This window comes from Paenibacillus glycanilyticus NBRC 16618, from assembly GCF_004000805.1.
In the GTDB taxonomy this organism is placed as follows: domain Bacteria; phylum Bacillota; class Bacilli; order Paenibacillales; family Paenibacillaceae; genus Pristimantibacillus; species Pristimantibacillus glycanilyticus.
Genome location: NZ_BILY01000012.1, coordinates 56875 through 161581, shown reverse-complemented (window position 1 = coordinate 161581; position 104707 = coordinate 56875). Strand labels below are relative to the sequence as shown.

The following is a 104707-nucleotide window of genomic DNA, read 5'->3' as shown; positions in this document are numbered from 1 at the left end:
GAATTCATGGCTTTTGGTTTATCGAGCTTTCCTCTTCCTCCGATGGTAGATCAACCACCCCATCCAACCGAGCCCCAGCGCGAGCAGTACGCCAAGCAGCACGATATAAGACAGATGGAACAGGGATTCATTCATTTGGGTAACCTCCTTAAACGCCAGCTCTTACCCAAATAGGATGAATCTAACGGGCCAAATTATACGGTTGCCTTGTTTGTCATTTCTTCACCGCTGCCTTGAATGCTTTCACCAGATCATCCGCGCTCTCCGAGATGACGAAGAGGACGTAGTTGCCCTGCACGATAATTTTGTAGTTTTTCGCATTCTCGTACTGATCCTGCAAATACGATTCGAACTGCTTCTGAACCGCTTCGGCGCGGCTGACCATGCCCTTCTTCACGGCATCGATATCCTTTTCCTTCTTCACCTTAAACAGGGCAATTTCGTTTGTCTTTACGTTCATAAGCGGCATGCGGCCGGAGTAATCGGCAAGCGTCGAGGTATCGATGCCATACATGTTCTTCACGTCATCGGCGGTCATCGCGATCAGGGCAGGCTGCTCGACCGCCTTCAGCATCGCATCGATGATATTACTTGCCGCAGCATCCGCTGACGGGCTCGGGCTTGGCTTGACGGTTGGCTTCGGTGTTGGCTTCGGCGTCGGCTTTGGCGTAGCGGACGGCTTCGCGCTTGGCGAAGGCGTTGCCGCCGGTTTTTTTGCCGGCTCGGATGGCTTCGCGCTTGGAACCGGCTCCTTTGACGGCGCCGGCGTCTGGCTTGGCTCGGCTGAAGCGCTTGGCGAAGGAGTCGGGCTTGCGCTCGCCGCCGGACTTTCGGCCGGAGTCTCCGATGCCCCTTCGCTTGGCTGCGCATCCGGGCTTGCGGACGGGCTTTCTTCCGCGGGAGCCGTAGCCGCAGGAGTTGGCGAAGCTGCCGTATTATTGCTGCTGTTATTGTTATTGCCGCCGCAGGCGCTGAGCACGCCGCCCATAATCATAGTCGTGAGAAGCAGAATGATGGCGCGTTTTTTCATGTAAGAACTCTCCCTTGTTATATCGATTATTTATTAAGCTTAAGAATCTCGTTGTTCTCCGAGAAGGTTGCCGTATTAAACAGCATCAGCGTGTGGCCGATGCCGTTCGCTTTCCTGTATTCGCTAATGCTGCCGTTGTAGTAGCGCATGTCAATGACATGAATTTCTTTGACATGCTGCGTCAGGAAAGGCAGGACGCTGTGGGCATACGAATCCTTGACCACAAGCAGCTTGTCCAGATCCTCTTCGCCCTCCGGAATATCGCTTGTCAGCGTCATAAGCGCATGAACGCCGCCGAGGAAATACGAGTATTTATCTTTTTTGGCGAGGAAGCTCTCGTCATACAAGCTGTCCGTGGTTGTATCGGTATCCGCTACGTATACCGACGTGGGCACCGGTTTCTTCGGCATAAATACCTGCAGCAGGTCCGGCTTCGCCAGGCTGAATTGTCCGCGCGTATGGTAGCTCCCGAGGAAGGAATCGCTTACGGTCTTGACCGTAAAATCCGACATCGGATGCGGGGTCCATCCCATCTGCTTCGCATAAGCCTCATAAGCGTAGTAAGCGCCCAGTGTCGTCCAGTGATGGTCAGTCCGGTAATAGATCGGGTCGGAGACATGCGGCTTCAGAACGTCGAACCCGTTGATATACGTCAGATTGGCAGAGCCCCGCAGCTCTTCCCCTACCGCTGCGTTCACCTGATCCTGCCGGTCATGCGGCGCTTTCCAAGGAAGCTTGTCCGGATAAAGACCGATGGAGGTCGGAGCAAGCAGCAACGTCAATTCGGAATCCGGACTAGAAGCGGCGAAGCCCTTCACGGCATCCGTATATTGGGCGAGCAAGGCCGGATCCGGCTTCGCAAACTTCTCGAATAGATAACCGTCCTTCCCTTTGTAAATCCCGTTGTTCTCCTGCTGAAGCCGCAGCTGCTCGGAGAGCGACTTCACCCACACCCACTGCCCGCGAAGCGGAAAATGGTCCGTGACGAACGATTCCGCTTCCTCCGCGAACTGCTTTGAGATCAGATGGTCCCAGGTCAGTTTTGGCTCCGCCTGCAAATAGCGGTTCTCGAGCTCGGAGAACTTCCTTGCCGGCGAGAATAGAAAGATCAGAGCGAGAACAAAGAGCGTCGCGATAAACCAGATGGCGAGCAGACGGTCGGTTTGTTTTTTCATCATGGAGGTCCCCCTTGCTGTCAGAAACGGAAATACAGGAACGGATTAAAGGTCGCGTCGACGAGATAAGAGACGGAGAGGAAGAACAGGACAAGCAGTGAGGCAGAGCCGGCCAACGAGCGGATGGCCGATAAGCCGCCGTTCTCCCGCGCTGGCTCCGTCCGCTTCCTCCAGGCGATTGAGGCCAGCACAAGCACCGCGAGCAACCCCAAGTTGGTATACAGGAAATACACCGTCCCGTCATTCCAGACCGGCTGGCCATTAAGGCCAAACATCGCTTTCAGATAACCGCCCACCTTCGGCAGCTCGTCAAAGGCGAAGAGCACCCACCCGATCAGGATAAGCAGACTGGCGTAGACATGCCGGATCCAGCGCGGCGCGCGGGCGAGCAGGCGTAGACCGGCCCATTTTTCGAAAATAAGAATAACGCCGAAATACAAGCCCCACAGCATGAAGTTCCATGCCGCCCCATGCCAGATCCCGGTCAGAAGCCAGACAATCAGGATGTTGCGGAGCTGCTTCGGCAGACCCTTCCGATTGCCGCCAAGCGGAATATAGACGTAATCCCGGAACCAGGTGCTCAGCGATATATGCCATCTGCGCCAGAAGTCCGTAATGCTCTGCGCCGTATAAGGCTTATTGAAGTTCTCGTTGAACCGGAACCCGAACATAAGTCCCAGCCCGATTGCCATATCCGAATAGCCGCTGAAATCGAAATAGATCTGGAACGCGAAAGCGATAATGCCCAGCCATGCGGTCAGCACCGGCAGCATGCCCGCATCGGCGTCCGAAACCGCATGCCAGAGCAGGCCGATGTTATTGGCCAGAAGCACTTTTTTGGCCAGGCCGATAATAAAGCGCCTGACTCCTTCCGCAAACATCTCCATCGTCACGCGGCGTTCCTTCAGTTGCTCCGCCAGCGTGTTGTACTGCACGATTGGCCCCGCAACAAGCTGCGGGAACAAGGCTACAAACGTACCGAAGTCTATCCAGTTCCGCTGGGCTTTCGCCGTTCCCCGATACACGTCGATAATGTAGGACATCGATTGGAACGTATAGAACGAGATGCCGATCGGCAGTGCCAGTTCCGTGAGCGGAATATCCGTGCCCAGCAGGGCGTTCACGTTGCGGATCGCAAAGTCGGCGTACTTGAAATACGACAGCAGCGCCAGGTTCACGATAACCGAGGCGACGACAATCGCTTTTCGCCGCTTCGCTCCCCATTCCGGCCGGCTTAACAGGAGACCAAAGCTGTAGTCGGTCACCGTCGAGATCAGCATAATGACGATATAGACCGGCTCGCCCCAGGCATAGAAGGCAAGGCTGGCCAGGAACAGAATCAGATTCTTTCCTCGTCGCGGCGACAGCCAGTAGAGCAGGAATACCGCCGGCAAAAAAATAAACAGGAATAACAGGCTGCTAAATACCATAGCCGGTTAATTCACTGTCCACAATCCGCCCCAGGCGGCAGGTTTCAATGGAGCTTTCCATAATTTCACGTCCAGCACTCTCCTCGATGTAGGTAATGATATCGCATACATAACAGTGCTACTGACGCGGATTCGGACAAGAAGGTTACAATTTGCCGCAAAATAACAGCAAAAAAAAAGAGCATCCTCTTAAGGAGGATGCTCTTCGCAAAGCCATCATTCTATTGTCTAAGCGTCTTAAGCGCGCCGCTCCAGGCAAGAACCTGGTCCAGCATGCCGTTTACGTTCGTCAGATGAAGATCGGCTGGCTTGAATACCGAACCGTTCTCAAAATCCGTGAACAGCGACAGCGCCGGGTGAACGCGTACGTCCGCGATCGACAGCTCGCCAAGAATGCCGCGAAGATGCTCTGCCGCGCGAGCGCCGCCCACCGAGCCGTAGCTCACGATGCCGGCTGCTTTGTTGTTCCAAGCTTCACGCGCGAAATCGAGCGCGTTTTTCAAGGAACCCGTGATGCTGTGATTGTATTCCGCTACGATAAACACAAAACCGTCGAGGCCCGCCAGCTTCGCATTCCAAGCGCCTGCTTGCTCCGAAGCATCCACTTCGCCAAACAGCGGCAGCTTGTAGTCGGCAACGTCTACGATCTCGTAGTTGGCATCGCCGCGTTTATCGGCAACACCCTTCACCCATTCGCCTACTTGCGGACATACGCGCCCCTGGCGCGTGCTTCCCAAAATAATCCCGATATTCAGCTTTGACATGATAGACCTTCTTTCTAAGAGTTAGTTGAACGATTTGAATCTTGCACTATCGTTTCCATATCATTCCTTCTCTATGCAGGGGTCTAAATCCTTTCCAAACACTGCCTTAAATTCTCGTAAAGTTTTGCGGCTGCCGGAGATAAAGGCGCGGTACGGCTGACCAGCCCCATCAGCATGTCAATCGATACATCCTGAAGCTCCCTTATTCGCGTACCCTCGGGCAATGGCTCCAGGGCGGTTAGCGGAACAAAGGCAAGGCCAAAGCCGCTTGCCACATAATGCCTTAGCGCCGTCATGCTGCCGATCTCCATCGTCTCAATCGACAAAGGCCCGTTATCCTGCAGAACCCTCTCGAGCTTCTTCCGGTAGGGGCAGTTCGCCGCCGTAATAAGCAGCCGGTGCCCTTCCAGATCGCTAAGCCTGATGCGCTCCAAGTCGGCCAGCCGATGGTTCGCCGGAAGCAGCAAGACAAACTTTTCTTGAAACAAAGGGTGAAAATACAATTCCTCGCCGGATTCCGGCGTAGAACAGAACGCGAAATCCAATTCGCCTTGTTTTAGCCCGTTCACCAGCAGAGGCGTGCTGGCGATCTCCAGAGCTACGTCAACCTTCGGATGCCCGTTCATAAAAGCCATAAGCAGCTGCGGCAGCCTAGTGCTGGCCGTTGGCTCCGTTACGCCAAGCCTCACCTTTCCGGATTCGCCGTTTTGCAGCTCGACCAGATTGCTCTGCAGCCGTTCCATCCGGTGGACAATATCCAGGCTCTGCTCATAGAAGAGCCTTCCCGCTTCCGTCAGACTAACCTTCTTTCCCCGCTCAAACAACCGGACGCCAAGATCCGCTTCCAGCCTCTGAATTTGCATCGTCACGGTGGACTGTGCATAGCTCAGCTCCTCCGCCGCTTGATGGAAGCTGCCATGCCGGACAATGGCATGCAGCGTCTTTAAAGTCTTCAAATCCATTCGTCTCCCAGCCCCCGGATTTATTCAAAATTTTTGAACGATTCCTTCATTTAATTCAATTATACAAATCAAACAGCGACTTATACAATGACATTAAACGAAGATCAAGGAGGCCGTAAGATGGAATTGAAGCATCAAACAGCGCTTGTAACCGGAGGAGGAACGGGAATCGGACGGGCAACCAGTCTGGCATTAGCCAGCAAGGGGGCGGCTGTTGCCGTTAACTATTCGCGCTCCGCGCGGGAAGCAGAAGAAACCGTACAGCTTATTCAGAGCTTAGGCGGGAAGGCGATCGCGATTAGGGCGGATGTATCGAAGGATCAGGAGGTCAAAGACATGGTCGAGACTATCGTCCAACGCTTTGGCACCTTGGATTTGCTAGTGAACAATGCCAGCATCACCCGCCATATTCCGTTCCCCGACCTGGACGCCGCAACCGGCGAAGTGTGGGACGAACTGTTTGACGTCAACGTTAAAGGCATGTTTCATTGCGCAAGGGCAGCTGCCCCCCATATGAAAAAGCAAGGACGAGGCGCCGTCGTTAACGTCGGCAGTATCGCCGGTGCAACCGGCTTAGGCTCGTCCTTGCCTTATGCCGTATCCAAAGCCGCCGTCCACGGCCTAACCAAATCCCTCGCGCGGGCTTTGGCTCCTCATATCAGAGTCAATTGCGTGGTTCCTGGTGCCGTCGCAACAAGATGGTGGGCCGGCCGGGAGGAACAAATGTCGCAGCTCGCACCGAATCTGCTTCTGCGGCAGATCTCGACTCCGGAGGATATCGCGCAGCTGATCTGCGCTTCGCTGGAGCAGGAAGCCATGACCGGCCAGATAATTACCGTCGACAGCGGCCAAACGTTGTAACCCTATTTCACGATCTCCTTGTACTTCCCTGTGCTTGTAATCTTGACGGTAACCAACACGCGGCCAAGGGAATGCTCATTCAGGAAGAAAAAGCCTCCCTTGGTCAGCTGGTGGAACTGACGCGAGTGCTCCCGGTACAGCGTCTCTTCCAGTTGGAACGGATCGCAATGCTTAGCTAGAGCAGCGCGATACGTTTCTCTAATCTCTGCTTCTATCGCCTCCGCAGCCTTCTTTTCCATCACCCCGATTGTTGCATTGTCGGAATCTCTGACCGTTCCTTTTGCCGTAACCTTGAGATCGAACTTGACGTCCCCATTGCTCTGTACTTTCGGAATGACTCTCATACCGGGATGCTCGAACTGAATAGCTCCTTTATGACCGTCCTCCAAAGGCACTTGAAGGGTTGTCTTGCTGATCTTCTCCGTAGCCCATCTCAGCCCCTTGAGCTCGTCCAAGGACATCCAGTCCACCACCCTGCCTTTATCGAAGAAATACGCTCCATTCATCTCAAACATCCCGCGTCCGGCCTTTTCCTCCAGCCATGTGTGCCTGTTAATCGAAATGGAAGGGATATAAAGCGAGTTGCCGGGCTCATTCATATTGGCAATCAGCCGGTTGCCGTAAGAGGCAATGACGTATGGGCTCTGGGTGCGATTCTGCACACCTGTGAACATGATGGTATCCAGCGGGGACAAATTAAAGAGCGACTTTTGCGTCAAAATGTCCTCCATCTTCTCCTTCGTGCCGAATACAAGCACATTATACCGGATCTCGTAATGCCGGTTTAACGTTGCATAGGTTTCCTTTCCTCCTCTCTTCATCAGATTCTCGCTCAGGATAACAGCCTTCAGATGTCCCCAGAATAAAGGAAGCTGCGAGGTTTCGTTCGTATCGGCAAGCGACAGGGCAAGCGTTTCTCCGTGCCCCTTTCCGATCCAGATCGGTACCTGCTTGCCCAGTGACGTATTCTCGGATCTCGCGATATTGGAGAAGTTAAGCACCTGTACATACGTCTTGTATTCGCCATTCTCGTAATCCACGCCAAGCGCGGTCACATAGGCCATATTCTGAATATCCCTCGAGTTTGTGCAGCTTGGAAGAAGGCAAATACCCAGCAAGCAAACTAATAGTTTTCCGATAAGCAGCCGCATCCTATTCCATTCCTTTACCGCTCGTCATCCTGATTTTGCAGGAGACCCGGACGCCGTTTCATTAAGAACCAAGGTAGCCTGAGAAACGAGGCTACGACATCCTTAATTTTTAGCGGCGATAGAGGAGCTAGATAACTTACCCCAAACGACTGCTGGCTTCCCATAAGCGCAATAAAGATGACAATCCCGAGAATGACCCCATACATGCCGAGGAAGGAAGACAGCAGGAAAAAGAACAGCCGGATAATGCTCACGACCGTGCTTAACGACTGGTTGACCAGCGTTACCCCCGAGACCGCGGTAATCGCGCCGATTACAACGACCGACGGCGACACTAGCCCCGCGCGGATCGCGGCGTCGCCAATGATGAGACCGCCTATCGACGTTAAGGTCTGTCCGATGGAGGTTGGCAGCCGGACGCCGGCCTCGCGGAAGATCTCCAGCAGCATGAGCAGAATAAACATCTCCATCTGGGCGGAGAAAGGCAGTCCGAGCCGGGAGACTGAGATGGTCGCCATAATCCGGAACGGCAGCTGATCCTGATGAAAGGCCATAAGCGCTACCCAAATTCCAGGCAGGAAGACGGTAAGGAATAGACTGATGATCCGAATTAGCCGGGCAAAGGAAACGTAGGTGTAGTTGAAATGGATATCCTCCGGCGATTTAAGCAGCAGGCTTAATCCTGCAGGCCCTACGATCACAAGCGGATTGCCGTCCATAACAATAAGAAACCTCCCGGAAAGCAGGGAGTTGACGCAATAATCCGGTCTCCCCGTATAATCCAGCAGCGGGAGAAGCTTGTATTTCGAGCCGGTTAACATCTCCTCCAGCTGGTTAATGCTGTAGAGACCGTCCGTATCGATGGATTGCAGGCTTTTATGTACCGCATTTAATATTTTCGGATTAATGATATCCTCGAAATAGAGCAGGGACAGCCTTGTCTTCGTCCGCTTGCCGATCGTATATTCCTTTACATGCAAGGAATGGCTGCGCAGCCGTTTGCGAATGAGCGCTACATTGACGGACATATCCTCGATAAAGCCGTCCTTGGGGCCTTTAATGGAAATTTCCGTGCTGGATTCGCTTGGCATCCGCTGCGGGCGGTCGCTGATCCCCATATTGAAATAACGCTTCTCCTGAACAAAATAAAGAAATAATCCCCCTTCGAAAATAATTTCATCTATTTCTTCCACGGTAGGGATTCCTTTATAAGCGAACAGAGACAGCCGGGAAATCATCTGATGGATATCTTCTGTCGAAGCCTTTCCGGTTGCTTCGTAATACTCGGTAAGAACAGGAAGGACAAACTCGTGAATTTGCCCCGTATCGCAAAGAGCATTCGCGTATACCAGTACAACGGAAGGCTTGTCGCTAGCCCCGAACCGGCATGGCTTGACGAATACGTCGGCCGACCCCTGATATAGCTGTTTCAATCGTTCTTCGGTCCAGCTTGCGCTGCCTGCGGCTGCCGTCATTGAGGTTCATCCTTCCGGTATGGTTTGGAGAACAAAGTGATGACCATCCAAGTCAGTGTTATAACCAGCAGAATAACAAGCGATATAGGCAAAAACACTTTGTACATCCACTGGTAATAGGAATAATCATTCGTGCGCATGATGCCAATAAAGATATAGCTGGACATAATAATAGCCGTCGTCCATTTGCGGATCTTCCCCTTCATTTTCAGAACATCGGTCAAGAGGTACACCGCTATGCAAATGCGAATGCAAGCCCCCGACATCCACTGAAAGATCGAGAAGAAATCAACATGCTCGATATATTGCCCCACCTTCACGAGACGCCACTGTTCGTAAGGGGAAGTCATCTGATTGGCTGCTTCCTTAGGACCGAATTCGGTAATCCCCCCAACGATTGGCCCCAGCATAATTCCTACGATAAACAGGCCGTAGACGAGAACCTGCCACGTCTTGATCTTTTCGCTAAGCCTATGCTGCAGCAGAAGCAGGAAAACAACCTCGATATAACCGCTTGACGCGTACAAAATGCCGTCGGCAACAGGCGTCCATCCGTGCTCCAGAATCGGGGTTAGCAATCTATAGTCTTTTTCCGAGTGGTTAAAGACGGCGACGAATACCCCCAATACGCAGACAAATGGAAACAATACGCCCGCGGTTATCGCAATCGAGCGGAGACCCCATACCGTTATAAAAAAGCAGATAATAACCAGAGTAAGAGCAAGCGCCAGAGCCGGGGAGGCCGGCAGGTAGTTGGTTGTATTCCACTTCACGGTATGGAGAACGGTTGTTGCCCCGATGAAATAGAGAATGACGCAGACCGGAAGAATCAGAATCCATGACACAATGGGATGAGTCTTATCCGAAATCCACTTTTGCCACTTCTGTTGGCCGGACTTTTTCATCATCCAGGCAAGAACCAGGCACCATACCATATAAACAGCCCCTGTCACGATAACCGTAATCCAAGCATCCCGCCCGGAAGCGTCAAGCAGCATCGGATTAACAATGACATGATTGACAAGGCCGTTCGTCAAAGCAAAAATCATTAGCAATTGGGCGATATTGATTTTCTTGGTCGTTCCACTCATAAGCAGATCATTCCGTTCCTGGTATCCCCTTCGCACAGGGAAAAAGATATGTTATTGATTCCCAATAGGGATGCCAAATTATTCATGGAGACAAGAAGAAGGGCTCTCCGGAGATGGAGAGCCTTTCTTTAATGCCCCTCTATGGGGCGCTGTTCGATTAACGGCTTTAGCCGGTTCTCCCATATCCACGTCGGATTGTATTGCCGGCGGATCATGGTCTTGGCCTGAATAACCGGGTTATTCCCTATCAGACTGGCGATCCGATCCGCATGCTCGCGCAAATACGCCTCCTCCGAGGGAAGGTAGGTCTCTCTCGTATCCATGCCGAACCCCTTTGCATTCCACCTCATAAAATACGCCTGGAGACGGCTGCCCAGCTCTTCCAATGCCGGTACCGCCTGATTCAGGACAAGCAGATTGCCCCGGCTGGCCGCCTCCAGCACAATAAGTCCAAACGATTCCGAATAGGAGGTGCATAGGAACAGATTGCTCAAGGTAAACAAATCCATGACCCCCGAATGCGGAAAGCCGTCCGGCCAGCCCAGGTCCGAGGTGAATACAAGTTCCTCCCCTCCAAGACCGTATTTCTCTCCTTCGCTTCTGATTATCCGTTTATAAGCAGCCGGCTCGATATCGAGGGACGGAAAATCGCAAAAGATCATCTTCACCCGTTTACCCGACACCGATCCTATTGCCCCCAGCAGCGCAGCGGCTTTCTCCATCTGCTTGCCTGTCGTGAGCCGGCCTGGATAAATCGCCAGAATATCCGGGGACAGCAGATCGGTCCGCGATCCAAGCCGCTGCACCTCTTCCCCCATCTCGCCGAACAGATTCAGGCTGTTCGGGATCGCCCTGCATCGCTCAAGCGGAACCTTGTACTGCTCTGCTAGCGCGGGTAATCCCGATTCCGCCGGGTACAGATAGGTGGTATTCGGCATCGGCATAAATCTTGCCGAGAGGGGCCAGTCCATCCGCTGCGGCCTGACGGCCGGATAAGAATGCGTCATGGCCAGGAACCGAAGCCGGGGCAGCCGGGCCTGCACCTGGCGGACCGCAATATTATGAACGAGGTGCCAGCCCTGGTACAGGATGTCGTGAAGAAACACAACCTCCGCATCGGATAGGGCCTCGCATAGGCTGTCGGCGATGACTTCGGCCTCCTCGAAAAAGCTGGAATGAACCCTTCCCGCAGGCTGCGTATAATCCACCCAATGAATCTGCTTGCCATGCAGCCGGTTCGTTATTTTCACCCACTCGATCCGTTCGTCGCTATAGATGCCGTACCGCTCGGAGTCCGGGCAGTCTTGACTGACGAGCACCTTGACGTCGGCTCCGCCGCCAAGCAGCATATGCAGATGCTCCTCCACAACGCTGACTAAGGAATAGGTCTTCGATAACCCGTTGAACATGGTCAGAATCGCTACTTTCAACGCCCGCCCCCCTTTTTTTCGCTTAAATACTGTCTTGTATGCCTGAATGAAAGGGATTATGCATAGGTATCTAAGGTGTGCATACCGAGGGCTGATAACGTACTTAGGAGGCGATAACGAAAATGGCCTGTGTCAATCTGGGGATAGCCAATGGCTTCAATTTGTTTTTGTTTGGCGATCATACGCAATCCTTCGTTGATTCGGAGGGGAGAGTAGCCGTTGGCGGCAATGCGACATACAACAGCTATGGGATAGGCGATAAGCTGCCCGTATCTACAACCAGAGCGGATCTCATCGTTCGGGGAAATATTGATATTACGGGGGGAACCAACTTCGCGGGGAATACCGTCATATTCCCTACCGGCACGGTCATTAAATATACGATGACCAATAATAATGGTGTACCCGGCCAACCCCTGGTAGGTACGCCCATTGATTTTGACGGGGCCGAACAATCGCTGGCGCAGCTATCCCTTAACCTTGCCGCGTTGCCGGTCAACGGAACCATCGTTAATAACTTTGGAACCATATTCCTCGTTGGGACGGATCCGGCTCTTAACATATTTATGTTTAACGGAAACAACGTGGACGGCAACGGGCTGAGGCTGGATACCGCGAGCGGAATTAACATTATCGCTCCGGCAGGCTCAACCATTCTTGTTAACATTGGAGATGATTCCGTCGGATTCGGAAGCTATCAAATCTTCCGCAACGGCGTTACGCCTGACCCTAGCGAAGGACAATTCATTCTCTGGAACTTCTATCAGGCTACTACCGCTTTTAATCAGAACTTGTCGATTCTCGGCTCGGTGCTGGCCCCCTATGCGAACTGGGAAGCCATTGGCTTCGGCAATATTAACGGCACGATGGTCGCCCAATCGCTCACGAATGTAGGCGGCACGCTGGAAGCGCATATAATACCGTTTATGGGCTGCTTGCCGGGTACGGTCGGGCCGACAACGTCCACGACATCGACTACGACTACGACGACTTCTACAACGTCTACCTCAACAACTTCAACGACATCGACAACAAGCACAACATCAACGTCGAGCACGTCTTCTACATCAAGCACGTCCAGTACGACAACGGCTGTTCCCACCACTTCAACGACGACAACGACAACAACGCCCGTTCCTACTACTTCAACAACGACTACAACGCCAGCGGTTGTAACGGGTCCGATTATTACGGCGACCAAAACGCCAAATGTCTCAACCGCGCAGATCGGGGACACGATTACTTATACGATTACCGTTACCAATGTAGGTACTGCGCCAGGAGAAGCTTTGCTTGTCGAAATCTTTCCTCCGGGCGTTCAGTTTATTCCATCCAGCCTCTTTATTGACGGCGGTCGCTTCAGCGGGGTAGACATTACCCAGCAGGTGGCCATCGGTATCGTTAACGTGGGCCAAGTGGTGACGATCCAATTCCAGGCGTTTGTTACGGGCTATCCGCCCAACGGACAAATTACGAATACCGGCTTTATCGTCACGGTTCCGCCAGGAACCGTACCGGCAGCCTGCACGCCAGGGGATATTTCCTTTAATGGCATACCGGGTGTAACTCCGATTCCGGGGCTCATGCTCCCCGTTCTCCCGGTCTTTAAGCCCGGCGTAACGCCAGCGCCAGGTCAGGTCCCGAATTTGGGGCCGATAACCGGGCCGGACGGCAGCGTGCTGCTGAACCAGCAGGTATCGGTTCCGGGCATTACCCTTACACCGCTTATTGGCTTGACCATACCGGTTATTACGGGAACGGTCCAGCCCATCATCTCGACAAGCTTTGTTTCCGTCCCTTGGACTTCTGTCCCGAATGCGCCTAACCTTCTCATCTCTAAGGCCTTCCTCGATATATCCTTATTCGTGGGGCAGCGTATCACCTATACGATATTCGTCATTAATAACGGCAATGCCGTATCCGGCCGAACGACTCTAACGGATTTCCTTCCGTCCAATGCGGCCTTTATACCGGGAACGATCCGGGTGAACAACGTGCTTCGGTTGGATGATAATCCGAGTGAAGGGATTAATCTGGGGCCGGTAGCTCCTAACCAAAGCATCTTCGTCCGGTTTGATGTGCTCGTAAGAGGAAGCGGCGCATTAACGAATACGGCCGTTGTAAAAGCCGATTTCCTGCTGCCGAATAACCAGATTCTATCGCAGACCTTCTCCTCCAATACCATATCGAATCCCGTGTCCATGATTCGGGCATCGGATTTTGCCTCTTTCCTTAAAACCGCCGACGCGCAAATCGTCAAGGTCGGGGAAAGCTATCATTACAATATTACGCTCACGAATCTGTCGTCGGATATTACGGCAACCCATGTTATTTTCTATGACCCGCTCGACAATCAGCTTTCCTACGTTTCGGGAAGTCTGACCGTTGACGGCATTCCGCAGCCCGATCCGCAAGCCGGCATTCCGCTTGGCACAATCGCGCCGGGAGTCACGCGGAGACTTACCTTCCAGGTAAGCGTCCTGGCCGAGCCGATAGGCGGCATCATGATCAACCAAGCAGCCGTATTTTTCGAATTCCGATTCGGCTCATCCTGCTTCCGTGCGGGTCTGCTTACGAACACGGTAAGGATTATCGTGGAGGAAGAAGAGGAATAACGCGTAGGCCAAAAAAGCCCAAGACCCCTGCTTGAGAGGGGTCTTGGGCTGTCTTCTGTTTATTAAGCAAATTCCCAGCAGCTAAGACTTAGATTGCCGTATTGGTAGCTGCGGTGAAGCAGCTTCGCCTGGCGGGTGCCGTCCCCTGCGCCCATGGCCAGCAGGAGCGGAATAAAATGCTCGCTTGTCGGTACGGCTTGCGCCGCATTGGGGGCTAATGTGCGATATTGGAACAACGCGTCCAGATCCCATGCCTCCAGATGCTCCTGGAGCCATTGATCAAAGCTAGCTGCCCAATCGTCTACGCCATCCGAACGCCAGTTCAAGGCCCGCAGATTATGAACGGTTCCCCCGCTTCCGATGATGAGAACATCCTGCTCCCGAAGCTCGGCAAGCGCTTTGCCGATCTGGTACTGCTGCTCGTTCGTCAGGTACCGGTTTACCGATAAAGCAATAACCGGAATATCCGCATCCGGATACAAGAGCTTCAGCACCGCCCATGCCCCGTGATCCAGGCCGCGTTCATCGTCCGTTACCGCCTGTATGCCCCGCGCTTCAAACAAGGATACGATGCGGTCCGCCAAGGACCGGTCCCCTTTCGCCGGATAAGTCATCTGGTACAGCTCATCCTGGAATCCGCCGAAATCGTAAATCGTGCTGTACGTCTTAGATGCGCTGACGGCTTGCACGTTCTCCTCCCAATGCGCTGAGAAAAGAACAATAGCCTTCGGCTTTGGATGATTAGCCGCGAAGGTCTTCAATAAATCCGTATAGCTGTTATCCTCCAATACGATGGATGGCGCGCCATGCGCGAAGAAATAAGATGGAAGCATAACTCTTCACTCCTTTTTATTTGGATGATCCTCTTGCGTCTTCCTTGATCCATTGCAGGAAATCCCGCTGATTCTCTTCCGTCACGCCATGATCGGACTTATACGTTTTGAACGTAAGCTTAGGCGTTAGCTCCCGGAAATAGGCTTCATTCTCGTATCCGATGCTGACTGGAAATACCGAATCGTATTCGCCGTGCGAAATAAAGAAGGCTACCTGCTCCACGCTCTGCAGCGCGTATTCGTCCTTCACGAAACCGGGCACGTAACCGTTCAGGGCTACGACTCCTCTCAGCCCATTCCCCATCGTAAGCGCCAGCGTCATCGCCAGAATCGCCCCTTGGCTGAAGCCAAGCAGATAACGGCGCTGCGGATCTATCGGATATTGAGTCGTTGCTTCCTTAATAAAGGCTTCCAGCTGCACGGCTGCTTGATCGAATAAGTCGCGGACCGGATTGCCGAGGCTTTTGAGCTCATAATATTGATAACCTGCTCCGAGTCGAAGATTGCCCCGGATGCCGATAATAATGAAGTCATCCGAAAGAGATTCAACAAGCCCGTACATATTCCGCTCGTTCGAGCCTTTGCCGTGAAGCGTAAAAATCGCGGGATACGTTCTGCCCGGCTCCAAATTGGACGGCAGATGAACAGCAAACTCATAGACCGAATTCATCGGTAAACCCCTCCATTTTGCATCAGATATATTAGTAATGTGAATATTTATTTTATATAAGAAATATAACGCTGCAAGGTCTAGCCTGTCAATCGGAAAATTGTTAATATAAATATAAGTTACGTATGACTAATATTTTGGAGGAGTGAGCTTCATGGATATCGGCTCCGCCATTCGGGCTATCCGCAAACGGAAGAACATCACGATTGCTCAGATATGCGATGAAACCGGTTTGTCTCAAGGCTTTATGAGCCAGGTCGAAACGAATAAAACATCCCCTTCGATCGCAACGCTGGAGAGCATTTCGAATGCGCTTAAAGTTCCGCTGGCCTACTTACTGCTGGACAAAAAGGAAAAGCTGCAGCTCGTCCGCAAGGATGAGCGCCGGATAACGACAAGCGGACCAGACAACCTGAAGGTCTCTCACCTCAGCTCGACTAAGAACGTCCATATGATGATCGTTGAGCTACCGCCCGGTGCGTCAACCGGAGAGAACCATGCCCACGAAGGCGAAGAAGTCCATGTCGTTATCCAGGGAACGATCTATATCGAGCAAGGCGAGGACGCCGCCGAATTAAACGCCGGGGACTCCTTCAGCTGGAATGCCTGCACCCCGCATACGGTGAAAAATATCGGGGCGGATACCGCAATCGTCATGATATCGGTCTACACCGAATCCGATCCTTCGAAGGCATTTCAGTAATCGAACGAAAGGGCGTCCAACGGGCGCCCTTTCTTCCTTCCTAACAAAATAAATTATACACATTTGTTCCCGCTTAACGCCCTTTTCTCGGCCTAGCCCCCTGTGATAAAGTGGAAATTGGGCCAAATAAAGATCCTCGGAGGGGAAATGATGGACGCATACCGTCCGGCGAGCCTAAACAAACTAATATACATACCTTTTCGTTGAAAAGCGAAGGAAAGGAAGGCACTTATCCATGAATGCTTCTCAAGCTGGTGGATCCAGCTCTGCCCCCGACTTAACGAATATTAAGCGCGGGCCCATTATCGCTACGATTATTATTGGCGCTTTTATCGCCATTCTGAATGAAACGCTGCTAGGCAACGCGCTTCCGGAGTTAATGAAAGCCTTTGAAGTTGGCCCTTCAACCATTCAATGGCTCACAACGGCTTATATGCTTGTTGTAGGCGTACTCGTTCCGGTAACGGCATTGCTTCAACAATGGTTTACAACCAGGCAGATGTTTATAGGCGCTATGACCTTGTTTTTCGCAGGCACGGTTATTTCGGCCGTTGCGCCCGAATTCGGCGTTCTGCTTGTAGGACGGATTGTTCAAGCTATCGGAACCGGCTTGATGCTTCCCGTATTGATGAACACCATTATGGTCATCTTCCCGCCAGAAAAACGCGGGGGCGCCATGGGTCTGATCGGGCTTGTCATTATGGCGGCACCGGCCATCGGCCCAACCTTGTCCGGCGTTATCATGGACTCGCTCAACTGGCGCTGGCTGTTTATTCTCGTTATTCCTCTTGCGGCTTTGTCGATTATCTTCTCCTTTATGTTCCTGAAGAACGTATCGGATATCACGAAGCCTAAGGTGGATATCCTCTCGATCCTGCTCTCCACGATCGGCTTCGGCGGACTTGTGTACGGCTTCAGCTCGACGGGAGAGAAAGGCTGGTCGGATCCGGTCGTTATCTGGACGATCGCCGTTGGCGCGGTAGCGCTCATTATCTTTATTTTGCGCCAGTTGCGACTGGAGGCTCCGATTCTGGACCTGCGGGCTTTCAAATCGCCGATGTTCTCCATCGTAACGATTCTGCTCTTCGTTCTTATGATGACATTGTTCTCGACGATGACGCTGCTGCCGATGTTCCTGCAAGGAGCATTGCTCATGACGGCATTCACTTCCGGTCTCATTATGCTTCCGGGCAGTATCGTGAACGGCATCATGGCTCCGATTTCCGGCGTATTGTTCGATAAATTCGGTCCCCGCGTTCTTGTTACGCCTGGCCTTATCCTTGTGGCCATCTCGCTGTGGATGTTTACCGGCATTGATGCCGCGGCAAGCAACGGTCATATCATCATGATTCACATTATTATGATGGTTGGTATTTCCCTCGTGATGATGCCTGCGCAAACCTCCGGTCTGAACCAGCTGCCGCGTCACCTGTATCCGCATGGCACGGCGATCCTGAACACTCTGCAGCAAGTATCGGGTGCAATCGGTACGGCGCTGTTCATCAGTATTATGAGTAATGGCACCAAAGACTATTTGAAGACCTCCTCCGATCCAGGCTCGCCTACTGAGCAAGCTCACGGCATGGTCGCAGGCATTCATGACGCCTTTTGGATTGGCCTTATTGTCGCCATCGCTGCGATCGTTATCGGCTTGTTCGTGAAACGCACCAAGCCGCCGGAAGGCGATCAGCCAGCGGAAGGCGAGAAGCAAGTAAGCATGAGCCATTAATCAACAAAAGCAAAGCGCCCTCCAGAAGATTCTGAAGGGCGCTTGCTGTTTGAGGCTTATTTCAGGAAGCCTTCTTTGAAGATCGAAAGCAGACTTTCCAGGGTAGTCGGGTCACTGTAGGTCGAAGCTTCCGTGTCGATTTCGATAACGTGGTTATTTTTAACCGCAGGGATGTTCTTCCACGTATCTGTTTTCATAAAGGCATTGTCATTGGCCGTGCTTCGGCTGAGAACGATATAATCGCCGGCATAATCAGACAGCGTTTCTTGCGACAGGGTGAAATAACCAGGTCCTTGAGCGTCCTTCGTTACTTTCTCCGGCATTTTCAGACCCATGGCTTGGTACAATACTTCCGTACCGCGCGCCCAATGGTCGCCGAATACGTAGAAGCTCTTTGCGTCCGTCTCGATAACGGATACGGTTGCATTCTCGCCGATCTTCGCTTTAATCTCGTCGCCGATTGCGGCAGCGCGGGATTTGAAGTCGTCAACCCAAGTTTGCGCTTCTTTTTCTTTGCCGAGTATCTTGCCGATTTCGATCTGCTGATTCAGGTAATCCAGCTTACCCCAAGTGAAAGCAACCGTCGGAGCGATTTCGCTCAGCTTGGCAACGTTCTTGCTCTCCGTGCCAACCACGATCAGATCCGGATCCAGCTCAATGATTTTCTCCAGATCTTCATCGGATACGACTTCCACGCCTTTCAGCTTTTCGGTGAAGAGCGGGCTCATGTTAGTCCATTGGTCTACGCCTACGATGTTGGCGCCCATGGAAATCATATTCGGCGCGTAAGCCAGCGCTACGATGCGTTTCGGATTAGCAGGAATTTCAACCGGGCCGCTCTCGGACTGATAGGTTACCGTTCCGGATGCCGGTTGTTCCGCCGCGGATTCTGTTGCCACAGGTGTTACCGCAGATGCTGCGGAACCGTTATTCGCATTGTTCGCGTTATTGGTTTTGTTGCTGCCGCATGCACTAAGAACAACAACAAGTACAAGCAGCATGATTGCAGGAATAAACTTTTTCATGGTTGGGCTCCTTTTATTTTGAATGGCATTAACATACGATAATGATTCTCAATATCACAATGATTAACTATAAATGGTTATTTAAAGTCTGTCAATGAGCGCAAAATAATTTTAAGTTGCGAAAGCGGAGGTTGTTTTTACATGAGCACGGACAATTTGCGGTACCCCATCGGACCTTTCGAAGAAATATGCGACCCATCGGCCGAGCAACGCGGCAACTGGATGAAAGAGATTGGGCGGATGCCGTCGCGGCTCCGGAAAGCGGTGGAAGATCTCTCCGAGGATCAGCTGGCTGTTCCTTACCGCCCCGGCGGCTGGACGATCCGGCAGGTCGTTCACCATCTGGCGGATAACGATATGAACTCCTATATCCGGTTCAAGAAAGCAATGACGGAGGAGAATCCGGCCGCTTCCACGTACCGGCAAAATATGTGGGCAGAGCTTAACGATTACGAAGCGCCTATCGAGGCTTCGCTTGTTCTAATCGAAGCGCTGCGCAGCCGGTTTTCCGTGCTGCTTGAAGGGATGCAGGCTTTGGACTTCGCAAGAACCTTTACGAGCCCGACAAACGGACTCATGACGCTGGACACGGCGATACAACGCTTCGAATGGCATGGCCGGCATCATCTTGCCCAAATCAACTCGTTAAAAAAGCGTATGGGCTGGTAGCCCATACGCTTTACATGCCTCTTGCGGTTATTTTGCGACGCTATCCAGCACCTGCTTCACCAGCCGCTTCGGCGCCGCCAGCAGATAGGCTTCCTGAATAAGCACGTTCAGCTCGTCCCAATTCGGACCGGCTTCCATATCCACGGATACCCAGCCATGATGGCCGATATACGGCGTCTTAACATAGCCGCCCTGCTCAAGCAGCAGGTACTGCTGCTCCTTCGTCGCCTTAATCGACAGGCTCGGCAAGGCACTGTTATGCCCTTCCCCCATCATAATGAAGGTTTTGCCCCTTACTTTCATCACGTCATGCCCAAACCCGTCAACGATCTGGTCTACCTCCGGCAATGCGGAGCAAATGCCCTGCACCCGCTCCAGCATTGCTTTCCCAAGCTCCGTCTTCATCCCTATCCCTCTCTTCTCCTGTACAGATCGATACTCTTATAGCCTTCTCCAAGAATAACCTTCATCTCGGCTTTCCGTTTGGTTCTGGTCTCCTCTTGCACCGCGCTATAAACATAACGGGCCCAGTCCTTGCGGTACCCCGGGGTAAGCGACCGGAAGAATGCCAATATCTCCGGATGATCCTGAAGCTCCTGTTCCACCTGGGACACTAGAGCTTCATAGTCGGCTACACTTTGACTCGGTTTCTTGGGGGCCGCCGAACCCTTCTTGCGCGCTTCGGACTTGAAGCCTACAACCGTAAAGACGTCATCCAATCCCACCATACGGGCAAATTTGACGTCGCTGGTTCCGATATAGCCATCCTCCTCGCTCGCACTTAGCCCTTCAAACAGACTGTCCCGGTGGATATAGGTCGGATATACTTTATTGCCCTTCTTCGGATAGGCGGCATACAAATAACCGCCTTCCTCCAGGTAGTTATTCTCTGTAATTTCACTCATCAGCTTCTGCAAAGAGGGCATATCCAGGACAAAGGCAAAGATCAGGTCGTAACGTCTGCCCGCCTGCAGCTCTGTTTCGTACCGCTCCAAGCCGGCCAGAGCATCGCTGCCCTCCGGCTGATGCAAAATCGCCGTATTTTTATACTTATGTAAATTCAACTTCTCCACGATCGTCTTGCTCATGGGTGACCTCCGATTCTTTTACATGCGCATAAGGCGCTTTGTCGCGTACGAGGCCGAGTTGAATGCCATGCTCCAGATAAGCCTTGGCTCCGCATAATACAATCGTGAAGCCTTCCGTCGAGCCAATCGCCCGCTGCGCGATTTCCTCTGCCTCTCCCTGGAAGCCGGAGTCGGTCACGGTCACGAAGGTTTCCGTTTCGGATAAGGCGTCAAACGTCCATTCGGCTCTGGTTCCCCAGTCGATAACAATGCGTTTATTCGTCTCAAGCTCCAGTACGCGGACAGGTGCCGACGCTCCGTACATCTCCCAGAACCACTCCACCTGACTGCCCGCTTCCAGCTTTCCGCTGCCTCTCGTAAACCAGAACTTCGTTGTAATAGCCGGATCGATAAAAGCCTCGTACACATCGCTCACCGGACGCCTGATCATCATTTCCGCTTTAGCTGCTATTGTTGCTGTCACCGTCAAACCTCCCCATGTCGTTTACTACTTCCTTATTTCTATATTGGCCGGCAGTGAACCTGCTAAACCTGCTCTGTCTACTCCGGCTTGCTTAGCTTCTTATATACGGCCTTTATAAACCCGCCGAACACCTCGTGGCTGTAGGTAAAGCCTTGCTTCAGGTAATAACGAAGCGCATCCTCGTTCCCATTCGATACGTAAATGAACAGCAGATCCACGTCCGGAAAGCTTTCCAGCCATTCCATCGACGACTCGAACAGCTTCTTGCCAAGTCCCATGCTCCGGTAGCCGTCACGCAAATACAAATTGCTGAGGAAGCCAATCTTCTTCGGAAGCTCTACCCAATCCGGGTAAAAGCCCTTGCTGTCAGCCGAGTCCCGATTAGGAGCCCAGGCGGGGAGCTTGTCATCCCCGGGTTCAAGATCCTCTACCGTCGAGAACGCGTAGCCAACCGGCACGCCTTCATCCCTCGCGATAAGGACATGGGTACGAAGCGCACCGTCATAGCTTCTTCGCATCCTTGTATCAAAGTTCATCCGGTCGAACACTTCCGGGGCCATAACAGCCCGGGACTGCTGAAAAGCCATCAGCTCGTTGCACAGCTCCCGGCAAGGCTCAATGTTGCCGTCCTTTACAACTTCTATCGTTATATTCGTCATGTCTGCCTCCTGCGCGCCATCTCTTTCCCTTGTATAACTAAAATACCGTGAACGGCCATCCCAATGCAATCGGCGATTAGACGCAAAAAAGAGCCTCTGCTAAAGAGACTCTTCCTCCATGTTTTATGCAAATAGCTTGCCCAGAGCATCCAGCATTTCGCCCGTGCCATGCTCGCGAATTTCCGGCGTGTCATGCCCGTCGAAAAAGGCGCCTTGCTCGGTGAATACCAGCTTGGTTTCGCCGTCCACAGGGAACAATTCGATTGTGGTCGTCGAGACGGACATCCGCGTGTCGTTCATATCCAACGTATACGTATAGACGATACGTTCGGCCGGCACAATCTCCTGATAAACCGCGTCAAAGGTAAAGACCGGTCCCTCCGGCGGCCCGCCGCTGCTGTACTCGCGCCCGCCTACCCGGAATTCGAACTGATCCGGCTTCGAGAACCACTTGCCCTTTACCTCCGGATCGGCAAAAGCCTCGAATACCCGCTCCGCGCCAGTCTTGTAAGTACGTTCAACAACAAAGGTTGCATGTTTAACAAATCTTTCGCTCATTGTGAATGATCCTCCTCAAATGAATTGTGAAGCAATTCATGCTTCGTAAGCGTAAACCTAATGAATTGCGAAGCAATTCATACTTCGTAAGCATAGTCCCTTCGATTACGGCTCGTCTTCCCCCTGCTCAAGCAGGCTGCCCAGCCTGTCCAAGTGCTGCTCCCAGCTGGCTCGCCGCTCAAGCACGGGCTTCTCGAATTCCATCTTCATCGCCTGCAGAAGACCCGTAAAGTCATCCACGGTCAAGCCCTTCTTGCCGATGAGCAGCTTGGAGGCATGCTCCAGCTGTTCAAGCAGCTTCTGCTGCCGCCTTATCTGCTCTTTGATCCGCTGCTTCTGCAGCGTCACCATCTCCAGCGGACTGATCTGCTTGGCGGATAAGGTCTCCTTAATTTCCTCCAGCGATAAGCCCAGCTCCTTGAGCGTCAGAATCTGATGCAGGCGGGACAGATCGGATTCGTCGTACAGCCGGTGACCGGAATCGGTCTGTCCAGAAGGCGAGAATAATCCGATCTGATCGTAGAAGCGCAAGGTTCTGACCGTTAACCCCGTCATTCTGGCGAGGTCTCCAACTTTCCAAAGATTGTTCATGCTCAGTCCTTTCGTGGACGCTAGCTTCATACCGGTAGCTCTATTGTAAAACATAACGTTACGTAAGGTGCAACCCCCAAGCCGATTTTACATTAGAAATATATTTGGTTCGGATAATGAGGAAATAGACAAGCTGAATAACAACGAATGATCCAAGCACCGTCAGCGACGGCTTCATCATATTGTACTCGAACATATTTTGCATCGCCGCAAGGGCAACCGCTCCGTGAATGACGGCCACCAAGATCGGGGCGAAGAACAGGATCATCAGCTGCTTCGTCAGAATCGCGGACAGCTCGCGGTCCGTAAGCCCAATCTTGTGGATCGCCTGGAACTTCCGTTTATCTTCGCCAAGGTCGGTATACAGGCGGAAATACAAGAAGCTGCCCGCTCCTACGAAAAATACGATGCCGATAAAAAATCCGACGAACAGGACAACGCCAAAAATCTGGTCCTGCTGGTACAGCGCGTAATCCACGCCCATAAACCAGTTATCGGTTTTTCCAAGCTTGCCGTCAATCTCTTCTCCCGCCTTTTTCAGCGCTTCATGCGAGCCCGATACGTCAAAGGCGTATTGGTAAATGACGCTCTCCGACTTTTTCATCTGCTCAAACCGTTCGTCGGGCACCACGTAATAGTCGGGTCCTGCCTGAATAGCCGGCGTATCAATCGTCTGCACGGGCTTTAGCGTAAGCCCCGTTTCCTTCAGCGTAACCGGCGTCAACTCCGGCTGCGGTGCTCCCATCATCGTGCCGTTGTAGTGGACAATAGCCGCTTCATCGCCTTGTACATCCGCCTTCGTCCCCTTGGCTGCCGTTACGAGCGCGTTAAAGGCGGATTGCGGCACGACGGAAATTCGCTTGCCGTCCTTTGTCTCCACATTTTTAATGGTGAGCGCATAGGATTGATGGGACAGCCCCGCATCCTTCAACGTCTGTTCAATCATCGCAACGTCCTGCTCGGAAGGCTTGTCGTACGAGGTGTACTTCATGGCGAACGGATTATCGCTGCGAATCACATCTGTATACATCGATTTGAAGCCGAACAACGAGCCAATCGCGGAGAATGCCACCGTCGACAGAATCGCCACCATAAAGAACGTTCTGGCGTTGTCCTTCATCCGGTAAGCAAGATCCGATAACAGGACGATGTTTGTTTTCCGCCAGAAAATCGAACGGCTCTTGCGGCCTTTATGAACAGCATACACGCTAAGCTGCGTGAACAGGAAATACGTACCGATAATAACGACAACCGTCACCGGTATCATTGCGTAAAAGACGACCATCCCCTTGGCCACCAGTGCTGCGGCATAACCGCCAACAATCAAGAGCAGCGCAATCCAGGACAGCAGCGCGGATGCCTTCGGCTCCGGCTTCGGCTTGTTCGAACCCTTCAGCAGATCAATAAGCGAGTTGTTCCGAAGCACGGTCACCGTAAATAACGAGATAAGCAGGAACAGCGCCATAAAAGCCGCTCCGGTCAGCACAATCGCCTTCGTTGGAAAATAAAACGGCAGTGCTGCATCTAGGCTAAGCAGCTGCTTGGCTGACATAAGGATGAGTTGGGCGAAGCCAAAACCGATTAAAATACCCGCCACCGTCGCGCCAAAGCCGATCACGATATTTTCCATAAACACAAGGCTGCGCAGCTGCATACTCGTCATCCCGTGCATGATGAGGATGCCGAACTCCTTTTTGCGCGTCTTCAGGAATGATCCCATCGAGTAGAGCACGAAGAAAAACGAGAATACGTAAATGACCGATTCCGCGAAATGCATGGCAGTAGACACGTTAATGTGAATCGCGCCATCGGCGAGTCCCGGATGAAAAGCAAATATCGAATAGACGAAAAACACCATAACCGAAAACGCGCTGCTTAGAAAATACCCCGCGTAAATTCTCCGGTTGCGGATTACGTTATTGAAAGCGAACCGTCGCAAGCTCATAAATAAGCCCTCCCTGTTGATTTGATCTCATCGTAACAAAGGAGGGAATCAGGCTGCTATCGATTAACCTTACGTTTCCTTACATTATTGAAAGGTTCAGCTTGTACTTCCGGAAGGCGCCGAAATAAAAAATGGTTGCTGCCCTTGAAGGGCAGCAACCATTGGAGTCGATTATTTTGTTTTGAAGCTGAGGAAGCCATCGTCCACCGGAATGGTTTGACCGTTAATCGCGCTTGCTCCGTCAGAGAACAAGAACGTTACCACGCTTGCCACTTTCTCTGGCTGGATCAGCTGACCGCGCATATGCTGAGCGCCAAGCGCCGATTTCATCGCCTCGTCGTTGCCGAGAATCGGCGTGTTGATAAAGCCTGGGGCAACGCCTACAACGCGGATGCCGTATTCGGCGAGCTCGAGCGCGCCGGATTTGGACATCATCACAACAGCGGCTTTAGCCGCGTTATAGTTGAAGCTGCCCATTGCGGCCGCTGTGCCGTAGATCGATGCGGTGTTCACGATTGTACCGGTTGCGCCCAGCTCAACCATTTTTTTCGCCCCGTAGTACATGCCGTAGTAAACGCTATGCTGGTCGACATCAATAACGCGGTGATACGATTCCGGATCCATTTCGAGGAAAGGCTTCACAAGGCCAATGCCCGCATTGTTGAAGATCCCGTTCAACGTGCCGAATTTCTCTACCGCGAAATCAACGAGTGCTTTCACTTCTTCGCCTTTCGATACGTCAACCTTAAAGGCCGCCGCTTTGCCGCCAGCCGCTTCAAGCTCTGCGACAACCGCATTCGCGCCATCCAGGTTATAGTCCGCAATGACAAGCGATGCGCCTTTAGCCGACAGCTGCAAAGCCGCTTGCTTGCCGATCCCGCTTGCTCCGCCAGTGATAATAATAACTTTGCCGTCTAGTTCTGCCATGATAAATATCCCCTTTGCTATGAATTAGTTGTATGAATGGTAACAGCCGCGATTAGATCAAAATCGATCCGCCGTCGATCACGAATTCTTGTCCAACAATATGCGTGGAGAGGTCGGATACGAGATACATCATCAGATTGGCGATCTCTTCCGCTTCGGCATAACGGCCGTCCGGCGTTGTATTCGCCATTTGCTGTCTTGCCGCTTCAGCCGCTTCCTGATTGCCCTTGCCAAAGCCGCTTTCGATCGAACGCATCATTTGCGTATTCACAACACCCGGGCATACCGCGTTCACGCGCACGCCGTAAGGAGCCGCTTCAACGCCGGCCGTCTTGGTCATGCCAAGCACCGCATGCTTGCTCGCGCCGTAGGCCACCATGTTAGGCGTTGCCAAGAGCCCTGCTCCGGATGCGGTATTAACGATTGCGCCGCTCTTCTGGGCGATCATTTGCGGAAGCACATGCTTGAGTCCAAGGAATACGCCGCGGACGTTAATCGCCATCAGGCGGTCAAACGCTTCAGTTGGATACTCGACCAAAGGAACAATTTTGCCTTCCCAGCCGGCGTTGTTGAGGAAAATATCGATTTTCCCGAACTTCTCGACCGTTTGAGCCACATAACCTTGAATATCTTCTTCCTTGGTTACGTCTGCTTTTATAAATACGGCTTCTCCGCCGTTTGCCTGGACTTGCTTAACCGTCTCGTTCCCGGCTTCCTCCGACAGGTCAACGACAACAACCTTTGCGCCGTTCCCGGCAAGAGCAAGCGATGCTGCGCGGCCAATACCTCCGCCTGCACCCGTCACGATCGCCACTTTATCCGTAAAATCAAACTTTTGCATCATCAATCACTCCTTAAGAAAAGCAATTTGCTTACAAATCTATCTTAACAGATAGTTTTGTCGATTGTCGACAATTTAACCTAAAAAGCTCTTCCATTAACTCCAATTCCCTTTTTTTATTTAATTCCTGCCTGCAGGAATTCGTAAATCGACGTCTGCGCTTGTTCGTATTCCGATGCCAGAATGGACGCGGCAAACCGCTTAAACGGAGCGTGGAATTCCTTGATCTTTTGCTCGCTCCATTTCACTTCTACGAAGATGTTCAGAATCAGGCTCGCTTTCTCGTAAAACTTCGACAGCGCAACGTTGCCCGCCACCAGCACCACATGCCGCAGCACCCGCTCCGCCTTCATTCCGTATTCCCGCACGTTGCCCTGCTCGCAGGCAGCATCCGCATCCGCGGCGTATTGCTTCAGCATTTCCTTGTATTCAGGCGTCCATTTCTGCTGCCCGTACATAACGGCAACGCGAAGAAGCTCCGCCATTAACGTATTGTAGTCTTCAATCTCGGCCTGGGTAAAAGGCTTCACGATCGTCCCGCGCCGCGGAAGGCGCTCCACGATTCCTTCAACTTGAAGCAAATATAACGCCTCCCGGACAGGCGCCCGGCTGGTATTAAGCTCCTTGGCGATTTCCTCTTCGACGATTTTATCTCCGGCATTCAGCTCTTTGCCGATAATTTTTTTCAAGATATGTCTATAGATCTGCTGCGGCAAGGACTCCCCGAACTGCGAATCCGATACTTCGTAAAAATTGAACATAATGGATATCTCCCCGTCTGTCTAATAAAGCTCCTCTCTTAGTTATCCCAAATTAAGCGGGCAAAATCAATATGCCGTTCGCTCCGTCCTGCTGCTCCGCAGCAGATCATCCAGCCGGCCGCATATTTTCACCCAGTCGAAATGCTCAGCCGCGTCCCTCTGCGTACCCGCCGATGCCTCCCGCAGCCGGTCCTTCGCATGACATATTTCGATCATCCGCTGGGCAAGGCCGGCGCTATACCCAGCCGCATGCAGCGAGCCATATGACAGATGCAAATTTACCTGCTTGTTCCAATCATCCAAGTGGATGCTTCGGTCCTCCTGCTTCGTGGCGGCGTCCCGGCAGCATGCAATATCCGAAGCGAGCAAATAACAGCCGTGTATTTTGGCTTCCGCAAGCACATGAGCGTAAGCTTCAACATTTGAAGGCAGGGCGAAAATTTTGGATTTCCGGTACCATTGATGCAAAGTCTCCTTATCCTGTACAAAACCCGTCAGAATCATCCGGTCCGCAAGCCACGGATAATTCGCCATATACGAATAGAGATACGGCTGGAAGGAATCCTCGACTCTGCCTACCAGCACAAGCTTCCAGCTCGCCGGAATATAAGGCTCCGCCAGCCGGAAGGCTTCAAGCAGCACATGCGTGGCCTTCTCCGGTATGCCAAGCCGTCCGACGGTCAGGATATAATCCGACTTCTCCTCGAACGCCACGGGCAGCTTCGGCTCCTTGCCGAAGAAGTAATAGCCGTTAGGGATGTGATGCACCGGCACCGACCATCTATCCGAAATGTAAGGAGCAAGCGTCTCGCTGCTGATTACGTCGCAATGACTCAGAAAACGTCGGAAATCATTCGTCATTGGCGTTTTGTTCACCCAAATGATATTGGCGTCCAGCTTCAAATAAATCGTGCCGGAAGGGTTTAATTCCTTATATTTCGCCGCCGCATCGTAGTAAAACGGATAAAAACCAAAAAGGTATAAAACGTCGATTTTTGTCGCATTACACCCTATATACCGAACCAGGTCATCGCGGCAATCACGCAAGTTCGCCCCGAAAATCGTATCCATTGCCCGGTCCGGATGGTAAGAAAACGACGGCTCGATGTATTCGAGCTCTATCTCCTCCTCGAAGCTGGACAATGACGGCCATAAAGGCTCCTCACCGCTTGGAAGGTAGGTGACATAGACCGCCTTATAGCCTCTGTATTTCTGCATCAGGTAAGGAAGGATGCCGATATCCTTCGTCAGCAACGAATCCGTCAGGCATGGCGCCAGCAAATAAAAGCTTTTTCGTTCTTGCATATTTGCACCCCAATATCCGCGTCTTATAATCGGTTAAATATATGTTAATAATTCCGCCTCTAAAACCTGGTCCGAAGCATATGAACGGGCCCAAATCAAAGGAAACACGGCAGATTTCGGTCAAAAACGAAGAGGCGCCCGATGGGCACCCCTTATAATCGTTATTGTGCGGTTGTTGTTGCTGCGGGAGCATTCTGAGGGGCTGTGCCGCCCGGTGCTGTGCCGTCCGGTGGAGCGGCGCCGTCCTGCGGCATTTGACCGCCCATGCCCCGGCCTCCGCCGCCGCCCATGCCTCCATGACCGCCGCGTCCGCCGCCCATACCGCCGCCAAATCCGCTTTGAGCCTCCGTAACGCCTGATTCATTGACCCACGTGATGAGGGAGGAAGCCGTGAAGGATACCACTTTGGTTCCGCCGCTGTATTCACCGTCCGCGTAAAGACCATTGGTTGGCGTACCCGTAGACTTGCCGCCCGAGTAGATGGTGTAGGAAGCATCTTTAGCCAGATCCGGCGTACTGATGTAGACCGCCTGATAGTTTTTCGTTGGTGCATAAGTTGCAATCGCTTTTCCGGACTCGTCTTCGAGGTGAACCAGCGTGCCCGCTTGCTGAGTCTCGGGGAACATCATCAGAATGCCGGCTTGCGTCGAGCTGTCCGATGCCGCCTGCACCATGCCGGAGCTGCCCGCCGCAACAAGCGTGCCGCCTGTCATGTTGAAGGTGCTGTCATAGTCCAGTGCGCCGTTGTTGTTCTCGGTCGGCCCATTCACCATAACGGTGCCGCCCGTCATGACAATCGAACCATTTGCGTCTAGACCATCGCCGTCCGCGTCCACATACAGGCTGCCGCCGCTGATGGTGAGAAGGCCTTCCGAAGCCCCGCTTGCCTGTTGACCGCCGCCTGGAGCTGCACCTTCTCCGCCGGAGCTGTCCGCGCCCGTTGCCGCATTCACGCCATCGTCGCTCGCCGCCAGCTTGATGTCGCCGCCTGCAATGGTAATATCGGTTGCTTCGAGACCCTCGTAGCTCTTCGTAATATCGATATTGCCGCCCGCAATCTCTAAAGCCGTCTCGGCATGGATGCCGTCATCACCGGCTGCTATGGTCAGATCTCCTTCGGAGATGGACAAACCGCCCGTGCTGTGCAAGCCATCCTTGCCCGACTGGATGTTATACGTGCCTCCCTGCAGGACAATGATTCCTTCTTCGCCTTCCGTATCATTCGTTGTCTTGATACCGTGGCCGGCTGCATCCAGCGTGAAATCTCCGTCCTTCACCGCTACAAGGTCGCGTCCCATTACGGCATCGTCCGCCGCTTGAATGTCAAACGTTCCTCCGGTAATTTTCAGCTTATCCTTGCTCGCAATCCCGTTGTTGTAGTTGCCTTGCACGGTCAGCTTGCCCGTGCCGTTAATCGTCATATCGTCCTTGCTGAAGATAGCCGCATTAGGCTCATCCGTTTCCGAATCCGGGAAGACATAGTCCGTTCCGTCGGATACGACATTATTGGTGCCTTCCGGCAGGGACAGGATCAGCTTGCCCGCTTCCTCCACATAAATCGGGGCGCTCTTGCTGTAATGGATCTCCGCTCCGTTCAGAACAAGACGAACTATGCCTTTATCCGCTACATTCACGACTATCTGGCCTTCGTCCAGCTTGCCGCTGGCTACATAGGTTCCTGCAGCCGTAATCGTAAGGATGCCATCCTTCGCTTCCGCGCCGGAGCCATCAATGGTAGCGCTTGTTCCGTTTAAGGCAATGCTCGTCACATCGGATGTACTCCAATCGGTATACGCATCATCCTCGTCATATTCAACGGTGTCATCTAATTGATAGGTTGCCGTCTGGACGGCTGCCGCCGCTTCGCTAGTATTGGCTGAACCCGTGCTGCCCGTCGTATTGGCTCCCGCGTTCGTCTGGCTATTGCATGCAGACAAGGCCGCCGCGCATAATAAAATAAAAGCCAATTTGCTTAATCTCTTTTTATTGTTCATCGTTTCTCTTCCTCTCTACGTAAATGGATGGGTCTAAGCTTCTGCTCCCGTTGGAGCCATCGTTAATGAAATATCGAGATTGCCGTTCCGGCAGCGGATGGCGTCCAGCAGCTCCTTCTGATTCAGGGAAGGCTCCAGCGTGACGGCATAGACAAGCTCGTACAAGCTGCCAAGCTCGGTTGTTCTTACTTTTTTCAGCTCATATTGCACGTTATAGATGTTGAAGACTTCGGCAAAAGCTTCTTCATAGCTCAGATTTTCCGGAATCGTTACCTTAAGCAGCTTCTGCGCGGAAGACTTCGAGCCGAACTTCACGGCTTTCAGCAGGAACATCAGGAGACACAGCAAAATCGTGAACAGCACCGCGTAGCCGTAAGCCCCAACGCCGCAGGCAAGGCCGGAAGCCATCGTGAACAGGACAAAAGCGATATCCTTCGGATCGCCGGGCGCGCTTCGGAACCGGATAATGGAGAATGCGCCGGCCAAGCTGAACGCGCGGGCGATATTGCTGCCGATCAGCAGGATAATAATCGCGACAATCGTCGGCAGGACGATCATCGTTAGGGCAAAGTTCTGGGTATAAACGGACTGTGTTTTCATATAGGTAATGCTGATCATCGCGCCAAGCGCAAAGGATAATAACAGCGTCAACATCGCTTGGCCGAAGGTTAGCTCGGTCACGGATGCCGTTGTGGAGAAGAGGGAATCGATCATAATAAAAGGCGCTCCTTTATTCGTTCTTCGTGTCGGATATTCATGCGGTATTCGTTGCCGTATTTCGAAAAGCCCGTCCGGAACATGCCAAGCTCGGACAGCAGCTGTGCGAGCCAGACCGGTACGGTTTTCTCGGCTTTTACTTCCATCAGCCATTGACCCTTGGCCATCAGCAATTCCCCGTGGTCGCCGGCTTCCAGCTTCAGATCGTAACGTCTAGAGCGGATATTCGTATCGAAGGTGATCCGCAGATCCCGGTTGTTTTTGCAAAACATCGCAATCCGGTCGTAAGCCAGATACACCTTGGGCTGCAGCTCATACCGCCCGAGAAAATATTTGATCTCCTGAATCACCTGCTTGTTCATATAAGGCTTCGGTTCAGGCTCAATTCCCGTACGGACGAATTCATACGCCTCATCCAGCGTCAATCCCGTTCTACGCTTGTTCACCAGGCCGCACACTTTTTTCTTCAGCTCTAAGTACACCCTTGCATCCGGCTTCGGAACCCCGTAAGCCCTCAGTCTGAGCTTTTCCCTGTATTTCGGCTTCGCCAGGCTGTTGCGGATAATGGAATGCTGGTCGGTATCGAAATACAGATTGCTTATGGAGTAGAATTGATCGTTCTTGTTGTATTCGTCGAGCTCCATATAATCAAGCAGCCGGTTATAAATCTCGTGAAAGGACTGGCTGTCCATTAAATACTTGCTTTCGTAACGGTTAAACACCTCAATAGCCATAGGTTCAGGCTCCTTTCCGTTTTGGCATGCCGCCTGTTCATGTCTGTATCTTAGAAGGGCAACCTTTAATGAATCTTAAATGTTTGTAAATGTAAATTCGGCTGGAATCGGGGCTTTGGCAAAGTTAAGATTGATTAAAGGTTGCCTACTTATAATAAGTTTACAAAGATAGCGCCAACGAAAAGAGGAATGCTTCATGCGAATACTGATTGTGGAAGACGAGGTCAACCTGGCCGACGCTTTATCTCAGATTTTGAAAAAGAACAATTACTCCGTGGACGTCGCGCATGACGGTCAATCGGGATTGGATAACGCTTTATGCGGCATCTATGATCTGCTGCTCCTGGATATCATGCTTCCGGAAATGGACGGGATTACGGTGCTGAAGAAGCTTCGGGAGGAAGGAATCGCAGCCCCGGTGATCATGCTTACCGCCAAGGGAGAAATAAACGATAAGATTACCGGGCTGGATTACGGAGCGGACGATTACGTAGCCAAGCCATTCTCGACCGAAGAACTGCTGGCGCGGATCAGGGCCGCACTACGAAGAAGGGGCGAGGTTGTTCCGGAGGACGGCTTGAAGTACGGAGATATCGTGCTCAATACCTCCAACCTGAAGCTGATGTGCAAAGGGAAGGAGCTGAAGCTGATTCTGAAGGAAAGCGAATTGATGGAGCTTCTTATCGTAAGGAAGTCCGCGGTTACTTCCAAAGAGCAGATTATCGAGAAGCTATGGGGCTTCGATTCGGACGTGGAGCACAACAACGTGGAGGTCTATATTTCTTTCTTAAGGAAGAAGCTTGTCTTCCTGCAATCCGCCGTAAAAATTAACACTTTACGGGGCGTTGGTTACGTACTGGAGGCGACCTCCTGATGTTTAATCGGCTGCGCAACCGGTTTCTGATCGTTAATATGGTGATCATCAGCTTCATTATGATCCTGGCCTTTTCTTCCATTTATACAATTACCTATCAGAATAACCGCAAGACGATGAACGAGGATCTTATTCAAATATCGGAGTTTTACCGCAAGCAGGAAGGTCCCGAGGGGGGCAAGTTCAGCGGCGGCGGTGGCCGTGACGGCCATGGACGCGGGGATATAATGGTTCCCGACGGCAAAATGAAGGCCGGTCCGCCGCCGGAGCGTTCGGTATCTTTTGCGCTAACGACGGATGCCGACTGGAACATTACGAATACGGATTCCCGCTTCGATATGGACAGCGATTTCTACACGCTTGCCGTCAAAGCTGCCTCATCGGGCGATTCGGGCCGCGGCGAGTTTAATCTCGACGGCAACCGCTGGGCTTATGACGTGCAGCAGGTTATGGGGGGGTATTCGGTCGTTTTCCTGGACGTCACGAATCAGCATCAGTTCTTGATGACGCTTCTGTACACGTTCCTTGCCGTAGGCTTCATAATGCTTATCGTTATCTATTTCACGAGCCGTTACTTCGCGAACCGTTCGATTGCTCCCGTCAAGGAAGCCTTTGATAAGCAGAAGCGCTTCATCGCGGACGCCTCCCATGAGCTGCGGACGCCGCTCGCCGTTATTAATACGAATGCGGATGTGCTGCTGTCCAACAACGATGACCTCATCCGCAATCAGGAGAAGTGGCTGCATCATATCAAGTCGGAGACGGAGCGCATGCGGACGCTGACAAGCGATCTGTTGTACCTGACCCAGATGGATGATGCGCGCGAAAATGTGATTTTCGCTCCGTTCAACTTAAGCGAGGCGGTGGAAAGCGTTATTCTGACGCTCGAAGCGGTCATCTTCGAGAAGGACATTGCGCTCAGCTACGATATCTCGCCGGAGCTGTCCATTAACGGCAACGTGGAGCAAATGAAGCAGGTAACGCTGATTCTGCTGGATAACGCCATCAAGTATACCAATGCAAAGGGCAAGATCGACCTTACGCTGAAAAAACACGGCAGCGAAGTGGTGCTTAACGTCACCAACTCCGGTGAAGGGATCCCGCCCGAGCATCTGGGCAAAATCTTCGACCGCTTTTACCGTGCCGACGCCTCCCGCTCCCGCAAACACGGGGGCTACGGCCTTGGCCTCGCCATCGCCAAAGCGATCGTCGAGCAGCACAAAGGCAAAATTCACGCGAGAAGCGTGCCAGGCGAGACCACCTCGTTCTCCGTTCAGCTCCCCGTTGAACGTCACTAGATTGAAGCGGCCGTGCAGGGTTCAGCCTGCGCGGCTGTTTTTGGCGTTTGGAGGCCTGACGAGCGGACACTCACTATCACTCGAGTTACCCTTGGCAGGCAAACTTACCAACCTCTCTCCATTAACCTAGTCCTCCACCTGTTCCCCTTAACCATTCTTTCACCGGTTCCACCAGTCTGTCTTCTCTCCGCAGCCCCCCAGTAACCTCGGCTGCCCGCCAGTGACGTCACCATGGATTCACTCCCCCTTAGATCTACTTAGAAACTCCGCATCAGCATGATCGTTCTGCCGCCAATATACTCGCAGCCACTCTCCAGTCACTCCAAAATGCAAAAGTACATGACAACTCCCTGCTAGTCCGGCCTAACGATCAACGTACTGCGAAAGTACAGGTAAATTTACTATGTTCCCACCCATTCGGCTTATACGAGGTTATTTACCTGCACTTTTGCATACTTTTGCATCAGAATGACCGTGCGGTGCCACTTCCCCCTCAATAACCTGCACATTTGCAGCTTATTTTTCAAACTAACCTCCACTTCCCGTCCCTGCCCTCATTATCGCCGTACTCCGCAATTACTCCGAGCAGGTCCGTGCCGCTAACGAAACTACATATTCTTATTTGCCCCAAATGGGCTACCCAGAATTTCTAATGAAACTACGTATCACTATTCCCTGCTTCGACCCATTTCTGTGCCCCTAATCTGTCAAATAGAGATATGACGTTTCGTTAGATCCGCAAAACTCTCGTTTTTGATCAAATAGCGATACGACGTTTCGTTAGAATATCTCCTGTCCCTCCTGTTCCCCCCTCCCAAATATGAGGGAGGATCCTTGGGCAGCAGGTGGAGTAAAGGGGCAGGGGTATCCCCTGAGGAGCGCAGCGTTTGCCTTTGCCGGCGGGAAATATCAGCTAAAGCGGATTCCAATCCAAATTTCCTGCCGGCAACAGCGACCGAAGGGGATACCCCTGCTCCCTCTCCGCCTACTCTTTACCGTTTCCTCCCCCTCGGCCATCCAAAAAGTCCTCCCTCATATCCCCCTCCTCCTTATTTAAGTTTGACTAAAGGTTGCCGCTCTAAGATAACTCCATAACGTTCAGGCAGATGCCTGCTAAGGAGTTGGTTACTATTTTCCGCACGCGCAAATCCAAAATTCTTACCACTATAACGGTTATTCTGCTTATCGTAGCAGCCATTCTGTACAAGCTTGCCGACCGGTACTTAATCGAGCATGTCGAGGTGAAGGTAACGCCTAACACATCCATCACGCAGGGGACCGACACCGGCATCAGCTCTGGCTCCGGAACCAGCTCTAACTCGACCCCGGACTCCGGCACAAGCAGCGACACCACTACCTCCGCAACGACATCCTCGGATGCCGAATACGACGACTGGAATTACAAGGATGACAACGAGACGATCAGCATCAAGAAGGTGGAAACCGGCTCCGGCTCGGACATGATCACATACTATGTCGCCGACGTCACGTTTAACAGCAAAACGAACCTGCTTGCAGCTTTTGCCAAGGATTCCTTCGGCACCAACATCACCCAGAACACCTCGACCATTGCTGCAAACAACAATGCGGTGTTCGCCATTAACGGCGATTACTACGGCTTCCGCAGCGACGGGGTTGTTATCCGCAACGGCACCGTTTACCGGGACGAAGCGGCTCGTATTGGCCTGGCCATGTTTAACGACGGCACGATGAAGTCTTACGACGAGGAAGAAACCTCAACCGACGATCTGCTCGCGCAAGGAGTGACAAACGCCTTTTCCTTTGGCCCGGCCCTCGTTACGGACGGCGAAATCGCCGGCGACTTCAGCCATGTGGAGATCGATAAAAACTTCGGCAACCGCTCGATTCAGAACTCGAACCCGCGGACCGGCATCGGAATGATCTCCGCGAACCATTACGTATTTGTTGTCGTTGACGGCCGAAGCGCCGGCTACAGCCGCGGCATGACGCTGACGGAATTCGCCGATCTATTCAAGGAGCTCGGGGCGACGGAAGCCTACAACCTCGACGGCGGCGGCTCGTCCACGATGTATTTCATGGGACGCGTCGTGAACAACCCGCTTGGCAAAGGCAATGAACGCGGCGTAAGCGACATTATCTATATTCCGCAATCTTAAGAATGGAGGCCATAACCAATGACTATACTGATCCCCTCATACGAGCCGAACGAAAGACTGCTCACGCTTATTCATCATCTGAAAGAGGAGACCGAAGGGGCATCCATCCTGATTGTCGATGACGGGAGCGGCGAGCAATACAAGCCGATCTTTGATTCAGCTGCCGAGGCAGGCTGCACGGTACTCCGGCACCCCGTTAACCAGGGCAAAGGCTGCGCGCTCAAGACCGGCTTCGATTATGTCCGCCAGCACGGCGGCACGGACGGCGTAATCTGCGCCGACAGCGACGGGCAGCATTTGCCGGAGGATATTCTTCGAATTACGGATGCCGTGCGCAAAAACCGCAATCACATCGTACTCGGAAGCCGGCAGTTTACCGGCAAAGTGCCGCTGCGCAGCCGCTTTGGCAATTCGGCGACCCGGATGGTCTATGCTCTAGCAACGGGGAAGCCGATACAAGATACGCAGACCGGCCTGCGCGGCTACTCCTCCGAGATGCTCGACTGGCTGTGCCAGGTGCCGGGCGAACGGTTCGAATACGAGATGAACATGCTGCTGGAGGCGCCTAAAGCCGGCTATGATTTTGTAGAGGTGCCCATCGAGACGGTTTATCAGGAGAACAACAAGTCCTCCCACTTCCGCCCGCTTGCGGATTCGGCCAAAATCTATTTCCCGTTCCTGAAGTTCGTCACCTCATCGGGCTTCTCGGCGGTTGTCGATTTCGTGCTGCTGTTCCTCCTGCAGTGGATGACGGGAAGCCTGCTCGCATCGGTTATCGGAGCAAGGGTGATCAGCTCAATCTTCAACTTTACGATGAACCGCCGCTATGTGTTTAACGATGGACAAGGGATATCGGTGCAAAAGTCGCTTCCCCGGTATTTCTCTCTTGTGGTCGTCATACTGGTAGCCAACTACGCCCTCCTGTATCTGTTCCACGAGAGCATAGGAATCCCGCTGTTTATTGCCAAGCTGATGACGGAGGTCTTCTTGTTCGCCTTCAGTTATCTGGTCCAAAGGAAGTTCGTTTATTGAACTGCATTGGAACTACATTGGAATTCCTACAGCGAAACCCAACATTTTTGACCGATTCCCAATCTACATTGGATTCTCTGCAGCATAATGAATCCAATTGATGTAATAGCGGCTTATTCTGGGCCTTTTTGCTGGAATAAATCCAACGTAGATCAGGAATCCTTTCCTTTTATCCGGTTTTTACTGCAGGCAATCCAACGTACGGTGAAAAATAAAAAGGCCGTCCCAAAACTTGGGACAGCCTTTTTCTAGTTCTTCGCCTTGCGCTGCGATAAAATCTCAGGAATATGAAGCTCCCGCAAAAGCTCCACGATTTCCAGCACGCTGCTCTTGTTGAACTTTTTCAAAATGCTGTTGATCTGCGACTTCAAGGTTGAAGGCTCCACATGGCGCAGCTTGCATATTTCCTGGCGGGTGTAGTCCTTCATTAGAAGCTCCAGCACCTCTAGCTCGGTTGGCGTCAGCTGGGTAAAAATATAAAAGTTATGCAGCAGACTGTCTTCCGTCGTCTTGATCCGCTTGAATTCCTTCGTTATCTTGCCTGCAATATTCGAATGCAAGGACGGCCGGTCGTGATAAGCATCCTTCACCGCCTCGATAATCGACTCCGCCGGCATATTTTTGAGCAAATAGTTGGTTGCCCCTAGCTCGAAAGCTCGAAATACCGTCTCGTCCGTCTCGCACACGGTCAGCATCACAATCTTGATATCCGGCATATAATTCAGGATTTCGGACGTTGCCCGAAGCCCCGCCTGTTTATCCTCCAGCTCGATATCCATCAGGATCACATCCGGCTTATTGAGCGCAGCCAGCATCGTGCCTTCGTATCCGCTGGCCGCCCTGCCAACGAATTCAATCTCTTCGTCCTTCGAAAGGATCATCTGATATCGCTTACAAATCAAGGGATCGTCTTCCACAATCAATACTTTAATGGGCGTGCTCACGCTGCTTCATCTCCTCTCCTGCTTGTCCAATGAAAGTAAAGGAATGACAATATGAAACGCCGTGCCGGTTCCGGCCTTGCTGTCGACGCTGATCTTGCCCCCATGGGCCGCAATAATCGTATGGCAGATCGACAGCCCCATTCCCCAGTTGGTGGCCGTAGGCTTGGACGAATAGAACGGCTGAAAAATATTCGCCAGATTTTCTTCCGAAATGCCGGGTCCGTTATCTTGGATGACCAGCTCGACCCATTTGTTTTTCACGTTTACCCGAAAGTCGATCTGCCGGGATTTCTCCGGGACGAACTCCAGCGCTTCCGCCGCGTTGGTTACGATATTCTCTACCGCTTGGGAGAAATAATAAGGATCCGCCATAATCATCAGCTTCCGCTGGGATCGTGCGTATTGAACCCCTACCGACTTCAGCTCCGCGCTCATCTCGTCCAGCAGCTTATCAAGCAGATCGAACAAAGAGACCGGCTCCAGCTCGATTCTGGCCTTCAGATTTTTCTGATGAATGGCATCAAGGCGAGTATAGACCTTATTGCACCGCTGTTCAATGACCTGCAGCTCCTCCACCAGTTCCGGCTGCTCCTCGCATAAGCTCTCCAGGTATTCCGTCTGCGCCTTAATCGCTAACAGCTCGTTCTTCATATAGTGGCTGAAAACGCGGGAGGTTAGCAGGGCGGAATCGATATTGCGCGAGATAATCGTCTCCTGGTTATTAATCTTGTTCTGGATCCGCGCGTACATGTAGATGCTGTATAGGCTGACAAACAAGCATAACCCCGAGACATACGGCAGCAGCGAGTAGATGGACGGGTTGCCTACCAGATTAATCGGTTTGTACCGGACAAAATGCGCCGCTTTCGACACCTGCACCAGAATATTCGGAGCCCAATAGTTCATGTATAAGTACGTAATATGAACCGATACGTACGAGATGATAATCATCAGGATATTGCTTCGTATGAGGCGGACTTTCGGGGCATTATACAAAGCATACAGCAGCAGAAGAATACCCGCCGCAATATACGAGGTATTCACCGTCAGAGTTACCTTATGCATCGTTTCATAGAGCGATTGAATCCGTTGCGCGGACATATAGTCCGGATAAAGCTTGTAGTACAGATGCTCGTAAAAGACCGGATCATAGATAACCGCCTGCAGGACGCAAGGCAGCGCGGCGAGAGCAAGCAGCCAGCGGCTGCGTTTGGCGCTCAGATCATAGGCGAAATACAATGCCGAGAGCAGGCCGGCGTACAGGAACAGCAGCGTAAACAGGTGAAAAATCCGGATAAGGGCCAGCCGGGAAATCGGCAGGAACAGCAGCTGGTTTTGCAGCCCTTTTTTGATGCCGAAATACTTATCCATGCTGTTGTAATAATAAGCGTCTTTGCTCATGTACGTAATGATGCAGGTTACGACAATCAGATAGGACAAGCCCATCAGCAGCATGAACAACGTGGCTTTCGTATATTTTTGCTGGGTCAGGCAGAATACCGCGATGGCAATAAACAAGAGAAACACAAAGAAGATAAACATGGACGCCATCCTTTCGAACCAAATCAACCAAATAAAATCTATTTTATTTGATCTTTGCGCAGCTGTAGAGGTTGAAGTTTTATACAACCACCCCTCTCTATCCTACCGCCCATCCCCGGCAATTCATGCGAATTCAGCCCTTTCCTCCTGTTTCAGGCGATGATAAAACTTCAACCTTACCGGATTGGCCGGGCGGATTTACTATAAAAGGACTACAAAGCTTAGGAGGGAACATCACGATGAAAACTCGCAGCTACTTCAGCTTGGCCCTTATTGCCGCTCTTGGCGTATCCGCTGCCGGATGCGGCTCGAACGATACAAATACGCAAAACAATGCTGCCGGGGGCGGCAAGACGGTTTTGGAATATTACACTTGGACGGACGAAGCCGACTACATGCAGAAGGTTGTCGATACCTTCAACGCGCAGAACAGCAGCATTCAAGTGAAGATGAACACGATCAGCAACAATGCGGATGAGTACAACACAAAGATCATGAACAACCTGACCGGCGGCTCCAAAATGGACCTGTACAGCATTAACGGCACGTCCAGCCTTGGTCTTTACTCTTCCAAAAACCAGCTGATCGACCTCACCGACCGCATCAAATCGGCAAACCTCGACGTTGGCGCTTACGGCCCCAGCTACCAGGACATTGTCGAGCTGCTGACAGACGGCAAATATTACGCTCTTCCTTACCGGACTTCCGAATACGCCCTATTCTACAACAAAGCCATCTTTGATAAGGAAGGCATTCCTTATCCGACCCAAATGACTTGGGACGAGTACGCGGATCTGGCGAAGCAGCTGACCAAAGGAGACGGGACCGGCAAGCAATGGGGCGGTTATTTCGCGGATTGGCTTACGGCACCGCTTGGCGCTCTCCAGAAAGGGACAACCATTCTCGATGACAGCCTGGACGACGTGGGCAGCTGGCTGGACTACCTTGACCGCTTGTATTACAAGGATCAATCCCATATGAGCTATAAGCAAATGAACGGCGAGAGCGTCGACTGGATCAAGCAGTTCGAGAGCGGCAACGTCGCGATGCTGGTCAACGGCGAATGGACCGTCAACATGCTGAAGGCCGATATCGAAAGCGGCAAGACGAACATCAACTTTGACATGGCGCCCCTGCCTCTTCCGGAAGGTACAACCGATCCGGTTACCGTTGGCGGCGTGAGCACCTTCATCGGCATTAACCCGGCAAGCAAAAATGCCGACGCTGCGTTCGAGTTCGTGAAGTTTCTGACCGGCGAGCAAGGCGAATCCATTATCGCGCAGTCGAGCGTACTGCCGGCTTACTCCAGCGACAAAACCAAGGACGCTTTCCTTGGCGCTACCGGCATTCAAGGCAGCGGCTACTTCTTCGAAGCCAATACCGTCATCGAGAATCAGCCTGTCGCTCAAATCGACGAGATCAACCGGGTATACAACGAGCAGCGCGACCTGTTCCTGTTCCAGGAGATCGATTCGAAGAAAGCGATCCAGAACTACATGGATGCCCGCAAGTCCGTTCTCAACAAGTAATGCGCAGCACGTTATCTAGCTAAGCAATCATCGGCTTCCGCTTCTTCGTGACGGAAGCCGATCTTATTTCAAGGCACGAAATTGGCTTTAATAACCAGCAAGGAGGTTCTTCCATGACCAGCAGACGACTGCCTCAGTTCAAGCCGTATCTGACAGGGACGCTGTTTATCCTACCGGCTTTTGCGCTGTTTGCCGTCTTTATTTTAATCCCGCTCGTTTACGGCTTTGTCATGAGCTTTACCGATTACGGCGGCTTCAACGTAAAGGCCAACTATATTGGCTTTGACAACTATGCAAAGCTGTTCAAGGACGATTATTTTATCGTATCCCTCAAAAATAATCTTCTCTACACCGTCCTGTTCGTTCCGTTAACGATGCTGCTCGCTTTGCTTGCGGCTATCGCCCTGAATTCGGTCCTGTATCTGCGCAAATATTTGCGTATGGCTTTTTATTTTCCGCAAATCACGTCGATGGTATCGATCGCTATCGTCTGGGCGCTGCTGTTCAACCCGATGTCCGGACCAATCAACCATATGCTTGAAGCGATTGGCATCGCCAATCCGCCTCAGTGGCTGATGGCCTCGAAGTGGGCGCTCATCGCCATTGTCGTGGTAGCCGTATGGAAAAGCTTCGGCTACTACATGATTATTTTGCTGGCTGGCATTCAGGGCATTCCGACCCATCTGTACGAATCGGCCAGACTGGACGGGGCGAACCGCTTCAAGCAGTTTCTGTACATTACGCTGCCGTCGCTTTCGCCAACCCTATTTATGGTTCTCATTCTAACGATTATTAACTCCTTCCAGGTGTTTGACCTGGTATCGGTCATGACGGACGGCGGACCGGGCCGTTCCACGAACGTGCTTGTATTCCGCATTTACCAGGAAGCGTTCGTCAACTACCGGATGGGCTATTCCGCGGCAATGTCGACCGTTCTGTTCCTGATTATCATGATTATTTCCCTCATTCAATTCCGGCTCGAGAAAAAATGGGTGACTTACTAAGATGGAAGCGAGGTGCTCATAATGGATGTCCCTGCATCGAAATGGGGTAAGTTCGGCAGTTATTTCTTACTCATCGTGTTAACCGCCTTTTCGATCGCTACGCTGTTTCCGTTCTTATGGATGATTTCGACGTCCCTTCGAACGGACGTGGATCTGTTCAACAACCCGATGAATTGGATCCCCAGCAAGCTGTATCTGAACAACTATCAGGAGGTATGGACGGCGATCCCGTTCGGCCGCTACTTCCTGAACACTCTTAAATTATCGGTCCTGATTACGATCCTGCAGGTTGTGATCTGTTCGATGGCGGCTTACGCCTTCGCGAAGCTGAAGGTGCCGTTCAAGCAGACGATCTTTATCCTGTTCATGACGAACCTGATGATGCCTTGGCATTCGATCATGGTTCCGCAGTTCACGATTATCAGCAAGCTAGGCTTGTACAACACGCATACCGGTTACGTTCTTATTCAATTATTCAGCGGCTTCGGCATTTTCCTGATGCGTCAATTTTTCCTCAGCCTGCCGAACGAACTAAACGAAGCAGCCCGGGTAGATGGCTTAAATGAGTGGAAGATTTTCTGGAAAATCGTTATGCCGCTATCCGCACCAAGCTTGTCTACCTTCGCCATCTTCACCTTCACTTTTATGTGGAACGACTATCTGGCACCGCTTATTTACTTGAACGACGATATGCTGAAGACGCTTCAGCTTGGCCTGAAGGCATTCCAGACCGAGCATACGATGGATTACGGCCTGCTGATGGCCGGAACGGTGTTCGCAACGATTCCGATGGTGATCGTGTTCCTGATCGGGGAACGGTTCTTTATTCAAAGCGTGGCCACTACCGGCATGAAAAACTAATCTAAGAGACGAGGTTATATAGATGACAACAAACCTGAACAACTTTGTGCAAGTGCGCGGCGAGGATTTTGTCGTGAACGGGGAAAAAATCTTTTTCCGGGGCTTTGGACTTGGCTCCTGGATGAATCTTGAGCATTTCATGATTGGCCTTCCCGGCACCGATACGATGATCAAGAAAGCATTCGACGAGGTGTACGGCGAGGAACGCGCAGCCAAATTTTTCGACCGCTTCCTGCTGGAGTTTGTGGACGAGAAGGACTTTGAGTTCCTGAAAAGCATTGGCGTGAACCATCTGCGCATCCCGTTCAACTATAAATATTTCATCGATGACCAGAACCCTGGCGTCTATAAAAAAGAAGGTTTTGCCTATCTCGATCATATCGTCAACCTCTGCGAGAAATACGAGATCTACGCGATTCTTGACCTCCACTCCGTACCGGGCGGACAAAACCCGGACTGGCATTGCGATACGAACTCCGGTCTGCCGCTGTTCTGGGAATACGCCGCGCTGCGCGATACGGTAATCAAGCTATGGGGCCATATCGCCCAATATTACAAGGATCAGCCTTGGATTGCTGCTTACGACATCGTCAACGAGCCGTCGCAAGTGACTAACGCAAAGGTGTTTAACGAGTTCTATGAGAAGATTATCGCGGAGATCCGCCAATACGACGAGCATCATATCATCTTTATCGAAGGCAACAAGTTCACAACCGACTTTACGATGATTGATCCGATCGACGATCCGCAGGTGGCGTATGAGTTCCACTTCTATCCGTTTGTGGACGAGCCGGCTGTTCTTACGCCGGAGATGGACCGTACGCGCCGGAAAGAGATTTTCGCCGAAGCCTTCGGCAAGCTGGTCAGCATCCGCGAAAAATACAAGCGTCCGGTCTGGTGCGGCGAGCTGGGCTTGGTATTCGAGCAGGAGCAGATCGACTTCCAGATGACGATTATCGAAGATATGCTCGATCTATGCGAAGAGCATGATGTATCGTGGGCGCTCTGGACTTATAAGGATGCGGCAACGATGGGCATTGTGTATCCAAAGGCAGGCACGCCTTGGAGAGAACTAACCGACGAAATCAAGCAGGTGTGGAACCAGCATAAGGAGCAGGAAAAAGGCGAGGCGCTTGTCGACTACATGGCGGCCACCTATTTCAAGCCAATCTCGGCGGAGGAGCGTTACCCGCTTCAATTCCGGATGAGAACGATCATGCAGGCCATCTGCGTTGAGCAAATGCTGAAGCCTTACCTAGCGAAGCGTTCGTGGGAAGAGATGGCCGAGCTGCCGGCCTCCTTCCATTGGGAGAACTGCGAGCATTGGAGCGAGCTTGCGGACCTGATCAAGCAGTACACCAAGGTGTAAATTTGTTAGCGAAAAAAAGGGCTGTCTCACATCGGTGAGACAGCCCTTTTTTTAAGGAATCGCCCTTACGTTGGATTTACTCCACTAAAAGTAACAGGAATGAGCAACAATCGCCCAAATTCGACTGATTATACTTTAAACTCCCGGCCACAAACGCCTTATTATGCTGGACGATATCCAATATAGCTCTACTTGATAGGAATAGAAGCTCCTCGCCCCTTCGGGGTACCGGCTCCTTGCTGGGGCCGAGGCCTGTCTACAAACGGCAAATCTCGTTTATTTAGGAAGCTCCGCCCATTTATTCGCCTGTTCCGGAGCCGTGTACGCGGCCATGAGGTCCAGCAGAACGGACGGATTTTCTTCAAAAAGCATAAGCCCCAGATTTGTATCCCGCATAAAACCCGCCGAGACCGTCTGCTTCAGCATGTCGGCGATCGGCTGATAGAAGCCCTTCACGTTCAGAATGCCAACCGGCTTCTTGTGAATGCCAAGCTGCGCCCAGCTCGCCACCTCGAACAATTCCTCGAAGGTTCCAAGCCCGCCAGGCAGCGCGATATAGCCGTCGGACAGCTCGGACATCAGGGCTTTTCGCTCATGCATGTTCCCTACTTCAATAAACTCCGTCAGACCTTTATGCGCCATCTCGCCGATGAACAGGCCGCGCGGCATCACTCCGGTTACACGGCCGCCGTTAGCCAGCACCGCATCGGCTACAAGCCCCATCAGGCCGATTCGGGAGCCGCCATAGACCAATTCCATTCCTTTTGCAGCCATCAGTTGCCCCAATTGAGTTGCCGCTTGTCCGTACTCCGGACTTACTCCGGCATTGGAGCCGGCAAATACGCAAATTTTGTTCATGATAATCCCCCTGCTATTCTTTGCTGTAGCGCTTGCTTAGCTTGTCTTTATGTGCTCTCAGAACTTCCTCTATGGAAAGATCGTAGATCCCCGCAAGAATATAGACATTCGCCAATACGTCCCCAAGCTCCTCGATCAATTCCTGCTTCAGCACTTCGGCGGGCTGGGCAGCTTCATCCGGGCGGTCCCGTCCAATCTCGATCGTCCTTACCACTCTGGCCGTCTCTCCAACTTCCTCCGTCAGGAAAGCCATCCGCTCAAACGGACCGTAACCCGACCAGCCGCGCTCTTTGTAAAAGTCTTGAATCCACTGTTGAAATTCCTGTTCCTTCATGACGACTATTCTCCCCTGCTCCTGTTGTTCAATTTATTATAAACAAAAAAGGGACACCTCTTAAAGTAAGGTGTTCCTTCTCTTCTTCTCCTTACGGAGTGGTTTTGCATTTCGAAATATTAGCTTCCGTATCTCCCATTACGTACAGGTAGGTGCTTAACGCATGATAACAAGGGATGGAATGCTTAATTGGGTATAAGGCGGAGTTAATCTCGAGTCCCGGCTCAAGATGACGGTAACCGGCGATCTCCACCGGTACCTGCGGCACGATATCCGGCGTATTGAAAATGCGGGTATTCGGAATGTTCATCCGCTGGAAGGCTTCAACAAAGCTCTTGTCGCCAACGCGAGGGGAAGCGAAGGTTATGAGCTCGACATCCACGTTTTTGCTTCCGGCGAGAAAGGCATGGAGCGTAGCTAGCGAGCTGCCTAGACTATGTCCGGTTACAAGAAGCCTTGTACCTTGCGGCAGCGCATCGATGGACGCCATCAGCGTCTCGGAAGGAATACTCGCGTCCGCGTATTCCACCATCATGCTGCGGTATAGATTCGTAAATCCTTGCTCCGTCTTGCCGCCATCCGGCACCTCATGGAACGTCTCGAGTATGAACTCGAAGTCCGACAGCCAGTCCAGCGGACTTTCCGTTCCGCGAATCACCACCGCCTGCTGCAGCGGATTGTCCGCGGATCTCGCAATAAAGCCTCCGAATTCCCTTTCCTGCATCTTTTCGAGATGCGGCGTCATCGTCAGATTGGCCACCAGCTCCCAGCCCGCCGGAAAGTCCGCAGGCTTTACCGGCGACAGATGATTCTGCGCGTACATCTCGTAAGCAACCTTAACAAAATGCCCCCAGTCTATCAGCTTCTCCATACTAATCGTATTGCTCATTCGGTCAGCTCCCTATACCTGCGAATATGGTCATTTCGCCCTTTAATTCGACAAATAATGGGAAAAACCTCTAGCGATGGTCTTCTAATGAAAAAGGCTGTCCTCGACGGACAGCCCCTTCTGCTATTTAACCAATACCCATACCCCGGCCTGACCGGGAATCTCGCCTTTGGTCCACCATTTCGCCTTGTACGTATGTCCTTCGTAGACCACCTGTTCGCCGCCGTTATAAGCCTTAGCGCTATTCCAAGCCTGCACGGCAGCTGCCGATACCGGCTTCCATACATCCGAGCTGTCCGGCAGCTCGCCTTGCGTCCACCAGCCCGCTTTATATTCAATGCCGTTGTAGGTCACGATATCGCCGGCCACATAAACTTTCGCGCTGTCCCATGTGCCGGTTCCCGTCGGCGGCGTAACGACGGCCGCCTTGGTCGCAATCGTCAAGGCCGCGCTTGCTGCCGAGCGGTTACCCGCCGCGTCCACTGCAATAACCGTATACGCGTATGCGGTGGATGCCTTTAATCCGCTGTCCGAATAGGAGGTGGATGCCGTCGTTCCGATCAACAGACCGCCTCTGTACACCTCGTATTTCACAACACCGGTATTGTCGGTGGCCGCCGTCCAGCTGAAGGCCGCTGTAGTGTCCGTTACATTGCCAGCTGTAAGTCCCGCCGGTCTGGTTGGAGCCTGCGTGTCCGGCGCCGGCGTTGCGGCAGGCAGCGTACTTGCCGATACCGGCACGCTGGCCGCCGAGCGGTTACCTTTGTTGTCTACTGCCGCAATCGTATACGAATAAGACGAATCCGCCTGCAATCCGCTATCCGTATAGCTGGTTCCTGCGGAGGTGCCTACCACTTTACCGTCACGGCTTATTTCGTAATTTTTAATTCCCGCAGAGGCTGTCGAAGCTGACCAGGACATCGTAATGCTGCTGTCGGTATGGCCGGAACACCATACGCTGTCCGGGAAGTTAGGCAGCACAACCGGGTCCGGATCCGGAGTCGTTGTTCCGCCGCCTTGCGTCAGATTGACGTCAATCGCCTGATAGAAGGCATTAACAGTGTCGCCGATTTCCCATACGCCAAGAATAATGTAGTAGCCTGTCCGGTCCGTCGGTACCTTGCATTTATGCGTAACCGTCATCTCCGGCTTCTTCATTCCGCCGTCTACCGTACAGAAGGGCTTTGCTTCCAACTGGTCGCGCGTGAGCGGCTTGTTCGGATCCCAGCCGATCTTCGTAATGTAATAGTCCCATTTCTCCGTCATATGATTGGCCGTGAAATTCCAGGTAAACGTATTATCGCCACCCTTCATGTCGACCTTCTTCCAGCGGTCGGCCGACTGGGCATCCAGCTCGGTATATTTGCCCGCTCCGGCAACCTTGCCGTCAGCCGGGCCTTCTGCGGGGAATCCGCCAATGCCCTCTACGCTTTGCGGCTCATACTGAATCGCTCCGCAATCCTTGTTGGTGCCTTGGCTGCAGAGCAGCGTCCGGCTGGCAGGCGAAGAAATGTAGCCGTGGGCCGATGCTTTGTCCGCGATGGCCAGCATGCAGAGCAGCCCGAGCAGTACAAAGCTGAACAGAATGGCCAGCCTGCCCCCTACCGATTGTCTCGTTATCGTCATGTCGATTCTCCTCGTTTCATGGAATGAAATAATCGGTTCCAATAATAAACAATTGTCTAATTATCAGCCAGATTCCAAAGACCCGGAGGATTATTCTCTGCTAGCCGCAGGTTGGAATGCTCCTGACAGAGGGTGAATACGCCAAGAGTCTCACCTTTCCAATCGATTTCGCGATAGCCAACCATTAATGGATATTTAAGGAAAATAAAATGCGACTATACAATAGTCCCAGCTCATCTGTTGGCTCCGCTCTTCATGCGTCAGTCATCCCATTTTGATTCGCGTGCCCATGTCAAAGATCCCTCTTGCCGGAAGGCAGAGGGACCTTGTTTCATTGCTTTTGTAGGTTACCGATAGCGGTCCAGCAGCCCGGCTAACCGGTCCCGGACTGCTTCCCGCAATTCTTCGGGGCCTTTCAGTGCTGCTTCATATCCAAGTCCAATCAGAAATTCGGTATAGAAAGGCATGTCCCCGCGGGATACATCCGCATCAATGCTGCCGCTCCCGTCTTCCCGAACCTGCAGCATCGGGGCCAGCCATAGCTCAGCTTCGCAGCGCTGAACTCCGGCCCGGCTTAGCTCTACTTGCAGACGGACCGGGTCCTCGGGCATAACGGCTTCTTTGCGGCTTAGCGGAATGTCGCCAAGGTCGCGCTTTTCCGTACCGGAGGTATCCTCCGAAGCGGTGCGGATCCGATCGCAGCGGAAGACGCGGAAGCCCTCGCGCAGGTAGCAATACGCCGTGCAGTACCAGAGGCCGTTATGAGCGTAGATGCATACCGGCTGGATTTTGCGGCAGCCCGCCTCGCTGTCCTTCGTCTCGTATTCGATATCGAGCACCTTCTGGTGTACCGCCGCATCCAGCAGCATGGACAAGCAAGGCGCATCGCCGCGCCTGGTTGGCGTAATGAAATCTACCCGGTGCTTCATGCTGTCGATTCGATCCCGAACATCGCCGGGCATATGAAGATAAAATTTGTTCAGCGCCGAGACGGATTCTGCCTCAAACGGCAGCGAGGAGTAATGCCTAAGCGCATGCACGGCAAAGAACATGGCCACGGCTTCCTCTTCCGTAAAGGCGATGGGCGGCAGCACCCGCTCCCTTAATACCTGGTAACCTCCATGCGGCCCAACCTCCGAATATAAAGGCACGCCCAGCTCGCTGAGCTCCTGCAGATCCCTTAGAATCGTCCGCTTCGAGACGCCAAATTCATCGGCGAGCTCCTGTACCTTGAACCGGCGCTTGCGGTTGACCGTCATCATCAGCTCCATGAGCCGTTTGGATTTGGGCATCCTTTTTTCCTCCTCATTTCATATCCATGACAGAATGTGTCACTATTATCCGTTACGATAAGGGCATCAGGCAATACCACCGCTAAAGGAGCGAAAAAAATGCTTAAATACTCCATTCTGTTTTTCCTTGTTATGTTTATGATTGGCACCGACACGTTTCTTATTTCTCCGCTGCTCCCTACGCTCCAGGCGGAATACGGCGTATCCACCGGCATTGCTGGCTGGATGATTGGCGCCTACACCTTGGGCTCGGCTTTGTTCGCGCTAGTCTCCGGCCCTTTGTCCGACGGCTGGAACCGCAGAACGGTCATGATCTGCGGGCTGGCCGCCTTCTCCGTTTCAACCGCCTTATGCGGTTTCGCGGACAGCTACTGGATGATGCTTCTGTTCCGTTTCCTCGCAGGAGTCAGCGCTGCCTTCACCGCTCCGCAGGTATGGGCCTCCATTCCCGCCGTTATGCCTCCGCAGCGGATTGCGAAGACGATGGGCATCGCCTTTGGCGGACTGGCTGCAGCCCAAGCGCTTGGCGTTCCGATCGGCAGCTGGCTGGCCGCGGCCGATTGGCCTGTCCCGTTCTGGAGCATCGGCACGTTTTCCCTGCTTCTTGCGGTTGCCGCCTTCCTGCTCCTCCCGGATATGAAGCCTAGCGGCCAGTCGCGCGCTTCCATTTTCAGCCGGTATATGCCGTTAATAACGAACGGAAGAGCAAGAGGCGGCTTCCTCGCTTACCTGCTGCTCCATCTGGGCAGCGGTACGGCGATGGCTTTTATCGGCAAATGGATGGCTGATCATTTCGAGCTGTCCATAGGCGGAATCGGCAACGTCATGATGGGACTTGGATGCGGCACCTTGCTCGGAAGCGTCATCAGCTCCGTGGTTATTCGCAGGCTTGGCAGCACGCGGACCGTAACCGCGGGCATGCTCTTGCTAGCCCTGTTGTATATTGTTGGCCCGCATGCCGGCCTATCGCCTGCGGTGATGATCTATTTCGTTATCTTTACCGTTCTCGGCATTATTTTCCCTCTTGTTATGGGCCTGCTTACTGCCCTGAACGCATCCATCCGGGGAACCATTTCCAGCCTCGCCAACTCGACCATGAACGGTGCGAATACGCTTGGCGCCTGGCTGGCCGGACTATTGTACGTTCATTTTGCCGGTTATGCGTCCATCGGTATTTTTTCCGCCGTATGCATCGTTCTCTCTCTTGTCACGTTCCGACTCGGCGGTCTTGTAACGGGCGCAGGCTCGGAGGCAAAACAGCAATCAAAGCCTGCCTGAGAACAGGAAAAAACATTGTTTATTCCCAATTTTATACTTAATATGGAGAGGTGATGAAGATCAGAGGGAGAGATGATTGTGGCTAATGTAAAAGAGCAGATTCATGCTTTGCTGGAACCCCTTGTCCCCGAGCGGAAGTTTAACGGAGCCGTACTCGTCTCGCAACGCGGCAGCATCCTGTATTCGGAGGCATGGGGACAAGCAAATATGGAGCTTGCGGTGGATAATACGACTAAAACCAAGTTCCGGATCGGTTCGATAACCAAAACCTTTACGGGGGTATCCATCCTCCAGCTGGTGGAAAAAGGCATGCTCCGGCTGGAGGATCCGGTCAGCCGTTTCTTTCCGCAGCAGACGGGCAGCAATTCCATAACCATCCAACATCTACTGACGCATACATCTGGTATTCCCAATTATACGGATGATCCTTCTATGTTCGACTGGGCTGCGAACCCTTCGACACCAGAAATTCTTATCGGGCGATTCGCCCATAAAGAGCCAGAGGCTGCTCCAGGCGAGCAGTACAAATACTCCAACTCCGGTTACGTCCTGCTTGGAGCCATCCTAGAGCAAATAACCGGGCAATCTTACGCGGACTATTTGCAGGAGCACATCTTCCTTCCGCTTGGCATGAACCAAACGCAGATAGATCAGCCAAGCCAGATTCTACTCAACCGTGCTGCGGGTTATCATTCGGACGAAGAGGGGCAATTAACTAATGCACCCACCTTCGATCCTTCCAATGCTTATGCGGCAGGAGCTATTAGTTCAACAATCAGGGACTTGCATTTATGGGATCAGGCGCTCTATACGGAGCAGCTTCTGACCAAGCCTTCTCTCGATCTCATGTTTACTCCGTTCAAGGGAGAACGGGATTTTCAATACGGCTGCGGCTGGATCATTCAAGATACGCCTTTTGGAAAGCTTGTTTGCCATAGCGGCGGCATTCCCGGCTTCTCCTCCGTCCTGCTCCGTTTTATTGAACAGCAGACTTCTGTCATCGTGCTCAGCAATATCCTGCAGGATGTCAGCACACTCGGCAAACAGCTGGCCGAGCTTGCCATGCAGCCCGCCAACACCATCGGTTAAAAATAAATGGAGAGTCAGCCCGCAGCTGACTCTCCTAATCTTTTAAAGGAGTTATCGCGGAGAACGAGTAGGTTCCGTCTTCCCGCCTGATATAACGAACCGTATATTTGTGATCGATTTGAACGGTATTCCACACGCTCTCCTCCAAAATAATTTTATCCACGCTTTTTAACCTTTTCTTGTCGGGGTAAGCGATCATAATCCAGTATTGCCCATTCTCCCCCTCGCCTTTATCGATGACCTTTACGTTTACGGCGAACGTACCCCTTCCTTGCTCCTTAGAAGAACAAGCCCCCAGCATCAAACCGGCCAGGAGAAGAATTGCAGCGCATAAACCTGCCTTTCTCATGCTCCACCTCATCCCTATTATCCTTTATGCATACGAATAGACGAATACTCTAAGACCTCCGCCCGAGAAAAGAACCTTCTTCAGGCCTCGCGAAATCTAGCCGCGGGTCCATTAACGCCTGTAAGTCCTTTCCAGTAAATTAAAGGTATACATTTACGGGAAGGGACGAGGATAAAATGCAAAGCTATGTAAATCAAGCAACGACGCAGAAGCCGAGGCTGTTCGAGGGGGAAAAATGGCTTGTTCTGACTGGTCTTCTCGGATTTCTTCTAGCGGCAATTTGCGGGGTATGGGTGCTTGCGAACGGGGGTGAGGTCTCGCCCGGAGGCGATGTTTCAAAAGCTTTTTCCTTTGATGCGGCCCTTGGCGCTTTTATTCTATCAACCGCCGCAATTGCGCCATTATCGGGATTGAAGGCACGAAGCCAGGCGTTGTTCCGGAGGGTGTACATCGGGCTTGCTCTTTATTCCTATGGGGCGGAGACGATTCAAAACTTTCGCGGCGTTAATCCGAGATTCGTTGACAGCGATTCGTTTTTCGACCAAACGGTCGGCAATGTCTTCACGTTTGTTGCCCTGTTTCTCGTTTTGTTTTATTTGTACCTTGGCGTTCAATTCTTCCGTTCGAAGGCTTATAAGCTTCGGCCCGGGATGGCGCTGGGCGTGCGTTATGCCATGATTGCCGTCACCGTATCGTTTGCCGCCGGCATCTGGATCTCCATGAACCAGGGCAGGTTTATCGGTGCGGACGGCAATATTATATGGCTGCATGGGCTTGGCTTTCATGCGCTTCAGGCAATGCCGATTGTCGCTTGGCTAGTCGAGCGTTCCCGCGCCAAAGCCTCTAGCCTGATTCATATGACCGGCATTACTTATCTGCTTGGCTTAATCGCGATCGGATGGCAGACGTTGAACGGTCACGCCCTAATGGAGTGGTCGCTTCTGCCAATAGCCGCAAGCACCTGCTTTATTCTTTCGATCGCGGCCGGCGTGGCTGCGCTGCGCAAGGTGCTTCTTTCCGGTTCGCGTCCAAATAGCGGCAACCGGAACAGCGCTGCACGCTTTTAGATTATAAATAAGGGAGCTGCCGCGCGGGCAGCTCCCTCTTGTTCTGTTTTATCGTTTTTTTAGAAAGTTTTTAGAGCCCCTAAACATCCTCCGGCTATACTGGGGTCATCAACCCCTAAGGAGAGTTCCGATGAAAAAAAGCTGGTGGGTTCTGCTGTTGCTGTCTGTCGCCATAATGCTGCCGTTTGTTATCCCGTACGTTACTTTAAATCCCGCAAGCAGCCGTATTGAAGTTTCCTCAAGGACAATTCAATATCCTGCTCTGGTTAGCCATATCATTCTAGCCTTTATAGCCATGCTAGCGGGATTTCTGCAGTTTCACCGCACGCTGCGGCGGAACAAGCCGTCCCTGCATCTCCTTCTTGGCAAAGTATACGCAGGCTCGGTATTCCTAAGCGGCGGGCTTGCCCTTATCGTGTCCTGCTATGAACCCGACTTCGGCCGTACGTTATCCTTCCTCTTCCTCGATCTGCTGTGGCTGATCACGACGGCAATGGGTTACCGTTCTGCAAGGAAAAGGGACTGGCAGTCGCATAAGCAATGGATGATCCGCAGCTTTGCCATGACTTTAACGGCCGTCAGCGCTAGAGCCTTGGTGCCTCTCTTAATTCTTCTGTACCTGCTTCTGCACCGGTTCGCTTTGCCGGGCGGCCGTATGGGAATGATTGAAGAGGTGCTGGACAATAACATCTGGACTGCCCTTATTCTAAACTTCGTTATCGTAGAGTGGTTCATCCGCCAGCCGAAGCGCGAGCAAGTTTCATTATAATCAATTATTTCCAACCATTGGAATAAAAGGTATGCCATACTGGGATTATCCCAATAACGGTGGTGGTCAATATGAACTTTACAATCCGCAAATTAAAACAGCCGGAAGACTTTCAGGCCGTAGCGCCTCTCGTCAATCTGGTGTGGTCGGAACCAACAACGGCAGAACGGCTGCAGGAGGACGAGGACAAAATCCCTCCGGGCCAGCTGCATTATAACGAGCAAGGCGAGCTGATGGGCTGGGACCGTCCCAAGTGGGTAGCCGAAGACGAGAACGGACATATCATCGCTTACGCCATAGCCTGGCGTGCGCCTTGGACGGAGCCCGGCGCGCTCATCCATACGTTAATCGTCCACCCGGAATTCCGCGGCAAAGGCGTTGGCACTGCCATATACGGCGCCCTTCATGCCTGGGCGCAGGAGGTTAAAGCTTCACGCCTGATAAACTACAACATGAAGGAGACGGACGAGAGGTCTCTTGCTTTCGCGGAAAAGCATGGTTATTTCAAGGAACGGCTGTCCTTTGAGTCCGTGCTAGATTTACGGGAGTATACCGCGGGTGAACAGCTGGTTGCTTCCATTGGGGATGCGGAGCGAGCCGGCATACGCTTCGTTACGTTGGCGGATGAACCGGGAGAGGACAATGAACGCAAGCTGCATGAGCTTTATAAAATAACGCACCACGATATTCCCGGCTATACGGGTGATTACCCTTGGTTTGAGGAATGGAAAAAATGGACCCTCGAACTGCCCGGCGTTCGTCCGGAATGGGTTCATATCGCCAAGGACGGCGAACGCTACGTTGGCGTGGTAAGCCTGCAGCATAACGAACAGACCGGGGCCATGTACCACGAATACACGGGGGTGCTGCCGCAATACCGCGGCCGCCGGATAGCGCTTGCCCTGAAGCTGCTTGGCCTGCAATCAGCCAGAGCAGCCGGCGCTCCTTATCTCCGGACGCATAACGACTCGGCCAATATTCCCATGCTGCGCGTAAACCGAGATCTGATGGGCTTCCGCGCGGAGCCGGGCAGCTACAAGATCGTTTGTACGCTGTGACAATGACAAAAAAGCGGTTGTGTCCGGGGTTCCCCCCTGCACAACCGCTTTTCCATCCTAAATCGTATTTTTATAATCCTGAGCCTTTTCCTCCAGCTGATAAGCGGATTCTCCAATCCGGGCAAACTCGCCCACCGCCCTCCGGGCGCGCTGCTGGCTTTCCAGGATCATCGACTGCGACCGGTGCATTCCCTTCGCGATATTTCCAACCTCGGCCGCAATCCCGGCCAGATTGGCCTGGACGGCCTTGGCCGCCTCATCCGCCTGCTTAGCCAGCTTGCGAACCTCTGCAGCAACCACGCTGAAGCCCCGGCCATGCTCGCCGGCATGCGCGGCTTCAATCGCCGCATTCAAGGCCAGCAGATTCGTATGCTTGGCCACTTCCCGGATAATATGAATCGTGCTTCGCACGGACTCCGTCTCATGCTCCAGCGCGCCAAGCACCTTCATGTTCCCGCTTGATTCCAAGGCCACGCTTTCTATGGTCTGCTCGATCTGTCTGCTTCCGGCAATCCCTTCCTCCGTCCGTTCCAGCAAATCCTGCGCCATCCGCTGCAGTTCATCCGTAAGCTTTGCCGCAGCGTTTTCCCTCTCGGTAATATCCGTCGCAACCTTAAGAATTCCTTCTACGCGTCCTTCGGCGTTAAACACCGGCATATAAGTAGCCTCGAACCATAATAACCGGCCATCCTTGGATACGCGCGAGATTTTTTCCTGGAAAATCCGTCCGCTTTGGAGATTATTCCAGAGCTCCCGGTAATCGGGACTGTTCGCGAACTCGGGCGTACAAAACTGCCTGTGCATGAGGCCCTGCATTTCGTCCGCTTCGTACCCCATCGCCCGGGCAAAATTATCGTTTGCCCACAAAACTTTCCCGTCCGTACTTAGTTCAATCATAGCCAGCGACTTCTCCATTGCCGCCAGAACGAAATGCATATCCAATACTTGAGAACTGGAATGCCGATCTTGGGATACCGTGAGCATCGGATCACCTTCTACTTCCAATGTATAGTTTATGTATAGTATTTTCGTTAAAATTATACATAATTCATATTTCCATCGCAAGGAAGATCATAGGGAATGGAATAGAATCCTCTATTTTTTTTGTACAACTTATGTATAATAAAACCTGAGGTGTAAGCGTATGTATAGTATTCGTAAAGTATCCCAGTTAGTTGGGATTCCCGCTGTAACCATTCGGGCATGGGAGAACCGATATCAGCTTACCGCGCCCGTCCGAAGCACTGGCGGTCACCGTCTATACCGGGACGCCGATATCGAAACCCTGCGCTGGATCAAGCAGCAGATGGAGAGCTGTCACTTGAAAATAAGCGAAGCCGTCTCCCTGTACCGGGACAAGCAGGGGAATGAACCTGCTGAGGCGTTAAGCCAGCCAAACCGGTTTAACCGTCTGACGGATCAGCTCTACCGGGAACTTGTTGACCTGAATACCGTGCAGGCCAATGAGGTCATCGATTTATGCTTTTCCTTGTTCCATCATGAAGAGGTCTTCCATCATATTCTTACTCCCGTGATGAGACAAATCGGCACGGCGTGGGAAAATGGTGTTATTTCGGTTGCCCAGGAGCATTTCGCCTCCCAAATCATCATTCAGAGATGCACCCAGTTCATGAGAATTTTACCGCTGAATCGGAATCTTCCAAGGGCTGTCGCCTTATGTCCGGAGGGAGAGCATCATCAGATGGGTCTTATGCTCTTCACTTTGTTTCTGCGGAACAAAGGCCATGACGTCATCTACTTGGGACCGGACACTCCGCTAAACGATATTACAAGCCTGATCCGGGCTAAAAATATTGAGATTGTTGCCATCTCGTTAAATAACCCCCTGCTTGCAGCTTCCGTCGAGAAGTGGATAAGCGATTACCGTCTAGCCAATCCGTCGCTCACCATTATTGCCGGCGGCAACGGCTTTCAGGGCTGCAGCACGGCTCTTGCTCCGCTCGTATGTCCATCCGGTCCTTCGGAATGGGACAACTGGTACAGCCTTCTTTTATACCGATAACGAGCTCAGCGGTGACTCCCGTCACCGCTGCCGTGTTACTTCTTCAACTGGCTGATAGTCTCATAAATCCCTTGCTTGAAGCCGGTTGCCGGGATTGGCCCGATAAAGCGTTCATACTTCTCTCCGCTAAGGCGGAGCGGTTCCGTTGTCAGATACAGCATCTCCACGACCTCCTTCATAACGGGAACGAATAACCCGAGCAAGGACAAGCCGGCTTTTCCGAGCGGCAGAACAGCCTTCTTGCTGCCGCTCGCTTCGCGGGCGAGACGGACAATCTCATGGCCGGATATCGTATCGCCTCCGGGAATGTTCCACTCCTGGCCGTAAGCTTGATCGCGCAGCGAAATTTCAACAATCATTCTCGCCGCATCCGGCAAATAGACATATTCGCGCCGTACATTCATGTTCCCGATGAAGAAGGCCATCTTGCCGGCCGCAATAGCCTCCAGCGTGGAACCGAGATAAGAAGCTTCATTGGCGGTTGGTCCGTAATAGTCCGGCAGCCGGACAATAAGAGGGCGGGCCTGACGCCACCTGGCGTCAAACACCATTTCGGCAAATTTTAGACGCGTCTGCCCTTTACGGGTATGCGGCTGCTTCGGATGCTCCTCGGTCACCCGCTCCATCTGCCTTTTTCCGTACGGATAAATACCGTCGATGACAACGACTTTGAGGCCAAGCCGGTCTGCCGCCTCCATAACCGCTTCCCCAAGGGGAATAAGCCGCTCCTTCATCTCGTGGTAAGGAACATTCGCGCAATGGAACATCACTTCGGCGCCGCGCGATGCCTTCTCGACATCATCCGCTTTGAAAGCATCTCCCACGGCCAGCGCCAGATTTGCCGGATGCCCTAATCTTGCCGCGAAACTCTCCAGCTTCGACCGCGATCGTCCAAACGCCACAACCGGAATTCCCCGGCTCACCAATTCCTCCGTAATCGCAGCACCCGTGCCGCCCGTCGCTCCAATAACAACCGCTTTTTTCATTTCAGCCACTCCTTTTTATTTAGTGATTGATCAATCACTATTTATCGATGAATTCACTATATCATTTAGTTAGTGATTGATCAATCACTATTTTTCAAGGCTTGGCAGCCCCTTTATTTGTCCATTAACTCCGGAACGCCAAGTGCCATCGATATATTGCACAGCATGCCGCGCGCGAGGAACAGCATCGTTCTTTCCTCCGGATTCGCAAGCTTGCTGGCAGTAAACGCCTCCAGCACAATGCGGCGCACTTCCCTCAATCCCGTCTGCATAGCGGCGCGAATAGGCTCCTCCTGCATCGTCTGGGCCTGCATCTGCAGCAGCGTCTCCTGCCGGTGGGCGGCCAAAATTTCTTCGTATGTTTCAATAAGCTCCCGCTCCAGCTGATCCGGTGCCGCCGTATCTACCACCCGGTTGAACGCTTCCGCGATTCTTTCCCAGGACACCTCAAGCGCTGCCAGCATTAATGCTTCCTTCGTTGCAAAAAACTTGAATACGTAGGGCTGCGAAATTCCCGCCCGCTGTGCCACCTGCGCTGTAGTTGTCCGGTAATAGCCGCACTCCGCGAATACGTCGATTGCCGCCGAAATAATTTCCGTCCTCCGGTTTACGGACGCTGTATCCTTTTTCGCCATCGTCTTAAGCTCCTGTTAATTGTATTTTATTTATTGATGAATCACTTATTAGTGTATCAAGCTTCGTATATGCCAAGCAATATACAAGCGTTTATGGGTACAAAACCCATAAAAAAGACCCCTCCTGCTCAAAAACAGGAAAGGTCTCGCTAAGCGTTGATTACTTGTTGAAATAGTGTCCTTGCTCCAGATCCTCAAGCAGTCCCGGATGAGTTGGCTTCCAGCCGAGCAGCTCCTGCGTCTGCGCGCTTGAACGAGGAATATCAAGGCCTGCGAGCATGCCCAGGAAACCGAAGTGGCCGGCAGCCTCCTCACGGGAAATGCTGCGCACCGGCACGTTCAGATGCCGTCCGATAACAGCGGCAATGTCGCGGAACGCGATCCCTTCGTCGCCAACGCCATCCAGCCTTGAGCCTGCAGGCGCAGCCTCCACGGCAAGCCGGAACAAGGATGCCGCATCGATGCGATGCACGGCCGGCCAGCGGTTTGCCCCGTCGCCAATGTAAGCGGAGAACCCTTGCGCACGGGCCGTCTGAATGAGCTGCGGCACAAAGCCTTTATCCCGCTCCCCATGCACCGAAGGCGCAAGCGACACAATAGAGGTCCGCGCCCCGCGCTCGGCTAGTCCCAATACCGCTTCCTCCGATGCCATACCGTTCGCGTGAGCCGTAATGACAAAGGGTTTGCCGGAGCCTTCAAGCACGGCCCCCATCGCCTCAACGGCGCGAAGATCCATCGCAAGCGAGCCGTCAAAATCCGAAAAGTCATGACGGAATGCCAAATGAATGACGCCATCCGCGGCAGCCGCGCCGCGCTGAAGGCTGTCGAGATCTTCAAGGGTGCCAAGATGCGCCTCCGCACCGGCCGCTTCCAATAAGGCAACGCCTTTATCGGAACGGGTAAGCCCTACAACCTCATGACCGCCTTCGATCAGCTCTCGAACAACTTCCATGCCAATATAGCCGGTCGCCCCTGTTACGAATATACGCATAGTGGATCACTCCTTATAGATAGAAAAGTAGTTGATGAATCGAACAACTACAGCATAAACTATAGAGTGAACTCTAAGGCAAGACCCCGATAATGGTATTTCTTTTTAGGAGAGAGAAGCATGAAAATTCAAGAGTTAGCGGAGAGAATGGGCTTATCCGTCCACGCGATCCGATTTTACGAAAAGGAAGGCCTGCTCGACAACCGCCACGTCCAGCGGGAGAAAAACAACTATCGCAGCTATACCGGAGAAGCGATCGATCGTCTGCGGATGATCAAAAAATTTCAAGGCCTTGGCTGTTCGCTCGCTGAATTAAAGGAGGTCTTTCAGGATCAGGATACGAATACGAAGACGCATCAGCAGATCATTGAATGGATGGAACAAAAGAAAGACGATATTGAGCGCAAAAAAGCCGAATACGATCAGATCCTCGAAACGCTCGACTGGATGATCGAATACAGGAAGGCGTTAATGCACAATCCCGAGAAGGCAGCAGCGATGCTCGAAGCTATAAAAGCCGTTTACCCTCACTAAGGGAAAACGGCTTTTCCTTTCGTTTAACCATTCAATTGCAGCAGCTAGAGCAAATGCATTTTTGCCTCCGCCTCATCCCAAGGCACCGCATAACCGGCCCCTTTCGCACAAAAGATAGACGAAGACGTATATAAAGGATCCGCATCCATCCGGTAGCCTTTCCGCTCAATGACCTCCTGCTCGTTATGACAGCGGTCGTAACCGGCGAAGATCAGCTGAATGCTGCCCCGGCCATGCGTGAAAGCGGCCAGCTCCGTGCTGTAATCCATAAAAGTCGCCACAGGCACCCGGCCCGCAACCACCGCATGGGATTGCGTGGTCTGAGGCGGATCAAACTGGCCGGAAGCGCGCTGCAAATCCGACAACACCTTGCCCAGATGGTCCAGCTCAACCTTGATTTTATACTCGTAAAACGGTTCAAGCAGCAGATTATCCGCCTTCTCAAGCCCCTGCCGGAGCGCCCGGAAGGTCGCCTCGCGAAAATCGCCGCCATGCGTATGCTCGTTATGGGCGGCGCCCGTAAGCAAAGTAATCCGCACATCCGTTAGCGGACTGCCCGTCAATAGCCCATGATGCTCGCGTTCGAACAGATGCGTCTCGATCAGATTCTGATTGCCTATGCTCAGGTCATGCACATGGGCCGCATTGTTGAACGTGATGCCGCTCCCCCTTTCGCCCGGCTCCAAGAGCAGATGCACTTCGGCGTAATGCCGGAGCGGCTCGAAATGACCGTAACCTTTTACCGGACTCGAGATGGTCTCCTTGTACAGAATTTCCGGGCTGCCAAAGACCACGTCAAAGCCGAAACGTTCCTTCACCAGCTGCTGCAGCACTTCGAGCTGAATAACGCCCATCACGTGAATATGAATCTCTTGCAGGCTCTCCTCCCAGACGACGTTTAAAGACGGGTCCTCCGCATTCAGAATGCGGAACGCCTTCAGCACATCCTTCACGGGGAGGCCTTCGGAGAAAATGACTTTCGATGTCAGCGCCGGTACCAGATCATAGGACAGCTTGTCCGAATAAAGGCCTACGCCTTGTCCCGCATCCGCTTCGGACAGCCCGATAACGGCAAACAGATCCCCGGCCGATACCTGATCAACCGCCTGCATTTTACTGCCGTTCACAAGCATAAGCCTGGTTGCCTTCTCGCAGATTTGCCCGGCCCCGCCGCTGTAGCAGAGCTCCTCTCGCACCTTGAGGGTACCGCTTAATGCCTTGATATAGGTTAACCGGGTACCGCTCTTGTCATGACGGATTTTATAGACTCTTCCTCCAAAAGGAGCTTGTCCGTTATAATCGACCGTCGTAAGCAGATGAAGCTGCTCCAGAAACTCCTTTACGCCGGTATCCTGCAGGGCCGAACCGCTAACGCAGGGGTACAGCCTGCCGCTCTTTACCATGTCCCGCAAAGCTTGCAGCCAGAAGGCTTGATCGCCTTCGCCCGCGAGGAACGCATCGAGCAGCCGCTCATCCCTCTCCGCTAGATTCTCCACTAACGCCTCTCCCGCAACGCCGCCGGCAAAGCTGTCCGTGATCAGACAAGCATCCGGCGTTAGATGCTGCTGAATGTCCTCCATTACTCGATTAACGTCCGCCCCGGTCCGGTCAATTTTGTTGATAAAAAAGAACGTCGGCACGCGGTGCTTCGAAAGCAGCTGCCAGACCGTTTCCGTATGTCCCTGCACGCCCTCCACGGCGCTCACCACCAGGACGGCATAATCCATCACCTGGACCGCGCGCTCCATCTCCGGCGAGAAATCGACGTGTCCCGGCGTATCGATCAAGTAATAAGTCGCTCCGTTATAGGTCATAACGGCCTGATCCGCAAACACCGTTATCCCTCTCGCCCGTTCAATATCGTGGCTGTCGAGGTAGGCATCCTTATGATCGACCCGGCCCCGCTCCCGTATGCTGTTCGTATGATAAAGAAGCTGTTCCGCCAGCGTGGTCTTGCCCGCATCCACATGCGCGAACATGCCAATCGTTACTTGCTTCATGCGATTCCCCTTGGTTTGATTTTGCCATTATCATATCACACCGGACGTTTCGATTGACCCGGCTCCTCTAAATTCTTCATGAACAAGGAAATGACAAAGGATACCGCAAGCAGAATTAGGGGAACCACGCAGATCAGCACCCGGAATACCGTCTCCGGCTGCGACCCCGGCTCGTCGCCGCTCTGGTAGCCGTACATAAGGCCAACAATCCAGAAAGCCACCGCCGCGATCAAGCCGCTGGACCGCGTAATAAAACCGGCTACCGCCGTATAAATTCCTTCCCTGCGTCTTCCGGTCCGCTCCGCGTCGAGATCGATAATCCGGCCGCTTAGCATTGCCGGCGTAACTAGGAACCCCGCCATCCCGAAGCCGACCAGAATGCCGGCGAGAATACCGCTGCCAAGATTGCCCGCGAACCATAGCGGAATGACGGAAAGCCCGTAAACGGCGAGCGCCAGCCGCCAGCTGAGCAGGCCGCCAAGCCTGCGGGAGATCAGATACCAGACCGCGACAAGCGGGATAATGGAGACAAAGACGGCGCCCATCAGGATGGACACCTCGCCCTCCGAGATATGCAGGTTGTATTTCGCATAGAAAGGAAGCAGGGCGGCAAGCAGGCCGTTCACCGTCTGGGCGAAGGAGCCCGCTATATTAAAGATCCAGAACGGCTTATTCGTCAGCGTCTCCCGGAAGGCGGCTATCAGCGGCAGAGGCGCTTCCTGATGAGTGCTCTCCTTCTCCCGGACGGACAAAGCGAACCAGGTCATGAAGATACCGAATACAAGCGAATAAACAACCGACATCCATCCAAAGCCGATCCATCCGTATAGAATCGGCGTCAATGCCGTTCCGATCAGAATAGCCACAATCTGAAAGCCTTGCTGGACGGCGGACGCCTTCGCCCGAAGCCGGTCTCCTTCGAACAGCTCCGGAAATAGCGCTCCGTAGTTCACCCACAGCAGTGTGGCAATTCCTTCAAACAGGATCAGCGACGTAAGCAGCCACGCGAACAGCTCCGTATTGCCAAGTCCCTCCGGGACGGAGAAGACCATGATGAAGACAAGCATAAACGCAGGCGTGGAGAAAAAGATCCAAGGCCTGCGCCTGCCGTATTTCGTGCGGGTCCGGTCGGAGAGATAGCCCGCCATCGGGTTATTGACCGCATCCCAGATCAGATAAATCGTGCGTGCTATCGTAGCCAGCCCAAGGCTAAGCCCCAGCTTTTCCACGTAGTAGTAGTTGAAGAAAGACGCAAAGGCCTGGCTTGGGACCATCATCGCAAACATCCCAAGCGCATAGGCGGTCGGAGAATTCAGGAACCTTTTGCTCACCGCTTGTTCCCTCCCTATTGCCGAAGTAAAGCTACCTTACGTCTTATGCGGCGTGTCCTCCAGTTATGCAAACAGGGCCGCCACCGCAGCAGATTGCTTGCGGGGCAGCCCTGTTTGCATAACTTAATTAAATTTGCTTTCAGGCACGTAGTAGACCTTCTGCGTGTTTTTCTTGTTTTTTGGATCCGTTACAATCGTGAAGTAAACCCTGCCGTTTTTCGTTTGCACGCCTTCAATCTCATGTTTCCCCACATTCGTGATCTTAACGAGGGACTTGTATGCGCCCGTGTTGGACATCAAGGCGATGCTCGGCGTCTGCCCTTCCGCCCCGCCCGACGTAAAGATCTTCGTGCTTCCTAGCATATCCATGCCTTGGAACGATCCGTTTGGCCTGACGATACGGCTTCCCGATTGGGTGAAGCTGGCTACGCAGGCTTTTTTAGCTGCAGCGCTGTCCATCCGAACTTGTTCGCTGCCGTCCAACAGCTTGTTTAAGGCTGCCGTATTATAGATGGACCATGTAACCGAGCCTTGGGACGTCTGTACGCGGAAAATCGTATAGTCGCTGTTCCCGCCGCCGTCCACGCGATAGGTATCGCCTAAACGCTTGCCGGTCTTATTCGCATAGTTCAAGTAGGTGAACCGGCGAAGACCCGTATAATCGTACTTCTTGCCCGCCGAGTATTTCAGCCGCGCAACCTGAAGCGACCAGTCGTACGAGGTGGACGGGTCCGCTTTTGAACTAAAGTAGAAGTAATCGACATCCTTGTAGGTATACATATCCAGCGTCTGGCCATGACCGGAATTGGTAATGGTCATTTCGTCCACGTAGGTGGCGGTGCTGCCCTTCATGAGCAGTCTCGACAGATACACTGTCCCTCCCGAGCGCTGGGTGACGTAAAGATACTTGGATGCGATGTAGGCCTTCTGGACAGCCAGGTTGTGCCTAAGCCCTTTCAGGCTATAGGCCAGAGTAGCGGACGCGTTGACGGTTTTCCCCGGACTGGCTGCAAAGGCCGGCACAACGGTTGTGCCGAACAGAAGCAAGGCAAGAAAAACGGAAATAACCATTTTAAATGGCCTGTTTACAAGACTAAGCCTCTGATTGCGAATCATTTGAATCCCTCCTCAATAACGATTACACCCGATTATCAAGGAGATAAACATCGTTTTGAATAGTCGCGTTGACCTAAAATTTGGTTAAAATTTTATAATCTTACTCCCGTTTCAATTCTTGAGTATGCCATTTCGCCACTCGCCGCGTGCAGCAGCTTTGTAATAGCAGGCGCCGTTTCCGCAACCAGAAGGCCTTGATGAAATACATATCGCGGAGCAGACCGGGTACGGATTAACTCAGCGGAATCAGGGGCATCAAACAGCAGGAAGGAAGCCGGATCGCCAACTTTCGGTCCCCCCTGCTCAAAGCCATAGCCTGCGATCCCCATTGCTTTTGCCCCGCCGTACGTAATCATGCCGGCTATATCGTTAAGATCCCGACGGCCGCACATATGGGCAAGATGAGCTGCCATATGCGCCGCATCGAGCGGATTTCCCGTTCCAAGTGGATAAAAGGGGGTGCGGATATCGTCATGCGCCAAAGCGACATTAACTCCGGCCCGGTGAAAATCTTGAATCCGCGTAATGCCGCGCCCCTTCGGAGACGTATCATAGCGGCCTTGCATAACGCTGTTAATCAGCGGGCAGGCCACAATGGAAAGTCCGGACTGCTTCACCAGCCCAAGCAGCTTCTGAAAATACGGCTCATTGTAATAAGCCGCGGCATTGGCATGGGCTGCCGTCACCTTGCTGCCGAGACCGGTCTCTATTGCAAGCGCGGCGCATACTTCAAGGTACCGCGAGGCTTCATCGTCCGTCTCGTCGCAGAAGACGTGTACCAAGGCACCGTACCGCTCGGCAAGGGAAAAAGCCTTGCGGAGGCTTAATATCCCGTCCTCGCGGGTCCGTTCCAGATGAGGAACCGCCGAAACACCGTCGGCCCCAAGCCGCAGCGCTTCCTCCAGCCTAGCTACATTTTCCGGGCAGGCAACAAGGCCGTCCTGCGGAAAAGCGATCACTTGCATATGCATGCGATCCCTGTATTTGTCCTTCAGCTCCAGCACCGCTCGCAGCGCCGTCAGCTTGGGGTCGCCTATATCAACCATCGCGCGAAGATACAGCACGCCGTAGCCGATAAACAGCTCTAACGTACGCTCCGCCCTCGCAAGGACATCTTCGCGGGTCAGCTGCTTTTTGCGGGAAGCCCATACCGAGATGCCTTCCGCCAGCGTTCCGCTCTCATTCCATACCGGATCGCCTGCCGTTAAGGTCGTATCCAGATGCACATGCGGTTCAACAAAGGGAGGCAGCAGCAGTCTGCCCCGCGCCTGAAAGACATTCCTGGCGGCTGCCCCGGCCAGCTTGCCGACCGCCGTTATTTTACCGCCTTTGATGCCCAGATCCGTTAATTCTCCGCTGCCGGGCAGCCTAACCTCGGAAACAAGCAAATCCAATGGTATTGTCATCGTATCCCCGCCATTCATTTTATGCCTTTGGTTGCTGCTGCGAATCTAGCCACTCTCGCGCCAAGCCTCCCGGCCATCCGGAGCTCGCGCTCGTCCGGCGTTCTCGAGCTGTCCGGGCCTGCCAGCGTCGAGGGGCCGTAAGGGGAACCGCCAATGGCGTCCGCGGTCAAATATTCCGGATTTTGCGAATACGGCAATCCGACGTATACCATCCCGAAATGCAGCAGCGGAATGATAGAAGTCAAGATTGTCGCTTCGTGGCCGGTATGGATGGATCCGGCGCTTGTCATCACGCCGGTCGGCTTCCCTTCCAACTCCCCGCTTGCGCACAGGCTGCCCGACAGATCGAGGAAGGATTTGACCTGCGCCGGCATGGAGCCGTAATAGGTTGGGAAGCCCCAGACAATGCCGTCCGCCCAGCGAAGATCGTCCGCCGCCGCTTCCGGCACCGACTGCTGAAGAGCTTGGGCGGCTTCGTATTTCTCCCAGCGGGCTCCAACCTGGGGCTGTCTGCCGCTGGCCGTCTTCGGTCCGGATGATCGAGCAGCGCGGTTACATTGTCCGGATGGCGGAACTCCGGGATACGAACCAGCCTTGCCGTATGCCCTTCGCTTTCAGCGCCTTGCGCGGCGGCTTCCGCCATCCGGTGAATATGTCCGTATGCGCTGAAGTAGATGACAAGCACGTTAGCCATTGCGATCTCTCCCTAGAAAAGCCGGAGCCGCGCATGCCCGCATGCAGCGGCTCCGTTGCTTCATTTGTTACTTGCCCTTGCCCGGCAAATATTCGTTCGTAAACACGTCTTCAATCGGCTCCGCATCCTTGAGGAGTCCCATCTCCACCAGCTGCGCCTGCAAGCCGGACCAGATGTCCTTGCTCATGTAGCCAACGCCGTTGGTCTCCGCATCTCCGCCGTACACAAGCGGCTCCTGCGCTTTAGCGCCATATGCCATCGCTTCAAGCTTCAGATCCGGGTTCTTCTCCTGCATCACTTTGTTGATCTCTTCGGAATGATCCTTGTAGTAGTCCCAGCCTTTAATGGATGCTTCTACGTAAGCTTTTACCGTATCCGGATGCTTCTTCAGGAAATCCTCGGTTGTATAAAGAACGTTGCCGTACTGCTTATAGCCAAGGTCATAGTTCAGGAAGTAGTCGACGTCGACGCCCTCCTGCTGCATGGAGAAAGGCTCGGAGGTAATATAAATTTGCGTGGCCGCCTTCGGATCCGCTACAAAGTTAGCCAGCGAGCCGGTATACTTCATCTCCGTCACCTTATCGAGATTATAGGCTTTCTTTAAGTACTCCCAGAACACCACGCCGCTGCCGACGAAAATTTTGTTGCCGTTCAGCTCCTTAATGTCCTTGAATTGGCCCTTATGAAACATGATGCCCTGCGGATTCTTCTGGAAGGTCGCCGCGATCGCCACAAGCGGAATGCCGTTCTGACGCGCCAGCAGGATTTCGTCCGCCTGACCCATGCCGAACTCCGCTTTGCCGCCGGCTACAATCTGGGTGGAAGAGATGCCGGGGCCGCCGGATTGAATGGTCATGTCAAGACCGGCATCCTTGTAAAAGCCTTTGTCCAGAGCGGCATACTGCCCGCCATGCTCCGGCTCCGCGAACCAGTTGGTCACCTGGCTAACCTTGGTCAGCTCCTTCGAATCCCCCGATGATTTGCTGTCCCCGCAAGCGGACAACGTAAGCGCCGCGGCAAGAAGCACCGTCATTCCACCCAGTGTTTTCTTTGATCCCGTCTTTGTCAGCATGTTTCTCTTCCCCCTAAAATAAATTGTTTTTTACTTCAAAAGCATAAACCTATCCTCTTCTTCTCTATATGTGCATCCCTCTGGCAGCGGATAAACACCGGACTTTATGGAAAAATCAAGAGTTAAACGAGTGAGCCGGAGACACTAGGCTCCAGGCCGAACCGGCTCAGCATGGAAGCAAACGTCCACTTCGACTTGTTGTACACCCACCGCGATGACGGAAGCTCTTGGAACAGCTCTTCCTCCGAGCAGGCGCCCAGCACGACAAAGCTGGCCGGATTGCCCGGGGCAATTCCGTATTGGGTAAGGCCGGCAAGCTTGGCGGGGTTGGTCGTCAGCATGCGGAGCACAGTGACGATATCTTCCTCCTTGGCCAAATGGGCCGCATAGGCGGTCATTAAGCCAATCTGCAGCAGATCCCCTCTGCCAAACGGATGGAACGGGTCCTGAATATTGTCCGAGGCTGCCGCAATGGTCACTCCCGCTTCCTCAAGCTCCCTGACGCGGGTGACGCCGCGCCGCACGTTGCCCCGGTCGCCGCGTCCCTGCAGGTAGAGATTAACCGCGGGCAAGGTAACCGCCGCTATGCCCGCATCCGCCATTTTCGCAATCAGCCGTTCCGCTTCGTTATGCTCCATCGCTGACAAGGAGCAGAGATGGCCTGCCGTTGCCCGGCCGCCGTAACCGCCTGCTTTCACGTAATCGCAGTAAATATCGATCGTTTTCATGTCGGGATTATCCGATTCATCGGTATGAAGGTCGATTGGCTTATCGAACAACTGAGCCAGCCGGAATGCCCAGCCCACATTGGTCTCCGGATTAGGCGATAGATGCGGGGCGCCGCCGATTCCGTCTATGCCCATGCGGAGCGTCTCTGAAGCAAACTCCGTCAGCTCCCGTTCATAGGCAGGGTCATAGAAGAACATCGGAAAATACTGAATGTCAACGATTCCGCTAACCTTTTCCCGGGCCTCCAGCGCCGCCTCAATCGTCCGCATCGCCATCTCGCGGCCCATATGCACCGGCACGTCGAGATGGCTGCGAAGCACGGCCGAGCCGAAGGAAGCCGAGCTCAGCGCCGCTTTCACAATGCGGTCGCGGATCATCTCTTTCGTGAAGGCCGGCGCAGCCGCCCGGTAATTCTCGATGGCCTCGAGCAGCGTGCCGGACCGGTTGCGCACCCACGGCAGGGAGTACGCTTTGTCGAGATGCATATGGGCGTCTACAAAGCCCGGCAGCATCACTTTTCCCTCCAGATCGAGCAAGGCCGTTGTCTTCAATTCGTCGAAGGAGAGCCCTTGGATCGGCAAATGCTCCGAGGAGACGATCACTCCCTCCTGGCGTTCGACCGCCGTCCACCGGCCTCCCCGCGCTTTAACCGTGTACAGTTCTTCGCTTTGCTGCAGCGGCAGCTTGACGTTAATGGCTTCCAGCGTTTCTGTGCGCAAGAGAATTCACCCCTAACCTTCGGAAGATTTCATCTCGGATTCATGCCAGGAGCTCAGCATCCACTTGGAGAAGGCGTTCACGAGCAGGAAGAACGCAATGCCGAGCAAGGATGCGGATAAGCCGCAGGCGAACAGATAAGCCGTCTGCAGGCGGGATGACGCAACGGTAATGGCGTAACCAAGCCCGCCATTGCCCCCGCCGATGCCGGCAATGTATTCGCCGACAATCGCGCCGATAACGGCAAGCGTACAAGAGATTTTGAGGCCCGCCACGATATAGGGAAGCGCCGCGGGAATGCGAAGCCGGATCATGGTCTGCAAGGGAGAAGCGTTATAGAGATAGAAGAGGTTCTTCATGTTGTGGTCGGTTGAGTTCAGACCGATAAGGGTGTTGGACAGCATCGGGAAAAATCCGATGAGAAAAGCGATAATAATGATGGCGTTCATGCCGGCTCCAAACCAGATGACGATAATAGGGGCAATAGCGACGATCGGAATCGTCTGCATAATGATGGCGTAAGGGTAGATGCTTCGTTCAATCAGCTTGGAGCTGGCGAGCAGAATGGCAAAACCAACGCCCAGAACAATACTGAGCAGGAATCCGAGCACCGCTTCGGTAATGGTTGTATATACGGATACCCACAAATTCGAGGCGTTCTCGGAGGCGGCCAGCACAATATCTGAAGGCTTGGGAAGCAAATACGGCTTCAGGCCGGATAACCGGCAGAACAGCTCCCATGCGCCGATAAATAGAATAAAGGCGATCGACGGCGGGCCTATTCTTTTCCATACTTTTTTTAGTGACGAGGTACGCAGCTTTGTTGTACTCGTGCCTGCCGACGTCCCGAACGATAATTCCGGGGTAGTCATTGTCTCCTCTCGCATCGCTTATCCCTCCTGATTCGAAATACTCTCAACCGGCGTTTGCAGCTTGCCCGGATTCAACAGTCCGCGGGGGTCGTTGGCACGCTTGGCGTTTACCATCGCATCCCACTCCCCGCGTCCTCCCATCTCCAGAATCCAGGTATGGGGGTCATTAATCCGGACGCCAATGGACCGGAAGAAGGCAATAATCTCATACAGACGTTCATGCGTCGTATAACGGACAATCGGCAGCGCCGCGGGGACAACAACGCCAGCCGTTCGGATAAATTCGAGATGCATCAGCACTTCTTCGCCGAACTGCTCTTTAATAAGCGTTATCTGGTCAAGGAACCGCTCCTTATCGAAGCCTGCCTGCAAATAAGTCAGCGTCGGGTCCGTTTTAAGCGCCCATAACGTCGTATGGTTCCATGTAAAATCGGACAGCCCGATCACCTTGCGGTACTGCTCCGGCGGAATGGTGTAGCCGATTCGGCCTCCAAACTCTCTGGCATGCGCAGCAAGCCGCTCTTCGCTGCCATGCGCGGTCTCCAGCAGACAAGCGCTGCAGCCGGCTTCGAGTTTTGAAGCGATTGGCTTGAAAAAGGTTGGGATTGGCCATTCGACCGGAGCAACCAGCCGTTTGCGAATGGAATCATCCAGCGCAACCGCATGAGAGAACCGTGCCGCCGATTGGAAATCATCGAACTGGACAACCGTTTGCGTCCATTCCACCTTTGCCGCAATCGGAATAACGACCTCGACAAGCACGCCCGTCGTTCCGTAATTATGGATATAAGCGATCAGATCGTCTCCCTTGACGGTCAGCCTGCGCGGCGTTTCTTCCACCGTCAGGATGACTGCCTCCAGCACGTTGCCGTCCCAAAGGTTGCCCCAGGTTATCGATCCAATCCCGCCCGAGCCGCCGCTTACGAAGCCGCCAACCGTTGCTTTCACGTAGGTGCTCGGGTAAATCCGGAGCTCTTTCCCCTCGGAACGGAGAAGCTTCTCGAGTCCGCCAAGCCGAACTCCGGCCTGCACGCGCGCATAAGTATCGGTTACTTCAATGACCTTGTCGAGCTTGCTCAGATCAAGAACAATGCCGCCTTCGAGCGGAACCGCCTGACCGTAGTTGCCGGTACCCGCGCCGCGGGTTGTCACCGGAACCCGGTGCTTCCAAGCGTAAGCGAGCACGCTCGCCGTCTCTTCCACGGAATGCGGGACGGCAATCGCCTCCGCCCTTTTATCCTGAAGCAGCGGGACCAGCACCGGGGAATACCAGTAATAATCCTTGGATAATTTCTCTACCTGCCCCGGTTCCGACAGCAGCCTCTCCTCCCCGACCGCTTCCCGCATTTCAACCATCCAATCCTTCAACATGGTTTCTCCTCCTCTCTAATGCTTAAGGGCTTGCGACACGGAACGGACAATCTGCCCGAATTCCGGCGTTGTACGGAATGACTCGTCGCGCGGGAACGGTACCGGCACGTCGATTAGATCGGATACCTTGCCCGGACGAGGGGTCATAACCGCGATGCGAGTCGACAGAAATACAGCTTCAAATACGTTATGGGTAACAAAGAGTACGGTCATTTCCGGATCCTGCCGCCATAGCTCGAGCAGCTCGATCTGCAGCGTCTGGCGCGTAATTTCATCAAGCGCGCCAAAGGGTTCATCCATCAGCAGCAGCTTGGGTCTCGCCACCAAGGCACGGGCAATCGAAGCCCGCATCTTCATCCCGCCGGACAGCTCGCGCGGCATGGAGCGCATATGGTCCTTCAGGCCAACCATCTCGAGCACGCGTTCCGCCTCACGCTGTCTTTCCTTGCGCGGTACTCCGCGAAGCGCCAGCGGCAGCGTCACGTTATCAATGACCGAGTTCCAGGGCAGAAGCGTATGATCCTGAAAAACAAAAGCCGTATCGGACCGCTTGCGGGCAACACTTGCCGATGCTCCCATGACCTGCAGGGTTCCGCTGCTTGGATTGGATAACCCGGTAATCATCTTGAAGATCGTCGATTTCCCGCAGCCGGACGGACCGACGAAACAAAGGAATTCTCCCTCGTGGATCGTCAGATCAACCTCTTTGACCGCTACCGTTCCGTTCGGATATACCTTGGACAACCGCTCCATCCTTACCCATTCCTTGGCTCCCGTCATTGTTGTCATGGTAATCCCCCCTATTCGTTCTTCAGTGATGCCATACCAAACGATGCAATATGCAGCAGTGCCTCCGCCAGGAGCGGCCCGGCCGTCTCCAGCATCGCTGCCCCTCTATCCGGCGTAGCTTTGGTGGCGTCTCCCGCCACTCCGCTGCCCGAAATATCGTCCATTACCCAAGCAAAGGACCGCGAACGGAACGAGAAATAGCGGGAATCCGGGAACCTCGGCATCTCGCGGGGCGCAAGCTCCGCGTGAACCCAACCCGGACATGTCGCCATAACAAGAGACGTCTCCACGTCGCCGGCATGAATGCCGCATGCTTTTTCCGCTTCATCCGTAAAGGAATCGCTGTAACCGACTGCGCCGGGATCCAGCCGGTAGACCTCAAGTCCTGTCGCTATCCGGATTTCCCTCGCCATCATTCCTAGCAGATCCGCATTGCCGCCATGCGTATTAAAGAGCAGCAGCTTGCGGAAGCCGCTTCGGGCAAGGGAAGAAGAGATATCCTCCAGTACCGCCATTAATGTCTTGGCTGACAGGGTAATGGTCCCCGGATGACCGGCATGCTCGGTGCTTTTTCCGTAACTCACGGATGGCAGCAGCCAGATGGACGAATCTTCGGGCAAATGCTCGAAAGCCTTAGCCAGCATCGCTTCGCCAAGCAGCGTATCCGTAAACACCGGCATATGCGGACCATGCTGCTCCACTGCGCCAACGGGCAGCACAAGCAGCACATCGTCTTTATTCATGGATGCAATCTCTTTGGTCGTCAATCTTGGCAGGAACTTGCGGTCATAGGCTTCTCCCTGATAACGAAAGAACATGAAACGCTCACCTCTTCATAAAATAAATGTAAGATTAAATAACATGCATACGACGGGCAGCAACGAATTTCATGAGGGTCTAGCAAATTTTCTGAATTTTGAGTAAACTAAAGTCACACTTAAGTAACACGAAATAACCTCATATTCACCTTATATCACACAAACGAAAGTTTGTATACAGAATTTTCACACAATTGAACAAATACATAACATGTTTAGTTAGAGTTGAGGCAGCTAATAGGAGGAGATCAATTATGCTAATCGGAACACGCCGTCACGAAATTATGATGCTATTGGATTCAAAGCCGCAGTTAACGATCCTCGAGCTTGCCGAGCAGTTTAACGTCTCCAAGATGACGATTCGCCGCGACCTCGATCTTCTGCAATCGGAAGGTAAAATTCAGCGCTTCCATGGAGGCGCCGTCAAGGTAAAACGGTTCATGGGCGCCAAATACGAGCAGCGGGCAAACGAGCATAAGGCGGAGAAGCTGGCTATTGCCAAGGAAGCCGCCAAGCATATTCAGGATGGCATGAGCATTATTCTGGATGCAGGGACAACCGTGGCTTCCATGGTGGATGAACTGGAGAGGTTTAAAGGGCTTAAGATCATTACCCGTGATCTGCATACGGCTCTGATGCTGTCCAATGAGGAGAGATTCGGCAGCTTCGACGTGTATTGCACGGGAGGAAGAATAAGCAAATGGGCGTATAGCCTGGACGGCTTTTATGCGGAGAAAATGCTGCAGTCGCTGACTGTCGATGCCGCATTCCTGACTTGCGAGGCCGTCTCTTTGACGAAAGGCGCCATGGCTTGGTCTCCGAACCTTGTGGGCGTCCGGCAGACCACCATGGAAACTGCGGGCAAAACGATTCTGCTGTCCGATTCCACCAAGTTCAGCTACAATTCGCTTGCGATTTTTGCATCCCTCGATGAGTTTGACGAGATTATTACCGACAGCCGTCTGGATGAGTATGAAGCAGCATCATATCGCAAATCCGGCCTGCCGTTAACGATAGTATCCGCCACTGCCAGGGGATAAAATTAAAAAGCCTCCGCAGACAAGATCTGCGGAGGCTCCGTAACCATAGCGTTATGCTTCTGGATCAACCGGTATCATAATCGTGAACTCCGGGTTTTTGGCGTAAGGATCCTGTGCCATCGGGTATTTCTCAAAATGAGTAACATCCCCTTTATGCATCGAATAACCCTGCTTCTCAATCCAGGCGAAAATGTTCGTATAAGAGGAGTCGATATTGTCTTCCTTCTTGTGCTCGGTCATGGCATAAGTCAGAGCCGGAACGGTTACGCTGTCCATACCTTCAGGAACATCCTCCACCCGTTCGACTTCGAGAGCCGCATAATGAATAAAGCTGTCGCCTTCATGATGATAGGATAAGCCGAGTAAAATGTCCGGGTGAACAACATGCCTGATTTCCGCTAACCTTCGAATCACTTCCGTCTGAACGGCACGGATGCCTCCCTCTCCCGCTTCCTCAAACGTTCCTTCCCACCTGATTCCAACCGCTTGGAAAGAGGGCTTGCTAACCAGGATAGCTTCAAAGACCTGATCCATTCCATCAACCTCCACAATAGAGTTACCCTCTCATTTTACAAGATTTGGATTATAAAATCTGTATATTTAAAAAAGGCCGATCAACAGGGCTGAACGGCCTTTTTTACATTATTTTCTATAAGATAATATCGCCTATGTAATACGCATAAATCCGTTCAATCGGTTTGAAATACAGATGTCCGTCTTCCCACGGTTGGAAATGCAGGTCCATTCTCGAGTCGCTCCAATTCTCCGGCGTTCCCTTTGTCTGGAGACGGCCGGGCACAACAGGCACCTCCGTCACATTCGGGAATTCCTGATAGCCGAACAGGAGATTCTCGTGGATTCCGATCATCTCGTACTTGGGACCACAGAAAGCCCGCTCCTCCTGAAGCTGGTAATGGTAATACACGTAGCTGCCAATCATCTCCGGCTTCAGATGGGCAACGCGCCCCACTCTCTTCTCCACCGGATTCTTGCGAAGCCAATGCTCCCGATCGGCAGGTTCGTTAAAGTGAAAGACATCCATCATCCGAATCCATTTGCGGGGCTCAACCAGTCCCGGCCAATCCTTCAAATAAGGCTCCGCCGCACCGGCAACTTCCTCTGGGGCCAGCTTGCCGTCCATGCATTCATAGTAAAGAAAGAGATTATGATTCCAATAAAAAGCCGCTGCCGTCATCAAACGCCCCTGCTTCACGAGGCGGATAACCTGCTCATCCTGCTGCAGGGCCGCTATGCCTTCCTCCTGAAGTCCTTCCTTCCATGCTGCCCTGAACATCAATCTTTCGATCATATCGCCAGCCCCGTTCTCCCTTTAAATGAAATGCCGATGCTTAGGCAGCCACTGAACCGCGGCATCAACCGCTGTCGTCATCTCAAACAGCTTGCAGTCGGCTTGGCCTACCTTGCCATGCTGAACTTCGCTATGGAATTGCGCGCCAAACTCGTCGAAATCACCCGAGTCATACGCGTAATCCGTGAACCACTGCCAAGAACGTTCCCCATTGACCAGCATGGTCGTTCCCATCTTTTTCGTTGGCATGCGGTCAATCCTTGTCTCGGCAAGATGCAGGCTTGTACAGGAGTCGAAGCCTGCCCCAAGCAGCAGCACTTTTGCCCCTGCCGCATACAGCTTGCCAAGCGGGGACGCCTCCCCGAACTGGGGCGTTAGCGGATGGCCGGACACGATATATTCGGCATACTTGCCATTCGCGCAAAAGGATACCTGAGGGTGCTCCGACCTTAACGTGCCCGGATAAGTCCGGAACAGCTCGGCAATACGCCCCATCCCCCGGGTTGGCGTTACAGCCGGATCAAAAGCAGGCATTTCGTTGTAAATCATCTCTAGCCATTCCTGCGGAACAGGGGGATTCCCCCACTCGGCAGGATCGCTCCAGTCTCCGCACTGCGCCGGCATGACCAGCGTGCCTTCAGCCCCAACGGCTTGCAGCAGAGCCTGCACAACCGCCTGCGGGCCGCCGCATACCCAGCCTAAGCTGGACATGGAGGAATGAACGAGAAGATGGTCCCCCTCCCGTATGCCTAGCTTACGCAGATTACGCACCATGCCGCTTACCGTTACCGGCAGCCGCGTTTGTTTTATAATGTCGTGTTCGCTCATTGGCTTGTAACACCCCCAAATATTTTATCCCTGTACATACTGACCTGCTCGATCATGTGCCCGATATTCCCTTCACCTGCGTAGAGGGTCATATCGAAGAAGTTGCAATCGAGGTTCGACCAGTACAGCTCATTCTCGTCGCCGGCAACGGCAACGTCGTCCCGCTTCAACCGTCCGGCGTATACTTCCACGTAACAGTTCTGCAAGTAATACTTAAAATCCATAACGGGAACAAGGGAGATATCCCCTTTCGTAATACCGGTTTCTTCGGCTAGTTCCCGGTATGCAGCGTCTAACCCAGTCTCGCCTGGCTCGATTTTACCGCCAACCAGATTGCTTAATCCTTTGTAGGGATCCTTCAGACGCCTGCACATTAAGAGCTTGTCCATATCCCTGCTATATACCATGAGAACATTATAGCCCTGCATCATGATGCATCCTCCTTCAGTAATAGTGGCGAGAAAACCTCTGTGGTACAATAAATCTATCAATCCTAGATAGAATAGGCGGCGGCACAGCATGTCCATTACCTATAAAATGTATACGATGTGTATGGTTCAAGATAAGGATAAGGTACTTTTAATCAATAGGCCAGACCAAAAGGGTTTTCCCGGCTATATCGCCCCCGGCGGCAAAGTGGATTTCCCGGAAAGCCTCGTGAATGGCGCCATCCGCGAAGTACGGGAAGAAACCGGCTTAATCGTAAAAGACATCATCTATAAAGGCCTCGAGGAATTTTGCGATCCCACCACGAACCTGAGATATATGGTCTTCAACTACCTGGCGACTTCGTTTGAAGGCACGCTGCTCGAGAGCCCTCCCGAAGGCGAGCTGCTCTGGGTGAACAAGGATGAAGCCTTAAAGCTTCCGATGCAAAGCTGGTTTGCCCGCCGGTTCCCGCTTTTCTTCCAGGAGGGGACGTTTGAACTGAGCTACGTGTGGGATGAGAAGGTACGAGAAACGTTGGATAAAACCGAGCGCTTCTACTCTCTTGCCCCTGTTCAGCAGCATTAACCCGCAGGTTTTTTAAATTCGCACTTGAATAAAAATAGCAGCATAAGCTATACTAGTAAAAATTCAAACGAAATTAGGCCGATGAAGAGAATCCAACTCGGAGGCGTTCTCGTCAAGGGGAATTACCGTTCTCCCTAAGTTAACCGGACCCGCCCGTTACCGCGGAACTAAGTGGATTAAACAGTGGTAAAGCTGTTTAATCAATTTGGGTGGCACCGCGAGAATACAAGCGCTCTTCGTCCCAATCGGACGGTTAGAGCGCTTTTTTGTATTCTTATTGAAGAGGAGCGAGTTGCCATGCTAGACATCAAGTGGATTAGAAACAACCAGGAAGAGGTTCAAACGGTCGCAGACCGGAAAGGGATCGCAATCTCCATTTCGCAGCTTGTGGAAGTGGATGATGCGCGGCGGAGACTGCAGCAGGACATTGAGGAGCTGCGTCAGGAACGGAATCAGACCATTCAAGAGATTAACCTATCCATTTATAGCAGCGAAGAGAAGGATGTGGAGCAGAAAAAGCTTCACATGAAAGAAATTAACCAACGCATCGCCAGCCTGGAGACAGAGCAGAGAGCCGTTCAAGCCGAGTACGCGGACCTTATGCAGGTTGTTCCGAATATCGTATCGCCGGACACGCCGATCGGAAAGTCGGATCAGGATAATGTGGAGGTAAGAAGAGTTGGCGAGCCGCCGGGCTTTGGCTTTGAAATCAAGGATCACGTAAAGCTTGGCGAGCTTCACCAAATGATTAACATCCCCCGCGGGGTCAAAACGGCCGGGAGCCGCAACTATTATTTAACCGGAGCCGGAGCTGCCCTGCACCGTGCCGTACAGCAGCTTGCGCTCGATTTGCTTATGGCCAGAGGCTTCACCTTGCTGGAGGTACCGCTGATGGTGCGCAAGGAAGCCCTGTTTAATACCGGCTTCTTCCCGCTTGGAGAGGAGCAGACCTACCGGATCGATGACGGCGACAAATACCTGGTTGGCACATCGGAGGTTCCCCTTATCTCGTTCTACGATAATGAAATCGTGGATGTCAGCAAGCCGATTCGACTGGCAGCCGCCTCGACCTGCTTCCGCAGCGAGGTAGGCTCGGCGGGCAAGGATGTGCATGGTTTATACCGGGTTCATCAGTTCTCGAAGGTCGAGCAAGTCATTATTTGCGAGGACAGCAAAGAGGCATCGGAGCGGATGCTGCAAGAGATTACGCAAAATGCGGAGGATCTTCTGCAGCAGCTTGAGCTTCCTTATCGCGTTATGGCGGTATGCACGGGAGATATGTCGCAAAAAACCTATAAGCAATTCGACATCGAGACCTGGATGCCAAGCCGCCAAGCTTACGGCGAGACCCATTCGTCGTCGAACCTGCTCGACTTCCAAGCGCGCCGCTCGAACATCCGCTACCGGGATGACCAAGGCAAGCTAAGATTTTGCCATACCCTTAATAACACGGCCGTCGCTTCGCCGCGGATCCTCATTCCTCTGCTGGAGACTCATCAGGAGGAGGATGGCTCGATCCGTATTCCGGAGGCATTGCGCAAGTACATGAACGGGATGAAGAAGCTTCAGCTGTAGGGGGAGGTCAAGCAGGCTGTTGGCTGTTGGCTGTTGGCTGCTGATATTTGCCTGTTTTGCTTTGAGCGACTAAATTATGCTGTACGGAATGCATGATATTTCGCCGATTTGAGCCTAGCCAGGCTAACTTTCTCTAATATCCTGCACTCCGTGCAGGATATTTCTTTTTACCGGGCTAATTCACCCTATTATGCTGCACTTTGTACAACGTTGGCGAATTGCTTCACTTCAAGCAACTAGTCATATAGCGTTCCCCGAGGATAACCGTTGACGATAACGCAGGCGGCGTGCTGCCGCACAAGCGCAAAAAGACCATACCCCTCTGCCACGCAGGAGGTATGGTCTTTTCCCCATAAGCTTACAAGTTAAAATGCACAAAAAACGTCGTGCCCTGCTCGCCGGTCTGCACCTTAATGACGGCGTCATGCCGGGCGGCAATGCCATAGCAGACAGATAAGCCAAGGCCAGTGCCGCTCGCTTTGGTGCTGAAGAACGGCGTTCCCAGCTTCGCAAGAAACTCTTCCTTAATGCCGCCGCCTTGGTCCTTGACCTCCATAACGACCTGCTTGCTGTCCGAGTAAGTCCTGATTTTCAAACGACCGCCCAAAGGCATCGCATCCAGACCGTTTAATACGAGATTAAGCACCAGCTGGCGAATCTCCTTCTCATCGAGCTGAATCGGCGGGCATTCTCCCAGATCGAGGGAAATATCATGATTGCCGGTTAACGCTTTCGACTGAATGAGCGGGTACAGCGTCTCGATTACCGTATTAATGTGCTTCGAGCTGCGTCTGGTTGGAGCCTGTGCGCCCACGGATAGAAACTCCGTCACAATATTATGCACCCGGTCCAGCTCTTCAATCATAATGTCGGTGTATTCCTTCGACGGATTGTTTCTCGACAGCTGAAGGAAGCCCCGGACGGTCGTCATCGGGTTGCGGATTTCATGCACGATACCCGCAGCCATCTCCCCTGTAATATTAAGCCGGTCGAGTCGGGTAATCTCCTTTTCCAAAAACACGCGTTCCGAAATATCCGTTACCACGCTGAGCAGGCAGTCCTCGCCATGAACCTGCATGACTTCGCTCGAAAGCAATCCATCCCGCAGGTCCCCCGTCTTCGTCATGTACCGAATCCGAATATTACGCGCCGGCTGCCATGGATCATGACGTTCAGCCCCCTTATCGTCCGAGTCTACAATATATTGAAGCATGTCCGCCGATTGATTAATGACTTCATTCCCTTCATAGCCCATCGCTTGCAGCAGGCTCTCGTTCACATTGATATAACGCTTATCCTTTAATGATCTCAAGGCGATTAAGCAAGGAGTCGTGTCAAAAATTTTGCGGAACCGCTCCTCCTCCATCATCTTGCGGTCGGTCACATCGCGGATCGAGCAGACGAAAAGCTGCTTCCCCACAATACTTGTCTTTCCGATCTGAACATCCACGGGGAAAGGGATCGTATCTTTGCGCAGCGCCGTTGTCTCGATTAATCTTGCGCCATGGTTCGTCTCGGCATGAAGGAAGGAGGACAGAGCCGGGACGATATCGTCGATTGGACGGCCCGTCAGCTTGTCCGGAGCATAACCAAACATTCTGGCTGCCGTGGGATTCAAGGTTTGCATAATGCCGGCTTCATCAACGGTGACAATGGTATCGTTCGAGGTTTCGCCAATGACCTTCAACAGTTCATTCTGCAGCTTGATATGCTCCTGGTATTGATACAGCTGAACGAAGGCTTCGATTTTCATTTTTAACGTTTCGGCATGGTAAGGCTTGAAAATATAATCGATCGCCCCCACCGAATAGCCATGCTTAACATGCTCGGCCGCCTGACTAATCGCCGTAATAAAGATAATGGGCACATGCTTCGAGCGTTCCCTCATCTTGATCAGGCTGGCTGTTTCGAAGCCGTTCATCCCTGGCATCTGGACATCAAGCAAAATAACGGCGAAGTCGGTCGTCAGCACATGCCGAAGCGCTTCCTCGCCGGAATGTGCGGAGTACAGCCTATAGTTCGGGGAAGCCAGAATCGCTTCAAGAGCAATCAAATTTTCCGGACGGTCGTCGACCATCAGAATATTCACCTTGGATACGGCGCTATTTAACTTTGCGGTAAAGTTTCTCATTTGCTTCCATCTCCTTGTAACAGTCTGTGAAGCTGGTAAAGGTTATGCTCTCCTTATGCCCCAGACCAAGGAAACCGGAAGGGGACAAGCTCTCGTAAAACAATTCATGCACTCGGTTCTGCAAATAAGAGTTAAAGTAAATCATGACATTGCGGCAAATAATGACATGGAATTCGTTAAAGGACTCGTCTACCGCCAGATTATGCTGGGCGAACGTAATCTTCTCCCCTAGAAAAGGACGGAATTCCGCGCGGCCGCTCGTAACCGATACGTATTCCTTGATCGATTTCCTGCCGCCTGACTGCGCGTAATTATGGGAATACGAGGCCAAGCGGTCGAGAGGAAAGGACCCCAGCTTGGCTTCCTCAATAACCGATTCGTTCATATCGGTCGCGTAAATTCTTGTCTTCTCCAGCAGTCCTTCCTCATGCAGCAGCATCGCCATGGAGTAGGCTTCTTCTCCGGTCGAACAGCCGGCATGCCAGATGCGGATGCGGGGATAATCCTTCAGCTGCGGAACTACCTTGTCCCGGAATGCCTTGAAGAAGCTGGGATCGCGGAACAGCTCGGTAACATTGATGGAAAAGTCATTCGCCAGCCGATTGAACGACTGCCGGTCATGCAGCACCTTTTCCTGCAGGCCGGAAATCGTCCTCAGACGTTCCGTCCGAATCCGATTCCATACTCTTCGGCGGATCGTCGGCATCACATAGTTCCGGAAATCGACCCCGTAATACCGATACAACGCCTCCAGCAGCAGTTCAATCTCGAGCTGCTCAAGTTCATCCATTGGTTCCTTCTCATTCGTACACATGACGCCTTACCACCTATCTGCTCAGCCAAGAATGGATGCGGGCAAACAGCTGCTCCAGCTTGACTGGCTTGCTCATGTAATCGGATGCGCCTGCTTCCAGGCATTTATCCTTATCGTCCTTCATCGCTTTGGCCGTTAAGGAAATAATCGGAAGATCGCCAAAGCCCGGCATTTGCCGCAGCGTGCGCATAGTCTCGTAGCCATCCATTTCAGGCAGCATAATATCCATCAGGATAAGATCCACGTCCGGATGTTCCTTCAACACTTTTAAGCACGAAAGTCCATTCTCGGCAAAAAGCACTTCTACTTGCTTGCTCTCAAGGGCGATGGTAGTGGCATAAATGTTCCTCATATCGTCGTCCACAATCAATACTTTTTTGCCTATCCAGACCGCATCGTCCAAGCCGGCGTCATCGCTTTCCGGCCCTCTAGCTCTTTCCGGCTCCATGAGCTCGGCGACGGCCGCGGCGGATTCCTGATGAACGACGGATGGGCCGCCCACGCTCTCGGACGCCTCTTCACTCGGAAGAGTCAACGTGAATACACTTCCTTTACCCGGCACGCTGGTTACATGAATGGTGCCGCCCAGCAGCTGCGCCATATTGATGCTGATCGAGAGACCAAGCCCCGTGCCGCCGTATTTCCGGTTGGTCGTTCCGTCCGCCTGCTGGAAAGCCTGAAAGATCAGCTCTTGCTTCTCCCTCGGGATGCCGATACCGGTATCGATGATAGAGAAGCCGATGCTTCCTTTTGCACGCGATTCCAACTGCGCATAGTGAATATGCAGCTTTACCTCGCCCCGTTCGGTAAATTTAAAAGCGTTCGAGAGCAGGTTTTTAATAATTTGCATTAACCGCTGCTCATCCGTGTATAGCGACTGCGGCAGATCAGCATCGACTACCGTCTTAAACGAAAGTCCCTTCTGATGGGCTACGGGAAGGAATTGCTGCTCGGCGAACTCGCTAATCTCATGAAGACAAACTTTGCTGTGCACGAGATCGATTTTGCCAGCTTCCACCTTCGCCAGATCGAGAATGTCGTTAATCAGCTGCAGCAGGTCATTGCCTGATTGATGAATGGTATGGGCGTACTTCACTTGATGATCGTTTAGGTTGCCTTCGGTATTGGTCGCCAGAATGTTGGACAAGATCAATAAACTGTTCAGCGGAGTCCGAAGCTCATGAGACATATTGGCCAGAAACTCGGATTTGTACTGCGAGCTGAGCGACAGCTGCCTGGCCTTCTCCTCCAGCTGGGTCTTCGTCTTCTCCAGCTCTTTTGTCTTCTGCTCGGAATTCTTGTTCTGTTCCTCCAGCTTCTCGTTAATGCCTCTCAGCTCTTCCGACTGGGTCTGCAGTTCTTCCGTCAGCACCTGCGATTCCGCCAGCAGCTGCTCGACCTGCATGCGTCCCTGCAGACTGCTAAGCACGCTTCCCAAGTGAGTGGATACCTGCTGCAGCAGCGATTGCTGGATTGGAGTAAAGGTGCCGAACGACGCCAGTTCCATGACGGCGATAACCTGCCCTTCGAACTGAATTGGCATAATGAGCAGGCTTGCAGGCGACGCCTTCCCTAATCCGGATGTGATTTGAATGTAATTGTCGGGTACATTGGTCAGCAGAATGGTGCGGCTCTCCAAGGCAGCTTGTCCGACAAGCCCTTCTCCGTTCCGGAAGAAATCTACACCGATAGCCGAATGCTGGTACGCATAAGATGCCAATCTATTCAGCTGGTGGCGCCGGCCCGTGCCGTCTTTCAGATAAAACACGCCATAGCTGGCATCAACCAGCGGGGTAATCGCCGTAATAAACAGCTGAGCCAGAGACTCCAGATTATTAACGCCTTGGAACCGGGTCGCCATATCGGCAACATTCGTCTCAAGCCAGCGCTGCTCCTGCTCCAGAATGGAGTACTTATTCAGCGTAATCGCCATTTCATTAAAGGACCGGGCGATATCTCCGATCTCGTCTTGGGAGCGAACTTCGATATGTGGGATATTTGAGGATGTTTTGGAATCATGATTAAATCCGGTAATAACGCTCGTAATTTTGAAGAGATTTCTCGTGATGCGGTGTGATAACAGGAGTCCGATAAGCAGAGTTAACAGAAAGGTAATAACCGTAAGAATAGCCGTCAAGGTGTTAACGAAATCAACCATGGAGGCGTTCTTTGTCCGGTCCTCTTCCAGCAGCTGCTGCTGGTATTTCACAAACTTTTGGGAGAGCGGCCCTAACTGCTCGCCTAACGGGAGAGTGGTTGTTTTGAAATAAGCCAAGGCGGCCGCCTTATCATGATTCTTCTCCAGGTTGGCCAGCAGCTCTTCAGAGCTTCTTACAAAAGAAGCATCGTTATTCGCCAGCTCCTGAAAGGATTCCTTCCCCTCCGGCCGGACGATTAGATCCTCCACCTCGCGGATAAGTCCGGTCATTGCGGTATTCGACGTCCGCAGCTCCTCCATAAACTCGGGGTCCTGCGTCAGCAGATAACCTCTTAAACTGTTGGTCTGCTGCACGGCCAAGTACTGAATCTCCGTTGCCTTATTCAGGACGGCTACCCGCTGGTCTATGAGATTATCGAAGGAATGATTCAGTTTGTCGTTGTAAATGTACGCGGTTATGTTCACCGCAGCCACAAAAAAAGCAACGGATAAGAAGCTGATCAGCAGCTTGCTTCGAATCGTAAACCTCATGCATGCACCTCACTTTTTATTTCCTATATCTTACTATCCCAGCAAAGAAGTGAATATAGCAAAAATTAGAAGTAAACATGCAAAATCAAATTGTCACAAAATAGACACATTTAAGCAAGGGGTTTCGACATACATCCAGTGACCCTCTGCTCTATACTTGCTGTGTTATCCAAATGTTAGTTAAAGTGACACTCTAATAGATGGACCAAGGAATAAAAACAATGGAGGGATATGAATCATGGCCATGCTAATGATGAAGGATAACATGAACCAGCTCTTCGCTGATTACGAGCATCCGGCTTTTTACGATGAGATGTTCGAGGGGCGGGGAAAAGGCAGGATTCACTATGGGACAATGCTGCAACGGCTGGCCAAAATGGGGCTGGAAGAGTTAAAGTCCCGCGACGCTTTGATGCAGGAGGAAATGGTTACGCAAGGAATTACCTTTACTTTATATAGCAACAATCCCGAGGATTCCTCCCGGGAAAGAACGATTCCTTTCGACCTGCTGCCGAGAATGATTACTTCCGAGGATTGGGCTCATCTAAGCCAAGGAATCCAGCAGAGGGTTAAAGCGTTAAACCTTTTTATATGGGATATCTATCATGAGCAGAGCATCCTGTCAGACGGGCTCATTCCAAGCGACATGATTCTGAACAACCCTTATTATGTGCCCGAGATGGTTGGCGTCGATGTTCCGGGCGGCGTGTACATTCCTTTATCCGGCATCGATATTATCCGCGGTAAATCCGGCGAGTATTACGTACTCGAAGATAACCTGAGAACACCGTCCGGCCTGTCTTATGTCTATAAGAACCGGGCTTTAATGACAAGCTTGTTCCCGGAATTATTTTTCGATTATCGGGTCCGCAGCATTGATCGCGGCATGAATGCCCTGCTTGGCAGTCTCCGCAGCCTGGCTCCCCATTCCAAGCCAGACCCTCTTGTTGTCCTGCTGACCCCCGGTATTTATAACTCCGCCTATTATGATCACTGCTTCCTGGCGCAGGAAATGGGGATCGGGCTGGTTCAAGGCAATGACCTGATCGTGAAGGACCGAATCGTATATATGAAAAGCCGCCAGGGACTGCGGCAAGTAGATGTCATTTACCGGCGTATCGATGACGAATTTCTCGATCCGCAAGTATTCCGCAAAGACTCCTTGCTTGGCGTACCGGGCCTAATGGACGCGTACCTTGCCGGCAATGTCGCGCTGGCCAATGCTCCGGGAACCGGAATTGCCGACGATAAAGCGGTATATGCCTTCGTGCCGGATATGATCCGCTATTACCTGAAGGAAGAGCCCATACTGAATAACGTGCCAACCTATATCCTGACACGGCCCCATGAAAGAGAATATGTCCTTTCCCGCCTCTCCGATATGGTTGTCAAAGAGCGGTCTTTGTCGGGCGGGTACGGCATGCTGATCGGCCCTACGGCTACGGAAGAAGAGATTAAAGCCTTCGCGGAGAAAATCGCCCGGCATCCGGAGCGCTATATCGCTCAGCCTACGATAAAGCTGTCCTGCTGCCCTTCGCTGACTGACGGCCGCGTTGCTCCCCGGCACATCGATTTGCGTGCCTTTACGTTTATGGGCTCCGATTCGTCTTATGTGGTGCCCGGAGGCTTGACCCGCGTTGCCCTTCAGGAAGGCTCTCTTGTCGTGAATTCCTCGCAGGGCGGCGGAACGAAGGATACATGGGTGCTTGGATAATAACACCAACTAATGATGAGGTGATTTGAGATGATAAACCGCTATGCGGAATTATTGTTCCTGATCGGACGCTGCCTGGAACGGGCCGACAATTATGCCCGGATCATCAATATTTACTACAGCATGCGCCATGAGCTGATGGAAACCGACGAGGGTTACGCCTGGGAACGGCTTGCTTCCGCCGTCGGCCATACCCATGAGCTGAGCACTCCGGCCAATGAGTGGGCTGTCCTTCATGATCTGACTTTTGACCGGACGAATCCGGACAGCATCTTCTCCAGCATACAGCAGGTTCGAAACCATATCCGCACTCTCCGCCCTTTGCTTCCGGGGGAGCTGTGGGATATCATAAACACCTTCTACTTATGGCTGAAGGAGCAGGACGTCAGCAAGCTGATGCTGCAATCTCCTTATCTGTTTTATAAACATATTAGCGAACAGCTGGCTCTATTTAACGGCACTGCCGATGCCGCGATGGTCCGGGGACAGCATTGGAACTTCATTCAGACCGGCAAATTTGTGGAGCGGATGAACGGCACGGTCCGGATCATTCAGGCCACCTACCGGAATATGAAGCAGGACGAGAAACTGCTGGATGAAGAGCTCCTCTATAACCGCTTCCTGGTTCTGCTGAAATCATGCGGCGGTTACGATGCCTTCCGCAAGTTTCATGCCCATCATGTACGATTGACGGAGGTAACCGAGTTTCTTCTGCTCAATGCCGAATTCCCCCGTTCGATCCGGTTCGGCATTAATTCGCTTGCCAGCTATATTGAGAGAAATCCGCTGCTGCATCATTCGATAAAGAATTTGTCCATTCAGACCAGCGACGTGTTGTCGAGCATCCGGGCGGGCAGGCAGCGCCACGGCGAGAACATTACGGAAGAAGTATTGCTCCTCCTTCAGCAATTGCAGCTTACCGTAAGCGATCTTGGCCTGTTATTCGCCGATATCTGCTATCAGGAGGAAGCGCCGGTTACGGTAGAGGTTTGAAAGGGCTGTCAATAAGGATGGAAAGGAAATAGGAGCAGCTGTGCGAACAGCCGCTCCTTTGTTCTATTCTTCGTCGATCAGCGTAAGCTCCACAACGGTATTCCGCTCATCCGGAAGCGGATAAGTAGCTGTCTCCGGTCTTGCGAAGTTGAAGAAGGCATCTTTCTCGAACAGATGGACATTCCAAGGACGAGTGACAAATACTTCGGAGCCGTCGGACAGCAGTCTTGCCTGCTTCACGCGACCGGCCAGACCCACGAGGCCGATTGGTCCGATACTTTCCTCGAGCAAATGCGCGTATAGCTTATCTCCCTTGCGCGTGTACCTGCCCCACTCCGGCTTAGGAAGACCGGCTTCCACGCAGCCGTAAATGCTGTCGCCGTTTTTGCCGAGCCATTCGCCTACTTCCTCCAAAATGTCCAATGACTCGCGTGGAATCTCGCCCTTGGCATTAGGCCCTACATTGAGAAGCAGGTTGCCGTTCTTGCTGACGCACTCAACCAGCTTGCGGATAACCGTCTTGGCTGACTTGTACGTATGGTCGGCCGCGCTGTAGCCCCAGTTATTATTCAAAGTAATGCAGGCTTCCCACGGAATGGAGTTGCCTTCGTTATCGGTAACGCCGCTTGGCGGAATGATCTGCTCCGGAGAGGCAAAGTCTCCCGCATACAGGTTCGGATTATTCGTATAGATCGATCCGCCCCCTTCTCCTCCCGCATCCAGACGGTTGTCGACAATGATATGCGGCTGAATGGAACGGATCATCTCCATCAGCTCGGTTGCGCGCCAAGCTTCACCCTTCATCTCGTCATAGGAGAAATCGAACCACATAATATCCAGCTTGCCATAACCGGTAAGCAGCTCGCGCACCTGGCCGTGCATATAGTCGAGATAGCTCGCGAACCGTTCCGGATCACGCTTATATTCCTCATTGTCGCGCATCGGATGATGACGGTCGCCATATGCCGGATAATCCGGATGATGCCAGTCCAGCAGCGAGTAGTATAGTCCTACCTTAAGCCCTTCCGCGCGGAAAGCGTCCAGGAACTCTCTGACCAGATCTCTTCCGCATGCCGTATTGGTAGACTTATACTCGGTCAGCTGGCTGTCGAACAGGCAGAAGCCGTCATGATGCTTGGCCGTCAGTACCGCGTATTTCATCCCCGCCGCTTTGGCCGCTTTGGCCCACTCTTTCGGATCGTAACGCTCGGGATTAAACTCGTCGAAGTAGACTTGATAATCCTCGACGCTGATCCGTTCCCCGTTCCTTATCCACTCCCCGCGCGCAGGGATCGCATATAATCCCCAATGAATAAACATGCCGAACCGGTCCTGCAGGAACCACTTGGTCCGTTTCGTACGCTGCTCAATAATGGATTGACTCATACCACTGATCGCCTCCAAAAGCTTAGGTTATACCCTTAGTCTAGCGGTCATTTGTGATATGATATAGGCAGCAAATTAGCTTGTATGGGGATTAGATTAACCTAATTCGAGGTGTCGCTTCATGTCGCTCAATCCTAACCACGAGTTTCTTAATGAAATGCTTCAGCAGCTGCAGGTTCATCTCGAGGAAGCTTATTACACGCAATGCTCGCCGCAATGGCGCGAGCTCGATTATATCCCGTCCTACAATAAATTTTATCTGATCTGCGAAGGCGAAGGCTGGCTGAGGATCGGCGACGAGGAATACCGCCCCGTTCCCGGACAGCTCGTCCATATGCCCGCACACGTTCTGCAATCCTACTCCGCCGTCAGTGACCGTCCTTATTCAAAATATTGGTGCCACTTCACCGCGACGATGGGCGAAATGGATCTGTTTCAGTGGCTGGAGATTCCTCCTATCCTCGACATCTCTCCCAACTGTATGGATAGCTTAATGAAGCTGTTCCGGGAGCTGGTAGAGCTGTATCAGAATCGCTCTTACCTGGCGAGAATACGGGAAAAAGCCATTCTGCTCGAAATTATCGCCTTGTTTCTCTCGCAGTCCGATACGCATCTGAAATTCGTGCCGGGCCGGCTTGGCGAAATCGAGAGGCTGAAGCAGATAGAAGCTTTTATCGAATCCCATCTATCCGAGGCTCTGACGCTGGAGCAGCTTGCTAAGCATGTCCATCTTCACCCCAACTATCTCGTCCGCTATTTCAACAAGCATTTCGCGGTCTCGCCGCTCAAATACTTGAACCGCAAACGGATGCAGAAGGCTAAATCCCTGCTCGGCACAACGGACCTTGCGATTAAGGAAATTGCCGAGCTTGTCGGCTTCCCCGATACGAACCATTTCGCCAAAGCATTCCGCAAGGAAGCCAGCTGCTCCCCGACGGAATACCGTCTGCGCGCAGAGCGCAGCTAATCAGGCCAGCTCCTGTTACGACCAAAGTCTGAGGCGGCTTCCTTCCCATGGGCGATTATCTGGCTGCAGGATTATTTTATAATCAGTGCAAAGAGAAAGGTCTGGAAGGGAAGGATGGATGCAAGATGCCGGGTCAACAAGAGGATATTCAAGCCATTCATAATGTATTTCGGGCTCTGTACCGGGCATGGGATCAGGGCGACGGGAAAGCCTATAGCGAGTTTTTCACGCCGGATGCCGACTATGTCACCTTCTTCGGTGAGCATCTGAAGGGACGCAGCGAGATTGACAGCGCTCATCAGGCTTTATGGGACGGTCCGCTGCGCGGATCGAAGATGATTGCGGATTTGCGGGAAATGAAGCTGCGTTTCATTTCTCCGGATATGGCTATTGCCCATGCAACCGGAGCCGTTATGATGAGGTGGCAGAAGAAAGCGCCGGCGAGCCGCGACTCCATTAACACCAACGTGCTGGTAAGACAAAACGGTGAATGGAAGATCGCTGCCTTCCATAACTGCCGCATCAAAAAGCTGAATGGGCTCATCCGGCTTTTATTCCATTTGAAGTAGCGTGCGAAAAAAAAAGGAACCAGCTGACGGCATCGCCGCAGATGGTTCCTTTTTCCTTGGAATAATGGCTGTCGAATTTAGATGTCTGCCTTATTGATTCTTAAGATATCGGGTGTAGGCTTCTTGCACATAACCGATTAATTCATACCAGCCTGCTTTATCGAGATCCTTCAGATATTTATCCCATTCCTGGTCAATGCCGCCGTCCGTTATCCACTTGCGACGATTATTGTCCATCAGTTGATAGACTTGAGCGGAGAGCAGCGCCATTTTATCCGCTACTTCCGGCTCGTAGAAAATGGTGTGCGGAATATAAGGATCGTTCAGATGCTTGTCTATGAAACCAACGGCCTTCATGTCATCCAATAGACGCTTGGCGTCCTGCGGATATTCCACCACGGTATCATAGTAATCCGTCAATACGGCGACAGGCGAACCCCCGCCAATCGTATTCCGGCTGCGCATTTCGCTATACGTCTTCAATCCGTCCTTTAAATCGTCAAACACCATAACTCCCGCGTCATTCTTCTTGTACTGATAGCCAAGCGGACCCCAGTTGGTCTGAACCGACCAGCTCGGATCGTACAGGCCGTCCGCCCATTTGAGAATTCTCTCCGGATTTTTCGCTGCCTTGGTCAGAACGAAGGCTACCGGATTATGCATCTCGACAAGGTTCTCGCGCGTTCCGAATTCTCCGCCCGGACCTGTCAGATAAGGTACGGCTACATAATCCTTGGCACGTTCCTTATCTACCATATCGCTGATCGAGAAGGTCAATACACTGCCGACGATGACATCCGGATTACGCAATTTGGCTTGCAGCTTCGGACTGTCCGTAATCAGATACTCCTCGTCAATCAAGCCGTCCTTGTACATGTCGTGCAAGTATTTAATACCGGTCTTGTAGGCCTCCGTAGTGGAGGTACTGAACACTTTACCGTTCTCATCCACGCCAAGGCTGTCGTTGCGGTCTGCTTGGCCCCATAGCCCAAAGAACTGGCCGAAGTCGTTGGCGTTGCGCCAATGTCCAATGCCTGAGGTTACATCCTTGTTGGCCAGCGCCAGTCCGATTTCATCCTTCTTGCCGTTGCCGTTCATGTCCGATTCCACGAACTTCTTAAGCGTATCGCGGTATTCGTCGATTGTCTTGGGAATCGGCAGCCCGAGCTTATCCAGCCAAGGCTTGTAAATATGCAGGATGCCCTGGTTGCTAATTAGGCCGAACATCTCCTCAATGTAAGGCAGTCCATATATGTGGCCGTCCGGCGCGGTTATTAACGACTTGTATTCCGGCCGCTTCTCCAATACCTTGGAAAAATTCGGCATATCTTTAATGTAATCCTCGATCGGCAGGAAGATGCCCTGATCCACATTCTTCATGATCATGCTGGTGTTCAGCGATTGCATGAACGCCTCAGGCAGATCTCCGGTGGACAGCATTAAGTTTATTTTCTCTGAGGAGGACTCTTGCGGTATTTCCTGCCAATCAATATCGATGCCCGATACTTTTGTGTAGTTTTTGTACCAGATCATATCTTTTGCAGGAAGATTTTGCGGGCTTTTAGGACGAACGATGCGGATGGGAGCTTCAGAATTGCCCTTTGCATTCGCAGATTCCGCTGCCTTGTTATTAGCCGAAGATTCATTGTTGCTGCCTGACGAACAACCCGCCATAATCCCCGGCAGCATAATGGCCGTGCATAGAATAGCGACTATCTTCTTCATTGTTTCTCTTCTCCCCTTCACTTGAATTAAGTTGACTCCCCGATTGCAATGGATGACCAAGACTTAAAAGCGCGCATTCACCTCCTTGCCCGAGTATGGAATAGGGACAAACACGCCATTAGCCTTTAATGGAACCGATCATGACCCCTTGCGTGAAATACTTTTGCAGGAACGGATATACGGTAAGCAAAGGAAGACATGATGCTACGATAACGCCATACTTCAGCTGCTCTGCAATACGCTGGCGTTCGGCCATGGACATTGCGTCCGACAGCATCTCGTTTCCAACCTCGTTCGTAATCAGTAGGTTCCGCAAAATAACCTGCAGCGGGAATTTATCATCGCTTGTGATGTAGATCAGCGGCTCGAAGAACGAGTTCCAATGCCCGATGCCATAGAATAGAGCCATGACCGCCACGATGACTTTTGATAAAGGCAGAACAATGGACAAGAAGAACTTGAAATCCGAGCAGCCATCCATAACGGCAGCTTCCAGCAGTTCATCCGGAATGGTGCTCTGGAAGAAGGTGCGCGTAATGATAATGTTCCACACGGACGCGGCAGCAGGCAGAATCAATGCCCACATGGTGTCCATAATCCCAAGCTTATTTATGAGAAGGTAGCTCGGAATGAGTCCTCCGCTAAAGAACATCGTAAAGATGAACAGCAGCATGATTGGCTTCCGACCAACCAAATCTTTTCTCGAGAGCGCATAAGCGCCGGTAAGGGTGAAGACCAAATTAACCAGGGTGCCGCACAAGGTATAAATAATGGAATTTAGATAACCGGTCCAAAGCGGCTTGTAGTCGAAAATCTTCGCGTAACCTTCCGTATACAAACGTTCCGGCAGGAACAGAATTCCTCCGCGATTGACGATGTTGGGATCCGAGAATGACGCAACAACGATGAAGTAGAGCGGATAAAGGATACACAGCGTAATCGCTGCCATAAGCGTGTAGTTGAATACGGTGAAAATTTTGTCGCCCAGGGACAAGGATTTCATTTGTCTTGATTCCTCCATTCAGCTACCATAAGCTGTTTCCGGACATTTTTCTGGATGCGTAATTTGTAAAGATAAGAAGCGTAAAGTTAATTACCGAATTAAATAGGCCAATCGCCGTAGCAAAGCTGTACTGCGCATTAAGCAAGCCAACCTTGTATACATAAGTGGAAATGATCTCCGACACCGGCAGGTTCATGCCTTGCTGCATCAGGAAAGCCTTCTCCCAGCCTACGGACATGATGCTGCCGATGCCGAGAATGAAGAGAATCGTGATCGTCGGAAGAATGGACGGCAGATCGACATTCCAGATCCGCCTCAGCTTCATTGCGCCGTCAACCGTGGCCGCTTCATGCAGCTCCGGGTTGACGCCGCTTAACGCCGCAAGATAAATAATGGCGCTGAAGCCCATTGTCTGCCAGATGCCCGAGGAGATATAGACCGTGCGGAACCATTCTTCCCTCGCCATGAAGTTGACGGCTTCGCCGCCAAACAACGTTATGAAATTGTTGATAATCCCCGTGCTGGGAGCTAAGAATACGTTCAGCATGGACACGAGGACGACGGTAGAGATAAAATACGGTGCATAAGTAACCGTTTGCACAAATCGCTGCGCAAGCCGGTTTCGAATCTGATTCAGCAGCAGGGCGAACAGGATGGGAATGGGAAATCCGATTAACAGCGAAAACGCGCTTAGCTTAACCGTGTTCGTTACGATCTGCTCGAAGACAAAAGAATCAAAAAAGGCTTCGAAGTGCTTCATCCCAACCCAAGGGCTCCCGATAATGCCCATGCTGGATTTAAAATCTTTAAAAGCGATGATAATGCCGTACATGGGGACGTAATGGAACAACAAGATGTACAAGACGGACGGAAGGAGCAGCACGTAAAGCTGCCATCTCCTCCGCATATTAGCCAGCATCCCATTGCTGTGCATGGTGCATTCCTCCTTGTTACCTGCTCTAAACCGATCGAATCGTGATGTTATGGAAGCTTACCGTTCCGAATTGGGCAAAGAATCGCAGATAAGCATGTTCTCTGTTAATACGGCTGATGAAGGTTCGTTTACCGTTTACGCAAATGTCGATGAAACCTTCCTTTACGGTCGCCTCAACATGGACGCGGCCTTCTAATTCCTTCACGTGATAGATGGACGAAACCTCATCCTCCTGGAAGCCTACGCAGACCGTATCATGAACGCCAAGCTTGCGATTGGAAGGCTCAAACCGGATATCGCTGCCTTGTTTGAAATGGGAATCCCCCGCTACGGAAAACCCGTAGAACATCGTAGGGTGCTCGGGAACGGCCTCGAAGGTCAGCTCATAGTCGCCCTCCACCTTTCCGAGCAGCTGCTCGGAAAACCCGTTTAAGTTGGATAAGGAAACGAGTTCTTCTTGCCGTGTCACAACCTGGCTTGTTAAACCGGCAAACTCGGCAGGCAGCTTCAGTCCAAGCGATCCATCCTCTTCCTGAACAAGCTCCCGGATGATCAACTCGCCGCCGTATCGTCCCGGTCCGGACAAGAAGCCCGTAACCATTCTTCTTCCTCCAGGGAAGGCGGCCGTCTTCGGTACACGCAATTGAACGCTGTCAATCGTATCCATCGCCGGACGCAGCCAAGGTCCAAACGGCTCTTTGGAATACCGGTAGCGGGCGAGACCGTCATTGCTGAAGATCAGGTAATATAAGCCGTTCCATTCAAAATAATCCGAGCACTCCGGCTCACCGTGGTAACCCGGCACGATAAACGGTTCTTCCTCCTGCCAATTCCGCAGATCGCTTGATACAAGATGGGCGAGGCATCCCTCATGCTTGACGCCGTCTACTAAGCTTGTCGTAACCAGCATGTGATACACGCCCTGTTCGTCCTTGAATACATGAGGATCACGGACGGAGGATAGCAAATACCGGTTAGAGATGTTTATGTAAGCCTCGGTCTTGGTAAAGGAAATGCCGTCGTTACTAACCGCATAGGTCAATTGGGCCGGTGAGCCGTCCACTGCCCGAACGGCGTAAAAGGCATAATAAACGTCGTTCTCCTTCAGAACGGAACCTGTGCAAATGGACCCTTCCCATTCCTCTGTCACGGCAACAGCCATAGGGTGATGCGTCCAGTCTTTCAGATCCTTGGTCGACATATGCGCCCATTGATGCGCGCCCAAGCTCCATTTGCTCGCATGACCCCGACGATCGAACAGGTAGTAGACATGGAACGTTTCCCCGTCGAAATAAGGCATGCAATCGCCAACCCCGGTATTGAATCCCCTTGGCTTCCAGTACTGGATGGATTCCGGCTCCGTTCCCAGGTACAGCGTCTCCCGGCTTTCCAGACCTGGCTTATCTTGAATAAGGCTGCCGCGCTCTTCTTCCGTCAAGGCGTAAGCCCAGATTGTCGCCTTAAGCGTCCCATCAAAGCACTGTGCTGCTGCATTCTCCAATTGAACGGAGCCCATCGGCCAGTCCTCGTCAATCAGAACGCCGTCTACGAACAACTCGACGATGTGTCCGCCATAGCGCAGCAGGAGATCATGCTCGCCCGCGCCAATCGCTTGCCATGGAACGGATAACGTCAGCGGTTTGTCTTTGGCATCCGTATGGAAGTCAACAACCAGGAATAACCCTTTGCCTTCCGCCTGTTCTTCGGAATAGAAGCGAATCGCGGCGGCTTGTGCATCGCCTTGAATGCGGAGCAGCTCCTCGCTTTTGTCTCCTCCCCTCACAGATGCTCCAATTGTCAGTGCTTTGAGATTTCCCAGGCTCAAGGATTGCTCAGCCTGTTTATTCTTAAGCTCGATAAAGTTGCCGCCACCAGTAGCGTTCATCATCATTTTGACACTCCATTCACATTAGTATTGTTATTCAGCATGGGAAAGAGCTCCCGGTTAATCTCGTAAAGCTTGCTATAGACGGTATAGTATCGGTCATAAATCGCCTGGTTCATAGGGTCTGGGCGCACGGGACTTTCGTGCAGCTTAACGACGGTTTGGCAAGCCTGCTCAACGGAATCATACAGCTTCGCGCCAACTCCGGCCATGATTGCCGCACCCACGCATGCCTGTTCCTCTGTCATGCTTACATAAACATCCTGATGCAAAATATCGGCAAGAATCTGGCTCCATAACAGGCTCTTCGCACCGCCCCCGGAGATGATGATTCTCTCAAGCTCAACCCCGAGCGAACGAATAATCTCCACGCCGTCGCGAAGCGAATAACATACCCCTTCAAGCACCGCTCTTATCAGATGCGCGTCCTTGTGTTCCAATTTGAGCCCGAAGAACATCCCGCTTGCTTGCGGATCCATATGGGGAGTTCGATCACCAGTCAGATAGGGCAGGAACAGCAGCCCCTCGCTTCCCGCGGGAACTTCTTTAGCCATCCGGTCAAGTGCCTTGTAATCCTGCTTGTTCAAAACCTGGGAAGCCAGCCACTTCAACGACAATCCCGCGCTCATCGTCGCCCCCATCAGATACCACCGGTTTGGAACCGCGTGAACATAAGTATGCGTCCTAAGCTTCCTATCATAGGCCGGCTGATCAATAGCCGTAAACAGCTGCCCTCCGGTTCCGATCGTAACGGAAAGGTTGCCAGGTTTAATAATACCGTTTCCAACCGCTTGCATGGCTTGATCCGCCCCACCGTATACAACGGGAGTCCCCGCAATGAAATCGCTTTCGGATTCGGCCGCTCTTGTAACGTATCCCGCTATCTCCCATGGATTACCGATCTTCGGAAACATACTGCTATCCAGTCCCGCTAATGCGATCAATGGATCCGACCATCGAAGGGATGCCGTATCATAAGCCGACGTGCCGGAGGCATCCGTCGTGTCCGTGCCGATTTCACCGGTCAACCGGTAACGGACATAATCCTTAGGCAGCATAACCCGGTCTATACGGCTATAGATTTGGGGTTCATTTTCTTTGATCCACATCAACGAGAGGATAAGAAATCCGGTCGACACGGAGTTCTGAATCATATGTCCTAGCTGTTCCGTCGTAAGTCCGGATTCCAATATGGCCTTCTGAGGGATTGACCGCTGATCGCACCATATAATGGATGGCCGAAGCACCTGACCATCTTTATCTAGCGCCACCAACCCGTGCATTTGACCGGAAAACCCAATTCCCGCTAACGCCCCTCCGTCTATGCCAGCTCCCGCCATTGCTTGAGCGCTTGTCTTCTTAACCAACTCCCACCATTCATCCGGATTCTGTTCGGCGTACCCTGAGACAGGAATATTGATGTCATACTCCATCTGCGCAAATCCGAGTACCTTGCCTGAAGGATCCATGATCATGGATTTCACGCTTGAGGTTCCGATATCAATCCCCATCAGTAACGACATGCTGCGGCCTCCAATTAATGAAACATTGTTTATTTTTACCGTTTACATTATTACTATAAATGCATTTATTGATTTAATCAAGTAATAATTTTTCCATCCTTTTTCTCGTTTTCCAACGATCTACTTGAACTGCTTTATGCGGAGGTAAAGGAGGGATCCAAAAAAGCCCGGTCAGATTTCTCTGACCGGGCTTCCCATACGGATATATATTTTAGCTTTGCTTCAAATAACTAGAGGGATTATCCAATATACTCTCAATCGCTACGATTGCCGAGCCGACAAGCATCGTATCCATGTCGTCTGAAGCAAGCTCTATCGTCAATTGACTATAGACATCGGGCAGTACATGCCCCTTAATGACCGATTTCACCGTATCAAGAAGCAAATCCCCGGCTTCAGCCATTTCGTCGCCCAGAATAATCCGATCCGGATTAAAGGTGTTTATGATGTTAACAAGACCAAAGCCAAGATACCACGCAGCTTGTCTAACCGCTTCTCTCGTCTCGCCGCTCTTGACCTCCTTCAGCTCTTGCCATATCGATTTCAACGAGGCATGTTCTTTTTTTAAGGTTTGCAGCAAAGCCGAGGTCGAGCAATATAGCTCAAGACAGCCTCTATTGCCGCATTCGCATTGCTGGCCCTTGTAATCGATACTCATATGGCCGATCTCACCCGCCATACCAAGCGATCCCCGGAATACTTTTCCTTCGATGACGATTCCTGCTCCCACGCCTTGGCCTGCAGCCACGTAGATCATAACGCCCTGTTCCTGAAGGGGGGTTCCGAACCACCAATGCGCAAGCGCCCCCGCCTTGGCGTCATGCTCCATATAGACGGGGAGCTCGAACTCTTGCATTAGCTCCTCCTGAATGTTTATTTTCTCCCACCCCGGAAAATACGTCATCAGACCGATCCGGCCCTCGTCCCGAAGCAGCGGACCAGGGGTAACCACGCCAATCGCTATCACATTCCCGACAGCATTTGATTGCATCATATCCCGAATCAGTTCCTTCATGCGATTGAAGGCATTGGTTGAACCGTCAGCCATGTTGATGGGAATTTGCTGTCTCTTGTATTCGCTGCCCCCCAGATCATACAACGCAACCGTTATCGACTTCCTTGCGAGCCGGATTCCAATAATCTTGTAAGGCTCGCAATTCAGCTTGATACCGATGGAACGCCGCCCTTTCTTACCTTCTATCACACCCGTCTCTACCACAATCCCCCAACTGATTAACTCATTAATGATATTCGTAATCGTCGACTGATTAAGTCCAGAATCTTGGGTTAATTCCGCCCTGGAGCATACCTCCCTTCTTCGCATGAGGCGAATGACCAATGAACGATTCATCTCCTGTACATCTTCAAGGTTAGTCCCTCGCTTTGTCTTCGTTACAATCACAATATCTCCCTCTCACCCTATATATTTGTTCAATTATTTCATTGAATGAAATAATATACTATTTTCATAAAATGAACAACAAGCCGTCGTCATTTGAGAACTGCCCTTGAAATAAACAATCGCCCTTTAACTGGCTTTGGGAAGCCAGTTAAAGGGCGATCTAAACATGCGTTATGCCAACGCCGAGCTCGTTTGTTTTTTGCCTGCGAGTCCAAGAGCCGCATTCGTTGTTGCATTGATCTGCTGGATCAGCTCAGGGTTTTGCAGAAGCTTCGTTCCGTAGGACGGAATCATTTCCTTGATCTTAGGCTCCCACTCTTTGATATGCTGCGGGAAGCATTTGCCGATTACTTCGAGCATAACCGAAACGGCTGTCGATGCGCCCGGCGAAGCGCCAAGAAGGGCAGCGATCGAGCCGTCAGCCGCGCTGATAACCTCCGTACCGAATTGCAGAGTGCCTTTGCCTGCATTTGTTTCTTTAATAATCTGTACGCGTTGGCCAGCCACGAGCAGCTCCCAATCTTCGCTCTTTGCATTCGGGATAAACTCGCGCAAGGCTTCCATGCGCTGTTCTTTGGACAGCATCAGCTGTTTGATCAGGTACGTGGTCAGGGACATATTTTTCGCGCCTGCCGCGAGCATGTTCGTTAAGTTATGCGGTTTGACGGATGTAATCAGGTCCATGTTGGAACCGAATTTCAGGAACTTTGGCGTAAAGCCCGCAAACGGACCGAAGAACAACGACTCTTTGTTGTCGATAACGCGCGTATCCAGATGCGGTACGGACATTGGAGGAGCGCCTACCGGCGCTTGGCCGTATACCTTCGCACGGTGCTGAGCCACCACTTCCGGCTTCTTGCAGACCATGAACAGCCCGCTTACCGGGAAGCCGCCGATGCCTTTGCCTTCCTTAATGCCGGATTTCTGCAGCAGGTGCAGGCTTCCGCCGCCGCCGCCGATAAAGACGAACTTCGCATTAATGCGCTCCGAGCTGCCGCTGTTCAGGTTGCGCACTTTCAGCTCCCAAGAGCCGTCGTTCGCACGTTTAATATCATCTACATTATGGTTGTAGTTTATGTCCACGTTTTGCTGCTTCAATTGATTGAACAAAATACGTGTCAAAGAACCAAAGTTGACGTCCGTCCCGGACTCAATTCTGGTTGCTGCAATTGGCGTATTTACCTTGCGGTCCTTCATCATAAGCGGAATCCATTCTGCCAGCTTCGCCGGATCTTCGGAGAATTCCATGCCTTCAAACAATGGATTGCCGGACAATGCCGCAAAACGCTTCTTCAGGAACGTAACGTCTTTTTCCCCTTGCACAAAGCTCATATGAGGAACGGGTACAACAAAGTCCCGCGGATTACGGATCAGATTGCTGTTTACGAGATAAGACCAGAACTGCTTCGACACTTGGAACTCTTCGTTGACTTTGACCGCTTTGCTAATATCGATGGAACCGTCAGCCTTCTCCGTAGTGTAGTTCAGCTCGCAGAGGGAGGAGTGTCCTGTCCCCGCATTGTTCCATTCGTTGGAGCTTTCTTCGCCGGCCGTTGCGCGCCGCTCGAACACGGTAATTTCCCACTCCGGCTTCAGTTCCTTCAGCAAAGAACCCAAAGTCGCGCTCATAATGCCGGCACCAATCAAAATTACGTCTGTTTTCGTTTGTTTGCTCATGTTAACCGTCCTTAACCTTTCGATTTGCAGAAAGGATGTTTCACGCTCGTGAAATTTCTCACACATCATTTCTGATCAAAAAAATGAACTGCTTCTATGCTACAGGTTGATAAATAGATAAAATGACTAGTTCTATTATACGACAGTTTGAAGCTATAATCGACGCTATTTCCACATGATTTTTTAACCATTCCCTGAACTATTCTCCACTTTCCCGATCCGGGACCGCCCGAAAAATAACAAAACCACCCCAAACTTTGGCGTGGTTTCTTATAACTTCAGCTTATCACTTCATTTGGAATATCCCAGAGATAGTAATGCTTCGAATAGAGTCTTGTCTCTATGACGGAAGATTGTCCGTTTCGTTCGAACATCAATCCGGAGCCCATTTGCTCCTTGAACGACCAGCCATACTGCTTCATATAGGCTTTAACCGGTTCATACCGGTCCTGTCCGGAATTGGCGGATACATATCTGCTGCCGTTATCCGTAGCGCCAAACCGCATATGACTCTCTTCCGAATACTCCAGCTTTGCTATAGCAGACAGGATGGGCGCCGGGTTACCTTCCTGCGACAACGCGCCGCCAAACCGCAAGACAATAAATCCGATCAACATGGCAGCAAGCAAACCTCCGCTGACCAAAGCTATTTTCCCTAACCGCATGAACCGCATGTCCAGAGCTCCTTCCGTCCCGCTTATACCTATTCAGACGAATAGTAAGGCTGGCAGGTTTCAGGATTTGCGCCTCGCTGCATACTTTTTGCCCCATACGCCCATACTCTCGAGAATCGGAATAAACTGCTCCCCCGCTTCCGTAAGGGAGTATTCGACTTTGGGCGGAACCTCCTGATACACCACTCTGTTTACCATCTGATCCTTCTCCAGCTCTCTAAGCTGGCTGGTTAGTATCGCCTTCGAGATGCCGGGCACCAAGCGCTGGAGCTCTCCGAACCGCCGCGTCTCCCGCAAATGCCACAAAATAATGATCTTCCATTTGCCGGCTATTACATTTTGTGTTTCCGTAACGGGACAGACTTCAATCTGCTCTTCCGGAATTTCGCCTTCAAACGAGCTGCGAGCCATTCCAATCCCTCGTTTCCCTCATGGTATTGTTTTTATGACTATGTAATAAAATAGTGACTACTTTAAAAAATCGAACCAAAGAAATAAGATTAGTTTATACGAAATCACCAAACAAATCCATCAAATCCGGAGGGAATAAATGATGAAAATCGGTATTATCGGCGCTAACGGACAGGTAGGCAGCCTGATTATGAAGGAAGCCCAAGAGAGAGGCCACGAGGTAACGGCTATCGTTAGAAACGCATCCAAAGTCAGTGATTCGAATGTCAGCATTCTGGAGAAGGATATTTTTCACCTGACCGGTGCGGATTTGAAGCCTTTTGACGTGGTAGTGAATACGTTTAAAGCCCCTGAAGGCGAAGAGCATCTTTATGTGGATGCCGGAAGAGCGCTGACCGCTGCGCTGCAGGATGCTCCCGGAACGAAGCTTATCGTCGTTGGCGGCGCAGGAAGCCTCTATGTCGACGAGCAAAAGACAACCAAGCTGATGGACACTCCCGAATTCCCGGCTTTCGTCTATCCGACAGCATCCAACGCCGGCAAACAGCTGGATGAGCTTAAGAACACCAGCTCCATTACCTGGACATACATCAGCCCTGCAGCTTTCTTTGATCCAAAAGGAAAAAGAACCGGCGCGTATACGAAAGGTCTCGATCATGTCATCGTCAACAGCCAAGGCCAAAGCTACGTGAGTTATGCCGATTATGCCATCGCCGTGCTGGACGAAATCGAGAATCCGCAGCATGCGAACGAGCGGTTTACGCTTGTTGGCGAAGCGGAATAAGAATAAGCGAGGAAGACTCCCTGCAGCAGGGAGTCTTTTTTCTAGCTGCAAACCCGATTGAACGAAAATTCTCGAACTCTCCTTCTTTCCTTCAAAAAGTGAAAAGCGTTATTTTAGCAAGAATCCTCGCTATAAAATGATTAGCCATTTCGGTTTACTTGCTCTAATCCTGCCAGATTCGGCTAATTGACCGGATTTGACGCGAATCTATCCCTGTCTTATTTTACAGCGCGACCTATTAGGAGTAAGATTCTATTAATTTCACACGCGCAAGTAAAGAAAGGATAGTTACCCATGAACACAGACATCATTTCGGGCATTCAGCTTTATCATCTATGCAGAGACAACAGCCATTACGGGCTGCTCAGCATGTCCTGCGGTTCGGAAACCGGCTGGGGCGAATGCGTCATAACAACCGATGCCCCGCACTTTGACATCATTGCCTGGGGCGATTTTCTGTGCAAGCTAAACCGGCAGTCTCTTGCCGACGCCCGGAACATGGCTCTCCTGAACCGCGAGGTATGGGGCGATGCCAAGACTGAGCTTGTGCTTATGGCTTTATCAAATTTGGACCATTCGGCGGCGGCTGCCAGAGAAGAGGAAACACCTGACTCCTCCATCCTGTTCGAGGAATCCATGAGTTACTTCTCTGTCCTGTAGGCTTCATTTTCAGCTTTTAAAGATACTTCTATATTTAACAGCCTGGTCATCGTCACCATGCCTGCTCTCTCCAAGGTGCGCTTGGACGCCTCGTTATAATACCAACAGCCGCAGATCGCGGTTATGCCGCGAGTCTTGCACCAATTGCGCATCTGGACGATTAGCGCTGTCCCATAGCCCTGCTTCCTGTAAGCTTCATTCGTAAACATTCCGATACTGGCAAATCCGTCAAGCAGCTTGGAGCACTCCACAACTCCAATGCCCAGCAAGTTCTTGCCTTTGTAATAAACGAACAGCCCTCCAGCATGCAGCCACTGATCATAATTATTTAAAAAATCTCCGCACACCTGCTGAACTACAGGAAGATCTTGCGGTACAGCAGGACGGAATACTTCATCGCTCTCCATGTTGATCGGAATCTCTACCCCGCTGTCCTGAAAAAAGTAAGCCTGCTTGTTGATCTTAAAATCCTGATCAATAGAGAGGCTTACAAACAGCTCATCGCAGGTGGGTACGAATAAATTTTTTACCGCATGCCGTTCCAGCGCTTCGAGAAACAAGGCTTGCGCTTTCTTCAAAAAAGACTTCCGGATGTAAAACTGCGTTAGCAGCTCTCCGTTATGCAAGGCATAATAACCAATGTCCTCCTGACCATCTTGAATCCGATAAAAGGCGGATGTAACGATATGATCCTCCAAAAAAGAATCAAACGGCGAGGATAAGCCTTGTAAATATTCGGCTACGAGCGGTTTGATCTCATCCATTGTACAAGCTTTTATAATCATTCGATTAGCCTTCCCCTTTGAAATAATGAATCGGCCGGATCTCGATTCCCCATTCGAACGGCTCACCGTCATTCACCTGCACGGCCGGATGCAGGGACGCAACCCGTACCGCTTCTTCCATATTTTCCGCTTCTATAATAAACACGCTGCCAATCATCTCTTTCGTCTCGGTAAAAGGACCGTCCAGCACCTTCACCTTCCCGCCTGCCCGCCGCAGGCTTCTGGCTTCCGTCCCGAGACCCGCATCGATAAGAACCTGATTCGTGCCATAGAGCTCCTCAAGATGAGGCGTGCATTGACTCATGATCTCGGCGATCGTCTCCTTAGGTAGCGCATCCATTCTTTCCGCATTCAAATAACCTAAACAAAGGAATTTCATGGCGATATTCTCCTTTACCCATAGATTATGGTTAGCCGCTGGTACTGGGCCTTATAGGATCAACGAACGGCAGACCGCTAAATCGACCGATGCTTAAGATTAAATTTTTCTGCGCTCCAAGGGCTGAAACCTGCTGCTTCGATTCAGCCGAAATATTTTTTGCAAAAAGGATAAAAAAAGCACCCAAAACGGGTGCTTCGCTGCGAAACATATAAGTAAAGTTATGATTACTTGAAGGCAACAAACGTTAAATCCTTGCCTTTTAAATATTTTATAATAGCGGGAAGCGCTTGTACCGTGTATTTGTCTTCATGCAGAACATAGATGCCGCCAGCGGATTCGACATGATGGAAGTA

At 52.2% G+C, this 104707-nt stretch carries 98 protein-coding genes (1 of these 98 cut by a window edge); 29 read left to right on the top strand and 69 right to left on the bottom strand.

The annotated features are described in order from the left end of the window. Window positions 1–214: 214 nt before the first annotated feature. The 5 genes from PGL01S_RS31240 to PGL01S_RS12360 all read right to left on the bottom strand — a co-directional run bounded on the left by PGL01S_RS31240 (window position 215) and on the right by PGL01S_RS12360 (window position 5361). The gene (locus PGL01S_RS31240; protein WP_244935574.1) at window positions 215–1030 is read right to left on the bottom strand and encodes a DUF4358 domain-containing protein; all 816 of its coding nucleotides are present in this window, start codon (window positions 1028–1030) and stop codon (window positions 215–217) included. 26 nt (window positions 1031–1056) lie between these two features. After that, complete coding sequence (locus PGL01S_RS12375) at window positions 1057–2208, bottom strand: DHHW family protein (RefSeq protein ID WP_127494944.1); 1152 nt, start codon at window positions 2206–2208, stop codon at window positions 1057–1059. Window positions 2209–2225: 17 nt separating this feature from the next. Beyond that, window positions 2226–3635 (bottom strand): MBOAT family O-acyltransferase, encoded by a 1410-nt coding sequence (locus tag PGL01S_RS12370; RefSeq protein WP_127494943.1) that lies wholly within the window; start codon window positions 3633–3635, stop codon window positions 2226–2228. A gap of 221 nt (window positions 3636–3856) precedes the next feature. Then, window positions 3857–4399, bottom strand: a complete 543-nt coding sequence (locus PGL01S_RS12365; protein ID WP_127494942.1) for an NADPH-dependent FMN reductase — start codon at window positions 4397–4399, stop codon at window positions 3857–3859. Between the two features lie 83 nt (window positions 4400–4482). Then, the gene (locus tag PGL01S_RS12360) at window positions 4483–5361 is read right to left on the bottom strand and encodes a LysR family transcriptional regulator (protein ID WP_127494941.1); all 879 of its coding nucleotides are present in this window, start codon (window positions 5359–5361) and stop codon (window positions 4483–4485) included. 120 nt (window positions 5362–5481) lie between these two features. Between PGL01S_RS12360 and PGL01S_RS12355 the strand changes: the two genes are divergently transcribed. Beyond that, window positions 5482–6222, top strand: a complete 741-nt coding sequence (locus tag PGL01S_RS12355) for an SDR family NAD(P)-dependent oxidoreductase (protein WP_127494940.1) — start codon at window positions 5482–5484, stop codon at window positions 6220–6222. Between the two features lie 2 nt (window positions 6223–6224). Here the strand turns inward: PGL01S_RS12355 and PGL01S_RS12350 are convergent, their stop codons facing one another. The 4 genes from PGL01S_RS12350 to PGL01S_RS12335 all read right to left on the bottom strand — a co-directional run bounded on the left by PGL01S_RS12350 (window position 6225) and on the right by PGL01S_RS12335 (window position 11369). After that, entirely contained in the window at window positions 6225–7373 is a 1149-nt protein-coding gene (locus PGL01S_RS12350) for a Ger(x)C family spore germination protein (protein ID WP_127494939.1), read from the bottom strand. 14 nt (window positions 7374–7387) lie between these two features. Further along, a complete protein-coding gene (locus tag PGL01S_RS12345; protein ID WP_127494938.1) occupies window positions 7388–8848 on the bottom strand; it encodes a spore germination protein in 1461 nt (486 codons plus the stop codon). Then, window positions 8845–9939 (bottom strand): endospore germination permease, encoded by a 1095-nt coding sequence (locus PGL01S_RS12340; protein ID WP_127494937.1) that lies wholly within the window; start codon window positions 9937–9939, stop codon window positions 8845–8847. Before PGL01S_RS12340 ends, PGL01S_RS12345 begins: the two co-directional genes overlap by 4 nt. Before the next feature lie 128 nt (window positions 9940–10067). Then, the gene (locus PGL01S_RS12335; RefSeq protein WP_127494936.1) at window positions 10068–11369 is read right to left on the bottom strand and encodes a glycosyltransferase family protein; all 1302 of its coding nucleotides are present in this window, start codon (window positions 11367–11369) and stop codon (window positions 10068–10070) included. 122 nt (window positions 11370–11491) lie between these two features. Here PGL01S_RS12335 and PGL01S_RS12330 point away from each other — a divergent pair, with 122 nt between their 5' ends. Beyond that, on the top strand, window positions 11492–13984 hold the full coding sequence (locus tag PGL01S_RS12330; protein WP_127494935.1) for a choice-of-anchor A family protein: 2493 nt from the start codon (window positions 11492–11494) through the stop codon (window positions 13982–13984). 62 nt (window positions 13985–14046) lie between these two features. Here the strand turns inward: PGL01S_RS12330 and PGL01S_RS12325 are convergent, their stop codons facing one another. Both PGL01S_RS12325 and PGL01S_RS12320 read right to left on the bottom strand, forming a co-directional pair. Next, complete coding sequence (locus PGL01S_RS12325; protein WP_127494934.1) at window positions 14047–14817, bottom strand: DODA-type extradiol aromatic ring-opening family dioxygenase; 771 nt, start codon at window positions 14815–14817, stop codon at window positions 14047–14049. Window positions 14818–14833: 16 nt separating this feature from the next. Beyond that, on the bottom strand, window positions 14834–15487 hold the full coding sequence (locus PGL01S_RS12320; protein WP_127494933.1) for an alpha/beta hydrolase: 654 nt from the start codon (window positions 15485–15487) through the stop codon (window positions 14834–14836). A 154-nt stretch (window positions 15488–15641) separates the two neighbouring features. Between PGL01S_RS12320 and PGL01S_RS12315 the strand changes: the two genes are divergently transcribed. Together PGL01S_RS12315 and PGL01S_RS12310 are read left to right on the top strand one after the other, a co-directional pair. Then, window positions 15642–16190: a helix-turn-helix domain-containing protein gene (locus tag PGL01S_RS12315; protein WP_127494932.1), complete on the top strand. Its 549-nt coding sequence runs from the start codon at window positions 15642–15644 to the stop codon at window positions 16188–16190. A gap of 235 nt (window positions 16191–16425) precedes the next feature. Next, window positions 16426–17919, top strand: a complete 1494-nt coding sequence (locus PGL01S_RS12310) for a DHA2 family efflux MFS transporter permease subunit (RefSeq protein WP_127494931.1) — start codon at window positions 16426–16428, stop codon at window positions 17917–17919. Window positions 17920–17975: 56 nt separating this feature from the next. Here the strand turns inward: PGL01S_RS12310 and PGL01S_RS12305 are convergent, their stop codons facing one another. Then, complete coding sequence (locus PGL01S_RS12305; protein WP_127494930.1) at window positions 17976–18944, bottom strand: iron-hydroxamate ABC transporter substrate-binding protein; 969 nt, start codon at window positions 18942–18944, stop codon at window positions 17976–17978. Between the two features lie 141 nt (window positions 18945–19085). Between PGL01S_RS12305 and PGL01S_RS12300 the strand changes: the two genes are divergently transcribed. Then, the gene (locus tag PGL01S_RS12300; RefSeq protein WP_127494929.1) at window positions 19086–19613 is read left to right on the top strand and encodes a YfiT family bacillithiol transferase; all 528 of its coding nucleotides are present in this window, start codon (window positions 19086–19088) and stop codon (window positions 19611–19613) included. A gap of 27 nt (window positions 19614–19640) precedes the next feature. Here PGL01S_RS12300 and PGL01S_RS12295 read toward each other — a convergent pair whose 3' ends face one another. The 14 genes from PGL01S_RS12295 to PGL01S_RS12230 form a co-directional block, all read right to left on the bottom strand. Further along, entirely contained in the window at window positions 19641–20018 is a 378-nt protein-coding gene (locus tag PGL01S_RS12295; RefSeq protein ID WP_127494928.1) for an MmcQ/YjbR family DNA-binding protein, read from the bottom strand. A gap of 2 nt (window positions 20019–20020) precedes the next feature. Beyond that, window positions 20021–20701, bottom strand: coding sequence for a YdeI/OmpD-associated family protein (locus PGL01S_RS12290; protein WP_127494927.1), 681 nt, complete (start codon window positions 20699–20701; stop codon window positions 20021–20023). Then, on the bottom strand, window positions 20664–21164 hold the full coding sequence (locus PGL01S_RS12285; RefSeq protein ID WP_244935573.1) for an SRPBCC family protein: 501 nt from the start codon (window positions 21162–21164) through the stop codon (window positions 20664–20666). Before PGL01S_RS12285 ends, PGL01S_RS12290 begins: the two co-directional genes overlap by 38 nt. A 77-nt stretch (window positions 21165–21241) precedes the next feature. Beyond that, a complete protein-coding gene (locus PGL01S_RS12280; protein WP_127494926.1) occupies window positions 21242–21823 on the bottom strand; it encodes a GNAT family N-acetyltransferase in 582 nt (193 codons plus the stop codon). 123 nt (window positions 21824–21946) lie between these two features. Beyond that, window positions 21947–22381: an SRPBCC family protein gene (locus PGL01S_RS12275; protein WP_127494925.1), complete on the bottom strand. Its 435-nt coding sequence runs from the start codon at window positions 22379–22381 to the stop codon at window positions 21947–21949. 105 nt (window positions 22382–22486) lie between these two features. Continuing rightward, the gene (locus tag PGL01S_RS12270) at window positions 22487–22972 is read right to left on the bottom strand and encodes a MerR family transcriptional regulator (RefSeq protein ID WP_127494924.1); all 486 of its coding nucleotides are present in this window, start codon (window positions 22970–22972) and stop codon (window positions 22487–22489) included. Window positions 22973–23030: 58 nt separating this feature from the next. Next, entirely contained in the window at window positions 23031–24917 is a 1887-nt protein-coding gene (locus tag PGL01S_RS12265) for an FtsX-like permease family protein (RefSeq protein WP_127494923.1), read from the bottom strand. Window positions 24918–25088: 171 nt separating this feature from the next. Next, complete coding sequence (locus tag PGL01S_RS12260; RefSeq protein WP_127494922.1) at window positions 25089–25844, bottom strand: SDR family NAD(P)-dependent oxidoreductase; 756 nt, start codon at window positions 25842–25844, stop codon at window positions 25089–25091. Window positions 25845–25896: 52 nt separating this feature from the next. Next, window positions 25897–26688: an SDR family NAD(P)-dependent oxidoreductase gene (locus PGL01S_RS12255; protein WP_307719635.1), complete on the bottom strand. Its 792-nt coding sequence runs from the start codon at window positions 26686–26688 to the stop codon at window positions 25897–25899. A gap of 113 nt (window positions 26689–26801) precedes the next feature. Further along, the gene (locus PGL01S_RS12250; protein WP_127494921.1) at window positions 26802–27446 is read right to left on the bottom strand and encodes a GntR family transcriptional regulator; all 645 of its coding nucleotides are present in this window, start codon (window positions 27444–27446) and stop codon (window positions 26802–26804) included. A 66-nt stretch (window positions 27447–27512) separates the two neighbouring features. Further along, entirely contained in the window at window positions 27513–28751 is a 1239-nt protein-coding gene (locus tag PGL01S_RS12245; protein ID WP_127494920.1) for a glycosyltransferase family 4 protein, read from the bottom strand. A 161-nt stretch (window positions 28752–28912) separates the two neighbouring features. Next, window positions 28913–30745 (bottom strand): carbohydrate-binding domain-containing protein, encoded by a 1833-nt coding sequence (locus tag PGL01S_RS12240; protein WP_127494919.1) that lies wholly within the window; start codon window positions 30743–30745, stop codon window positions 28913–28915. A 33-nt stretch (window positions 30746–30778) separates the two neighbouring features. Continuing rightward, window positions 30779–31459, bottom strand: a complete 681-nt coding sequence (locus tag PGL01S_RS12235; RefSeq protein ID WP_127494918.1) for a DUF4956 domain-containing protein — start codon at window positions 31457–31459, stop codon at window positions 30779–30781. Then, a complete protein-coding gene (locus PGL01S_RS12230) occupies window positions 31456–32196 on the bottom strand; it encodes a polyphosphate polymerase domain-containing protein (RefSeq protein WP_127494917.1) in 741 nt (246 codons plus the stop codon). Before PGL01S_RS12230 ends, PGL01S_RS12235 begins: the two co-directional genes overlap by 4 nt. Window positions 32197–32392: 196 nt before the next feature. Between PGL01S_RS12230 and PGL01S_RS12225 the strand changes: the two genes are divergently transcribed. The 4 genes from PGL01S_RS12225 (at window position 32393) to PGL01S_RS12210 (ending at window position 37538) form a co-directional block, all read left to right on the top strand. Then, the gene (locus tag PGL01S_RS12225) at window positions 32393–33070 is read left to right on the top strand and encodes a response regulator transcription factor (RefSeq protein ID WP_127494916.1); all 678 of its coding nucleotides are present in this window, start codon (window positions 32393–32395) and stop codon (window positions 33068–33070) included. Further along, on the top strand, window positions 33070–34368 hold the full coding sequence (locus PGL01S_RS12220; RefSeq protein WP_127494915.1) for a sensor histidine kinase: 1299 nt from the start codon (window positions 33070–33072) through the stop codon (window positions 34366–34368). The genes PGL01S_RS12225 and PGL01S_RS12220 overlap by 1 nt, the downstream gene beginning before the upstream one ends. Window positions 34369–35489: 1121 nt before the next feature. Beyond that, entirely contained in the window at window positions 35490–36506 is a 1017-nt protein-coding gene (locus tag PGL01S_RS12215; RefSeq protein WP_244935572.1) for a phosphodiester glycosidase family protein, read from the top strand. A gap of 18 nt (window positions 36507–36524) precedes the next feature. Next, window positions 36525–37538 carry a bifunctional glycosyltransferase family 2/GtrA family protein gene (locus PGL01S_RS12210; RefSeq protein ID WP_127494913.1) on the top strand — a complete coding sequence of 338 codons (1014 nt, stop codon included), beginning with the start codon at window positions 36525–36527 and terminating at the stop codon, window positions 37536–37538. 248 nt (window positions 37539–37786) lie between these two features. On the opposite strand, the gene PGL01S_RS12205 is transcribed toward PGL01S_RS12210, so the two are convergent. Together PGL01S_RS12205 and PGL01S_RS12200 are read right to left on the bottom strand one after the other, a co-directional pair. Next, window positions 37787–38482 (bottom strand): response regulator transcription factor, encoded by a 696-nt coding sequence (locus PGL01S_RS12205; RefSeq protein WP_127494912.1) that lies wholly within the window; start codon window positions 38480–38482, stop codon window positions 37787–37789. Between the two features lie 6 nt (window positions 38483–38488). Beyond that, on the bottom strand, window positions 38489–40024 hold the full coding sequence (locus PGL01S_RS12200) for a sensor histidine kinase (protein WP_164775449.1): 1536 nt from the start codon (window positions 40022–40024) through the stop codon (window positions 38489–38491). Between the two features lie 239 nt (window positions 40025–40263). Here PGL01S_RS12200 and PGL01S_RS12195 point away from each other — a divergent pair, with 239 nt between their 5' ends. The 4 genes from PGL01S_RS12195 to PGL01S_RS12180 all read left to right on the top strand — a co-directional run bounded on the left by PGL01S_RS12195 (window position 40264) and on the right by PGL01S_RS12180 (window position 44787). Then, window positions 40264–41553: an ABC transporter substrate-binding protein gene (locus tag PGL01S_RS12195; RefSeq protein ID WP_164775448.1), complete on the top strand. Its 1290-nt coding sequence runs from the start codon at window positions 40264–40266 to the stop codon at window positions 41551–41553. 113 nt (window positions 41554–41666) lie between these two features. Further along, window positions 41667–42557 (top strand): carbohydrate ABC transporter permease, encoded by an 891-nt coding sequence (locus PGL01S_RS12190; protein ID WP_127494909.1) that lies wholly within the window; start codon window positions 41667–41669, stop codon window positions 42555–42557. 21 nt (window positions 42558–42578) lie between these two features. Then, window positions 42579–43418 carry a carbohydrate ABC transporter permease gene (locus tag PGL01S_RS12185; protein ID WP_015847649.1) on the top strand — a complete coding sequence of 280 codons (840 nt, stop codon included), beginning with the start codon at window positions 42579–42581 and terminating at the stop codon, window positions 43416–43418. Window positions 43419–43440: 22 nt separating this feature from the next. Continuing rightward, the gene (locus PGL01S_RS12180) at window positions 43441–44787 is read left to right on the top strand and encodes a glycoside hydrolase family 5 protein (protein WP_127494908.1); all 1347 of its coding nucleotides are present in this window, start codon (window positions 43441–43443) and stop codon (window positions 44785–44787) included. 276 nt (window positions 44788–45063) lie between these two features. Here the strand turns inward: PGL01S_RS12180 and PGL01S_RS12175 are convergent, their stop codons facing one another. The 5 genes from PGL01S_RS12175 to PGL01S_RS12155 all read right to left on the bottom strand — a co-directional run bounded on the left by PGL01S_RS12175 (window position 45064) and on the right by PGL01S_RS12155 (window position 49786). Further along, window positions 45064–45645 carry an LOG family protein gene (locus PGL01S_RS12175; RefSeq protein WP_127494907.1) on the bottom strand — a complete coding sequence of 194 codons (582 nt, stop codon included), beginning with the start codon at window positions 45643–45645 and terminating at the stop codon, window positions 45064–45066. A 13-nt stretch (window positions 45646–45658) separates the two neighbouring features. Beyond that, window positions 45659–45979, bottom strand: coding sequence for a MazG nucleotide pyrophosphohydrolase domain-containing protein (locus PGL01S_RS12170; RefSeq protein WP_127494906.1), 321 nt, complete (start codon window positions 45977–45979; stop codon window positions 45659–45661). 91 nt (window positions 45980–46070) lie between these two features. Beyond that, window positions 46071–46868, bottom strand: coding sequence for a lipase family protein (locus tag PGL01S_RS12165; protein WP_127494905.1), 798 nt, complete (start codon window positions 46866–46868; stop codon window positions 46071–46073). A 123-nt stretch (window positions 46869–46991) separates the two neighbouring features. Further along, a complete protein-coding gene (locus tag PGL01S_RS12160) occupies window positions 46992–48494 on the bottom strand; it encodes a lytic polysaccharide monooxygenase (protein WP_127494904.1) in 1503 nt (500 codons plus the stop codon). Window positions 48495–48841: 347 nt separating this feature from the next. Further along, the gene (locus PGL01S_RS12155) at window positions 48842–49786 is read right to left on the bottom strand and encodes a helix-turn-helix transcriptional regulator (protein WP_127494903.1); all 945 of its coding nucleotides are present in this window, start codon (window positions 49784–49786) and stop codon (window positions 48842–48844) included. A gap of 99 nt (window positions 49787–49885) precedes the next feature. Here PGL01S_RS12155 and PGL01S_RS12150 point away from each other — a divergent pair, with 99 nt between their 5' ends. Both PGL01S_RS12150 and PGL01S_RS12145 read left to right on the top strand, forming a co-directional pair. After that, on the top strand, window positions 49886–51064 hold the full coding sequence (locus tag PGL01S_RS12150; RefSeq protein WP_127494902.1) for an MFS transporter: 1179 nt from the start codon (window positions 49886–49888) through the stop codon (window positions 51062–51064). A 78-nt stretch (window positions 51065–51142) separates the two neighbouring features. Next, complete coding sequence (locus PGL01S_RS12145) at window positions 51143–52153, top strand: serine hydrolase domain-containing protein (RefSeq protein ID WP_164775447.1); 1011 nt, start codon at window positions 51143–51145, stop codon at window positions 52151–52153. Between the two features lie 34 nt (window positions 52154–52187). On the opposite strand, the gene PGL01S_RS12140 is transcribed toward PGL01S_RS12145, so the two are convergent. After that, on the bottom strand, window positions 52188–52502 hold the full coding sequence (locus tag PGL01S_RS12140) for a hypothetical protein (protein WP_127494900.1): 315 nt from the start codon (window positions 52500–52502) through the stop codon (window positions 52188–52190). 176 nt (window positions 52503–52678) lie between these two features. Here PGL01S_RS12140 and PGL01S_RS12135 point away from each other — a divergent pair, with 176 nt between their 5' ends. The 3 genes from PGL01S_RS12135 to PGL01S_RS12125 all read left to right on the top strand — a co-directional run bounded on the left by PGL01S_RS12135 (window position 52679) and on the right by PGL01S_RS12125 (window position 55396). Beyond that, entirely contained in the window at window positions 52679–53569 is an 891-nt protein-coding gene (locus PGL01S_RS12135) for a hypothetical protein (protein ID WP_127494899.1), read from the top strand. Window positions 53570–53699: 130 nt separating this feature from the next. Then, on the top strand, window positions 53700–54338 hold the full coding sequence (locus PGL01S_RS12130) for a DUF2306 domain-containing protein (protein ID WP_127494897.1): 639 nt from the start codon (window positions 53700–53702) through the stop codon (window positions 54336–54338). 71 nt (window positions 54339–54409) lie between these two features. Further along, on the top strand, window positions 54410–55396 hold the full coding sequence (locus PGL01S_RS12125; RefSeq protein ID WP_127494895.1) for a GNAT family N-acetyltransferase: 987 nt from the start codon (window positions 54410–54412) through the stop codon (window positions 55394–55396). A gap of 57 nt (window positions 55397–55453) precedes the next feature. Here PGL01S_RS12125 and PGL01S_RS12120 read toward each other — a convergent pair whose 3' ends face one another. Continuing rightward, a complete protein-coding gene (locus tag PGL01S_RS12120; protein WP_127494893.1) occupies window positions 55454–56380 on the bottom strand; it encodes a methyl-accepting chemotaxis protein in 927 nt (308 codons plus the stop codon). A 160-nt stretch (window positions 56381–56540) separates the two neighbouring features. On the opposite strand from PGL01S_RS12120, the gene PGL01S_RS12115 reads away from it, so the two are divergent. Beyond that, complete coding sequence (locus PGL01S_RS12115; RefSeq protein ID WP_127494891.1) at window positions 56541–57419, top strand: MerR family transcriptional regulator; 879 nt, start codon at window positions 56541–56543, stop codon at window positions 57417–57419. A gap of 35 nt (window positions 57420–57454) precedes the next feature. Here the strand turns inward: PGL01S_RS12115 and PGL01S_RS12110 are convergent, their stop codons facing one another. From PGL01S_RS12110 to PGL01S_RS12100, 3 genes are all read right to left on the bottom strand, one after another. Then, the gene (locus PGL01S_RS12110; protein WP_127494889.1) at window positions 57455–58405 is read right to left on the bottom strand and encodes an SDR family NAD(P)-dependent oxidoreductase; all 951 of its coding nucleotides are present in this window, start codon (window positions 58403–58405) and stop codon (window positions 57455–57457) included. A gap of 113 nt (window positions 58406–58518) precedes the next feature. Further along, on the bottom strand, window positions 58519–59040 hold the full coding sequence (locus PGL01S_RS12105) for a TetR/AcrR family transcriptional regulator (protein WP_127494887.1): 522 nt from the start codon (window positions 59038–59040) through the stop codon (window positions 58519–58521). Window positions 59041–59200: 160 nt separating this feature from the next. Beyond that, a complete protein-coding gene (locus PGL01S_RS12100) occupies window positions 59201–60031 on the bottom strand; it encodes an SDR family oxidoreductase (RefSeq protein ID WP_127494884.1) in 831 nt (276 codons plus the stop codon). Between the two features lie 120 nt (window positions 60032–60151). Here PGL01S_RS12100 and PGL01S_RS12095 point away from each other — a divergent pair, with 120 nt between their 5' ends. Then, window positions 60152–60565, top strand: a complete 414-nt coding sequence (locus PGL01S_RS12095) for a MerR family transcriptional regulator (protein ID WP_127494882.1) — start codon at window positions 60152–60154, stop codon at window positions 60563–60565. Between the two features lie 44 nt (window positions 60566–60609). Here PGL01S_RS12095 and PGL01S_RS12090 read toward each other — a convergent pair whose 3' ends face one another. From PGL01S_RS12090 to PGL01S_RS12040, 11 genes are all read right to left on the bottom strand, one after another. Continuing rightward, window positions 60610–62565 carry a GTP-binding protein gene (locus PGL01S_RS12090; RefSeq protein ID WP_127494880.1) on the bottom strand — a complete coding sequence of 652 codons (1956 nt, stop codon included), beginning with the start codon at window positions 62563–62565 and terminating at the stop codon, window positions 60610–60612. A gap of 35 nt (window positions 62566–62600) precedes the next feature. Continuing rightward, window positions 62601–63896, bottom strand: coding sequence for an MFS transporter (locus PGL01S_RS12085; protein WP_127494878.1), 1296 nt, complete (start codon window positions 63894–63896; stop codon window positions 62601–62603). Between the two features lie 123 nt (window positions 63897–64019). Continuing rightward, window positions 64020–65012: a helveticin J family class III bacteriocin gene (locus PGL01S_RS12080; RefSeq protein ID WP_127494876.1), complete on the bottom strand. Its 993-nt coding sequence runs from the start codon at window positions 65010–65012 to the stop codon at window positions 64020–64022. A 92-nt stretch (window positions 65013–65104) separates the two neighbouring features. Beyond that, on the bottom strand, window positions 65105–66418 hold the full coding sequence (locus tag PGL01S_RS12075) for an amidohydrolase family protein (protein ID WP_244935571.1): 1314 nt from the start codon (window positions 66416–66418) through the stop codon (window positions 65105–65107). 14 nt (window positions 66419–66432) lie between these two features. After that, entirely contained in the window at window positions 66433–66867 is a 435-nt protein-coding gene (locus PGL01S_RS31235) for an NAD(P)H-dependent oxidoreductase (RefSeq protein ID WP_244935570.1), read from the bottom strand. 312 nt (window positions 66868–67179) lie between these two features. Continuing rightward, window positions 67180–68184 (bottom strand): ABC transporter substrate-binding protein, encoded by a 1005-nt coding sequence (locus tag PGL01S_RS12065; protein ID WP_127494872.1) that lies wholly within the window; start codon window positions 68182–68184, stop codon window positions 67180–67182. Window positions 68185–68306: 122 nt separating this feature from the next. Next, window positions 68307–69632, bottom strand: coding sequence for an amidohydrolase family protein (locus PGL01S_RS12060; RefSeq protein WP_127494870.1), 1326 nt, complete (start codon window positions 69630–69632; stop codon window positions 68307–68309). Window positions 69633–69644: 12 nt separating this feature from the next. Next, a complete protein-coding gene (locus PGL01S_RS12055) occupies window positions 69645–70517 on the bottom strand; it encodes an ABC transporter permease (protein ID WP_127494868.1) in 873 nt (290 codons plus the stop codon). Window positions 70518–70520: 3 nt separating this feature from the next. Beyond that, window positions 70521–71873: an FAD-binding oxidoreductase gene (locus PGL01S_RS12050; protein ID WP_127494866.1), complete on the bottom strand. Its 1353-nt coding sequence runs from the start codon at window positions 71871–71873 to the stop codon at window positions 70521–70523. A 15-nt stretch (window positions 71874–71888) separates the two neighbouring features. Then, window positions 71889–72662 carry an ABC transporter ATP-binding protein gene (locus PGL01S_RS12045; RefSeq protein ID WP_015847676.1) on the bottom strand — a complete coding sequence of 258 codons (774 nt, stop codon included), beginning with the start codon at window positions 72660–72662 and terminating at the stop codon, window positions 71889–71891. 11 nt (window positions 72663–72673) lie between these two features. Next, complete coding sequence (locus tag PGL01S_RS12040) at window positions 72674–73480, bottom strand: creatininase family protein (RefSeq protein ID WP_127494864.1); 807 nt, start codon at window positions 73478–73480, stop codon at window positions 72674–72676. 254 nt (window positions 73481–73734) lie between these two features. Here PGL01S_RS12040 and PGL01S_RS12035 point away from each other — a divergent pair, with 254 nt between their 5' ends. Next, window positions 73735–74520 carry a DeoR/GlpR family DNA-binding transcription regulator gene (locus PGL01S_RS12035; protein ID WP_127494862.1) on the top strand — a complete coding sequence of 262 codons (786 nt, stop codon included), beginning with the start codon at window positions 73735–73737 and terminating at the stop codon, window positions 74518–74520. 51 nt (window positions 74521–74571) lie between these two features. Here PGL01S_RS12035 and PGL01S_RS12030 read toward each other — a convergent pair whose 3' ends face one another. From PGL01S_RS12030 to PGL01S_RS12015, 4 genes are all read right to left on the bottom strand, one after another. Further along, window positions 74572–75054 carry a GyrI-like domain-containing protein gene (locus tag PGL01S_RS12030; RefSeq protein ID WP_127494860.1) on the bottom strand — a complete coding sequence of 161 codons (483 nt, stop codon included), beginning with the start codon at window positions 75052–75054 and terminating at the stop codon, window positions 74572–74574. Between the two features lie 115 nt (window positions 75055–75169). Next, entirely contained in the window at window positions 75170–75829 is a 660-nt protein-coding gene (locus tag PGL01S_RS12025) for a hypothetical protein (protein ID WP_127494858.1), read from the bottom strand. 21 nt (window positions 75830–75850) lie between these two features. Continuing rightward, window positions 75851–76657: an AAC(3) family N-acetyltransferase gene (locus PGL01S_RS12020; protein WP_127494856.1), complete on the bottom strand. Its 807-nt coding sequence runs from the start codon at window positions 76655–76657 to the stop codon at window positions 75851–75853. Then, window positions 76654–77085, bottom strand: coding sequence for an NUDIX hydrolase (locus PGL01S_RS12015; protein WP_127494949.1), 432 nt, complete (start codon window positions 77083–77085; stop codon window positions 76654–76656). Before PGL01S_RS12015 ends, PGL01S_RS12020 begins: the two co-directional genes overlap by 4 nt. Before the next feature lie 91 nt (window positions 77086–77176). Here PGL01S_RS12015 and PGL01S_RS12010 point away from each other — a divergent pair, with 91 nt between their 5' ends. Continuing rightward, window positions 77177–77671 (top strand): 8-oxo-dGTP diphosphatase, encoded by a 495-nt coding sequence (locus PGL01S_RS12010; protein ID WP_127494854.1) that lies wholly within the window; start codon window positions 77177–77179, stop codon window positions 77669–77671. 297 nt (window positions 77672–77968) lie between these two features. Beyond that, window positions 77969–79246, top strand: coding sequence for a serine--tRNA ligase (gene serS, locus PGL01S_RS12005; RefSeq protein ID WP_127494852.1), 1278 nt, complete (start codon window positions 77969–77971; stop codon window positions 79244–79246). 358 nt (window positions 79247–79604) lie between these two features. On the opposite strand, the gene PGL01S_RS12000 is transcribed toward serS, so the two are convergent. Genes PGL01S_RS12000 through PGL01S_RS11990 form a run of 3 tightly spaced genes read right to left on the bottom strand, consistent with a single transcriptional unit; the run spans window position 79605 to window position 84880 of the window. Continuing rightward, window positions 79605–81377, bottom strand: a complete 1773-nt coding sequence (locus tag PGL01S_RS12000; protein ID WP_127494850.1) for a PAS domain S-box protein — start codon at window positions 81375–81377, stop codon at window positions 79605–79607. Next, window positions 81349–82191 (bottom strand): CheR family methyltransferase, encoded by an 843-nt coding sequence (locus PGL01S_RS11995; protein WP_127494848.1) that lies wholly within the window; start codon window positions 82189–82191, stop codon window positions 81349–81351. Before PGL01S_RS11995 ends, PGL01S_RS12000 begins: the two co-directional genes overlap by 29 nt. Before the next feature lie 13 nt (window positions 82192–82204). Then, window positions 82205–84880 carry an ATP-binding protein gene (locus tag PGL01S_RS11990; RefSeq protein WP_127494846.1) on the bottom strand — a complete coding sequence of 892 codons (2676 nt, stop codon included), beginning with the start codon at window positions 84878–84880 and terminating at the stop codon, window positions 82205–82207. A gap of 238 nt (window positions 84881–85118) precedes the next feature. On the opposite strand from PGL01S_RS11990, the gene PGL01S_RS11985 reads away from it, so the two are divergent. Further along, window positions 85119–86594, top strand: coding sequence for a circularly permuted type 2 ATP-grasp protein (locus tag PGL01S_RS11985; RefSeq protein WP_127494844.1), 1476 nt, complete (start codon window positions 85119–85121; stop codon window positions 86592–86594). Between the two features lie 30 nt (window positions 86595–86624). Continuing rightward, the gene (locus tag PGL01S_RS11980; RefSeq protein WP_127494842.1) at window positions 86625–87587 is read left to right on the top strand and encodes an alpha-E domain-containing protein; all 963 of its coding nucleotides are present in this window, start codon (window positions 86625–86627) and stop codon (window positions 87585–87587) included. 63 nt (window positions 87588–87650) lie between these two features. Here PGL01S_RS11980 and PGL01S_RS11975 read toward each other — a convergent pair whose 3' ends face one another. Then, complete coding sequence (locus PGL01S_RS11975) at window positions 87651–88973, bottom strand: alpha-L-fucosidase (RefSeq protein ID WP_127494840.1); 1323 nt, start codon at window positions 88971–88973, stop codon at window positions 87651–87653. A gap of 121 nt (window positions 88974–89094) precedes the next feature. Here PGL01S_RS11975 and PGL01S_RS11970 point away from each other — a divergent pair, with 121 nt between their 5' ends. Together PGL01S_RS11970 and PGL01S_RS11965 are read left to right on the top strand one after the other, a co-directional pair. Then, entirely contained in the window at window positions 89095–89940 is an 846-nt protein-coding gene (locus PGL01S_RS11970) for a helix-turn-helix transcriptional regulator (RefSeq protein ID WP_127494838.1), read from the top strand. A 47-nt stretch (window positions 89941–89987) separates the two neighbouring features. Further along, a complete protein-coding gene (locus tag PGL01S_RS11965) occupies window positions 89988–90509 on the top strand; it encodes an SgcJ/EcaC family oxidoreductase (RefSeq protein ID WP_307719634.1) in 522 nt (173 codons plus the stop codon). A 90-nt stretch (window positions 90510–90599) separates the two neighbouring features. Here the strand turns inward: PGL01S_RS11965 and PGL01S_RS11960 are convergent, their stop codons facing one another. The 9 genes from PGL01S_RS11960 to PGL01S_RS11920 all read right to left on the bottom strand — a co-directional run bounded on the left by PGL01S_RS11960 (window position 90600) and on the right by PGL01S_RS11920 (window position 101743). Beyond that, window positions 90600–92234: an extracellular solute-binding protein gene (locus tag PGL01S_RS11960; protein ID WP_127494836.1), complete on the bottom strand. Its 1635-nt coding sequence runs from the start codon at window positions 92232–92234 to the stop codon at window positions 90600–90602. 118 nt (window positions 92235–92352) lie between these two features. Further along, the gene (locus tag PGL01S_RS11955; RefSeq protein ID WP_127494834.1) at window positions 92353–93237 is read right to left on the bottom strand and encodes a carbohydrate ABC transporter permease; all 885 of its coding nucleotides are present in this window, start codon (window positions 93235–93237) and stop codon (window positions 92353–92355) included. 22 nt (window positions 93238–93259) lie between these two features. Then, window positions 93260–94171 (bottom strand): ABC transporter permease, encoded by a 912-nt coding sequence (locus PGL01S_RS11950; RefSeq protein WP_127494832.1) that lies wholly within the window; start codon window positions 94169–94171, stop codon window positions 93260–93262. A gap of 25 nt (window positions 94172–94196) precedes the next feature. Continuing rightward, window positions 94197–96062 carry a glycoside hydrolase family protein gene (locus tag PGL01S_RS11945; RefSeq protein WP_244935569.1) on the bottom strand — a complete coding sequence of 622 codons (1866 nt, stop codon included), beginning with the start codon at window positions 96060–96062 and terminating at the stop codon, window positions 94197–94199. Next, window positions 96059–97579 (bottom strand): xylulokinase, encoded by a 1521-nt coding sequence (xylB, locus tag PGL01S_RS11940; RefSeq protein WP_127494830.1) that lies wholly within the window; start codon window positions 97577–97579, stop codon window positions 96059–96061. Before xylB ends, PGL01S_RS11945 begins: the two co-directional genes overlap by 4 nt. Before the next feature lie 211 nt (window positions 97580–97790). After that, a complete protein-coding gene (locus PGL01S_RS11935; RefSeq protein ID WP_244935568.1) occupies window positions 97791–98930 on the bottom strand; it encodes an ROK family protein in 1140 nt (379 codons plus the stop codon). A 222-nt stretch (window positions 98931–99152) separates the two neighbouring features. Next, window positions 99153–100724, bottom strand: coding sequence for a malate:quinone oxidoreductase (locus tag PGL01S_RS11930; protein WP_280525707.1), 1572 nt, complete (start codon window positions 100722–100724; stop codon window positions 99153–99155). Window positions 100725–100936: 212 nt separating this feature from the next. Next, the gene (locus tag PGL01S_RS11925) at window positions 100937–101332 is read right to left on the bottom strand and encodes a hypothetical protein (RefSeq protein ID WP_127494824.1); all 396 of its coding nucleotides are present in this window, start codon (window positions 101330–101332) and stop codon (window positions 100937–100939) included. Window positions 101333–101392: 60 nt separating this feature from the next. After that, window positions 101393–101743 carry a winged helix-turn-helix transcriptional regulator gene (locus PGL01S_RS11920; RefSeq protein WP_127494822.1) on the bottom strand — a complete coding sequence of 117 codons (351 nt, stop codon included), beginning with the start codon at window positions 101741–101743 and terminating at the stop codon, window positions 101393–101395. A 142-nt stretch (window positions 101744–101885) separates the two neighbouring features. On the opposite strand from PGL01S_RS11920, the gene PGL01S_RS11915 reads away from it, so the two are divergent. Continuing rightward, window positions 101886–102527, top strand: a complete 642-nt coding sequence (locus PGL01S_RS11915) for an NAD(P)-dependent oxidoreductase (RefSeq protein ID WP_127494947.1) — start codon at window positions 101886–101888, stop codon at window positions 102525–102527. 294 nt (window positions 102528–102821) lie between these two features. Continuing rightward, window positions 102822–103187: a hypothetical protein gene (locus PGL01S_RS11910; protein WP_127494820.1), complete on the top strand. Its 366-nt coding sequence runs from the start codon at window positions 102822–102824 to the stop codon at window positions 103185–103187. Here PGL01S_RS11910 and PGL01S_RS11905 read toward each other — a convergent pair. The 3 genes from PGL01S_RS11905 to PGL01S_RS11895 form a co-directional block, all read right to left on the bottom strand. Further along, complete coding sequence (locus PGL01S_RS11905) at window positions 103169–103972, bottom strand: GNAT family N-acetyltransferase (protein WP_127494818.1); 804 nt, start codon at window positions 103970–103972, stop codon at window positions 103169–103171. The genes PGL01S_RS11910 and PGL01S_RS11905 overlap by 19 nt on opposite strands. 4 nt (window positions 103973–103976) lie before the next feature. Further along, complete coding sequence (locus PGL01S_RS11900; protein WP_127494816.1) at window positions 103977–104351, bottom strand: YciI family protein; 375 nt, start codon at window positions 104349–104351, stop codon at window positions 103977–103979. 227 nt (window positions 104352–104578) lie between these two features. Next, window positions 104579–104707, bottom strand: partial view of a polysaccharide deacetylase family protein gene (locus PGL01S_RS11895; RefSeq protein ID WP_127494814.1) — the 3' end only. It continues 1176 nt past the right edge of the window; only the last 129 of its 1305 coding nucleotides appear in the window; its start codon lies beyond the right edge, outside the window; its stop codon occupies window positions 104579–104581.

Bases quoted from the DNA above. Each gene is read 5' to 3' on its own strand.
- PGL01S_RS31240 (WP_244935574.1), bottom strand. From the start codon at position 1,030: ATGAAAAAACGCGCCATCATTCTGCTTCTCACGACTATGATTATGGGC.
- PGL01S_RS12375 (WP_127494944.1), bottom strand. From the start codon at position 2,208: ATGATGAAAAAACAAACCGACCGTCTGCTCGCCATCTGGTTTATCGCG.
- PGL01S_RS12370 (WP_127494943.1), bottom strand. From the start codon at position 3,635: ATGGTATTTAGCAGCCTGTTATTCCTGTTTATTTTTTTGCCGGCGGTA.
- PGL01S_RS12365 (WP_127494942.1), bottom strand. From the start codon at position 4,399: ATGTCAAAGCTGAATATCGGGATTATTTTGGGAAGCACGCGCCAGGGG.
- PGL01S_RS12360 (WP_127494941.1), bottom strand. From the start codon at position 5,361: ATGGATTTGAAGACTTTAAAGACGCTGCATGCCATTGTCCGGCATGGC.
- PGL01S_RS12355 (WP_127494940.1), top strand. From the start codon at position 5,482: ATGGAATTGAAGCATCAAACAGCGCTTGTAACCGGAGGAGGAACGGGA.
- PGL01S_RS12350 (WP_127494939.1), bottom strand. From the start codon at position 7,373: ATGCGGCTGCTTATCGGAAAACTATTAGTTTGCTTGCTGGGTATTTGC.
- PGL01S_RS12345 (WP_127494938.1), bottom strand. From the start codon at position 8,848: ATGACGGCAGCCGCAGGCAGCGCAAGCTGGACCGAAGAACGATTGAAA.
- PGL01S_RS12340 (WP_127494937.1), bottom strand. From the start codon at position 9,939: ATGAGTGGAACGACCAAGAAAATCAATATCGCCCAATTGCTAATGATT.
- PGL01S_RS12330 (WP_127494935.1), top strand. From the start codon at position 11,492: ATGGCCTGTGTCAATCTGGGGATAGCCAATGGCTTCAATTTGTTTTTG.
- PGL01S_RS12325 (WP_127494934.1), bottom strand. From the start codon at position 14,817: ATGCTTCCATCTTATTTCTTCGCGCATGGCGCGCCATCCATCGTATTG.
- PGL01S_RS12320 (WP_127494933.1), bottom strand. From the start codon at position 15,487: ATGAATTCGGTCTATGAGTTTGCTGTTCATCTGCCGTCCAATTTGGAG.
- PGL01S_RS12315 (WP_127494932.1), top strand. From the start codon at position 15,642: ATGGATATCGGCTCCGCCATTCGGGCTATCCGCAAACGGAAGAACATC.
- PGL01S_RS12310 (WP_127494931.1), top strand. From the start codon at position 16,426: ATGAATGCTTCTCAAGCTGGTGGATCCAGCTCTGCCCCCGACTTAACG.
- PGL01S_RS12305 (WP_127494930.1), bottom strand. From the start codon at position 18,944: ATGAAAAAGTTTATTCCTGCAATCATGCTGCTTGTACTTGTTGTTGTT.
- PGL01S_RS12300 (WP_127494929.1), top strand. From the start codon at position 19,086: ATGAGCACGGACAATTTGCGGTACCCCATCGGACCTTTCGAAGAAATA.
- PGL01S_RS12295 (WP_127494928.1), bottom strand. From the start codon at position 20,018: ATGAAGACGGAGCTTGGGAAAGCAATGCTGGAGCGGGTGCAGGGCATT.
- PGL01S_RS12290 (WP_127494927.1), bottom strand. From the start codon at position 20,701: ATGAGCAAGACGATCGTGGAGAAGTTGAATTTACATAAGTATAAAAAT.
- PGL01S_RS12280 (WP_127494926.1), bottom strand. From the start codon at position 21,823: ATGACGAATATAACGATAGAAGTTGTAAAGGACGGCAACATTGAGCCT.
- PGL01S_RS12275 (WP_127494925.1), bottom strand. From the start codon at position 22,381: ATGAGCGAAAGATTTGTTAAACATGCAACCTTTGTTGTTGAACGTACT.
- PGL01S_RS12270 (WP_127494924.1), bottom strand. From the start codon at position 22,972: ATGAACAATCTTTGGAAAGTTGGAGACCTCGCCAGAATGACGGGGTTA.
- PGL01S_RS12265 (WP_127494923.1), bottom strand. From the start codon at position 24,917: ATGAGCTTGCGACGGTTCGCTTTCAATAACGTAATCCGCAACCGGAGA.
- PGL01S_RS12260 (WP_127494922.1), bottom strand. From the start codon at position 25,844: ATGGCAGAACTAGACGGCAAAGTTATTATTATCACTGGCGGAGCAAGC.
- PGL01S_RS12255 (WP_307719635.1), bottom strand. From the start codon at position 26,688: ATGATGCAAAAGTTTGATTTTACGGATAAAGTGGCGATCGTGACGGGT.
- PGL01S_RS12250 (WP_127494921.1), bottom strand. From the start codon at position 27,446: ATGTTCAATTTTTACGAAGTATCGGATTCGCAGTTCGGGGAGTCCTTG.
- PGL01S_RS12245 (WP_127494920.1), bottom strand. From the start codon at position 28,751: ATGCAAGAACGAAAAAGCTTTTATTTGCTGGCGCCATGCCTGACGGAT.
- PGL01S_RS12240 (WP_127494919.1), bottom strand. From the start codon at position 30,745: ATGAACAATAAAAAGAGATTAAGCAAATTGGCTTTTATTTTATTATGC.
- PGL01S_RS12235 (WP_127494918.1), bottom strand. From the start codon at position 31,459: ATGATCGATTCCCTCTTCTCCACAACGGCATCCGTGACCGAGCTAACC.
- PGL01S_RS12230 (WP_127494917.1), bottom strand. From the start codon at position 32,196: ATGGCTATTGAGGTGTTTAACCGTTACGAAAGCAAGTATTTAATGGAC.
- PGL01S_RS12225 (WP_127494916.1), top strand. From the start codon at position 32,393: ATGCGAATACTGATTGTGGAAGACGAGGTCAACCTGGCCGACGCTTTA.
- PGL01S_RS12220 (WP_127494915.1), top strand. From the start codon at position 33,070: ATGTTTAATCGGCTGCGCAACCGGTTTCTGATCGTTAATATGGTGATC.
- PGL01S_RS12210 (WP_127494913.1), top strand. From the start codon at position 36,525: ATGACTATACTGATCCCCTCATACGAGCCGAACGAAAGACTGCTCACG.
- PGL01S_RS12200 (WP_164775449.1), bottom strand. From the start codon at position 40,024: ATGTTTATCTTCTTTGTGTTTCTCTTGTTTATTGCCATCGCGGTATTC.
- PGL01S_RS12195 (WP_164775448.1), top strand. From the start codon at position 40,264: ATGAAAACTCGCAGCTACTTCAGCTTGGCCCTTATTGCCGCTCTTGGC.
- PGL01S_RS12190 (WP_127494909.1), top strand. From the start codon at position 41,667: ATGACCAGCAGACGACTGCCTCAGTTCAAGCCGTATCTGACAGGGACG.
- PGL01S_RS12185 (WP_015847649.1), top strand. From the start codon at position 42,579: ATGGATGTCCCTGCATCGAAATGGGGTAAGTTCGGCAGTTATTTCTTA.
- PGL01S_RS12180 (WP_127494908.1), top strand. From the start codon at position 43,441: ATGACAACAAACCTGAACAACTTTGTGCAAGTGCGCGGCGAGGATTTT.
- PGL01S_RS12175 (WP_127494907.1), bottom strand. From the start codon at position 45,645: ATGAACAAAATTTGCGTATTTGCCGGCTCCAATGCCGGAGTAAGTCCG.
- PGL01S_RS12170 (WP_127494906.1), bottom strand. From the start codon at position 45,979: ATGAAGGAACAGGAATTTCAACAGTGGATTCAAGACTTTTACAAAGAG.
- PGL01S_RS12165 (WP_127494905.1), bottom strand. From the start codon at position 46,868: ATGAGCAATACGATTAGTATGGAGAAGCTGATAGACTGGGGGCATTTT.
- PGL01S_RS12160 (WP_127494904.1), bottom strand. From the start codon at position 48,494: ATGACGATAACGAGACAATCGGTAGGGGGCAGGCTGGCCATTCTGTTC.
- PGL01S_RS12155 (WP_127494903.1), bottom strand. From the start codon at position 49,786: ATGCCCAAATCCAAACGGCTCATGGAGCTGATGATGACGGTCAACCGC.
- PGL01S_RS12150 (WP_127494902.1), top strand. From the start codon at position 49,886: ATGCTTAAATACTCCATTCTGTTTTTCCTTGTTATGTTTATGATTGGC.
- PGL01S_RS12140 (WP_127494900.1), bottom strand. From the start codon at position 52,502: ATGAGAAAGGCAGGTTTATGCGCTGCAATTCTTCTCCTGGCCGGTTTG.
- PGL01S_RS12135 (WP_127494899.1), top strand. From the start codon at position 52,679: ATGCAAAGCTATGTAAATCAAGCAACGACGCAGAAGCCGAGGCTGTTC.
- PGL01S_RS12130 (WP_127494897.1), top strand. From the start codon at position 53,700: ATGAAAAAAAGCTGGTGGGTTCTGCTGTTGCTGTCTGTCGCCATAATG.
- PGL01S_RS12125 (WP_127494895.1), top strand. From the start codon at position 54,410: ATGAACTTTACAATCCGCAAATTAAAACAGCCGGAAGACTTTCAGGCC.
- PGL01S_RS12120 (WP_127494893.1), bottom strand. From the start codon at position 56,380: ATGCTCACGGTATCCCAAGATCGGCATTCCAGTTCTCAAGTATTGGAT.
- PGL01S_RS12115 (WP_127494891.1), top strand. From the start codon at position 56,541: ATGTATAGTATTCGTAAAGTATCCCAGTTAGTTGGGATTCCCGCTGTA.
- PGL01S_RS12110 (WP_127494889.1), bottom strand. From the start codon at position 58,405: ATGAAAAAAGCGGTTGTTATTGGAGCGACGGGCGGCACGGGTGCTGCG.
- PGL01S_RS12105 (WP_127494887.1), bottom strand. From the start codon at position 59,040: ATGGCGAAAAAGGATACAGCGTCCGTAAACCGGAGGACGGAAATTATT.
- PGL01S_RS12100 (WP_127494884.1), bottom strand. From the start codon at position 60,031: ATGCGTATATTCGTAACAGGGGCGACCGGCTATATTGGCATGGAAGTT.
- PGL01S_RS12095 (WP_127494882.1), top strand. From the start codon at position 60,152: ATGAAAATTCAAGAGTTAGCGGAGAGAATGGGCTTATCCGTCCACGCG.
- PGL01S_RS12090 (WP_127494880.1), bottom strand. From the start codon at position 62,565: ATGAAGCAAGTAACGATTGGCATGTTCGCGCATGTGGATGCGGGCAAG.
- PGL01S_RS12080 (WP_127494876.1), bottom strand. From the start codon at position 65,012: ATGATTCGCAATCAGAGGCTTAGTCTTGTAAACAGGCCATTTAAAATG.
- PGL01S_RS12075 (WP_244935571.1), bottom strand. From the start codon at position 66,418: ATGACAATACCATTGGATTTGCTTGTTTCCGAGGTTAGGCTGCCCGGC.
- PGL01S_RS12065 (WP_127494872.1), bottom strand. From the start codon at position 68,184: ATGCTGACAAAGACGGGATCAAAGAAAACACTGGGTGGAATGACGGTG.
- PGL01S_RS12055 (WP_127494868.1), bottom strand. From the start codon at position 70,517: ATGCGAGAGGAGACAATGACTACCCCGGAATTATCGTTCGGGACGTCG.
- PGL01S_RS12050 (WP_127494866.1), bottom strand. From the start codon at position 71,873: ATGTTGAAGGATTGGATGGTTGAAATGCGGGAAGCGGTCGGGGAGGAG.
- PGL01S_RS12045 (WP_015847676.1), bottom strand. From the start codon at position 72,662: ATGACAACAATGACGGGAGCCAAGGAATGGGTAAGGATGGAGCGGTTG.
- PGL01S_RS12040 (WP_127494864.1), bottom strand. From the start codon at position 73,480: ATGTTCTTTCGTTATCAGGGAGAAGCCTATGACCGCAAGTTCCTGCCA.
- PGL01S_RS12035 (WP_127494862.1), top strand. From the start codon at position 73,735: ATGCTAATCGGAACACGCCGTCACGAAATTATGATGCTATTGGATTCA.
- PGL01S_RS12030 (WP_127494860.1), bottom strand. From the start codon at position 75,054: ATGGATCAGGTCTTTGAAGCTATCCTGGTTAGCAAGCCCTCTTTCCAA.
- PGL01S_RS12025 (WP_127494858.1), bottom strand. From the start codon at position 75,829: ATGATCGAAAGATTGATGTTCAGGGCAGCATGGAAGGAAGGACTTCAG.
- PGL01S_RS12020 (WP_127494856.1), bottom strand. From the start codon at position 76,657: ATGAGCGAACACGACATTATAAAACAAACGCGGCTGCCGGTAACGGTA.
- PGL01S_RS12015 (WP_127494949.1), bottom strand. From the start codon at position 77,085: ATGCAGGGCTATAATGTTCTCATGGTATATAGCAGGGATATGGACAAG.
- PGL01S_RS12010 (WP_127494854.1), top strand. From the start codon at position 77,177: ATGTCCATTACCTATAAAATGTATACGATGTGTATGGTTCAAGATAAG.
- serS (WP_127494852.1), top strand. From the start codon at position 77,969: ATGCTAGACATCAAGTGGATTAGAAACAACCAGGAAGAGGTTCAAACG.
- PGL01S_RS12000 (WP_127494850.1), bottom strand. From the start codon at position 81,377: ATGAGAAACTTTACCGCAAAGTTAAATAGCGCCGTATCCAAGGTGAAT.
- PGL01S_RS11995 (WP_127494848.1), bottom strand. From the start codon at position 82,191: ATGTGTACGAATGAGAAGGAACCAATGGATGAACTTGAGCAGCTCGAG.
- PGL01S_RS11990 (WP_127494846.1), bottom strand. From the start codon at position 84,880: ATGAGGTTTACGATTCGAAGCAAGCTGCTGATCAGCTTCTTATCCGTT.
- PGL01S_RS11985 (WP_127494844.1), top strand. From the start codon at position 85,119: ATGGCCATGCTAATGATGAAGGATAACATGAACCAGCTCTTCGCTGAT.
- PGL01S_RS11980 (WP_127494842.1), top strand. From the start codon at position 86,625: ATGATAAACCGCTATGCGGAATTATTGTTCCTGATCGGACGCTGCCTG.
- PGL01S_RS11975 (WP_127494840.1), bottom strand. From the start codon at position 88,973: ATGAGTCAATCCATTATTGAGCAGCGTACGAAACGGACCAAGTGGTTC.
- PGL01S_RS11970 (WP_127494838.1), top strand. From the start codon at position 89,095: ATGTCGCTCAATCCTAACCACGAGTTTCTTAATGAAATGCTTCAGCAG.
- PGL01S_RS11965 (WP_307719634.1), top strand. From the start codon at position 89,988: ATGGGCGATTATCTGGCTGCAGGATTATTTTATAATCAGTGCAAAGAG.
- PGL01S_RS11960 (WP_127494836.1), bottom strand. From the start codon at position 92,234: ATGAAGAAGATAGTCGCTATTCTATGCACGGCCATTATGCTGCCGGGG.
- PGL01S_RS11955 (WP_127494834.1), bottom strand. From the start codon at position 93,237: ATGAAATCCTTGTCCCTGGGCGACAAAATTTTCACCGTATTCAACTAC.
- PGL01S_RS11950 (WP_127494832.1), bottom strand. From the start codon at position 94,171: ATGCACAGCAATGGGATGCTGGCTAATATGCGGAGGAGATGGCAGCTT.
- PGL01S_RS11945 (WP_244935569.1), bottom strand. From the start codon at position 96,062: ATGATGATGAACGCTACTGGTGGCGGCAACTTTATCGAGCTTAAGAAT.
- xylB (WP_127494830.1), bottom strand. From the start codon at position 97,579: ATGTCGTTACTGATGGGGATTGATATCGGAACCTCAAGCGTGAAATCC.
- PGL01S_RS11935 (WP_244935568.1), bottom strand. From the start codon at position 98,930: ATGAATCGTTCATTGGTCATTCGCCTCATGCGAAGAAGGGAGGTATGC.
- PGL01S_RS11930 (WP_280525707.1), bottom strand. From the start codon at position 100,724: ATGTGTGAGAAATTTCACGAGCGTGAAACATCCTTTCTGCAAATCGAA.
- PGL01S_RS11925 (WP_127494824.1), bottom strand. From the start codon at position 101,332: ATGCGGTTCATGCGGTTAGGGAAAATAGCTTTGGTCAGCGGAGGTTTG.
- PGL01S_RS11920 (WP_127494822.1), bottom strand. From the start codon at position 101,743: ATGGCTCGCAGCTCGTTTGAAGGCGAAATTCCGGAAGAGCAGATTGAA.
- PGL01S_RS11915 (WP_127494947.1), top strand. From the start codon at position 101,886: ATGAAAATCGGTATTATCGGCGCTAACGGACAGGTAGGCAGCCTGATT.
- PGL01S_RS11910 (WP_127494820.1), top strand. From the start codon at position 102,822: ATGAACACAGACATCATTTCGGGCATTCAGCTTTATCATCTATGCAGA.
- PGL01S_RS11905 (WP_127494818.1), bottom strand. From the start codon at position 103,972: ATGATTATAAAAGCTTGTACAATGGATGAGATCAAACCGCTCGTAGCC.
- PGL01S_RS11900 (WP_127494816.1), bottom strand. From the start codon at position 104,351: ATGAAATTCCTTTGTTTAGGTTATTTGAATGCGGAAAGAATGGATGCG.